Source organism: Nocardia sp. NPDC057440 (assembly GCF_042802915.1).
In the GTDB taxonomy this organism is placed as follows: Bacteria; Actinomycetota; Actinomycetes; order Mycobacteriales; family Mycobacteriaceae; genus Nocardia.
Genome location: NZ_JBHVDF010000005.1, coordinates 1 through 107742, shown reverse-complemented (window position 1 = coordinate 107742; position 107742 = coordinate 1). Strand labels below are relative to the sequence as shown.

The following is a 107742-nucleotide window of genomic DNA, read 5'->3' as shown; positions in this document are numbered from 1 at the left end:
CAACACTAATCGTCCTCGTCGTGCCGGCCCCCGTGGGTGGCGGGCCCCCCACCCAAAACCAGCCCAAAAAACCCCCCCCAAACCCCCCCCCGGCCCCCCACCCATCCGCGGGGCCCCCCCCGCTGCCGTGTTCTCGCAGGTCAGAGCGGCTTGTGGGCCAGAACGGCGAACATGGTCACCGACAGATGGATATCGCCGCTCTCGGCGCCCGCCTCGAGGTCAGCGATCAGCTGATCGCGCTGCGCCTCGGTGATGACGCCACGCGCCACCGCCATCGCCGAGATCCGATTGACCAGCGAACCGGCCCCGACGCTACGATCCTGCACCAGCGCATGGGAGCCGATCTCATCGATGACCAGGCCCGCCTTGGTCAGCAGTCCGGGCAGCAGCCTGCCCGACAGCGGGTTGGTCGTCGCCGAGAACAGTGTGTCGACGACCTCCCTGACCACCTGACGGTTGCCGGGATGCACGATCGCGGTGCCCCAATCGCTGTCCACCACCACGACCCGGCCGCCGGGACGCAGCACCCTCGCGATCTCGTTGGCGGCGCGGATCGGCGCGGTCAGATGTTGGAAGACCCGCTCGCACAGCGCCGCGTCGAAACTGTCGGCGCCGAAGGGCAGGCCGTAGGCATCGCCGGAATGGAATTTGGCGGTCGACCCGGCCTGGGCCGCGCGGCGTTCGGCGGCAGCGAGCAGGTGCGGGTCGGGTTCGACGCCGATGGCGGTTCCGGTCGGTCCGACCACGTCCGCGAAGGCGAGCACCTCCGATCCGGATCCGGATCCGATGTCGACCGCGCGTTCGCCAGGCTGCAGTGCGAGTGCGTCGTGGGCCCAGGTCCGCAGTCGCCGGATGCCGGGCAGTGCCGCCTGTAGATCGCGTACATCGACCAACTGATCTCGACCCGCGCTGTCGAAGCGGTCAGGGCGCAATCCGTGCGAGTCCATGGGCCCGATTCCGTCCCTCGGTTCGGCCGTCGTCTGAGGCATGGCCGAGAGCCTACGCGGGGGCTTACCACAACGCACGGCAGGCATGTGAGGCGCATCACGATCGCGGGTCTCCGCCGATCCGGGTGGCCGAGACCACGCGCGGTCGGTTGATGAGATGATCGAGGACGAGTCGATCGTCCGCCGAAGACCGGGGAAGGAAGTCCGTGACTGTGAAGTTGTGCCTCGCGCAGGACCCGGAGGCGGACGAGCTGTTGTCGGAGAGTCCGTTCGCGCTGCTGGTCGGCATGCTGCTCGACCAGCAGTTTCCGCTCGAGCATGCGTTCCGCGGTCCGAAGAAGGTCGCCGACCGGATGGGCGGGTTCGACATCCATCGGATCGCCGAGGCCGATACCGCCGAGTTCGAGGAACTCTGTGCGACGCCGCCGGCGATTCACCGCTACGGCCGGTCGATGGCACGCCGGACCCAGGAGCTCGCCAAGTATGTGCTGGAGCACTACGACGGCGACGTCGAGGCGATCTGGACCGCGGGCGACCCAGACGGCAAAGAGGTGCGCAAGCGCCTGAACGCATTGCCCGGATACGGCGATCAGAAAGCGCGGATCTTCCTCGCCCTGCTCGGCAAGCAGCTCGGGGTGCGTCCGGAGGGCTGGGAAGCAGCGGCGGGGGCTTACTCGGAGCAGGGTTCGCGCCGGTCCGCCGCCGACATCGTCGATGCCGAGTCGCTAGTGGAAGTGCGGGCGTTCAAGAAGCAGGCCAAGGCTGCGGCGAAGGCGAAGTAGTTTCCATTCTGTTCGCTCCGGGTTTGCTTATTTGGAATCTGTCTGCGTTTTTCCCTCGTCCCCTTGCGATTTCTCGTCGATGCTTTGCCCTCGGAAGCTTTACCTGAGATGAGGGATTTCAGTACATGAGGATGAGGAAGCTCGCCGTTGTCGCGGCGCTGGTGACCATCGCGACCGGAGTTGCTTCGGGCACCTCCGGCGCGGCACCAGCGGCGAACGAACAGACCGGCGACGCAATAAATTTCACCGCCCAGACCACCGATACACAGTCGATCGTGACGATCGATGCCGGCTCGCTCGTCGTCGAGGACGACGCGCTGAAGATCAAGGCCGCCGACGGCACCGTTGTCGCGGGCACGCCGCTGAAGTTCCGCGTCGACGAGTTCGAGTTCCCGATCGCGACCGAAATCTCCGGCCGCACGGCGACTCTCACTCCGCAGATCGATGCGGCGAAGGCGGTCTACAAGCCGGTCGCCCTGCCGTATGAGGACAAGGCGCCGTGGAAGACCGAGTACGACCGTGAGGTGGCCGCCTGGACCCGGCTGACGAGCACCATCGCGATGGGCGCCACCGTCGGCACCCTGGTCGGCGGGCTCAGCGGCGCGGCCATCGGCTGCGTGCTCGGCGGCGTTCTGGGCGGCACGGTCGCCCTCGGCACCATCGTCGGTCTGTTCGGTCCGTTCCTGCCCGCCGCCGCTGTCGGCTGCATCGCGGGCATCGCCCTGGTCGGCGCGGTCGGCACCGTACTCGGTCAGATCTTCATCACCGCCCCGGTGGCGATCGGTGCGGCGATCCAGTACTTCACCACCGTCAACCAGCCGTTCAACGCAGGGGCTGCGCCGGCCGCACCTGCTGCTCCGGCTCCGGCCAAGTAGGTCGCTGCACGCAACCGACATCCGCGGTCGTCACTGCCGCGGAAGCAGGCCCCGCCCGGGTTCTCGACCGGGCGGGGCCTTTCGCTGCGCCGGTCCGACCAGGCGGTTTGTGCGCCTGCATTAGTTGCGTTGACATTTAATGCATGTGCATCTAAATTTACCGGCGTGACTATGACAGCTACCGCCCCAGAGGCACTGAACACCGCATCAACCGATCACCTCCCAGGGCGTTGGGGGCCCAAGCTGTGGGCCGTGCTGTTCGTGGCGGGCCTGGCGATGTTCCTCGACGCACTCGACGTTTCGATGGTCGGCGTCGCACTCCCGTCCATCGGATCGGAACTCGGGCTGAACACCGAGAGCCTGCAGTGGATCGTCAACGGTTACATCCTCGGCTACGGCGGCCTGCTGCTGCTGGGTGGCAGGGCCGCCGATCTGCTCGGTCGCCGCCAGGTCTTCCTGGCCGCGCTGGTGGTCTTCGGTGTCGCCTCGCTGGCAGGCGGACTCGTCGACGACGGCGCGCTGCTCATCGCGAGCCGTATCGTCAAGGGCGTCGCCGCCGCGTTCACCGCACCGGCCGCCCTGTCGATCATCACCACCACCTTCAAAGAAGGCCATGATCGCAACCGTGCGCTGTCGATCTTCACGGTCTTCGGCGCCACCGGATACGCCTCCGGTCTGATCGTTTCGGGTCTGCTCACCGGCATCGACTGGCGGCTGACCTTCTACGTGCCGGTCGTTGTCGTCGCCGCGGTCGTCGTCACCGCCTACATCGTGGTGCCGCGCAACATCGAAAAGGAAAAGGGCCGCATCGACTTCGCGGGCGCCGCACTGCTGACCGGCGGCATGCTCGCCGCGGTCTACACGATCGTCACCGCACCCGAAAAAGGCCTCACCGCGAGCGTGATCGCCACCGCCGTCGTCGCCGTCGCGCTGCTCAGCGCGTTCTTCGTGGTGGAGAACAAGGTCGCCCATCCGCTGGTCCGGCTGAGCATCTTCAAGGTCAAGTCGATCGTGCGGGCCAATCTGGCCGCACTGGCAATCTTCGGTTCCTACATCAGCTTCCAGACGATCGTCTCGCTGTACCTGCAGAACACCCTCGGCTGGGAGCCGCTGAAGATGGCGCTCGCGCTGGCTCCGGCGGGCATCATCGTGGCGATCCTGTCGCCGGTCGCGGGCAAGCTCATCGACCGCTATGGCACGACTCCGATGATCATCGCCTCGATGGCCTCGTTCGTGCTCGGCTACCTCTGGTTCATCGCCTTCGGCGGTAGCGCCGACCCGACCTACGTCGTCGACTACCTGCCCGCGTTCCTGCTGCTCGGCCTCGGCTTCGCGCTCGGCTTCTCCTCGGTCATGGTCCAGGCCACCGAGGGCATCGCCGACCACGAGCAGGGCCTGGCCTCGGGTCTGGTGCAGACCTCCGGTCAGATCGGCGGGGCGGTCGTGCTCGCCGTCGTCACCGGCCTGATCAGCGGCGGCGCCGCAACCAGCATTGCCCAGTACCGGCCCGGCCTGTACCTGGTCACCGTGGTCGCGCTGGTCGGACTCGCCGCCTCGGCCACCGCGCTGCTGGCCCGCCGTCAGGTGATCGCCGAAGCCGCGTAAGGGGAAAGCGAGTCACCCGATGGGGTCGCCGTATCGGCGGCCCCATTCGGCATTTCCGGGCAGATCGTGCGCTGGGCCACAGGGGATCGGAACCCGGTGTGGGGCAAGGATTTCGGGGCGCGCTACGCTATCGGGATCGCCCGAGGCTGTCGAGGGGGCTTGGTGGGCGGCGATTTCGGTGTTAACTTTGATCCCATGTCTACTAGCCGCCCCACCGCGCTGCGGGTCACCTACGTGACCGCCGCACTGGGTCTGCGGCTGCCGCTGACACGGGAACTGTGTCGTTCCTGCCGCTGCAGCTGAGCGATTCTTCGCACTCGCGCGCTGCCTCGTCGCCACACATGTAGGCACGTCCCGTAGTTACGGGACTTCGGCAAGGAATCTTCATATGTCCCTCACCCTCGAGCGACCCCTCTCCCGGGTTGCGAACGGTCGTGTTCGTGTTCAGCGTCCGGTTGTCGCACCGGAACTCCGCATCGCCGACAATCCAGCGGCGGCCGTGCTACGTGCCGCGACGGGTGGCCCGGTTTCCCGCGACAATGCCGCGCGCACAACGGGTTTGAGCATCGCGACGGTCAACCGTCAGGTGTCCGCGCTGCTCACCGCCGGCCTGCTGCGTGAACGCCCCGACCTGACCGCCTCGGGTGCGGTGGGGCGTCCGCGGGTGCCTTTCGAGATCGACCACGAGGCGTACCTGACCCTCGGCATTCACATCGGCGCCGCGGCTACCAAGATCGTCGCGGCCGATCTGCGTGGGCGGATCCTCGGTGGACTGGCCATCGCCACCCCGCAGACCGGTCAAGACTTCGCGACCACGACCGTCGCTCGCAGCGCCAAGGCTTTCCTGCAGCGCTGGCACCGGCGCAAGGCGTTGTGGGCCGGTGTCGCGATCGGCGGCCGGGTCGACCCGCTCACCGGCGTGGTCGACCACCCCAAGCTGGAATGGAAGGGCGCGCAGATAGGCTCGGTGCTCGGCGAGGTGCTCGAGCTGCCGGTTTCGGTCGCGCCGCACGTGGAGGCCATGGCGGCTTCCGAGCTGCTGCTTCCGACTCCCGACCAGCGTGACGCGCGCGGCGCCGGATCCGACCGCGGCAGCAGCCTGTACTTCTACGTTCGCGAAACCGCCGGTGTCGCAGTCACATTGGACGGTCGCGTGCACACGCCGAGCAACGGGCCCGGTTCGATCGCGCACCTGCCGACCGGCTCCGATGTCGTGTGCCCCTGCGGCAGGCGCGGCTGCCTCGAGGTGACGGTCGGCGACCGGTCGCTGCACGCGAGGGCCGTGGGGCGCGGGATCATTCCGGCCTATAACGGCACCGCGGGTTCGACTATCGTCGATCTGTATCGGGCCGCCGAGGCGGGTTCCGAGCCTGCCAAGGAACTGCTCGCGGAGCGGGCGACCACGCTCGGCCAGACCGTGGCGCTGGTCCGGGACATGCTCAATCCGGACCGGGTGATTCTGGGCGGTCAAGCCTTCACCGGCTACCGCCCCGCCGTCACCCATGTGGCGCGCGCCTTCCAGCAGTCCTCGTCCCTGCCGCCCACCGACATCCGAATCAGTGGATTCGGCGGCAAGGTCCAGGAATTCGCGGCCGTGGTCACCTCGCTCAGCGCGCTCTACGCGGACCCGCTGTCCGCGATGCGCCGCGCCGCGACTGTGGACTGATCTTCGCTGACGACTGATCGCTAGGAGCTGACGGCCGGGCAACGAGCCCGGCCGTCAGTGTGCTCGGCCGGGCTCGTCGCCCAGACCTACCTGTTGCCGCCCGATGTGGCGAAGAGTCCTTCGAGGGCGGTGATGAAGTAGGGGAAGTGGCCCGCGAAGCGCTGGAGGTTGTGGTCGCGTTCGAAGCTGCCGAACCAGTAGAGGCCGGGTTGGGAGTCAGCGGCGGGGTTCAAGTCGCGGAAGGCGCGGATCCAGTTGTCGGCGCGGCCGCTGATCACGGTGAAGGGAAGTGCCCTGGAGAACACGAGTTCCTGGTCAGCGGGCGGAATATGTTCGCGCACAGTCGCATCGAGGCCGCGCTGCAGTGCGCGGACCTGCCCGGCGAGCACGCGGCCCGGTGCGGTGCGGGCAGGCAGGTAGCGGGGCAGCAGCAAGGTCGCGATGCCTGCGAGCAGGATGGCGACGCCGACCAGGGCGTGGCCGGAGGTGGCGGCGAGCGCGACGGTCGTCACGATGCCCGCGACGATCAGGCCGCCGCCGAGCCAGGTCGTCAGACCGAGGCCGGACCGTGCGATGAACGCGCCGCGGGCAACCGCGTCGGCGACCAGGGCGGTGCGGACCGGCTCGGCCTGCACGCGGCCGGGCGCGCGAAGTTCGGCCATGGTGACCGAGTCCGTGCCCTCGGGCAGCAGAGTCTGGTAGACCGCCTTCTCGTAGTCGCGCAGTTGGTCGTCGGGAGCGTTGACGCGGTTGATCCGCCAGTCGGAGTCGCTGATCGGAGTTATCCACAGATAGCGTCGCACCGCGAGATCCACCACGGTGGCCGCGATGTCGGCGGGGTCGGCGTGCTCGTCGAGCACCAGGCCCGCTTCGCCGGGCAGGATGCCGTCGGGGGAGGTGAATTGCACCCGGGCGCCCTCGCGCAGCAGCGGATCGATGGTGTTCGATCCGGTTCCGGCAGCGGCGTTTTCGCGCCGCGCCCGCAGCACGAAGGCGGCAAGTCCGGCCAGCGCGAGCAGCAGCACACCGAAGGCGACGAGAACCGGTGTGGTGACGGCGAACGGGCCGGATTCGCCGCCGCCGCGGACGTCGGCGTTGGACGGGACCGTGCCGGGCGGCAGCTGCAATGTCAGGTCGATGGTGTCGCCCTTGTGCAGGTCGGTCTGCTCCCAGAAGAGCACCCCGTCCGCCTCGATGTGCAGGTCGGAGCACTGTCTGAGGTTCCCGGGCGGGCCGAGTTTGCAGTCTACGATGCCCATTTCGTAAGACGGGCTGATCAATGAGGCGCTGATCGAGGCGACATCGGCATTGATCATGCCCAGCCAGCGGAAGACCTGGGTGCCCGGCGCGTCACTGACGGTGTTGTGGATCGCGTAGGTGAAGGTGGACTTGCCTGGTTTCGCGTCGATGATGAACTGGTCGTTCGCGACCGTCGCGGTGCCGGAGCCCGTGGTGTCGACATCGGTGACCTTGAAGACGCGTTCGACGTCCTCGCCGACCTTGAGCCGCAGCGGCAGTGACATCTTGAATTCGCCGTCGGCAGGCACGATCACCGTCTCGACGACCTCGAGCACGCCTTGCGCGCTGAGCTTCAGGTCGGCGGTGATGCGCACGCCGTCGGGCTCGGGCTGAGCGTGGGCGAACGGAGCGGCCGCAATCATTCCCGCGGTTGCGAGAATCAGCGCCGCGGCGCTACCAGCGGCGCCCCCCCGAAAAGTCAGCATGGCTGCCTACTCTAGACAAGTTGCTATTCTGCGTCAGCGGCTGTCGGCGATCATGAGACGAGGGGGTACGGGGGAGTGACACAACCACCGTACGGTTATGGACCGGTTCCGCCTGGTGGGCGTCCGGTTCCGCCGCCTCCCGGCTATGGCCCCCCGCCCGGATACGGCCCCCCGCCCGGCTACCGACCACCTCCGGGATACGGCCCGCCACCCGCATACGGTCCGCCCCCTGGTTATCCGCCGCCCGGATTCCGCCCGCCCATGCCGCCGCCGATGCCCTATGGCCCACCCGGCCGTCCGCCCGGCCCGCCCCGCAAACGCGGCGGTGGTCTGACCGCGCTGCTGCTGGTCATCGTGTTCCTGGTGGCGGGTTCCCTGGTGCGCTACGCGATTTCGACGGGAAAGCAGAGTGCGGGTTCGACGGGACCCGCGCCCAGCTTCACCTTCACCCCGGATCCCAGTGGCGCGGCGGGCCGCGCGGAGACGGGAACCAACCCGTTGCTGACCGATCCGAGCGCGACCCTGGTTCCGGCCCGCTGCAACTACTCGCCGTGGGGCACCCAGGTGGACGCGGCGCGCAAGTTCTTCGAATCGGCCGCGGGCTGTCTGGAGGCGGCGTGGAAACCGGTGCTGGCCAAGTCGAATCTGCCGTTCCAGCCGCCTGCGCTCAATGTCAGCGCGACGACCTCGGGCATCACCACGCCGTGCACCGGAACCACCAGTAATTTCGCGGCCTTCTACTGCCCGGCGAACAAGACCATCTACATGCCGATCAGCCAGCTGCAGACCGAGCTGTTCAAAGACAACTGGGTGGTCTACCTTTCGGTGTTCGCGCACGAGTACGGCCATCACGTCCAGGCCATGTCGGGAATCCTGCGCAAAGCCAATAGCGAGCGGGTCGACGCGGGTGCGCGCAGCGAAAAGGGTTTGGAGCTCTCGCGCCGAGTCGAGTTGCAGGCCAACTGTTTCGACGGCATGTACTTGGCATCCTCGTCCGGCGGCGGCTCGCTGACCGGCAACCAGATCAGCCTCGCCAAGCGGGATGCGCACGGCCGCGGCGATCAACGCGGGGATATGCGCGATCACGGCACCGCGGAGAACGGCGGCGCCTGGTTCGAGATCGGTGTGGATAAAAACCGTGCGGCACAGTGCAATACGTTCACCGCTGCGGTGAGTGCGGTGAGCTGACAACGGCGTACGGGCCCGAACGCGGCACCTGCTGGTCGCCCGTGGACCGGTGTCGTCACACTGGTCCGGTGCGGCAGCCAGGGCCTTCGTTCTCGGCGGTCAGTGATCCCGGGCTTCGGCGCCGCCGTGCGGATGGCCGAAGTGTCCCTCACCGAACCGGCGCGGCGCATGTCCGTGCACGCCTTCGGCATACGCGGTCTCCGCGTGCAGCGCGAAGTCGATGCCCGCGGTCTCGTCTTCCTTGGTCACCCGGAAGCCGATGACACGGTCGATGCCCTTGCCGAGTGCGAAGGTCACACCGAACGCGTACGCCGCGACTACGAGCACACCGACGACCTGCTTGCCGAGCTGGGTCGCGCCGCCGCCGTAGAGCAGGCCCTCGACGCCGCCGGTCATCACCTGGTTTGCGAGCAGGCCGATCAGCAGCGTGCCGACGACGCCGCCGACGAAGTGCACGCCGACCACGTCGAGCGAATCGTCATAGCCCGCCTTGAACTTCCAGCCGACCGCGAACGAACACACCACACCGGCCGTGAGCCCGACGATCAGCGCGCCGAGGGTGTTCACCGAACCACACGACGGGGTGATGGCGACCAAACCCGCCACCACGCCGGAGGCCGCACCGAAGGTGGTCGGCCGCCCGTCCCTGATCTGTTCCACCGCGAGCCAGCCGAGCATGCCGAGGCAGCCCGCGACCAGCGTGTTCAGGAACACCGCTGCCGCGACACCATTGGCCGACAGTGCCGATCCGGCATTGAAGCCGAACCAGCCGAACCACAGCAGACCCGCGCCGAGCAGCACGAAGGGCAGGTTGTGCGGACGCATCTGATCAATCCTGAACCCGATGCGCGGGCCGAGCACGATCGCCAGCGCGAGCGCGGACGCGCCGGAAGCGATCTCCACGACAAGCCCGCCCGCATAGTCGAGCGCGCCGAAGGAGGTCAGCCAGCCGTCCGGACCCCACACCCAGTGCGCGATCGGCACGTACACCGCCAGCGCCCACAGCGGCACGAACGCCATCCAGCCCGCGAACTTCGCGCGATCCGCGATCGCGCCGCTGACCAGTGCCGCGGTCAGGATGGCGAAGGTCAGCTGGAAGGTGGCGAACAGCAGCTCGGGAACCGAACCGCGCACGGTGTTCGGGTCGATGCCCGCCATGCCGAAGTGGCCGAGGTCGCCGATCAGGCCGCCGCCCGCGTCCTCGCCGAATGCCAGGCTGTAGCCGGCGAGCAACCAGACAACGGTGACCAATGGGATGGCGATGAAGTTCATCATCAGCATGTTGAGTACGCCGGTCGAGCGCACCATCCCGCCGTAGAAAATGGCCAGGGCCGGTGTCATCAGCAGCACAAGCGCAGTGCTGATGAGCAGCCAGGCGGTGGCCGCGGGATCGATGGTTGAAGACACGGGTAACTCCTTTCACGCAGGAATGCGTTGCAAGGAAATTACCGAATGGTCACGGCCCGGCCGCGCACCACCAGGTGTTTTAGCCGAGCGCGGCCGGTGGATCAGCGCTTCGGCTTGCGGGCGAGCGCCCGCAGGCCGCGGCGGCCCGGTACCGGGAGATCCTCTTGCACCGCCATCCATTCGGCGGTGGTGAGCCACAGTTGCTGGGCGCGCGCGTCGGCCGTGTCGTGGAAGACCCGGCGGCCGCGATCGTCACGCAGATCGTGGGCGAGTACCGACCAGCGCGGCGGGCGGCCGTGCTCGGTCAGGTGCTCGTCGAGGAAGCCCGCGACCAGGGTGCCGATGGTGTTGACCGGTCGCAGCGACACCCGGTTGCCGTACTTGGCGGAGTGGAAACGTCGTGCGGCGCACAGTGATCCGGGCTCGGCGTTGGAGGCGATCCAGCCGGCGCGCTGGGCGCGCTCGATCAGCCAGAGATGTTTCACCGCGCCGGGTGCGATATCGCCGATTCGTTCCCTGATCAGGGCCATCACCGGCTCGGACTGCAGCACGTCGCGCCGGATGGGGCCGGTGCCGTGCTCGGTCCAGTGGTCATGGGCCAGCTGGGCGAGGACGCGGCCGAAATCGTCGATGCTGCGCTGGGCGCGGCGGCCGAGACGTTCGATGCGCTCGGCTTCGCGTCGCATCTCGTTCTGTGCGGTGAGAGTCCGGATGGCAGCCATGGTCGGCACCTGGCCGCGCTCGAGTAGTTCCAGAATCGCTGCGGCGGTCGCCGGGTCGGCGGCGGCAGCCACCGGCAGCGAGTCGCGCTTGATCGCGAAATCCTGTGGGCTGATCGCCCGGCTCAGCAGGTCGACGGCCGTGTGGTCGTCGGCGAAGTCGGTGCTCGAAAGCCAGGCTGCGGCGATGTCGTCACAAGACGGCACGGGGAAACGGCCCTCCGGTGGAAGCGTCAGTGTTCGGCGAAATGCCAGTCAGATTCCAGGTTGTGCCCCGGTCGGGATGAGGGACCGGCCGGGGCCACCAACCTGATGAAGGTTTGGCTACCGAAGTTGCCGATAACCACGGTAGCCAGCCGATAGCGTCGATGTCACTCGAGTTGATGGTTTCGTTATCTCCAGAAACGGGCGGAGAACCGGGGCGTGAGTTCAACTAATCCTTGCCAAGAGGGGTGGTCAAGCGAAAGGTGGCTGATTCAACCCCCGCTCGGCGGGCGATTGCTCGCCCGTTGCCGCCTTCGTCGCTGATCATCCCGGCGGAAATAATCTTCGTGCATCTTGTGATCTATGTCACGTTTTGGGTCATGGGTCGGCGGCTGCCGCGCCGCGCCGGGTGCGCGCGCCAGCGGGAATGTTCTTTGTCGGTGCGCGCCGGTAACCTCTGGCCGTGGCTCTGTACCGGAAGTACCGACCGGCAACATTCGCTGAGGTGGTGGGCCAGGAGCACGTCACCGACCCACTGAGCACCGCCCTCGACACCGGCCGGATCAGTCATGCCTATCTATTCTCCGGCCCGCGTGGCTGTGGCAAGACCTCGTCGGCCCGCATTCTCGCGCGCTCGCTGAACTGTGTGCAGGGCCCGACCTCGACACCGTGTGGTGTGTGCCCCTCCTGTGTGGCGCTCGGCCCCGGCGGTCCGGGGAATCTCGACGTGATCGAACTCGACGCCGCGAGCCACGGCGGTGTCGACGACACTCGTGAACTGCGTGACCGCGCCTTCTACGCGCCTGCCGAATCCCGGTACCGGGTATTCATCGTCGACGAGGCGCACATGGTCACCACCGCGGGCTTCAACGCGCTGCTGAAGATCGTCGAAGAGCCGCCCGCGCACCTGATCTTCATCTTCGCCACCACCGAGCCGGACAAGGTGCTGCCGACCATCCGCTCCCGGACCCATCACTACCCGTTCCGGCTGCTGCCGCCCGCGACTATGCGTGGACTGCTCGGAAAGATCTGCGAGCAGGAGAACGTCCCGGTGGACGAGGCGGTGTATCCGCTGGTGATCCGCGCGGGCGGCGGCTCGCCGCGTGACAGCCTGAGCGTGCTCGACCAGCTGCTTGCCGGCGCGGGACCCGAGGGCGTCACCTATCCGAGGGCGGTCTCGCTGCTCGGCGTCACCGATGTCGCCCTGATCGATGACGCCATCGATGCCCTGGCCGCCGGTGACGGCGCGGCACTGTTCGGCACCGTCGACCGGGTCATGGAGGCCGGCCACGATCCCCGCCGCTTCGCCGTCGACCTGCTGGAACGCCTGCGCGACCTGATCCTGCTCCGCGCCGTCCCCGACGCCGCCGACCGCGGCCTCGTCTCCGGACCGGGCGATGTGCTCGACCGCATGCGCGAACAGGCCCAGCGTCTGGGCCCTGCCACCCTGGCTCGCCATGCCGAACTGCTGCACGAAGGCCTCGGCGAGATGCGTGGTGCGACCGCGCCCCGGCTGTTGCTCGAAATCGTCTGTGCCCGAATGCTGTTGCCCTCGGTATCGGATGCCGAATCGGCGACCCTGCAGCGCATCGAGCAGCTCGAGCGCGGCATTGCCGGTGGTGCGGCCGCGCGGGCGACAGATGTGAGTGCCGCCTCGCCGAGCCCCGCGCCCGCCGCGGCACCGGCCGCGCCTGCGCATGGCTCGGCCTCCGAGCCGCCGCGCCGACGTGGGGCGGAACTGCTTGCGGCGGCACGGCGGGAGACTCGTGCCGTAAGCGAAGGCTCCGGCGGCGGCGAGTCGAATGCCGTTTCGGGCCGTAGTGCGGCCCCGCACTCGACTGCGGAGGCTCCCGCTGCCGCGCAGTCGGCTCAGCACGCTCCGGTCCCCGGCACGGCTTCTGTCGCTGAACCCGCGTCCGGCGCTGGGCGGACCCCGGGCCCTGGACAAGCGCCGGGCGCTGAGCAGGTCGCGGGCGCTGAGGGCGTCGTGGACGCTGCGTCGGCTCCGATCGCCCAGGCGACCCCTGGTGCCACGCCTGCTCCGGTTGCCGAGCGTGCCCCGGCAGTTGCGCCGCAGCCCGGCGGCCAGACCGCGGTTGCTGGGCAAACCCTCGCGGCCGGGAACGTGTCAGCTGGTGGGCAGGTCGCCGACGCTGGGCACGTCCCGGCCGCTGGAGATGTGCCTGCCGCTGTGCCTGCCTCACCCGCCGGGCAGACCTCGGTCGCCGCCGATGCTCCGGACGCTGGTCCGGTCTCGGCCGCGGCGCCCGCGGAATCCGCAGCAGTGCAACAGGTTTCGCCGCAAGCGGCAGTGGGCCGTGGGGAAGTCGATTCGAAACCTGCTGCGTCAGCGCAGGCTCCGACGGCCGCTCCGGCCGAGCGGGACGCCGATCTGTTGCGCGCGGTGGAGGCGGCCTGGGCGGATATTCGCGCGAAGGTACGGGAGTTCGGGCCCACCGTGCAGGCATTGCTGTCCGGGGCGTCGGTGTCGCGGCTGGAGGGGAACGTGATCGTGTTCGCCCATCAGCATGCGCCGTTGGCCCAGCGCCTGTCGGATCCGCGGAATCTCGAGGCGGTCCGATCTGCGGTGCAGGCCGTACTCGGCCGCGATCTCGAGGTGCGGTGGGAGGCCGGAGCGCCCGCGCCGCGACCGGCGGCCACCGCGGCCGCGGCAGGTCGCGCGCGGGGCGCGAGCGCCCCCGAAACCGGGAATGCGTCGGCACGTGAACCCGGCGCCGCGACGGGCCGCGGTTCGGATGCCGCCGCGCCGCCCCGATTCTCGCGCCCGAGCCAGGCTCGCGGCGCGGCCGCGGATGCCGCGGGTAGCGGGAGCGGGCAGCGGCCGGGCGATGGTCCCGGCGCGCGGTCGCGTGCGGTCGAGGACGACATTCCGCCACCGGACTTCCCCGACCTGCCGGATGACCCGGGGCCGGTGGACTATGCGCCGGTGGATGGGGTGCCGCCACCCGCGACCCCGGAGGAAGAGCGGGAGATGCTGGCCGAGTCGGCGCAGCCGGTGGCCCCCGGCGAGCGGCGCGACCCCGACGAGATCGCTCTCGAATTGCTCAAGAGTGAGCTCGGTGCCACACGGCTGGATGGTTGACAAGCCACGCCTCGACGACGTTAAGTTAACCGGAGTTCGCACACCACGGTAATATGAACGGGTGGCCGTGAGCTCCGGTATGGCGAAGTTCTATGGTATGCCCAGGCGTCTGGGCGACCGGAATGTTCGTCCGCCGCTGCTTGCCGAGTTTTATACAGCGTCAGGACGGTCGGTCGAAGGATCGGTCGGCGAGGTTACCCGCGGCCGCGCCGGATAGGCGGCGCCACCGCAGAGAGCGCTTGGACGGACGGAAGTTCGGCCTTCGCACCCCAAGGAAGGAAACACTCCGATATGACCACAGAGGCCTACATCTACGAGGCCATCCGCACTCCACGTGGCCGCGGCAAGAAGACGGGTTCGCTGCACTCGGTGAAGCCGATCGACCTGACTGTTGGTCTGATTCAGGAGCTGCGTAACCGCTTCCCCAACCTCGAAGAGGACCGGATCTCGGACCTCATCCTCGGTGTCGTCAGCCCGGTCGGCGACCAGGGTATGGACATCGCGCGCACCGCCGTGACCGTGGCGGGCCTGCCCGACACCGTCGGCGGCTTCCAGCTCAACCGTTTCTGCGCCTCCGGCCTCGAGGCCGTGAACCTGGCCGCGCAGAAGGTCCGCTCGGGCTTCGACGACCTGGTCATCGCCGGTGGCGTCGAGTCCATGTCCCGCGTTGCGATGGGCTCCGACGGTGGCGCCTGGGCACTGGACCCGGCCACCAACTACGACACCTACTTCGTCCCGCAGGGTGTTTCCGCCGACCTGATCGCCACCATCGAGGGCTTCAGCCGCGATGATGTCGACGCCTACGCGGTGCGCTCGCAGGAGCTGGCCGCCGCGGCCACCACCGGCGGCTACTTCGCCAAGTCGATCGTCCCGGTCAAGGACCAGAACGGCATCATCGTGCTGGACAAGGACGAGCACATGCGTCCCGGCACCACCGCGCAGGACCTGGCCAAGCTGAACCCGTCCTTCGCCGTCGTCGGCGAGATGGGTGGCTTCGACGCCGTCGCACTGCAGAAGTTCCACTTCGTGGAGAAGATCAACCACGTGCACCACGGCGGCAACAGCTCGGGCATCGTCGACGGCGCCGCGCTGGTGCTGGTCGGCACCGAAGAGGCGGGCAAGGCCTCCGGTCTGACCCCGCGTGCGCGCGTCGTCGCCACCGCCACCAGCGGCGCCGACTCCACCATCATGCTGACCGGTCCGACCCCGGCCGCCAAGAAGGCGCTGGCCAAGGCCGGCCTGACCCTCGACGACATCGACCTGGTCGAGATCAACGAGGCGTTCGCCTCCGTGGTGCTGAAGTTCCAGAAGGACCTGAACATCCCGGACGAGAAGCTGAACGTCAACGGCGGCGCCATCGCGATGGGCCACCCGCTCGGCGCCACCGGCGCGATGATCACCGGCACCATGGTCGACGAGCTCGAGCGCCGCAACGGCCGCTACGCGCTGATCACCCTGTGCATCGGTGGCGGCATGGGCGTCGCCACCATCATCGAGCGCGTCTAAACCCCAACCGAGACTTCAGATTCCACAGCGGCGTTCGCGTCAGGGCCGCGGACGCCGCTAATCCACAAGGAGACACAGAGCTGTGAGCGAGACCAACATGATCGGTTGGGAGCAGGATTCGGACGGCATCGTCGTTTTGACGATGGACGACCCGAACCAGGGCGCCAACACGATGAACGAGCTGTACAAGAACTCGATGACCGCGACCGTCGAGCGCCTCGAAGCCGAGAAGGACACCATCACCGGTGTGGTGCTGACCTCGGCGAAGAAGACCTTCTTCGCGGGCGGCGACCTGAAGAACATGATGAAGGTCGGCCCGGAAGACGGCCAGGCCCTCATGGACGAGCTCGCCAACATCAAGGGCGCGCTGCGTCGCCTGGAGACCCTCGGCAAGCCGGTCGTCTCCGCGATCAACGGCGCCGCGCTCGGCGGCGGCCTGGAGATCACCCTCGCGACCCACTACCGCATCGCGGCCGACGTGCCCGGCGTGCAACTCGGCCTCCCCGAGGTGAGCCTCGGCCTGCTGCCCGCCGGTGGCGGTGTCATCCGTACCGTGCGCATGCTCGGCCTCCAGGGCGCGCTGATGCAGGTGCTGCTGCAGGGCAATAAGTACCGCCCGGCGAAGGCCAAGGAGATCGGCCTGATCAACGAGGTCGTCGGCTCGATCGAGGAGCTGGTGCCCGCCGCGAAGGCGTGGATCAAGGCCAACCCCGAGGGCGGCGTGCAGCCCTGGGACAAGAAGGGCTTCAAGATCCCCGGTGGCACTCCGTCCACCCCGGCGTTCGCGGCGAACCTGCCCGCGTTTCCCGCCAACCTGCGCAAGCAGCTCAAGGGCACCAATATGCCCGCACCGCGGGCGATCCTGTCCGCCGCGGTCGAGGGCGCGCAGGTCGACATCGACAACGCGTCGCTCATCGAGTCGCGCTACTTCGTGCACCTGCTGACCGGCCCGGTCGCGAAGAACATGATTCAGGCGTTCTTCTTCGACCTGCAGTCGATCAACAACGGTGGCTCGCGACCCAAGGATGTCCCGAAGAAGGAGATCCGCAAGGTCGGCGTGCTCGGCGCGGGCATGATGGGCGCGGGCATCGCGTACGTCTCCGCCAAGGCGGGCTACGAGGTCGTGCTGAAGGACGTCACCATCGAGGCGGCCGAGCGCGGCAAGAACTACTCCGAGAAGATCGAGGCCAAGGCCCTCTCGCGTGGCAAGACCACCGAGGAGAAGTCGAAGGCGCTGCTGGACCGGATCAAGCCGTCCGCGGATCCGGCCGACTTCGCCGGTGTCGACTTCGTGATCGAGGCCGTCTTCGAGAACACCGAGCTCAAGCACAAGGTGTTCCAGGAGATCGAGGACATCGTCGACGCGGACGCGCTGCTGGGCTCGAACACCTCCACCCTGCCGATCACCGGTCTCGCGACCGGCGTGAAGCGCCAGGAGGACTTCATCGGCATCCACTTCTTCTCGCCGGTCGACAAGATGCCGCTGGTGGAGATCATCAAGGGTGAGAAGACCTCCGACGAGGCGCTGGCTCGGGTGTTCGACTACACCCTCGCCATCAAGAAGACCCCGATCGTCGTCAACGACAGCCGTGGCTTCTTCACCTCGCGCGTCATCGGCACTTTCGTCAACGAGGCGATCGCCATGCTGACCGAGGGCATCGAGCCCGCGACCATCGAGCAGGCAGGTCTGCAGGCGGGCTACCCGGCCGCGCCGCTGCAGCTGTCGGACGAGCTGAACCTCAAGCTCATGCAGAAGATCGCCAAGGAGACCCTCGAGGCCGCCGCGCAGGGCGACGCCACCCTGGGCAAGAAGCGTCACCCGGCCCAGGACGTCATCGACTACCTGGTCGAGCAGGGTCGTCCGGGCCGCCTGGAGAAGGCCGGCTTCTACGACTACGACGAAGACGGCAAGCGCATCGGCATCTTCCAGGGTCTGCGCGATCACTTCAAGACGACCGCCGATTTCACGGTGCCGCTGCAGGATCTGATCGACCGCATGCTCTTCATCGAGGCGATCGAGACCCAGAAGTGCTTCGACGAGGGTGTGCTGATCACCACCGCCGACGCCAACATCGGCTCGATCTTCGGCATCGGTTTCCCGGCCTGGACCGGTGGCGTGCACCAGTTCATCGTCGGCTACCCGGGCGGCCAGGAAGCCTTCGTGGCCCGCGCCGACTACCTCGCCAAGACCTACGGCGAGCGCTTCGAGGTCCCGGCCTCGCTGCGTAAGTAAGCTGCGGCCGCTGCCTACCGGCTGACAGACGACGAAGCCCGCCACCGCTTTCGCGGTGGCGGGCTTTCGCCGCTCTGGACCGGATTTGCCTACAGTTCCCGAGGACTGTTGTTCAGCTCGGCCAGTAGGAAACGCAGACCGAGTGAACACGTTCGGGGTCGGCACAGGTTGTGATTTCGGGCGCCGTTAACCTGCCCGGCCGATCGCGTCGATACCGTGTCCGTCGTGGTTGGACGTAGACAGACCCTGTTCGTGGCGACCCTCGCGGTCGCGTGTGTCACCGCGCCCGTCGCGAATGCGGCGCCTCCGGTGGGCGCACCCGAGCCGGTTGTGTTGGACGCTGCCGCGTCCGTGCGGCTGCTCGGTGCGCGGGTCGTGCCGCACAACCTGGACTTCGACGGCACCACGGTCGGTGGTCTGTCCGGTATCGACTTCCAGCCTCGGACCGGCGAATACGTCCTGATCAGTGACGATCGTTCGGAGCGGAATCCGGCGCGGTTCTATACCGCGCGTTTCGGTGTGGACGAGAGCGGCGTCGGCCCGGTGACCTTCACCGGGACGCGTCCGCTGCGCGCCCCGGACGGCGCCGTCTACGCGCCGAAGTCGTTGGACCCTGAGGAAATTCGGGTCGACCCGTGGACCGGTGACTACTTCTGGAGCCAGGAGGGTGAGCGGAGCGAGATTGTCCGCGCCGATCCTTCGGTGCAGATCGCGCGCTCCGACGGCAGCTTCGCGGGCCGGCTGCCCATTCCGGACAACGAGCGAATGCAACCCGCGGCGGGCCCCCGCCAGAACCTTGCTCTGGAAGGTGCGACCTTCGCCGCAGGTGGCGCGCTAGTGGTGACGTCGGTGGAAGGGCCGCTGCTGCAGGATGGTCCGGTCGCGTCCACCGTGTCCGGCGCGCTATCGCGGATCACGGTGCAGGCGCGCTTCGGCCCGCTGCTCGCGCAGTACGCGTACCCGCAGGATCCGGTGTTCGCCGAGTCCCGTCCGGACCCCGGTCTCGGCATCAACGGCGTCGCGTCGATACTGGCCGCCGACCCGCTCGATCCGACGAAATTCCTGGTGCTGGAACGGTCTTTCGTGTTGGGCGTCGGCAATAGGATCAGGATCTACGAGGCCGACCTCAGCGCCGCGACCAATATTCTCGATGCGTCACTCGGCCACGCGCGTCCAGTCGCCAAGCGGCTGCTCGTCGACCTCGCCGACGTCGGTCTGCCGGACATCGACAATGTGGAAGGCATGACCTGGGGTCCGCGCCTGCCATCGGGTGAACGGACCCTGGTCCTGGTCAGCGACAACAACTTTGCCGACCAGCAGCTCACCCAGCTCATCGCCTTGGCCGTCCGTTGACCGCTTCCCCGTCGAACGCAGCGCCGCCGCGACAGCGGGCTTTCGTCATGGCGTGCGCAGCTGCTCCGCGGCCTCGCGGTACGCGTCGGCGGCGCGGGTGAAGTAGTCGAACAGCGCTTCGCGCCGTTCGGGTGGATACCCTCCGATGATCTCGCCGATCCAGCGGCGGGCCGAGGCCAGGATCTCGTCGAGATCCGCGGGCTTGTCGGGCAACTATCGCCGGGGGACACCGTGCCTTGTTCGACGGATTCCCGAAAGGTACGAAGCCGGCCGGCTCGATGCTCGGCCTCCGCTTCTTGTGGACCGACACCGCCGTGGTGACCAGTCGCGGCGACACCTACAAGGGCGCCCCGAAAAGCCCCGAAGACTTGTCCAAGACCCAGACGTACAGCACGGTTCGGCAGGATAGTCACTGGCGGATCACCGCTTTTCACAACACTCAGCGTAAGAACGTCATGGAACGCATCTCGTTTCCGTACGACCCGGATACCAGGCCCGCCGCCGAACGCTGAGGCGACCGGTTCAGGCGCGGGCGCGGTCGAAACCACGCTGTTAGGAAAGCCATCCACGTGGTGTCATTCCGCGCTACGTTGGATATGCGCAGACATATCGGACATCGCGAGAACTCTTCGCGGTGTCCGACGTCGGCGCGCAGCATGATCGCCGGTGACGCCGATTCGATGCGAATTCGAGGTGGTCACATGAATCCACAGACGCGTTCGGGCAAGGTCAGCCCCGAATCGACTCCGGCCGAATCGGACACGCAGCGACAGCCGCCCATCGGGATTGCCGACGAGTTGGAGGCAATGGGCCTGTCCGGCGCTGTCGAGATCGGCCGGGGCGGCTTCGGGGTGGTCTACCGATGCATTCAGCAGGCACTCGACCGCGTGGTTGCGGTGAAGGTGCTGTCGTCGGAAATCGACCAGGAGAGCCGCGAACGGTTCCTGCGCGAGGAACAGGCCATGGGCCGGTTGTCCGGCCACCCGAATATTGTCGACATCCTTCAGGTCGACGTCACCCCGACCGGACTGCCGTTCATCGTGATGCCCTATTGCACGCGCGGTTCGCTCGAGCAGCTCATCCGCAATCGTGGGCCGCTCACCTGGGCGGATTCATTGCGCGCCGGGGTGAAGCTGGCCGGCGCGATCGAGAGCGCGCACCGCGCCCACATCCTGCACCGGGACGTGAAGCCGGCGAACGTGCTGCTCAGCGGCTATGGCGAACCTCAGCTGACCGATTTCGGCATCGCCAGGATTCCAGGCGGGTTTCAGACCTCGAGCAGTTTGATCACCGGCTCACCCGCGTTCACCGCCCCGGAGGTGCTGAAGGGTCAGGACCCGACCGTCCGCTCGGACGTGTACGGGCTCGGCGCGACACTGTTCGCCTTGCTCACCGGGCACGCCGCCTATGAAAGGCAGGCGGGGGAGAAGGTCGTCGCGCAGTTCCTGCGGATCACCACCCAGCCGGTGCCCGACCTGCGCGCGCAGGACATTCCCGCCGACGTGGCCGCCGCGATCGAGCAGGCCATGTCCACCGACCCGAACGAGCGGCCGGATACGGCCTACGACCTCGGCGAAATGCTGCGCACCGCGCAACGGAAGCACGATCAGGTGCCCGACGAGATGGCGCTGCTGGATACCTCCGTCGCGCCCGAATCGGCCGACGGCGACGGCGCCGAATCGACGGCCACTCGACCCGCGGTGACCGCGCGTCGGAGCTGGCCGTTGACGCTGCGGCCCGCGGTGTCGCAGTACCCGGCCACGAACGGTCCGAACTCGACCACGTTCCCGCCGACGGCGGCGACCAAGTTTCGCCCGCCGACTCCGGCCAGGGACCCGGTCCCGCGCCTCCGGCTGCTGGACACGCTGCGCGCGGGCGGGCGGCGCAGGCTCGCGGTTATTCACGCACCGGCCGGGTTCGGCAAGAGTACGGTGGCCGCACAGTGGCGAGCCGAGCTGACCGAGGGCGGGGTGGCGGTCGCCTGGATCGGCGTCGATCGTGACGACGACAACGAGATCTGGTTTCTCGCGCACCTCATCGAGGCCATCCGCCGGGTCCGCCCCGATATCGGCGAGGGGCTCGACCAGGTGCTGGAGGAGCGGCCCGCCGACGCCGTCGCGTTCGTCATCGCCACGCTGATCGATGAGATCCACGCGGCGGGCTCCACCATCGTGGTGGTCATCGACGACTGGCATCGGGTCACCGACGCGGGCGCGCATCGGGCGATGGAGGCGTTGCTGGACAACGGATGCCACCACCTGCGCTTCGTGGTGACCAGCCGGGAACAGTCGGGTCTGCCGACAAGCAGACTGCGGGTGCACGACGAGCTGGTCGAAATCGGGTCGTCGGCGTTGCGCCTGACCGCGACGGAGACCAGACAGATTCTGGTGGAGCGCAACGGTTTCACGCTCACCGACACACAGGTGGAAGAGATTCACACAGCCACCGACGGCTGGCCCGCCGCTATTCAACTGGTCAGTCTTTCCTTGCGCGGCAATGCCGATCCGAGCCAATTGATCGCCAATCTTTCCGAGGGAAATCACGGCATCCGTGAATATCTCGCGGAAAATGTGCTGGACACCCTCGAGCCCGAGATGCTCGACTTCTTGATGTCGATCTCGGTGACCGAGCGGGTGTGCGGTTCGCTCGCCGCCGCGCTGTCGGAGGATCCCGAGGCCGAACACCTGCTGGAGCAGGCCGAGCAGCGTGAGCTGTTCCTGCAACGCATCGCGCACGATCCGGAGTGGTTCCGGATGCAGCCGCTGTTCGCCGAGCATCTGCGTGCCCGGCTGGAGCGCGCCAACCCAGGTCGGCTCAAGGCGTTGCACCGCAAGGCATCCCGCTGGTACGCCGAGCATCAGCTGCTGCGCAAGTCGGTCGATCACGCGCTGGCGGCCACCGATCTGAAGATGGCGCTCGACCTGGTCGAGGGCGGCGGCATGGATCTGATCGACGGATCCCGGCTCGCGACCCTGCTCGGCACCGTGGCGAAACTGCCTATGCAGCAGGTTTCTTCGCGATCGAAGTTGCTGATGGCGGTCGCGCGCGCCAATGTCAATCTGCAGCAGTCCAGTGCGGCGCGCACCGCGCTCGGTCGGCTGTCGAATGTGCTGGCCCGCGGATCGTCCACCGACGTCGATGTGATCAGGCAACGGTGCGAGGCCGCGGTGCTCGCCGCCGCGGATTCGATCGCGCGAGACCACACCGAGGGTGTGCTCGACCGGGTGGCCGACTGCCTGCGGCGGCCGGATGAACTGCCCGCGTGGACAGTGTCGACCGCGGCGAATCTGACGTCGTTCGCGCGGTTGTGCGACTTCGATTTCGATGGCGCCCGCGAGATCCAGGAGTGGGCCGCGGAGTATCACGCGCGATCGAAAGACCCGCTCGGCGCGGTCTTCGGACTCTGCGGACAGGGTGCCGCCGCATATGAGCAACTCGATATCGCCACTGCCACAGCATGTTTCCAGCAGGCCTTCGGGACTGCGAGCGTTCGCTCGGGTCCGCGCTCGCACGCGGTGCGGGTTGCCGCCGCGCTGCTCGGGGAATTGAGCTATCGCCGTGGCGATCTGGCTATGGCTGATCGGCTGCTCGACGAAAGTCACCAGCTGGTCGCCCGGGTGGGGCCGGTCGACTTCCTGATCTCGACGTTCGTCATCGGCGCGAGGGTCAAAGCGGTGCTCGGTGATATGCACACCGCCACCGCCCGGCTCGACGAGGGCGATCGGATCGCCGTCGACAACCGGCTGACTCGGCTGGCCGCGCACATTCGTGCCGAGCGGCTGCGGCTGGGACTGCTCACCGATACCGAGGCCAGGCGCGCGATCGATTCGGCGGGCTACGAGTCCGATACCTCCAACGCCATCCACCACGCCCACCGCATGACGGGGGCGGCCGCGCTGGCCGCGGAGGCGGAGGAGATCGCCGCTATCCGGGCGCTGCTCGCCCAACGCCAGCTGCGTTCCGACGACCGCGCGGTGCGCAGAGCGCGCGCGCTGCACGCCAGGATGGTCGAACAGCATCGTCCCCGTGCGGAATTGGACACCGCGCTCTTGCTCGCCGAGTGCCTTGCCGCTTCCGGGTGGGTCGGTGAGGCCACCGGACTGCTGCTGCCCGCGGCCCGCACGTGCGCTGACCTCGGCTGGACTCGGCCGCTGTTGGACGCCGGTCCGGGCGTGGTTGCCATTTTGCGGGTGCTGCGTACCGAAATGCGTTCGGGCTCTGTGCAATCCGGAGACACGACACTGCCCGCTCTGTTCCTGGATGAACTCCTGGACTGAGCGGGCAGTAGCGCGACCAGGGTGCTATCCCCCCCACCAGGGACGCAGCGGCAAGCCGGATTCGCCGTTCGCGCCCAGCTTGACGCCGAGCACCTGATGCAGCTGAACCACGTTGCGCTGGAAGCCGAGTCGGCAGCCTGCCATGTACAGGCCCCACACCTTCGCGGTGCCCTCGCCGACTTCCTCGACGCAGGCATCCCAGTTGGTGACCAGATTCTTACACCATTCGTGCAGGGTGAGGGCGTAGTGCTCGCGTAGGTTCTCCTCGTGCACCACCTCGAGCCCGACGTTCTGGATCTCGGAGATGATGCGACCCGAACCGATCAGCTCACCGTCGGGGAACACGTAGCGGTCGATGAAGTCGCCTGCCTTCGTGCTGCGCAGGTTGTCTGGACGGGTGATGCAGTGGTTCAGGAACAGGCCGCCGTCGCGCAGCTTGCCCTGGATGTACTCGAAGTAGAACGGGTAGTTGTGCACACCGATGTGTTCGGTCAACCCGATCGAGGACACCGCGTCGAAGCCGACCTCGGGAATGTCGCGGTAGTCGGAGTGGCGCACCTCGGCCAGCTCGGACAGCCCCTCCTCGGCGATCTTCTGCTGCGCCCATTCGGCCTGCTCGGCCGAGAGCGTCGCACCGATGACCTTGACGCCGCGCTTGGCCGCGTAGCGGACCATGCCGCCCCAGCCGCAGCCGATGTCGAGCAGCCGGTCGCCTGCCTTCAAGCGCAACTTGTCGAACACCAGGCGGTACTTGTTCTCCTGCGCCTGCTCCAGCGTCCACTGCTCGTCCTCGTAGACCGCGCAGGTGTAGGTCATCGACGGGCCGAGGACGTGCTCGTAGAAGGTGTTGGAGACGTCGTAGTGGTGGTGGATGGCCTCGGCGTCGCGAGTTTTGGAGTGGCGCAGCCCCTCGAGCGCGATCCGGCGCCAGCGCGGCAGGGTCTCCTGCGGCGGCGGCGCGATCGGGCGCAGCCGCTCCCAGCCGAGTGAGCGCGCGATCGTCACCAGGGCCAATGCCGAGGGACGGCGAAACTTCAGCCCGTCCATCGCCCTGAGGATCTCGTAGGGATCGCCGGGGTGCACGCCGGTGGCGGTCATGTCGCCGGAGATGTAGGCGCGGGCCATACCGAGATCGCCCGGAGCGGTCGCCAGGTAATTGATACCGCGCGGGGTCTTCACCTCGAGCGCGAACTCCGAGTCCTCCGGGCCGGTCGCACTGCCGTCGTAGGCGGTGAACCGGATGGGAATTTCGCCATCGAGCAGCGTTTCGAAGACCTCGGCAATGCTGAGTTTGGTTCCCAGATCGGCGAAGACATCGGAACGGTCCTTGAATGTCGTCATTTGCGTTGCACCGCCTTCGAGTACAAGTCCAGCAGCCGCTGGTCCGGGTCGTAGCGCTTCTTCAGTTCGGTGTACGTCGCGCCGCCGTAGAGCGCGGCGAATTCATCCTTGCTGTAGTACGAATCCGAGTACAGGGACTTATGGCCGTCGAACTCGGTGACCGTCTGCTCGATGGCGCGGTTGGCCGCGCCATCGGGCTGACCTGCGATCGTCGGAACAGCCGACCAGAATCCGACGTTCACGTAGGTGCGGTTGGGCTCCAGCGGGTACAGCGGCCACGGCCGTCCGGTCCGCGGCTGCGCGCCGGTGTCGCGCAGCCGCAGCGGGCACAGCCACAGCGGCTCGATCGGGATCTCGCGCAGGAACCACTCGACGAAATCGGCGGTCCGTTCGACCGGGACCTCGATATCCTGCACGACGCGCTCGCGCGGCAGGTTGCCCTGGCGGGCCTCCAGCCGGTCGCCGATGTGGTAGCGATGGTCGAGCGCGATGAGCTTCCAGTAGAAGCTACTGCGCCGGTAGCGTTTCGGCCAGAACCTGCGGTACTTCGGGTTCTGCGCGCCGAACGCCCGCGAGCACCAGAACCAGTCGGTGTCCCAGCGCCACAGGTAGTCGTGGATGGTCAACCGGTCGCGCTTGGGGCGGGCGGAATCGTGCTGAATAGACCGGTAGTAGATGTCCACATCGGTGTAGTCGCTGACCGGGCCCGGCTCGTCGGTCTGCCTGCCGAGGGTCAGGTAGCTCTCCTCGGCGGTGAACACGACACCGTCGAGATAGTCGACGTGTTCGCCGTCGTAGGTCTTCGCGGTGACGATCTCGGCCAGCGTGGCTTCCAGCGCCCGCAGGTCGTGGAAGCGGATGTGCCGCAGCGCCACGTAGGGCTGTACGGTCTCCAGCTCGATCTTCAGCCGGACGGTGTATCCGAGCGTGCCGTAGGAATTCGGGAAGCCGCGGAACAGATCGGCGTTCGCGCCGTTCGGTGTCGCGGTGATGATCTCGCCCGCCCCGGTCAGCACGTCCATCTCCAGCACCGACTCGTGCGGAAGTCCGTTGCGGAAGGAGCTGGACTCGATGCCGAGGCCGGTGACCGCGCCACCGAGGGTGATCGTCTTGAGTTGTGGAACCACCAGCGGCGCCAACCCATAGGGCAGGGTGGCGGCAACCAGATCCTCGTAGGTGGTCATGCCCGCCACATCGGCGGTTTTGGCGGCGGCGTCCACCACAATGACCTTGGCCAGACCGGAGACATCGAGGCCGGGGGCGGGATTCTTGGCCCGGGCCCGGAACAGATTCGATGTCTTCTTCGCCAACCTGACGTTGGCGTCGTCGGGTATCGCGCGGTAACTCGCCAGTAGGCGGTCGACTCCCGCTCGATGCGCGGCGAACCCTGATTCGTGTGCGGCCGGCGCGTATCCGGCCTTCCCCAACAGACTCACTGCCACTCCTCGACGCTAGTACGCACCCCGAAACTCAGCCACCGAGAGATCGCTGGCGAGGGATAAATGTCACGCATCTGTTGCATCGGGAATACCTCCCGGAATGAGCCTGGCGGGAGCCTAACAGCGTGGGCCGCGGCGGCGCAGCCCAACCTGGACGACGGCCCGGCCGCCGGGCAGGGCAGGATGGAGGGCGGTCGTTATACCGCATCCGGACAAGGGAGCTCATTGTGGGACAGGTCAGCGCCAGCAGTTCGATCGCCGTCTCGGCGGATCCGCAGCGCGCGCTCGAGGCCATTGCGGACTACGAGACGGTGCGTCCGCGCATCCTCTCCCCGCACTACAGCGACTACAAGGTTATCGAGGGCGGCAAGGGTGCCGGCACCGTGGCCGAGTGGACGCTGAAGGCCACCGAGAAGCGCACCCGTAACGTGCATGCCGTCGTCACGGTGTCGGATTCGATGGTGACCGAGCGTGATTCGAACTCGACGATGGTGAACACCTGGACGGTGACGCCCGACGGTTCGGGTTCGCAGGTCACGCTGCGCACGTCCTGGAAGGGTGCGGGCGGCGTCGCGGGCATCTTCGAAGGGATCTTCGCACCGCTGGGACTGAAGAAGATTCAGGCCGAGGTGCTCGGTAACCTGCAGCGCGAACTGGACTGACACAACACCCGCCAAGCCCAGGCGAAATGAACTAATCCCCTGGAGTTGGACTGGCCGGGTAGGAGTTCGAGCGGCAAGGGCCTGGGGCCGGTATCGCGCCGGGCTCAGGCCTTTGACCAGAACGTGACGACGACGCCGTGGGGCGAGTTCGGAAAGCCGGGGCTTCGGTGTCGGTGGATCATGCCGCGCCGATATCGAACAGGTTGCCCTCCGGATCCGCCAGCGTCGCCCACTTCGCGCCGAACTCGTCGAAGTCGCCGATGTGCTTGGCGCCGAGGTCGATTGCGCGATCGATCTGCTCGCGCCAGTCGGCGGCGTGCAGGTCGAGATGGATCACATTCTTGCCCGGCGTTTTGTCCGGCACCTGGATGAACATCAGCACCGGCGACAGGCCGGAGCCGCGGCCGACCGTCGCGAACTGCGCGTTCGCCTCCGGATCCACCGGCTTGCCGAGCAATTCGGACCAGAAGGCCGCAAGTGCGGCAGCATCATGACAGTCGAACGTGATATGTCCGAGTGTGAGTGTCATCGAGATTCTCCTCGAGCTAGAGCAGGCCGATGGGCCAGCAGACTTCGGTTCGGTAGGACGTGGGATCGTCGATCTCGCCGGGGCCGAGCACGTACAGCTCACGGACGGGCTCGGCCAGTGCGTTGTCGTGCTCGGCGACATAGCTGCCCAGCGCCCCGTAGGTGCGGTCGAAATCATCGAACGATCCGTTGTGCACGGCGATCGCGAACCGGCGGGCGGGCAGTTCGATGAGTGCGAGCTCCTCGGGCAGCGTCATCCGGGTGCCTGCTGGAACTGGGACGAACGCGACGACCTCGCCCACCTCTTCGGCGAAGAACTCCATCGAGTACGTGGCGCCGGCGACACCGGCGGGCGCCACCTTCGCCGCCTCCAGCGTCTGATGGAGCAGCGGAAAGGCCGATCCGCACCAGGGGCCGACCGCAGGCCTGGTGACCGTGTCGACGAACGCGAGGACCGGCACCGCCGGAATCGAACGGTATTCGACGACCAGCGGCGCGGCGGGTGTCAGCAGCGAACGCAGTGAGGTGACCACGTCCTTGGTGCGCTGCAGTTCGGCCTCCATCCGCGCCAGGTGCGCGCGAAGCGCGGCATTCCTCGTGTCCTCGTCGGAGGCGGCGAGCACGGCCTTGATCTCGGGCAGCGGCATATCCAATTCGCGCAGCCGCCTGATCAAATGAGCCTGCGCGACCTGATCGGTCGAGTACCGCCGGTACCCGGAACCGGGATCGACCGCGACGGGCTCGATCAGCTCGATGTCGTGGTAGTACCTCAGCGTTTTCACGCTGAGGTACGTCAACCGGGCGAACTCCCCGATGGAGACCGTCGCTGTCATGCTTTCAGCGAACACCCTCCAGTGAGGGGAGAGTCAAGCGGCCCGTGTCACCGGACCGGGTCGGGCATCGGCGCGGTGATGGTGGTGATGTATTGGATGGCGGCCAGAATCGCGATCGGCGCGGAGACGAGCAATTGCCCGGCGACCGCGCCGAGCGCGCCGACGGCCAGCACGCCGCCGAGGCACCCGATGGCGGCGGCTGGAAGGAACGCGCCGAACAGCCCGACGATGGTCGCCGCGGCGACGGTGCCGCCCGCGACAGCGCCGAGCACACAGCCGACGGCCGCGCCGCCGATGCTGCCCGCCATGGTGCCGACCATGGTGCCGGTGGCGATCGTGGTGATCATGCGGTTCCAGGCCGCCTGCTCGCGCTGGTAGGGGGTCCGGAAGTCGGCGGTGTCGTCGAATGGCAGTGCGACAGGCGTGTAGACGGCGTGGTCCGGATCGAGGCGCGGGGTGAGGGTGGCGGTGCGGCCCTCGATGCGCGCGTCGATCGGGAAGACGAAATCATCTATACGGAAAGACAATTCGGCACCCGCGAGCAGAGTCTGATCGGGCGCGCGGATGGTGAACAGTCCGTCCTGCGCCGACATCGCGGCTTCGGTTTCCACGATGGCCGCGCCGCCATCGAGGCGTGCGGTGAAACCTGGTGGGCTGCTGGAGATTTGATCGTCGGCTGTAGCTGCTGCCGGACAGCCGAGCAGCAGCGTGACGGCGAGGATGGCATTCGTGAATCGCATGGTCGAGTCCGTTCGGAGGCTGTGGAACTGGGAAGGTCGCTCGACAGCTCAGGTGAGGCCCGCGAGCGCGGCTACGACAGCCGCGGCGACCTGCTGCTGGCCGAGCTCGGTCAGATGGACGCCGTCCTCGAGATGCGTGTCCGGCGTCGGCGTCGTGCAGGAGAGCACATCGATCGTCGGCTCGGGTCGTTCGAAGAGGATCTGTGCGGTGGTCTCGAGATCCTGTGCCGACCAGCTGATCTGCGCTCGTTTGAAGTGGAGAAAATCGGAAACGCGCGCCTCGTCCACCGCCGTCGGGGTGAACCAGATCCATTCGGCGGAAGTCAGCTGCGATCCGCGTTCGTGCAGCCAGCCGAAGTTGCGCTCGGTTTCGGCGATGCTGACCAGTCGCGGTCCTTCGGGACCGCCGATCCGCTGGGCATCGTTGGCGCCGAGCTGGCACAGCACCCAGTCCGGCTCGTGAAATCCCAGTCCCGGTAGCGAACTCAGCGCCTGAGTCGTAGTGGATCCGGACACGGCCAGGTTCGTCAACCTGATCGCGTCGTCGGGCCGCCGGATCGCGAGCAGCTGCCGCAGGATCTCGAACCACGACAGCCGATCCGCAGTGCTGCTTTCGCCGATGGCGACCACGTGCTGACCAGCGGCGAAGGGCAGCTGGTCGACCTCGGTCGCGATCGCGGGGTCTTCGAGCAGCGCCGCAGCGGTTCGGTGGGTGCGTGCGGTGAAATCGGCATAGCGAGCCTGGTATGCGCCGACATCGAGTGCGAACAATCCGGCGATCTGCGCATCGGTGAGGCCGTTCAAATAGGGCAGCGACTTCGCGGGCTGCTGGAAGCGCAGCAGTTTGTCGAGCATGTCGGGGTTCATGGGTGATTCTCCTATCGAATTCAGTTGCTGGACAAAGGGTTCGGGCGACGATCGATCAGGAAGCCGACCGCGATCAGCCAGGCCAGTCCGGTGAAACGAGAGATGGGCAGCAGGAAAGCGGCGACGGGGACGGTCAGCACGAGCGTGCTCAGCAACGAAGCGACCGCGATAGCCAGCCCGATCCGGATCACCCATGACGCGAAAAGCTTCGCGGGCAGGGCTGTTATCGCGATGCCCGCGATGAGCAGGCCGGTCGAAACGACGGTGCCGGGCCCGCCGACCAGGAAGGCGAGGTTGTGCAGCGCACGGACCAATGCGGGTTCCGCGGTGACCCCGCGCACGGTCAGGACCCAGGTGACCAGGCTGGACGATGCGAGGAAGGCCGCCGCGAGCACTCCGCCCGCCAGCGCGATGGTGATGCCGGGGGCTTGCCTGCCCAGCGCGCGCAGCCGGGCCGTCGCGGTCGCGACATAGATCGTCAGCGGAATCGTGCAGGCGAATTGCAATACCGCTCCGGTGCGCACCGCGTCCGGATAGGTGCGGAAGTACGTCAGTGCGTCGTCGGGCGAGCTGAACGGCGACGGGAACGGGGTTCCCGCCGCACGGAACGTGCTGACGAGGAGCCCGGCGATGAACAACCCGGCGGTCACGAAGCCGAGCAGGCCGAGGGGCGGCTCGATCTCCCGCGCTGGTCGCAACGGCGGGTTGGCGGTTTGCGGTGCGGACATCATTATCGCTTCTCCTAAGTGAATCATTCATTCGAGTGAACGATACCGGCATGGGTACGATAGCCCCGTGACCGAAGGTGAGCAAGTGCGGCGAGAGGACGGCGTGCGACGGCCGATGCGTGCGGTGTCGTTCCAGCTCGCTCAGCTCGGAGCGCATGCCGCGCAGCGATTCGCCGAACGGATCGCCGACATCGGGCTCACACCGCCGGACGTCGGACTACTGCGGATGATCGCGAGTCAGCCGGGTCGCAGCCAGCGCTCGCTGGCCGCGGAACTCGGCGTGGTGCCGAGCCGGGTGGTCACGCTGATCGACCAACTGGATGAGAAAGGCCTGGTCGAGCGGCGGCGCAGCGCGAAGGATCGCCGCAACCACGAGCTGTACCTCACCGGGGACGCCGAGCGACTATTCGGCCGCATGGCGCAACTGGCCGTCGCGCACGAGGACGATCTGTGCGGCGTTCTCGACGACGACGAATACGAGCAACTCGCCGCGCTACTCGGGCGCATCGCGGGTCGGCAGGGACTGGCTCCCGGTGTTCATCCCGGTTACAAGACCATGGCGGGCGGCGCATCGGCCGGATGAGCGCCGAGGTGGGCCGCGCCGGATCCGCTCAGGGTGTAGCGAGGGCGAAGGTCAGCAGCAGTGTGGTCTGGAGGGCGCCGCGCCACCAGGAGTAGCCGAACCAGACGCCGGGAGTGACCTCACGGATCTCGTCGTAGACGGGCGGGGTCGGGGACGGGGTGTAGTTCAGCGCCCAGGTCGGCATCCCATCGGCGAGGGCGGGTGCGGTGTACACGTCCGCGCGCCAGCCTTCGATGCCCGCGCCGGTGATCCTGTTCATCAGGTAGCCGCCGTCGGGGCCGGTGTAGAAGGTCTTGCCGATCCAGATTGCCGGCACGATCGACTGTGCGTAGATCGGCTGGAGCACCCAGCCGTTCTTCACACCGAGCGGGGCTTCTCCCGGTGCTGCGTCACGGAAAATAGCGTGCTGCTGGGCGAGCCCGCAGCGCAAGCGCAGCGAATCGATGGTCGCGGCGCGGTTGTCCGGATAGAGGACGCAGCCACCGCCATAGTCTCGCTCCGCCACGACGGTGGAATCGTCGGTGCTGCCGGAGTCGGCCGAGGCAGCGGGGGCGTAGACCCCTGGGAAGAGGCTCGGAAGTCCTAGTGACAGCGTCAGCGCGCTCAACAGAACTCGGATCGTACTCATCGCTATCTCCAGAACTCACCGCATCAGGTCTCCACCCCACGTTCGAGGGTAAGGCGGTGCTGCCTGTCGGTAGCTGGGAACACCTGCGGCAGTGTCCAAGTCGAGATCTGCTCGTCGGTGGCTGTTCACGGAGTCGCGAGAGCGAAGGACAGCATCATCTCCGGCGGTGCGTTATCGCGCCACCAGGAGTAGCCGAACCAGACGCCTGGGGTGATCTCGCGTATTTCGTCGTATATCTGCGGTGTCGGCGACGGGGCGTAGTTCAGCGCCCAGGTCGGCTCGCCGTCCAGAATCGCGGGTGCGGTGTACACATCGGCGCGCCAGCCTTCGATGCCCGCGCTGGTCAGCCTGTTCATCAGGTAGCCGCCGTCGGGGCCGGTGTAGAAGGTCTTACCGATCCAGATGGCGGGCGACCACGACCGCACGCTCGCCGGGCGGATCACCCAGCCGTTCTTCACCCCCATCGGGACCGCGCCGCGTGCCGCGTCGTCGAAGATCGCATCCTGCTGTTCGGCGGAGCAGCGAAATCGCAGCGAATCTATCGTCGCCGTACGGTTTCCCGGATCGAGCAAACACCCGCCGCCATAGTCGGACACACCGTCGGCTCCGGAGTCCGCTGCTGCCGAGGAAACGCCTAACAAGCTGGCAAAACCCAGGGAACACGTGAGAACGCAGAGGATGAGTGCTCGGTTTGTTCCCATGCTATCTCCGGACTTGCGACACCGGCTTCCACCGGTTTCCAGCTCACTTCGATGGTAGGCCGCTGACGATCGCCTCCCGATGGTTGGCAATCAATCCGTTACCAACCTTTGGTCGGCCGAGCCCGGGACGGCCGATCATTCGCCGATGCCGATCGGGGGAATGATCGAATCGGGGCTACGCTGGACGGCGATACTTTCCACAGAGAGGAACAAGCCGTGCAGCCCGGTGGTCAGTTCGACATGCAGCAATTACTCGCCCAGGCGCAGCAGATGCAGCAGGCGGTGATGGAGGCTCAGGCCGAGATCGCTGCGACCGAAGTCGAGGGTCAGGCCGGCGGTGGTTTGGTCAAGGTGACGATCAAGGCAACCGGCGAGGTGCTTTCGCTGACCATCGACCCGAAGGTCGTCGACCCCGACGATGTCGAGGGACTGCAGGACCTGGTGATCGGCGCGGTCAACGACGCGATGTCCAACGCGCAGCAGATGGCGTCGCAGCGTCTCGGGCCGCTGGCGAGTGGCGGATCGCTGCCCGGTCTGCCGGACTTCTGATTCGGGGACGGGGCAGTTGTACGAGGGTCCGGTTCAGGATCTGATCGATGAGCTCGGCAAGCTGCCGGGGATCGGTCCTAAAAGCGCGCAGCGCATAGCTTTTCACTTTCTGCAGGTGGAGCCGCCGGAGATCGACCGGTTGCAGGCCGCCCTGCAGAAGGTGCGCGACGGCGTGCAGTTCTGCGTGGTCTGCGGCACTGTTTCCGACAATGAGATGTGCCGCATCTGCGCCGATCCGCGCCGCGACCGCACCATGATCTGCGTGGTGGAGGAGCCGAAGGACGTGCAGGCCATCGAGCGCACCCGCGAGTTCCGCGGCCGCTATCACGTGCTCGGCGGCGCACTCGATCCGCTCAGCGGCATCGGCCCCGACCAGTTGCGAATTCGGGAACTGTTGGCGCGCATCGGAAATCAGGAGGACGGTATCGATGTCACCGAGGTGATCATCGCGACCGACCCGAACACCGAAGGCGAGGCGACAGCCACCTACCTGGTGCGGATGATGCGCGATTTCCCTGGCCTGAGCGTGACCCGCCTCGCCTCCGGGCTGCCGATGGGCGGCGATCTGGAATTCGCGGACGAGCTGACGCTCGGCCGCGCGCTGTCGGGTCGTCGCGCGCTGTAGCCGACCCGTTCGAGCGGTGGTTTCGGGGGGTTGCGCTGCGCCGGATGCGGGTTACTGTGTCGGGGATGAGCATCGAATTTCTGCTGACCACGCTCGTCATCGTCGCCACCCCCGGCACCGGCGTGCTCTTCACGCTGGCCGCCGGACTATCCCGTGGCGCGCGGGCCAGCGCGATCGCGGCCTTCGGATGCACCCTCGGCATCATCCCGCACATGATCGCCGCGGTCACCGGTCTTGCCGCGCTGCTCAACGCCAGCGCGGTCGCGTTCCAGACATTGAAGTATCTCGGTGTCGCCTACCTGCTGTACATGGCGTGGAACACCTTCCGTGACAAGGGCGCACTCGCCGTGCCGGAGGACGCGCCCGGTGAGCACACCGCGCCGTCGGCACGTCGGGTGATCACCTCGGCCGTATTGCTGAACATCCTCAATCCGAAGCTGACGATCTTCTTCTTCGCCTTTTTGCCCCAGTTCGTGCCGACCGGAGCGCCGAATGCGCTGGTGCGCATGCTCGAACTGAGCGGCATCTTCATGCTCGCCACATTCGTCGTATTCGCCGTGTACGGAGCGTGCGCCGCAGCCGTGCGCAAGCACGTCACCTCCCGTCCGGTCGTGGTCACCTGGATGCGGCGCGTCTTCGGCGCTTCCTTCATCGCTCTCGCGGGCCGGCTTGCCGTCCAAAATCAGTGAACCGCAGGCACGTCGCCGCAGCGTGGGTTCGGATCAGAGGTCGACGCGGGTCCAGGGGAGGGTGTGCAGGCGAGTGCGGTCGTCGGTGGCCCACTCCCAGATCAGGTCGGCGACGGTCGAGGCGTCGGTGAGCGTGGTGCCGAAGTGCTTGTTGGACGCGCCGTCTCGGTACTCGACGGTGAACGTGCCCGATTCGTCGCGATAGGTCTGCATGTAGACCTGGTCGGCGCGTTCCACGATCAGATACGGGTTCGGTGGGGCGAGTTCGGAAACCCACAGCTGCGCGGTTGCTTTCGTGAGATAGGGGAATTCGCCCGCTCCGCCGTGCGTGACGGCGGCGGGAACGCTGCCCGCCGGATCGATCAGCCAGGCGAGCTGCGGGTCGTAGACCGCATAGTTCAGCGGAGTCGCGAGCGCGAACAGCAACTGGCGGACATAGCCGATCGCGTCATAAGGGCATGGCACATGCAGCACCGCACCGGTCGCCGCGCCACCGACCGCGTCCGTGCCGAGGAAGTGGTCGTCCTCGGGTAACTCGGCATTGCGTCTGTTCAGCTCCGCCGCCAGCTGCGTGACCACGTTCGTCTCGGCAAGACCCTGCTGGGTGGACAGGTAGGTGTCCACTTCCGCGAGCGTCGAAGCAGCACCGGACGGCAACAAGACGTGGTCGTAGTTCACCCCGGACAGGGTACGGGGCGGCTATGACGGTCCGACCGGGCGTTCAGGCGGTGCGAGTGCCGGGGGTTGCCGGATCGGTGCATGCGCAACCGCCCGCGATATCGGCGCAGTCGACGACGAAGGCGTGCCGGGCATGGTCGAGATCGATGCAGTCTTCTTCGGTGCATTCGGCGATCCGGCGGACGTGGACGATGAGGGTGCCGTGACAGTGGTCGACGGCGGATTCGCAGGACCGACATGTGGGTGCGCGCATATGACCTCCAGACGAGATCGATTCGTAATTCGGTCATATCACCCGGACGGGCGCGCCGGTGGGAGATCGGCTGTGTGTCGCGCCACGGCATCGAGAATGCGGCTGTCCGGACACTGGCGATCCATGTCCCTCCGCAGGCCCGCCGCGGTGTGGTGAACTTGCTGCATGGGCATCAAGGTGTCACTCGAACACCGGACCACCTACACCTTCGACCGGCTCGTGGAGATCCATCCCCACGTGGTGCGGCTGCGGCCCGCACCGCACTCCAGGACCAGAATCGACGCCTACTCGATGCGGGTGACGCCCGCCGACCACTTCTGCAACTGGCAGCAGGATGCTTTCGGGAACTTCCTTGCCAGGCTGGTTTTCCCGAATCCGGCCTGCGAACTGTCGATCACCGTCGGGCTGATCGCCGATCTCGAGGTGATCAACCCGTTCGATTTCTTCATCGAGGACTACGCCGAGCATTTTCCGTTCGGCTACAGCAGTGAACTCGTCGCGGATCTGGAGCCGTACCTGCGACCGGTGGACGAGGCGGGACCCGGCTCGGGACCCGGCGAGTTGGTCCGCGACTGGGTGCGCGCCCAGGTGCCGAGCGATCAGCCGCGTACCATCGACTTCCTTGTCGCGATCAATCAGGCGCTGCGTCAGGACGTCGGTTACACGATCCGGATGGAACCCGGGGTGCAGTCACCCGACCACACGCTGCGCGCCGCGATCGGCTCGTGCCGCGATTCGGCCTGGTTGCTGGTGGCCATCCTGCGCGAGCTCGGTCTGGCCGCCCGATTCGTCTCCGGATATCTGGTGCAGCTGGCCCAGGATGTCCCCGCACTCGACGGGCCGTCGGGTCCGCCCGCCGATTTCACCGACCTGCACGCGTGGACCGAGGCGTATCTGCCCGGCGCCGGATGGGTCGGGCTCGACCCGACCTCGGGCCTTTTCGCAGGCGAAGGGCACATTCCCTTGGCCGCGACACCGCATCCGACTTCCTCGGCCGCGATCACCGGTGCCACAGGCCGGACCAAGGCGACCATGGATTTCGCCAATATTGTGCGGCGCGTCCACGAGGATCCCCGAGTCACGTTGCCCTACACCGGATCCCAATGGGAGCGCATCACCGCATCCGGCGCCGCGGTCGACGCGCGGATGGCCACCGACAAGGTCGGGTTGACCATCGGCGGCGAGCCGACCTTCGTCTCGATCGATGACCAGACCAGCCCCGAATGGACCACCGACGCCGACGGCGCGCACAAGCGCGAACGCGCGATCGATCTCGCCGATCGGCTGCGCCGGATCTACGCTCCAACCGGTCTCGTCCAGCACCGGCAGGGCAAGTGGTATCCCGGAGAACCGCTGCCCCGCTGGGAGATCGCCGTCGCCTGGCGCACCGACGGCGAGCCGGCGTGGACCCGCCCCGACCTGCTCATCGACCCGTGGTCGCCGCCGCGGGTCCTCGACTGGTCAACCGAAGGCACCGCGTCCAGTGTCGAGCCGATGGCCGAACACACTGCGCTGCAAGACAATGCCATTCAACTGGTCGACACTTCGGCGGTGATCGGTCCCGGGCAGCAGGATCGGTCCGCCGACCGCGCTGCAGTGCGGAGCACGCAGCGGCCCATGCCCGCCACTCGCGATTCGGCGCGCGCGCTGATCGCACATGTCGCCGCGAGTTTCGGGCTGCCGGACACACAGGTCCGGCCTGCTTTCGAGGACCCGCTGGCACGGCTGGCCGGGGTGGTCGGCGCGCCGGTCGGCGATCCGGTGGCGGCGGCCGAGGACATCGAACCGGACGCGGATTCGGCACCGGCGCGACGCGCCCTGCTCGAGAAGCTCGACGCGCCGGTGACCGAACCCGCCGCGTACGTGCTGCCGCTGTATCGGCGCGAGGACGGGTCCGGGTGGGCCAGCGCCGACTGGCGGTTGCGTCGCGGCGCGACGCCGCAGCGCCCCGAGGGCCGAATTGTGTTGACCGATGGCGATTCTCCGGCCGGGCTGCGGCTACCGCTGGATTCCGTCTCCTGGCGCGCGCCACGGACGCCGCCGGACCGCGACCCACTGTTCGCCGGACCGCTGCTCGCCCCGCGAACCGAAGCGCCCGCGGTGGTCGAAGATCCGGACTGGGAGCCGACCACCGCACTGGTCGGCGAGGTGCGCAACGGCAGGCTGCACGTATTCCTGCCGCCGCTGACGGAACTCGACGACTTCCTCGATCTGGTGCGGCGCGTAGAGGCGGCCGCCGCGGCGCTGGGCCCGTCCGGTCAGCCAGTGGTGCTGGAGGGCTACCCACCGCCGGTCGATGCCAGGCTGCGCTCCCTGTCGGTGACTCCCGACCCCGGGGTGATCGAGGTGAACGTGCAGCCGACGGCGTCGTTCGCCGAGCAGTGCGAGCTGTTGTCGACGCTGTACGAGCAGGCGCGGCTGGTGCGGCTGAGCACAGAGTCATTCGATGTCGACGGCAGCCACGGCGGCACCGGCGGCGGCAACCACATCACCCTCGGCGGCGTGACGCCCGCGCGGTCGCCCCTGCTGCGCCGCCCCGACCTGCTGGTTTCCATGCTCACCTACTGGCAGCGGCACCCGGCGTTGTCCTATCTGTTCGCGGGCCGGTTCGTCGGCCCCACCTCGCAAGCTCCGCGGGTGGACGAGGGCCGCGAGGACGCACTGTATGAGCTCGAGATTGCCTTTGCCGAAATAGCCAGGCTGAGTGGGGATTCGGCGCCGAAAGACGCCTCGCCGTGGTATGTCGATCGCGCGCTGCGCCATCTGCTCACCGACCTGACCGGCAACACCCATCGCGCCGAATTCTGCATCGACAAGCTCTACAGTCCTGAAACTGCCAGGGGCAGACTGGGATTGGTTGAGCTGCGCGGCTTCGAGATGCCGCCGCATTTCCAGATGGCGATGGTGCAATCGCTGCTGGTGCGCGGCCTGGTCGCCCGATTCTGGTCGCAGCCTTTGCGGTCGAAGCTGATTCGGCACGGCGCGAATCTGCATGGCCGCTATCTGCTTCCGCATTTCTTGATGGCCGATATCGCCGAGGTCGCCGCTGACCTGCGCGCGCACGGCATCGATTTCGACACCAGCTGGCTGGACCCGTTCACCGAATTCCGTTTCCCGCGCATCGGCACCGTGGTGCTCGGCGATGTCGAGATCGAACTGCGCGGCGCGATCGAACCGTGGAACACTCTCGGCGAGCAGACCGCCGAGACCGGCACCGCCCGCTACGTCGACTCCTCGGTGGAGCGGCTGCAGGTGCGCGTGGTCGGCGCCGATCGCGACCGTTTCGTGCTGACCTGCAACGGCATGCCGGTGCCCTTGCTCGCCACCGACAAGGCCGATGTGCAGGTGGCCGGAGTGCGCTACCGCGCATGGCAGCCGCCGAACTCGCTGCACCCGACGATCACCGTCGACGCGCCACTGGTTTTCGACCTGATCGACGCCGAGACCGGACTTTCGCGCGGCGGCTGCACCTACCACGTGGCACACCCCGGGGGCATGGCCTACGACGACCCTCCGGTGAATGCCGTGGCCGCGCAATCGCGCCGCAATCGGCGCTTCGAGGCGGCCGGGCACACGACCGCTCGGGTCGATCCGGGGCAACTACGTGCGAAGATGACAGCGCAGTCCACCGACATCGGTGCGCCGGGCATTCTCGACCTTCGCCGGGCCAGGACGGTATGGGGACTGGTCAGCGATCGGTAGGTCGACTGCGCGTCCATCCGGCGCGCAACGGCAACCTCTGGCAGCGGAAGTGAGGTCGGCGCGGTGACAATGCGCGACGAAGCGCAGCGTGCGGAGGACCACGGAGGTACCGCTCGACCGGAGCAGCCGCCGCACGATGACAGCGGGCTCGACGTGCGCGAACAGATCGCCGAACAGTTCGCCCGCTATCGCGCCGAGGGTGTGGACAGCGCGGCCTACGACGAATGCGGCCGGCCGATGGACGGATATTACGACGAGTTGGTCGACGGCGACGGCCGGGTGCGGCGCATGTGGTCGGAGCTCTCCGCCGACTTCGTCGAGCTCGGCACCACCGGGCTCGGCAGGCTCGACAGCCGGGTGCGCAGGCTGATCGACGACGACGGCATCTACTACACCGAGGTGATCTCGCCGGAAGATCCGGCGCTCCCGACGCCGTGGCGGCTCGACCCCATTCCACTGCTGGTTTCCGCCGACGACTGGACTCGGCTGGAAGCCGGCCTGGTGCAGCGGTCGCGGGTGCTCGACGAGGTGCTGACCGACATTTACGGCGCGCGTCGCACCATCACTTCGGGCCTATTGCCGCCGGAGGTGGTGTTCGGCAGCAACGGCTACGTCCGGGCCGCGCACGGCATCACGGTGCCCGGGCGGCATCAGCTGTTCCTGCACGCCTGCGATATCAGCAGATGGAGTGATGGACAGTTCCGCGCCATCGCCGACTGGGCGCAGGCCCCGTCCGGCGCGGGCTATGCGCTGGCGGATCGCCGCGTGGTGTCCACGGCGATCCCGGAGGCGTTCGAGCATTCCAATCCGCGGCCGCTCACCCCGTTCGCGCGGGCGATGCGGCTGATGCTGATCGAATCCGCGCCGAACGCCGACGACGATCCCGTCGTGGTGGTGCTGAGTCCCGGCGTGCACTCCGAAACCGCTTTCGATCAGGCCTATCTCGCGTCCACATTGGGCTTTCCGCTGGTCGAGAGCACGGATCTGGTGGTGCGTGACGGTGCGCTGTGGATGCGCTCGCTCGGCACCCTGAAGCGCGTCGATGTGGTGTTGCGCCGCGTGGACGCCGAATTCTCCGATCCGCTCGATCTGCGCCCGGATTCCCGGCTCGGTGTGGTGGGTTTGGTGGAGGTGCTGCGGCGTGGCGCGGTGACCGTGGTGAACACCCTCGGCAGTGGGATGCTGGAGAATCCCGCGCTGCCCGGATTCCTGCCGCAGATCTCGCGAGCACTGCTCGGCGAGGAGTTGGTGCTCGACAGTGCACCCTCGTACTGGGGTGGCGACGCCGCCGAGCGGTCACACTTGATCGCGAATCTCGACCGCCTCATCATTCGGTCGACCGTCGACGGCTCGACGACATTCGGTCCCGAGTTGTCCGCCGAGCAGCGTTCGGAACTCGCGGCGCGGGTCGAGTCTCGTGGCTGGCAATGGGTCGGCCAGGACCCGGCCCAGTTTTCGGTGGCTCCGGCCGTCCAGGGCTACGGGGGTCTCGCCGCGTCGCCGGTCGGGATGCGGTTGTTCTCGCTGGCCCGCCGCGGCGGGTATACGGCGATGGCGGGCGGTCTCGGTCAACTGCGTCAGCGCCTGCAGCCGGAACGGGTGGCCATCAAGGTTGCCGCCAAAGATATTTGGGTGCGCGCCGCGCCCACCGCGGTCGCCGCCATCGCCGAGCCGGTGCACGAGGAACGCGAGCGCCGCGGCCCCGCCCTCGAAGCCGTCAGCTCGCCGCGCGTCCTCAACGACCTGTTCTGGATGGGCCGCTACAGCGAACGAGCCGAATCGGTGGTGCGCCTGCTCATCGCGACCCACGACCAGTACCAGGACTTCCGCTACCGCCCGTGGCTCGAAGGCGCGGACGCGGTCACGGCGCTGATGTCGGCACTGGCACGAACGACCGGAACCCTCGCTCCGGTCGATGACGGCCCAACGGCCGATTCGACCGGTGACCGACAAGATGCGGGCGATGTCGAGGGTGGGTCGAGCGCTGCGGCCAGTAGTTCTGTGCCACAACAGCAGTCGGTGTCTCTGAGCCCACCGGAGCAGTCGGCGAGCGGCGCTCGGCCGCCGGTCGCGGGGGCGTCGCGAGAAGGATACGAATATCTGGTGCGGCTGACCACCGATCGGAGCACGCCGGGTTCGCTGGCCTTCGCGATCGATCGGTACGAGGCGGCGGCGCGCGCGGTGCGTGATCAATTGTCCACTGATACCTGGATGATTCTCGGTGCGGTAGATCGAGCGTTGATCGAGTATCGCGGCACCGAGGGTGACCAAGAGGCCGCGTTGTCGGCCGTGCATTCGCTCTCGCTTGCCGCGCTGCTGTCGCTGTCGGGGATCGGCGCCGAATCGCTGGTGCGCGACACCGGTTGGTACGTCATGGATATCGGTAAGCGCATCGAACGCGGGATCGCGCTGACCGCGCTGTTGTCGGCGGCGCTGACCGAGACCTATCCGGCGGAGGCCGAGCGGGTGGTGACCGAGTCGGTGCTGCGCGCGACCGAGTCCTCGGTGAGTTACCGTCGGCGGCACCGGGATTCGGTGCGGGTCTCGGCGGTCGCCGGCCTGTTGTTGTTCGACGCGGCCAATCCGCGATCGCTCGCCTACCAGCTCGGGCAACTCGAGACGGACTTCCAGGCGCTGCCCGCGGCGTCCGGATCGTCACGGCCACAACGATTGCTGGCCGACGCGCAACGGATGCTGCGCCGCGTCGACCCGGATGACCTGGACGTCATCGACGCCGGCGGCAGGCGTACCGAATTGGCGGAGCTCCTGGAGGGTGTGCACTTGCGGCTGCGGAAAATTTCCGAATCGTTCGAGACCACGAGATTGGCACTGCCAGTGGGTATTCAGCCGCTGTGGGGCAGCACACGGGTTGTCGGATGATCGGCCGCAATGGTTCCGCTCGTCGCTATCGGGTCGCGCATCGAACCACCTACTCGTACTCCGATGCGGTGAGCAGCTCCTACGGGCGCGCCTACCTCACGCCTCGGCAATTCCCAGGGCAGCGGCTGCTCTCACACGCGATCGACATCGATCCGGTGCCGTCGGATCGGTCGATCGGCACCGACGTCTACGGCAACACCACCTCCTACTTCCATGTCACGGCCGAACATCGGAAACTCGTCGTCACCGGCGCATCGGTGGTCGAGGTGGACAGACCGGACCGCACCGACATCGGTCCGGCCGCCGAACCATGGGAGACCGCCCGCCCGACCGCGACCATCGGGCCGCTGGCGGTTGAGTTCACCCTGGATCTGCAACCGCCCGAGATCACTCCCGAGGTCACCGCCTATGCGGCCGAATCCTTGACTCCGCGGCGACCGCTGCTGGAAGCGGTGCGAGAGTTGAACACTCGGATCCACGCCGACTTCACGTACAAGTCGGGCTCCACCACTGTCTCCACCAAGGTCGCCGATGTGTTCGCCGCGCGCGCGGGCGTCTGTCAGGATTTCGCCAGGATCGGTGTCGCCTGCCTGCGCTCACACGGCCTCGCCGCTCGATATGTATCGGGTTATCTCGCCACCGATCCGCCGCCGGGCAAGGAACGGATGGTCGGCGCCGATGCCACCCACGCCTGGTCGGCGGTGTGGCTGCCGGGCGAGGCCGCGCACGACCGGACCGGTCGCTGGATCGCCTTCGATCCCACCAACGACCAGTTGGCCGACGAGCGCTACGTCACCGTGGCGTGGGGCCGTGACTACGCCGACGTGCCACCGTTGCGCGGCATCATCTACACCGACGCCAAGGAGAGCTCGATTACCGTCTCGGTCGATGTCGCACCGGTAGCGGGGTAGCGGCGTGCGCGATTTCACCTGTCCGAATTGCGGCCAGCAGTTGGCCTTCGAGAACTCCGTGTGCCTGTCATGTTCCAGCCCACTGGGTTTCAGCCTCGCCGATCGCGCGTTGCTGGTGATCTCCGATGCCACCGCTGGGGAGCCGAACGGACATCCGGGCGGCGCGGTGGACGGTCGCAGGTTCCGCCTGTGCGACAACTTGCATGTGGCGCAGTGCAATTGGTTGGTACAGGTCTCCGATGGCACGCCGATCTCCGGTGGTCCGGTGCTCTGCGAGTCCTGCCGCCTGACCCGCACCCGCCCGCACGACTACGACGCCGCGGGTCTACAGGCCTTCGCGGAGGCCGAAGCGGCCAAGCGACGGCTGATCATGGAGTTGGCCGAACTCGGACTGCCGATCGTCGGCCGCGACCGGAACCCGGAAACCGGTCTCGCGTTCGACCTGCTCTCCAGTGCGACAGACCGGGTCACCACCGGACATAAGAACGGCGTGATCACGCTGGATCTCGCCGAGGCGCACGACCCGCATCGCGAGCAGCTGCGGATAGAAATGGACGAGCCCTACCGCACCCTGCTCGGCCACTTCCGCCATGAAATCGGGCACTACTACTTCGCCGTGCTCGTCGCCGATGACGAGGCGCTGCAACGTTTCCGGGGTCTATTCGGCGACCCGTTCGCCGACTATCAGGCCGCGCTGGATCGTCACTATTCCGAGGGCGCCCCGTCCGGTTGGGACGGCAGCTACGTCTCCTCCTACGCCGCCATGCACGCCGCCGAGGATTGGGCCGAGACCTTCGCCCACTATCTGCACATCCGCGACACCCTCGACACCGCGGCGGCTTTCGGCTTCGCACCAGCGGGCGCCACCCTCGACCGCCCCCAAGTGGGCCGCGCGGGCTTCGACAAGATCATCGACCTCTGGCTCCCCCTGGCCTGGGCCCTCAACATGGTCAACCGCTCCATGGGCCACCCCGACCTCTACCCCTTCGTCCTGCCCGACCCGGTCCTGGAAAAGATGCGCCTGGTCCACGAATTGTGTGGCGCCGCGGCGGGCTGACCGATCCGGTCCGGACTCGGGGGCCGCGGCCAGTATTTTCTGGCATTCTCGACACAGACTGGACTAACCTCTTGACACGAGATCCCTACTGCCAGAAGTATGAGGCCGCCATTCTCGCGATCTAGCGTCAGGCCCGCAGGCGTTCGCGGCGGAGTTGTTCGACCTCGGGGAGGTCCAGCGGTGCCAGCTCTGCGACGCCGAGGGCACGGGCGAGCAGCAGGTCGGCGAGTTCGGGGTTGCGGGCCAAGGCGGGGCCGTGCATGTAGGTGCCGAGGGTGGAGCCCTGGACGACGCCCTCCAGTCCATCGCCGACTCCGTTGCCGACGCCGCGGGTGACGCGGGCGAGGCCGGACGCGTCGGGCCCGAGTGTGGTTCCGCCGCGGTGGTTTTCGAAACCGGTGAGCGGTGCGGTGAGGCCGGCGAGCATGGGCGTGGTTGTCACCTCGCCGATGGCGCGCTTCTGCTGGGGTGCGGTGGTGACATCGATGAGGCCGACACCGTCGACGCGTTCGCCCGACGAGGTCTCATACCAGTTGCCGAGCACCTGGATGGCGGCGCAGATGGCGAGCACCGGTGCGCCTTTCGCCGCGGCCTGCTGCAGGCCGGGGTAGCGCTGCAGGTGCCGGGTGGCCAGGCGCTGCGCCGAATCCTCTGCGCCGCCGAGGGTGTAGATGTCCAGCGAGTCGGGAACCGGGTCGGCCAGCGTGATTTCGACGATCTCCGCGTCGTAGCCGCGCATCCGCAGCCGCTGTCGCAGCACGAGTGCATTGCCGCCGTCGCCGTAGGTGCCCATGACATCGGGCAGCACGAGCCCGATCCGCACCGTCGAGTCTGTCATGCCGTCCGCCCCTCCAGGTCGCGGTTGAGATCACGGAACGCGGTGTAGTTCGCCAGCACCTCGACCCGCCCCGCAGGACAGGAAGCGATGGCGCGCAATGGATCCGCCATCGTGGTGTGTTCGACTCCGGCGTAGGTGAGGCGCACCGCCAGATCGGTGGCGCGCTCGCCAGCGGCGACCACCTGCACACCCTCGAAGTGTTCGAATCGCACGTCCCACAGCCAGGACAGATCCTCGCCGTCGGGCACCTGTCCGTTCACCGCGATCACCAGTCCGGCCGCGGTCGGCTCGATCATCGACAGCGCCTCTTGCCAGCCGGCCGGATTCTTCGCCAGCAGCAGGCGCGCGGTGTGCTCGCCGACCTGAACGGTCCGGTAGCGGCCCGCGATCTCCTGCACCGTTCCGGTCGCGGTCGCCGCCGCTGCCGGGTCGGCGCCGAGCGCGACCGCGGCGGCCACCGCCTGGGCGGCGTTGCCGCGATTGGCGCGGCCGGGCAGCGCAAGTCGCAGCGGCAGTCGCACACCTTCTGGGCCACAGAGCTTTTCGCCGTCGAGCCACCAATCCGGTTCCGGGCGTTGGAAATCTGTGCCGGTGCTGCGCCAGTGCGTGCCCTCCCAGACGATCGGCTCGCCGCTGCGCGGACAGCTTGTCGCGTCCATCGCCCAGCCGCTGCCCGCAGCCACCCACACCACTTTCGGATGGTCGTAGGCGATGGAGGTCACCAGCACGTCGTCGCAATTGGCGATCACCACGGCGTCGGGGTGCTCGGCCAGCCCGGCCCGCAGTTTGCGCTCGATCATGTTGATCTCGCCGACCCGATCCAACTGGTCGCGGCTGAGGTTCAGCAGCACGACGGCGACCGGATTCAGCGCGTCGGTCACGTGCGGCAGGTGCAGCTCGTCCACCTCGATCGCGGCCAGCGGCGCGCCGAGATGAGTGCTCAGCGCGGCGACGATTCCGGCGTCCATGTTGGCGCCGTCGGCCTGCGTGGCCACCGCACCGAGGCTGCCGAGCGCGGCCGTGGTCATCCGCGTCGTGGTCGACTTGCCGTTGGTGCCGGTCACCAGCACCGTGCGCTTGCCACGGCCGAGCTGCTCCATCACCGTCGGATCGATCTTCAGCGCGATCAATCCGCCGATCATCGAGCCTTTGCCGCGTCCGGCCTTCTGCGAAGCCCAGGACGCCGCGGCCGCCGCTCGCAGCGCAAGCCGCCCACGCACCGAAATATCTGCCACGCCGCGAGTCTATGTGGTGGGTTCGGGACCCGCCGTGGTCAGTCGCGGTAGAGCTTGGCGTTGTAGTTCTCCGGCGCGTAGTAGTGCTCGAGTTCCTCGATCGACTCGGTGACATCGCTGTGGACCTCTTTGACCAGGCAGGCGGGGCTCGGCAGGGTATCGACCGGCCACTGCTGCGGCTCCCACAGGTGACTGCGAATGAAGGCCTTGGCGCAGTGCAGGAAGATCTGCTCGACCTCGACCTCGACCGCGAGGATAGGGCGATGGCCCTTGACCACCATGTCGTCGAAGTAGGGCGCGTCGCGCACCAGGCGGGCGCGACCGTTGATGCGCAGGGTCTCGCGGCGGCCCGGGATCAGGAACAGCAGGCCGATGTGGGGGTTGGCGAGGATATTGAGGTAACCGTCGGCACGGCGGTTGCCGGGACGTTCGGGTACCGCGAGGGTCCGATCGTCGAGCACCCGCACGAAGCCGGCCGGATCGCCCTTGGGGGAGGCGTCGCAATTGCCGTCGGCGTCGCTGGTGCTCATGATCAGGAACGGCGAGTTCGCGATCCACTCGCGGTCCCTCGGGTGCAGCGTGGTGCGTTCCTTGTTCGCGGCGCGCGGCATCACTTCGCCGAGCAGCTGCCTGAGTTCGGTGGGGCCGGTGATCTCGTGGGTGCCGATGCTCTCGCGCATATTTCGATTGAACACCCGGTAGCGACGGCTCCGCGATCGAATTCTGTTCCGGTGCGGCGAGATCGATCACATTCGTGCGCGGCTCAGATCCGGACGTCGAACAGGTTCGGTTGTCCCGCGGCATAGCGATCCGCGTCGATGCGACGCAACGGCTCCAATTCGGCGGCGCGATACAGCGTGTACATCCGGCACCGCTCGGCATTCGACCCTGCCACGTCGAGTAGCGCGTTCACCGCGGCCCGCGCGGATTCGTTGGCACCCTCCATCGTCGCGAGGTCGACGTTGGTGCGCACGTAATCGCCTGCCAGGAACAGGTTTTCCAGCGCACCGTGCGGCTGCGGCCGATACTCCCATGATCCCGCGGTGTTGATGAGCAGCGGATCGGCGTTGGCGTTGCGCTGCTGGTCGGCCTGCCAGGTGATGCCGGGATCGAGGAACCACGAATGCAGATCGGCGTCGCGCAGCACCGCGCCACGGTCGTTGAGGTGCGCGGTCATCTGCGCCCACACCTCGCGCGCGATCTCCTCGCGGGTGCACTCCTTGGCCGTCTTGCCGTACAGCATGCCCGGGGTATTCCAGTCCGAGATGTCGACCGAGAGGCAGTCCCGCACGGTGCCGTCACCGAATTCGGTGAGCTTCCTGGTCCACAGCTGATTCTGGGTGATCGAGGTGAGCGACCACGGCGCATCGATGAAGGCGGTGTGCCCGCGTGAGATATCGGCGGGTGTGCGCAGATAGAACTGGATGCCGTTCATCCAGTCGACGAACAATCCGTCCATCGCGGACAGGTCGGGCCGGACCGCGAGCACCTCCGGCGACCACAGCGCACGGGCCCGCTCGGCGGACAACGCCACCACGAAGTAGTCGGCGTCGACGGTGCGCTGCTCGCCGTTCTCGTCGACGACGCGGGCCCCGGCGATCCGGCGATCGCGCACATCCAGCCCGCGCACCTCGGCGCCGAGCGCGAATCGCACGCCGAGCTCACGCAGTTGCCGCACCCACGGGTCGATCCACGCCGCATTCGTCGGTCCGTTCAGCACGCGGTCCAGCGCGCCGTCGTTGCCGATCTCGAAGGGATTGCCGAGGAACTGCTCGCCCATATTGCCGATGGTGCGGACGCTGGCGATGTCCTCCTTGGCGGCGACCATAATGCTGGTCAGGGTGCGGGAGAGCAGCGCGCGGAACTCGTGGGAGCGCTGATGGCCGCCGACATAGTCACGCCAGGACATGTGCTCCCACTGCCCGAACCGGCGGGCGTCGCAGCTGGAGTTGAAGACGAGCAGGCGATCGGCGAAGTACAGACCTTCGGCCGCAGGCATTTTCAGCGCCGTGCTGAGGGCCGCGCCGACCGTTTCCCGGAACAGCTCCGGGGTGAACGCGGTGCGTGCCCGCGGTCCCAGCGGGAGCCGGAAATCGTCGCCGTCGCGCCGGGCGAACCGCGCCTCCGGCACACCGATCAGGTTGTTCCAGACGCCGTCCGGATTACCGGGGACGGGGATCCGCCGCATGGTGTCCGGAATATGTTGATAGAAGCCGGGAAAGAAGCGGAACCCGTGTTCGCCGGGGAGATCCGGCCGACCCGCCGACCCGGTGCCCGGCACCGGAATACTGCGTGCCTTGCCGCCGAGCGCTCGACGCTCATAGACGGTGACCTGAAAACCACGCTCGGCCAGTTCGTGCGCCGCGGTCAACCCGGCGACCCCGCCACCGAGCACCGCGACCCGGCCGCCGCCCGGACTTCCGGAGGCGGGCGCGGGTCGCAGCCCGCTCGCCGTCAATGCCCCCGCTGTCGCCACTCCCGCCGCGACGGTGCCTCGAAGCATCGCTCGTCGCGACACGGTCCATCGCTGTTCTGCCATGCGCAACTCTGCTGCCCAGCCTTTTCGGGACTACTAACACGCACTGCACACTGTAAAGCGGCCTATCCGGGGTCCAGCTACCCCACCCTGGTTAACCGCCGCCTGATGGTAAACCCCGGGGCTCTCGGCCGGAGGTGAACGAACGAACCGGCAGGGCTCCGTCGACGGACCGTGAGCGCTGATCGCCAGGCCCAGCGGTGCGACCGTGCCTCACGCCTGCGCGAGTCGCGGTCGGCAGGCAGCAGCAGGCGCGGGTGCGTCCTCGGAGGGGTGCGCACCAGCCTCGACCGGCTCCTGTGCCGGGTTGTTCGCACCGATCCGGCTGCCCGCGGTCGTCGCCGCGAAGGCTCCTGTGATCACGATCAGCCCGCCGAGCACCGACAGCACCGAGGGGGTCTCGCCGAGTGCGGCCCAGGCCGCGACGATGCCGACCACCGGGACGAGCAGCGACATGGGCGCGACCGTGCTCGCCGGGTACCGGCTCATCAGGTATGTCCACAGTCCCGAGCCCGCGACTGTCCCGAGCACCACGATGTAGGCGAGACCGAGCAGCGCTGGCCAACCGGTAGGGGAACCGATATCGGTCATGGCATCCAGACCCGTGGTCGGTCCCTCGATGAGTGCGGACAGCGCGAACATCGGGATCGGGGACACCACGGTCATCCACAGCGTGAGATGCAGGGGATTGACCTCGCCGGAGGTCATCGCCAGCCGGGAGCCGATATTGCCGAAGGCCCAGCCGAGCCCGCCCGCCAGCGTGAGCAGCATCGGCAGCAGCGGGGCGTGCTGCGCGCGGTCGAGCCCGATCACCACGATGCCCGCCACCGCGACGCCGATGCCGAGCAGTTGGACCGGCCGCAGCCGCTCCCGCAGCAACAGCGCGCCGAGGACGACCGTGAACGGCGCCGAGGATTGCAGCACCAGTGAGGCAAGCCCCGTCGGCATCCCGGCGCGCATCGCGGTGAACAGAAAGGCGAATTGCAGGATGCCGAACCCGGTGCCGTACAACAGCAACCAGCGCAGCGGCACCTTCGGGCGCGGAATGAAGAACACGACCGGCACCGCGATCACCGCGAAACGCAGCGCGGCGAAGAAGAAGGGCGGGAAGTGGTCGAGCCCGACCCGGATGGCGATGAAGTTCAGCCCCCAGAGCAGGACGACGGCTAGGCCGAGCAGGCGGTCACGGTTGGTCATGCTTTCCATCGTGGATAGCTCAACTCATAAGAACAATCGAATTAATATGCACTATTTATGTAGCATTACTGAATGGTTACTCTGGGCGGCGCATCGGCGGGGCCGCCCATGACCGTCGAACGCCTGCGGGTGTTGCGCGAATTCGCCGACCGCGGCACCATCGCGGCCGTCGCGACGGCGCTGTCGATGACACCGTCCGCGGTGTCGCAGCAGCTGAAGGTGCTGGCCAAGGAGGCGGGTGTCGCACTGCTCGAGCCCGACGGCCGCCGGGTGCGGCTCACCGACGCGGGGCAGGCCCTCGTGCTGCGCGCCGACGAGGTGCTCGCGGCCATGGACCGGGCCGTCGGCGAGATGGCGCACTATCGGGGCTCGCCGCGCGGGCGGGTCCGTGTGGCGCTGTTCCCGTCGGGCGCGGCACTACTGCTGCCGTACGTGCTGCCCGCGATGGCCGACAGCGGCGTCGAGGTCGTGGCCGGTGACGTAGACCTGCCGCCATCCGAGGTGCCGCGCCTGCTCGCGGACTACGACATCGTCCTCACTCATCGTGACGAGCGCGCCTCCTCGATCGCCGGTCCACGGGTCGCCACCAGGGTGCTCATGCGGGAACCCACCGATGTCGTTGTCGCACCGACACATCCGCTCGCCGGCCGCACCGAGGTGACCCCCGCCGAGCTCGCCGACGAGACCTGGCTGAGTGTGCGCGGCGGCTTCCCCGTCGACGACGTGCTCCGCTCGATCGCGACCATGACCGGTGTCCAGCCGCGCATCGCGCAGCGCCTCAACGACTTCCGGGTCATCGAGACGCTCGTCGCCGCGGACTACGCGGTGGCGCTGATGCCCCGCTTCGCGGTAGCCCACCCCGACCTCGCGGTGCTGCGTCTGTCCGGAGTCCGCGCCGCTCGCCTCTACGAACTGGCCACCCGCCCGCACGCCGAGCAGCGTCCCGCCATCGCCGCCGTGCTGGCGGCCTTCGAATCCGCGGCCCGGCGGGTGACTGCCGAATAGTGTCGGGATAAACAGCGCGGCCCGGCGCAAAAGCGCCGGGCCGCTGAGGTTTTCGAACTATTAGTGCCGTGCGGGCGGGCCGCCTCGGTACTGCTGTGCACCGATGTAGCCGAAATCGTCGGCCACCATGGCGGCAAGCTCCAGCAGTGCGCGCCGGGTCGGCTTGCTCACCAATTCCAGGTCGATTTCCGCGCCCTCGGCGAGATGGTCGTCGAAGGGCACCACCTGCACCGCGCGGGTACGGTCGAGGAACAGCTTGCGCAGCTGGTCGAGGTCGACCGTCGAGGCGCCGCGGCGCGACGCGTTCACCACGACGACGGTGCGCTCGACGAGCTTGCTGTACCCGTGGTGGTCCAGCCAGTCCAGCGTGGCCGATGCGCTGCGCGCGCCGTCGATGGCGGGCGAGGTGACAAGCACCAGCGAGCTGGCCATGTCCAGCACGCCTGCCATCGCCGAGTGCATCAGGCCGGTGCCGCAGTCGGTGAGGATGATGTTGTAGAACGACTGCAGAATGCTGATTGCTTGGCGGTAGTCGGCCTCGCTGAAGGCCTCCGAGACCGCCGGGTCCTGTTCGCTGGCAAGCACTTCCAGCCGGCTCGGCGCCTGTGACGTGTGCGCGCGGACATCCGAGTACCTGGTGATGTGCTGGTCTTCGAGCAGGTTGCGCACGGTGGAGCGGGTCTGGCGCGGCACCCGGTGGCCGAGCGTGCCGAGGTCGGGGTTGGCGTCGATCGCGATCACGCGATCACCGCGCAGCGTCGAGAACGTCGATCCGAGCCCGACCGTGGTCGTTGTCTTGCCGACGCCGCCCTTGAGCGAGAGGATCGCGATCCGGTAGTCACCGCGCACCGGCTGGTTCACCCGGTCCACGAGATCGCGATAGACCACGTCGGCCGCGGACTCGCCGGGATTGACCACACCGCCGGTGGCCTTGTGCATGGCCCTGCGCCAGCCGCTGCGCGGCGCCTTACGAGCGCGCTTGAGCAGGTTCAGGTCGTTGACCGAATGCCCGGGCTGTCCCGGCTGCGGCATGTGCTGCGGCTGGAAAGGCTGCTGCGGCTGATGCGGATTGTGTTCACCCTGCCAGCCGGGAGGCGGCACTTGGCCCATCGGGCCGGGCTGACCGAGGGGCGGCTGACCGAGCGGCGGCTGGCCCATGGGCGGCTGACCCATCGGCGGGCCGGGCTGCTGGTACATCTGCTGCTGCGGTGGCGCGGGCGGCTGCATCGGCGGGGGCGGCGGCGCCCAGCTGTAGATCGGCCCGCTGCTCTGATCGGCTTGCGGCTGATCCTGCGGCACCCGCCGGACGAGCCCGTCGGGACCGATCTCCTGCCGATACTCGCTGTAGTTCTGCTGTTCGGGCGCGGGTTGCACCGGATGGCTGCCGCTGTCGGTCGGACCGGCAGGCACACCGGGCTGGTAAGGGCCCGGCTGGTAGGGACCCGGCTGGTACGGACCCGGCTGATACGGCGCGGGCTGGTAGGACTCCGCGGGCGGAACCGGCTGCGGGAACTGGCCAGTGTTGTACGGCGCGAACGGTTCCTGCGCAATGGGCGGCGCGAATCCGTCGGGCGGACCGTAGGACTGCTGCGGCGCGGCCTGCGCGTACGGGGTGGTCTGGTCCATCGGACCCACACCGGGCGGGAAACCAGCGAACTGCGGCTCCGGTTCCTGCGGTGCGGGCGCGTCCGGTAGCTCGGTAGCAGGCGGGTCGGCCGAATCCGTCACGGATTCTTGCGCTTCGGCGTCGCCGGACGGCTCGGGCGCGACCTCGGCGGCCGGCGGTTCGCCCCCCTCGTCAGGTGCTGTGTGGTGCCCGTCGACCTCGGTGGTGACGTCGGCCGTGTCTACCGAATTACTCTGCAGCCAGGGCGGAGAAGTCGGGTTGTGGTCGTTTGTAGTCACAGTTCCCCCATCTGCTCGGGAATTCGAGCAGAGAGCTCGGCGCTTGAGTGCGAACCAACGCTAGCACGGGGTTCGGTGACCCGCCCCGCCGTGCTGACAGCAGACGCGCTATGCAGACACGCCGCTGATTGTGGCCCGATTGTCGGTCTCTGCCAACAGGATCGAGAGACGGACGCCCCGGTCGGCAACTATGTCGCGCACCAGGACGTCCGGCTCCTACCGTACTCGTCGACCGAGATCAGTGGGCCCGGTTCACGGCGGAGACCACGGCGCGCAGCGACGCGGTGGTGATCGACGTGGCGATACCGACGCCCCAGACCACCTTGTCGCCGATCGCGCATTCCACGTAAGCGGCGGCCTGCGCGTCATCGCCCGCGGACATCGCGTGCTCCGAATAATCCAGCACGCGCACGTCGTAACCGATGGTTGCCAGCGCGTCCACGAACGCGGCGAGCGGTCCGTTGCCGTTGCCGGTGATCTCCTGCTCGACGCCGTCGACCTTGACGATCGCGGAAATGGCATCGACGCCGCCATCGGTTTCCGACGCGGTCACCTTCTGCCGCATCCGCTCCAGCGGCAGGATCGGGCTCAGGTACTCCTCGGAGAAGACGTCCCACATCTCCTTCGGGGTGACCTCGCCGCCCTCGCCGTCGGTGATCTTCTGCACCGCCTGGGAGAACTCGATCTGCAGCCGTCGCGGCAGCACCAGGCCGTGATCGGTCTTCATGATGTAGGCGACGCCGCCCTTGCCCGACTGTGAGTTGACCCGGATGACGGCCTCGTAGGTGCGGCCGACGTCCTTCGGGTCGATCGGCAGGTACGGGACCTCCCAGACGATGTCGTCCACGTCGGAGTCGGCCGCGTCGGCCGTGGCCTTCATCGCGTCCAGGCCCTTGTTGATCGCGTCCTGGTGACTGCCGGAGAACGCGGTGTACACCAGGTCGCCGCCGTACGGGTGGCGCTCGTGCACCGGCAGCTGGTTGCAGTACTCGACGGTGCGACGGATCTCGTCGATGTCGGAGAAGTTGATCTGCGGGTCCACGCCGCGGGAGAACAGGTTCATCCCCAAGGTGACCAGGCAGACATTGCCGGTGCGCTCGCCGTTGCCGAACAGGCAGCCTTCGATGCGGTCCGCGCCGGCCTGGTAGCCCAGCTCGGCGGCGGCGACCGCGGTGCCGCGGTCATTGTGCGGGTGCAGCGACAGCACGATCGAGTCGCGGCGGGCCAGGTTGCGGCTCATCCACTCGATCGAGTCGGCGTAGACGTTCGGGGTCGTCATCTCGACGGTCGCGGGCAGGTTGATGATCATCGGCTTGGCCGGGGTCGGTGCGATGATCTCGGTGACCGCGTCGCAGACCTCCTTGGCGTAGGACAGCTCGGTTCCGGTGTAGGACTCGGGGCTGTACTCGTAGCGCCAGTTGGTGTCCGGGTACTGCTGCTCGATCTCCAGGCACAGCTTCGCGGCGTCGGTGGCGATCTTCTTCACCGCGGCCTGGTCCGCACGGAACACCACACGCCGCTGCAGGACCGAGGTCGAGTTGTAGAAGTGCACGATCACGTTCGCCGCGCCCGCGCACGCCTCGAAGGTGCGCTCGATCAGCTCGGCACGGCACTGGGTCAGCACCTGGATGGTGACGTCGTCGGGGATCGCGCCGTCTTCGATGATCTCGCGGACGAAGTCGAAGTCGGTCTGGCTCGCCGAGGGGAAGCCGACCTCGATCTCCTTGTAGCCCATCCGCACCAGCAGGTCGAACATGCGGCGCTTGCGCGCGGGGCTCATCGGGTCGATGAGGGCTTGGTTGCCGTCGCGCAGGTCGACGGCACACCAGCCGGGCGCGCGATCGATGATCTTGTCCGGCCAGGTGCGGTCGGGCACCGAGATCGGCTCGACCTCCTCGGCGAAGGGCCGGTACCGGAAGGCCGGCATCGAGGAGTTCTTCTGGGTGTTCCAGTCAGGCTGGTCGGCCGGGGCAGGCTTCGATGGGGGTGCGATGGTGCGCGTGCCGGATACGAAGACGTCAGCGGGGGACATACGGTTTCTCCGAGTGGGTGTGGTGGATCCCATATACAGGGTCGACCGGCGCGGCAGAACCCCGCGACGGGAGGCCGGTCCGATCAGACCCCGTCGCGGCGGCCGAGAAGAAGTGCCCGCTGCATGATGTCCGGAAGTTTACCGTGTCGCGATGTGGGCCCGAAAGCCCGGTCCTGTCCTCCGGTCATCCGATGTTGCCGATAGCGTTCCGACCGGGCATACACACGCTTGTACGGACTCGGTCCGACGGGACGTCGAAGGAACTGTTCATATGACTTGGCTGGAACAACTGGCCGTTTTCGGCGCGGGCATCGCGGCGGGCGGCATCAACACCATCGTGGGATCGGGCACGCTGATCACCTTCCCGGTGCTGCTGGCATTCGGATTGCCGCCGGTGACGGCAAACGTGTCGAACACGATCGGCCTGGTCCCCGGCGGAATCAGCGGCGCGATCGGGTATCGGCGCGAACTCGAAGGCCAGCGGGCCCGGCTGCTGCGGCTCGGCACTGCGTCGCTGCTGGGCGGCACCACCGGCGCGGTGCTGCTGCTGACGCTCCCCGCGTCGGCCTTCAAGGCGATCGTGCCGGTGCTGATCATCGCCGCGCTGGTGCTCGTCGTGGTGCAGCCGAGGCTGGCGCGCTGGGTGAAGCAGCGCAGGGAGGCCGACACCGGCCCGGAACCCGAACACGGCGGCCTGATCTTGTTCGTCGCCGTTTTCGCCGCGGGCGTTTACGGCGGCTACTTCGGCGCGGCCCAGGGTGTGCTGTTGATCGGGTTGCTCGGAGTGTTCGTGCACGAGGACATCCAGCGCCTCAACGGGGTCAAGAATGTGCTCGGACTACTGGTGAACGCCGTGTCCGCGGTGGTGTTCACGATGGTCGCCGATGTCGATTGGCGAGTGGTCGCGCTCATCGCGGTCGGCTCGATCATCGGCGGCCAGCTCGGTGCCAAGATGGGCAGGCGCTTGCCGCCGAACGTACTGCGTGGAGTGATAGTCGTCGTCGGGATCATCGCGGTCGTCCGGCTGTTGACGGCATAGGTCCGGACATATCGATTTACGGTGGGAAGTGACGACGGAGGTAGCGGCATGGCACTCGAGATGCGCACGGTGTGCGAGCGCTGCGATGTCGGCCTGACCGCAGACGGTCCGGCCCGAATCTGTTCGTACGAGTGCACGTTCTGTGAACCGTGCGGACGGGCCATGGACGGCGGGTGCCCGAACTGCGGCGGCGAGCTGGTGGCCAGGCCGAGGCGAGTGGTAACCGCCTGACCAAACCTCACAAAGGAGGACGACGCGGGCATGGCGTGGACAGAGGATGAGCGCTGTGGGTAAGTCGAGGATCGCCGCATTCTGTGTGCTGATCGCGCTGTTGCCCGCGTTGGGCGGCTGCGGTGCGTCGGCCGAGCGGGAGTCGAAGCAGCAGTCGAGAGCGGCCGAACTGGTCGCCCAAGCCGATGCCGCGCCGACGCCGCGCCTGGACTGGACGCCGTGTGCGCAGCCCGCATCGAGCAGATACCAGTGTGCTGTCGCGGCCGTTCCGCTCGACTACGCGCAACCGCACGGGGCGACCATCCCACTCGCGGTCCTCCGCCAGCCCGCAGGCGACCCGGCCGGTCGCATCGGCACGCTGTTCACCGCGGCCGGTGGACCGGGCGGATCGGGGTTCGACCAGGCAGCCCTAGGTGAACTCTTTCCCGGCGAGGTGAGCCGTCGATTCGACGTGATCATCTTCGATCAGCGTGGGGTCGGACGCAGCTCGCAGGTGCGCTGCTTCCCCGATTCTGAAGCGCAGCAACGGTTCTGGGCCAATTCCCCGCAGCCGCCCGGCAACGCCGAGCAGGAGCGTGCCGCCGAGCGCGGCAGTCGCGAGCTCGCGGCCGGTTGCGCGGCCCACAGCGCCGCGCTGCTGCCGCATCTCACCACCGTCGACGCCGCGCGCGACATCGACCTGTTGCGCCGCGCGGTCGGTGAGGCGAAGCTCACTTATGCGGGCGCCTCCTACGCGAGCTATCTCGGCGAGGTCTACGGCGCGCTGTTCGGGGACCGAGTCCGCGCATTGCAACTCGCCGCGATGATCGATCCGGACGCGTACACGAACAACACGGGCGCCGCGGTCGCCGACACCGCGATCGGCACCGAGGAAGTGTTCGCCGAGTTCGTCCGGTTGTGCACCCAGGCAGGCCAGCCGACGTGCGCGTTCGCCGGCGAGGATGCGCGGGCCCGCGATCGCGCGCTGCTGGACCGGTTGCGGCAGGGCCCGGTCGAGGTCGGGCGCGGCGAGACCGCGGTGCAGGTGCGCTACGACGAGGTCGTCCAGGCCCAGGCGATGTTGCTGTACGACTCGCGGCAGGGCTGGTCCGCGCTTGCCGGGCTGCTTGCCGAATTGGAGCGCGGCGCCGACGGCAACCCCGGCGTCGTGCGGGAAGTGCTTGCCGCGGAGCCCTTCTCGTTGAATTTCCTCGACTCCTTCACCGCGATCACTTGTGCGGACAGCAACTTTCCCGAACGACCGGACCAGTGGCCCGAGCTGGCGCGCGAATTCTCTGGCAACGCACCGACTTACGCCGCGTTCTGGCTGTATCTGCGGCAGCCGTGCGCCTCGTGGTCCGCGCCGCAGGGCGGCTATCGGCAGCGGTACACCGGCCCGTGGACGTTGCGCTCGGAGGTTCCTGCCCTGCTGTTCAACAATCGTTTCGACCCGGTGACTCCGCTGGCGTTCGCGAAGCGCGCCCAACAGGAACTCGGCAATGCGCGCCTGGTCGTCGTCGACGGCTACGGGCACCAGCCGGCCGGTGACTGCACCCGCCGGTTACGGGAGCGCTATCTGATCGACCTGGCACTCCCGGATCCCGCCGCCTCCTGCACGGCCGATCGGGCGCCGTTCGGCGGATGACGCGACGGCCGTCGCGGTGTAATCTGCGCTCGGCCATGCGTGATGAGGGAGGTGGCCTTGGTGCAGAGACGTGCCTTTTTCCGGGCGGCTGGTGCTGCTGCGTTGCTAGGTGCCGCAGGCACGGCGCTGAACACCGGGACCGCAGTGGCGGATCCGGTCTGGCACTCGTTGTTCCGCGCCTGGGTGCCGGAAGTCTTTGCGCCGCTTCCCGATCCGCCCGCGCACTCGCCCGCAATCGTGATCGGCTCCGGTTTCGGGGCTGCGGTCACCGCGTTGCGCCTAGCCGAAGCGGGCATCGCGAACACGGTGCTGGAGCGCGGCTCGCGCTGGCCGAACGATCCGTGGCGGGAGGTCTTCACCAGCGATGACCTGCCCGACGGCCGCGGCTTCTGGCATCGCAACACCTTCACCGGCGTCACCAAGGTGCCGGTGCAGTTCGCCCGATTCGGCGGCGTGCTCGACTGCACCGAGTACCCGGGCATCGATGTGTGGCGCGCGGCGGCCGTCGGCGGCGGTTCGGTGATCTTCACCGGCGCGATGGTCGCACCCGAACGCCGGTTCTTCGACCATGTCTTCGGTGGCACCGTCGACTACGGCGAGATGGACCGCGTCTACTACCCGCGGGTGCGAGAGATGTTGCGGCTCAGCCCGGTTCCCGCGGACCTGTACGGCGCGGCGCCCTTCACCCACTCCCGTTTCTGGGACGCCCAGGTGCGCAGGGCCGGCTACGAGCCGGTGCCCAACGACTCGATTTTCAACTGGGACATCCTGCGCGGCGAACTCGCGGGCGGCACCCGCCCATCGGCGATCGCGGCACGCAGCAACCTCGGCAACTCCAACGGCGCGAAGTTCGACCTCAATCAGAACTACCTGCGGTACGCGCAGGGCACCGGCAAGTCCGCGGTGTTCCCCGGCCACCGTGTCGACGCCATCGCGCAGGAGTCGGGCGGCCGGTATTCGGTCATCGTCGCCAAACTCGCGCCGACCGGCGAAGTGCTCAGCACCCGCACCCTCACCTGTGATCGGCTGTTCCTCGGCGCAGGCTCCATCGGCACCTCGGAACTGCTGGTTCGGGCTCAGGCCACCGGGACACTGCCGAATCTCAACGAACACATCGGCGACGGCTGGGGCAACAACGGCGACGTTGTGCTCGCCCGTGGCGCGAGCGAACTGGCGGGTCTTGGTCAGGCGGTGCCGAGCGTGAGCAGGATCTTCGATGAATCGGCGGTGCCGCTGACCCTCGAAAATTGGTACGTCCCCGGCATTCCGTTCGAGACCGGCGCGCTGGCCTCGCTCGGCATGGTGCTCGATCCGACGCGGGCTCGATTCGGTTACGACCGGGCGAGCAACCGCGTCGGGCTGTCCTGGCCGACTCGGAATCGGGACGAGACGGCGGCCGCTGCCCGCGCGGTCGACCAGCGCATCGCCGAACGATCCAATGCGCTGGTCCAATTCGGCGCCCTCGGGTACGACGCGAACGCGAATTTCACCGCCCACCCGCTGGGCGGCGCGGTGCTCGGCATGGCCACCGACCGCAACGGCAGGGTGCACGGCCACCCTGGCCTGTACGTGATGGACGGCGCCGCCATTCCCGGCAGCACCGGAACGGTCAACCCGTCGCTCACCATCGCCGCGCTGGCCGAGCGCAATATCGAAGCGATCGTGCGCGCCGGGAAATAGCGCTGCCATCGGCGGGTCCGCACCGAGAAGGTGATCAAGCCGTTGCACGTGTGGGAAGTGCGCTCGGCGGATGCCGATTACTCTCGGCCGGGATCGTTCGGCGTCGAAGGGATTCCTCACGTGGCAGCTCCGACCACCGTCTCGAGTATGGACGAAGCGCCGGAGCCGGACGACTTCTTCCGCAAGCCGCCCGCCCTGTGGAGCGACCTGGTGATGCTGGCGCTTGCCATCGTCTCCGTGGTGCTGGTCGCCTGGGTCACCTTTTTCCCGGTCGCGGCGCACACCTACCGGGTGATCGTGGTGATCGACTACTCGGTCTGCGCGATCTTCGCCGCGGAGTTCCTCTGGCGCTGGCGCCGGGCGGGCTGGCCGTGGACCTACCCGTTCATCTATTGGTACGAGGTGCTGGGCATGATCCCGGTGACCAGCCCGTTCTTCCGCGGGTTCCGGTTGCTGCGGATCGTGGTGATCGCGGTCCGCGTCGGTCGCGTGGCGGACCGGGCGCTCGGCGACCGGGTGACCGCGGCGGTGGTGAACCGGTTCGTGAAGACCATCGTCGACGTCATCAAACGGCCGATGACCATCGCGGTCCTCGACGAGGTCGCGCATGTGCTGCGTTCGGGTCACTACACCCGCAATATCGCGGCGGCGTTGGAAGAGAACCGCGTCGAAATGGACGAGATGATCCTCGAGCTCATCAAGAAGGACCCGCAGGCCGGGCGGGTCCGCTACATCCCGTTCCACGACGACATCATCCGGCTGATCGCGGACACCACATTCCGCATTCTGTTCCAGGTGCTGGAGGATCCGCGGACCGACGAGCTGGTCTCGGACATGCTGCGCGAGAACATCGACCAGATCCGCACAGCCGTGCACCACGGTGTGCGCGTCGAGCCGTCCGCCTACGGCCCGTCACACCCCGAGGCGTCGGTGCACCATCACCTCAGTCGTGTACCGCGTGCCTGATCTCGTGGCGCGGCTGTGCGTACCTGGCTGTCTCCCAGAGGATCAGCGCGACGAGCACCGCGCACAGGATCGACAGTGACGCGAGCGCGGGCAATACGGCCGCCAGTGGGATCAGTGCCAGCAGCGCCACCGCGACCACCACACGCACGATCGTGACCTTGCCCGTCGCATAGTGCTTGAACCCGACCAGCGCGAGCAGATACAGCACCACGCCGCCGTACAGGCAGAACAGCGGGACTCCGTACAACGCGTCCTTCAGCGTGTGGTGCGATGCGTCGCCCACGTAGTAGAGGACCTTCTTCAAACCGAGCGACAACGCGATGATTCCCACGATCATCGGGAAATGCCAGAACGTGTAGCAATTCCGGGCGATCTTGATCTGGCGTTCGCCCTCGGCCTCGGCGAGCGCGTGTTCCACCGACAGCGCGGCGACATCGAAATATGCCCACCACAGCAGCCCCGAGATCCCGAGGCCGAGTAGGGCGCCGACCGCGATCGGCCACGAGATGGGCAGCCCGGCCACACCGATACCGATGGAGACGATCGATTCGCCGAGCGCCACGATGATGATCAGCCCGTACCGCTCGGAGAAATGACTGGCCGAATTCACTCGCCAGTCTTCACCTGCCAGGAAGGTCCACAGCATGTCGCCCGCGATCGCGGCGATCCACAGCCCGATCTGCGGTGCTCCCTCGGTCGTCGCGGCGATCACCAACAGGGTGGTGCCGATCGTGATCGAACCAGCCCCCCATTTCATGGCCTGCTTGCGCAATTGCGGATCTTCCGCGCTGGCCAACCAGAACATGGCCAGGTGCACCAGCCGTACGACCAGGTACGCGATCGCGAAAACCAGCGGGCCGTACCAGCCGCCCGACAGATCGCGGAACGCCTCCGGAATGGTGAGCGCCGCCAGGAACACCCCGCCCATGGCGACGAACATCGCCACCCGGGTGATGCCCTCGTCGGCGCGCAAGACGTTGCCGAGCCAGGAGTAGGCGATCCAGACCCACCACATCACCCCGAGTACCAGCATCGCGCGCAGCAGGTTCTTCGCGCTGGTCTCCCCGGCGGCCAGGTCGGTCACCATGGTGAAGGCGAAGACGAGAACGAGGTCGAAGAACAACTCGAGCTGAGTTACCGAATCACCTTCGGAAACCTGGCGCAGCCGAATCCTTTTGGAACCGATCATGATGCACATGTTCGCACCTCTGTGCGACAGGTGCGCGCCGGAACCGCTGCCGCTGGGCTACTCGCTATCCGGCCTCGATCGTTTCGGTCTCCGCAAATCGCTCGGCGAAATCGATGAAGTTCGCCACCACCTCCTCGTTCGAACGCCGCAGCGTTCGACTGACAAGGAGCCCGGGAACCGGGATGGGCAGGTACAGCTCGACGTGATACCAGACGTCGGTGCCGTCCTTGCCGTCGGAGATCTCGAACCAGCCCCCGCCCTTCACACCGCGCGTGCTGTCGGTGACCACCCACTCGGACCGGCTGTCGGTCCAGTCGTATTCCAGGACCTGCAGATCCGAGCCGCCGATCAATTCCGCCTTGACGAACACCCGTCGCGGCCGACCCTCGTCATCCCGGGAAGCGACCCGTGCGTCGAGGAAGGAGTTCGACCATTCGGGGAGCTGTTCGACCGCGGCCAGAGCATCCATCACCTGATCGGGGTCGGCATCGACGACGAATCGGATATCGGTTTTTGTGCGCATCCATACCTCCGCCCCCGCCCATTTACATCGGCGATTGTGCCCAGCGACACATACCGTCGTCAACTGTGTGGTCAGTGGCTAGGACCACCTCGGGCGGCCCGCGGTATCGGGCATCACGCCGATGTCGACCGATTGCGAACGGGGCGAACGGATTCCGAATGTGCAGTGCCGCCGAACGGCGAACTCGCCGGTCCAGCCGACTTGTCATCGGGAGGATCGGTGCGTGGGGTGGCGGGGCATGGCCCGATCGCTATCCGGCCAGGCCGCGGGTCTTCGGGCCTGCTACTTCGACTCGATCACCGCGTCCGGTCCTGGGTAGACGAGCGACTCGTGCCCATCGGTGAAACGCACCAGGTAGGGCGGTCCGCCTTCGGGTCCGCGGACTTCGATGATCTCGCCATGGCGGTCGCCTTGGCCCACAACATGCCCGTGTACCAGTAGTTGATCTCCAACATTCGCCATCATTGCTCCATTATCGAATGCAAGTGATGCGCGTCACAAGCTCCGGGGTCAGTCCCCGCCCCCGATGATCCGTTCGACCGCGGCCTCGATCAGTTCGTGGCTCTGTTCCTCGGTGAAGATGTCGGGCAGCGTGAGCCGGTCCACGATCAGCCAGTTCAGTGCCAGATAGAGCAGCAGCACCGATTTCTCGTCGCCGGGCAACCCGGAGTCGAGGTGGTTGCGCACGTTGAGGTCGATGTCCGCGCGCACCCGCTCGGTGAGCACGGTGCGCAGTTCCGGCCGCCTGGTGGCCTCCAGTCGAAGCTCGAGCAGGGCCAGGTAGCCGGTGCGGAACGCCTCGATGCGGGAAACAACCTCCCGCATCAGTTCGGTGATGTTCGCGCGGGTCTTCGGCCCCTCGGTCAGCTTGGCCATGGTCGCCTCGCTCGGCTGTAGCCGCTCGTAGAACCGGCTGCCGACCTGGGTCAGCAAGTCGTCGCGGTTGGCGAAGTAATTCGATGCCGTCCCGGCGGGGACGCCCGCTTCCTTGTCCACCGCGCGGAAGGTCAGCCCGCGTGCGCCTTCCTTCGCGAGCACCTCGATGGCCGCATCGATCAACGCTTGCCGCCGTTCCGGGTTGGTCCGCACTTGACACCACTCCATCTGTAGTACTACATTCGCAATCTACTTCAGGCAGAGTACAACGGATGAGGCGGTTTGGATATGCGAAAACTGGTCTACTTCGTCGGGATGTCCCTCGACGGCTACATCGCGGGCCCGAATGGTGAGCTCGATCTCTACCCACTGCCGGAAGACATGGTGAGCTGGATTCGCACCGAATATCCCGAGACCCTGCCCACCCATGCGCGCCCGCATCTGGGTTTGGCCGTGGATGAACCCAATCGCACGTTCGACACCCTGGTGATGGGTCGCGGCACCTACGAGCCCGGCCTTGCCATCGGTGTGACCAGCCCGTACGCCCACATGCGGCAGTACGTGGTGTCGAGCACGCTGGGCCGGATCGACGACCCGGCGGTGGAACTGGTCGAGAGCGACCCGATCGGCCTGGTCCGTGCGCTGAAGCAAGAGGACGGCATGGACATCTGGCTCGCGGGCGGCGGGAAATTCGCGGCCGCCGTGCTCGACGAGATCGACGAGCTCGTCATCAAGAGCTATCCGGTGGTGGCGGGTACCGGCACACCCGCCTTCGCGGGTGAGTTCCGTCCGACGCTGTTCACTCCGACGCAGCGTCGCACGGTCAGCACCAATGGGACTCAGGTGACGTGGTTGCGCCGGGCCTGATCGGCCGACGGCGGCGCGATCGGCAGCGGGGGTCGCGAGTTGCGCTCCTGAGCTCAGGCGCTGGTGAGGAAGGACAGGCGCACCTGGCGGTCGGGATTGTCGACATTGAGATCGACGAGGGCGATCGACTGCCAGGTACCCAGCGTCAGCGCGCCGCCGATGACCGGGATGGTGGCGTAGGGCGGGATCAGCGCGGGCATGACATGGGAGCGGCCGTGGCCGCGGGATCCGTGCGCATGCCGCCATCGGTCGTCGGCGGGTAGCAGGTCGCGCAATGCGGCGAGCAGGTCGTCGTCGCTGCCCGCGCCGAGTTCGAGCACCGCGATTCCCGCGGTGGCATGCGGCACGAAAACGTGCAGTAAACCGTCGCCGCCCGCCTCCCGCGCGAACCGCGCGCACTGCGGGGTGATGTCGTGGACGACTTCGCTGTGCCCCGTCGCCACCTCGAACACCGTGCTCTTCATGGTTTCCATCGTGCGCGTAGCCACGGTGTCGCTCAACCGGAGCCCCGGATGTCGGCGGTCGTGCACGGGCAAAGGCGCGGTGGTGAAGGGCCTCGAGCGACGCAATCGCCGCACCACCAAAGTCCAGACGACCGTGCTCATTCGGCGGGACGGCGAGTGGTTGATCGCGGCGTTTCAGAACACGAAGTATCGCTGGTTGCTGGAAACCCTTTCGGCCGAGTTCGATTCGCGAATGGCCCCTTCGATACTGGTGAGCTGAGGAGGTACCGACAAATCCACTGGACCCGAGTCGGTAGTCTTGGTGGCTGTCAGCAGCTGATTGTCGATCTTGGAGGACCCTGTCGTGGCTCTCGTAGTTCAGAAGTACGGAGGATCCTCGGTAGCAACCGCCGAGCGCATCCGGCGCGTCGCTGAACGGATCGTGGAGACGAAGAAGCAGGGCCACGATGTGGTGGTCGTCTGCTCGGCCATGGGTGACACCACCGACGAACTGCTGGACCTGGCGCAGCAGGTGGCGCCGGCGCCGCCTGCCCGCGAAATGGACATGCTGCTCACCTCCGGTGAGCGGATCTCCAACGCGCTCGTCGCCATGGCCATCCATTCACTCGGCGCCGAGGCGCGCTCGTTCACCGGCTCGCAGGCCGGCGTGATCACCACCGGCGCGCACGGCAACGCCAAAATCATCGACGTCACCCCGAGTCGGCTGCGCAGCGCGCTCGACGAAGGACTCGTCGTGCTCGTCGCGGGCTTCCAGGGCGTCAGCCAGGACAGCAAGGACGTCACCACGCTCGGCCGCGGCGGCTCCGACACCACCGCGGTCGCACTCGCCGCGGCGCTGGAGGCCGACGTCTGCGAGATCTACACCGATGTGGACGGCGTTTTCACCGCCGACCCGCGGATCGTGCCGGACGCCCAGCAGCTCGAGCAGGTCTCCTACGAGGAGATGCTGGAGCTCGCGGCCTGCGGCGCCAAAGTGCTGATGCTGCGCTGCGTGGAGTACGCGCGCCGCTACAACGTTCCCGTGCATGTGCGCTCGTCCTACACCGACAAGCCGGGCACCTACGTTTACGGATCGATGGAGGACATCCCCTTGGAGAAAGCAATCCTCACGGGCGTCGCGCACGACCGCAGCGAGGCCAAGGTGACAGTGGTCGGACTGCCGGACGAACCGGGCTACGCGGCCAAGGTCTTCCGCGCCATCGCCGATGCCGAGATCAACATCGACATGGTGCTGCAGAACATTTCCAAGATCGATACGGGCAAGACCGACATCACCTTCACCCTGCCGAAGACCGACGGTGCGCGCGCGGTGGAGATGCTGACCAAGCGTCAGGACGAAATCGGGTTCGCCCAGGTGCTGTACGACGACCACATCGGCAAGGTGTCGCTGGTCGGCGCCGGCATGAAGAGCCACCCCGGCGTGACGGCCACCTTCTGTGAGGCGCTGGCGAACGCGGGCGTGAACATCGACCTGATCTCCACCTCGGAGATCAGGATCTCGGTGCTGGTCAGGGACAGCGAACTGGACGAGGCCGTCAAGGTGCTGCACCGGGCCTTCGATCTCGGCGGCGACGAGGTCGCCGTTGTCCATGCGGGAACGGGGCGATAAGCCATGGGAGTTCGGGTAGGCGTCGTCGGCGCGACCGGTCAGGTCGGCGCTGTCATGCGAAAACTGCTGGAGGAGCGCAACTTCCCGGCCGACGAGATCCGTTTCTTCGCCTCGTCGCGCTCGGCGGGTAAGACGCTGCCGTGGCGTGGCGGCGAGATCGTCGTCGAGGACACCGAGACCGCCGACCCGTCCGGCCTCGATATCGCACTGTTCTCCGCGGGGGCGACCATGTCCCGCGTGCAGGCGCCGCGTTTCGCGGCGGCCGGTGTCACGGTCATCGACAATTCGTCGGCCTGGCGCAAGGATCCCGAGGTCCCGCTGGTCGTCAGCGAGGTGAACCCGGAGCAGACGCGCAATCTGGTCAAGGGCATCATCGCCAACCCGAACTGCACGACCATGGCGGCGATGCCGGTACTCAAGCCGCTGCACGATGTGGCAGGGCTGCAGCGCCTGATTGTCTCCAGCTACCAGGCGGTATCCGGCAGCGGGCTGGCCGGGGTCGAGGAGCTGGCTTCCCAGGTGCGCGCCGTGGTCGGCGACGCCGAAAAGCTGGTGCACGACGGCAGTTCGGTGCAGTTCCCCGCGCCGAACAAGTACGTCGCGCCGATCGCTTTCGACGTGATCCCGCTCGCGGGCGCGCTCGTCGACGACGGCTCCGGGGAGACCGACGAGGACCAGAAGCTGCGCAACGAGAGCCGCAAGATTCTCGGGCTGCCCGAGCTGCTCGTCAGCGGCACCTGTGTGCGCGTCCCGGTCTTCACCGGCCACTCGCTGTCGATCAATGCCGAATTCGCGGAACCGATTTCGGTGGAGCGCGCCAAGGAACTGCTGGCCAAGGCGCCGGGCGTCAAGCTCGTCGAGGTGCCGACCCCGTTGCAGGCCGCCGGCATGGACGAGTCCCTCGTCGGTCGCATCCGCCAGGATCCCGGTGTGCCGGACGGTCGCGGTCTCGCTCTGTTCATCTCGGGCGACAACCTGCGAAAGGGCGCTGCCCTCAACACCATTCAGATCGCCGAGGTCCTGCTCGCCGACCGCTGAGTCCGGCAGGGCGCATCGAATCACCGAACGGCGCGGTGGTCCACGACGGGTGGACCACCGCGCCGTTGGTGCCTCATTCGGCGCGGTTCAGCGCCGCCGCAGGCCGTCGAACACGACCATGAAGCCGCGCTGGCGCTGATCGTCGTTCGCGCCGGTGCTCTGCGCGCGGCGGGCTCGGGTCCGTACCTCCGTCAACGTCGTCCGGGTACGTGACGGAAAGGTGGCGCTGTTCCGCGATTACATGGATACAGCCAGGCTCGCTCGGCCCGCCGAGCGCTGATGGGGCGACGGGCGGGCCGAAAATTGACTCGCCCGAACGCCGTTTCGGTTGTTAGCCTCCGGCAATGGCGAACCCACATGCGCAGGTGTACTTCGGCGACCGGATCGTTGCCGCCGACGCGGCATCGGTGAATGTGGCATCCTCGGCGGTTCTCTATGGCCTGAGTGTCTACACCGTATTCCCGGTGCATGTGGATGGATCGGCGCGCACCGCTTTCCGGTTGGACGATCACTTCCGGCGACTCGAAGAGTCCTGCAAGATCATCGGCATCGATCGTTTCGCCGCCGAGTGGGATTTCGCCAGGTTCCGGACCGCGGTTGTCGAACTGATCGACCGGAACGCGCCCGTCACCGATGTATTCGTGCGGGCGACAGTGCATGTCGTCGAGTCGATCCCCGGCACCAGGGTTCGCGGCTGCGAGATTAAGGTGAGCATGTTCGTCTATGACGCGGTGCCGATCGTCCCGCAGGACGGCATGCGGCTGAAGTCGAGTCCGTGGCGGCGTATTCCGGACAATGCGATTCCTTCGCGCGCGAAAGTCAACGGTGCTTACGTGAATTCGGTGCTCGCCAAGCAGGATGCCATCGACAGCGGCTACGACGACTGCATCTTCCTCGATGGCAACGGTCACGTCTGCGAACTCAGTGCGGCCAATATTTTCCTGGTCCGCAATGGCACCCTCATCACCCCCGACGTGTCCTGCGACATCCTCGACGGCATCAACCGCCGCACCATCCTCACCCTCGCCGCGGAGGACGGTATTCCGTTCGTCGAACGGACGGTGGATCTGACCGAGTTGTATATCGCCGACGAGATTTTCGTCTCCGGCACGTCCGCGGGTGCGGCTCCGGTCACCGAGGTCGACGGCCGACTGATCGCCGATGGCCGCCAAGGCCCGATCTCCCAGGCGTTGCGCAAACGCCACGCGGCCGCACTGCGCACCGACGAACTGCACGGCTGGGTCACGGATCTAGCCGAGTCACCCGCATAGCCGATCACGGTGATGCGGCACTGCGCTATTCCGTCACAGACGTTCCAGCGCAGCGATGGCGCCGAGGACGGGGCCGGCAGTGTCGTGGATCGGCGAAAGGCGCCGGGGAGCACGGGATTGGCGCACGGCGGCGGCGTCGCGGCAGGCGAAATGCCCTTCTTCGGTGTGTGATTCGGTTGTGCGGGAGATTCAGCGAATCCTGGGCGTGCGTGGATCGGGGCCGAGGCACACCAGAATGACGCAGCCGGGCGCGGTATCCGCGAATGGTGGGGCCAGCGGGTAGTTCAGGCAGGCGAAGACATTGCAGCCCGGGTATGCCGACGGCCCGATTCCGAAGACCGCGAGCAGGATGTTGGTATCGACGAACCGGCTCGGATCCAGTCGCACTGGCGGCTCGATGTAGGGACCCGGGTCGGGTACTGGACTTTCGTCGAACGCGGCGAACAGCCTGCGGAAGAACTCGTATGGCAGTTCCATGATGTTCTGCACGATTCCGGACGGGCCCTGGCTGCTGACGTTGCCGTAGACCCCGGTCCAGACCACGGTCACGGCCAGGCTGGGGATGATGAAGACGTTCTGCATGCCGAGCCCGGACATCGAATACACATCGGGGGGCAGGAATGCGGGGGTCTCCGCGCACCCGGGCCCGATCCAGAACAGGTACCCGTAGCACTTGTTCGTCGCCGAGGGCTGCCGCGCCTGCCGCAGGTACTCCTGCGACACGAGTTGTTCTGTGCCCCAGCGCCCATTGTTGCTCACCAGCAGGCCCAGTTTCGCGAAATCGTTCGGCGGGATCATCAGGTGCGCGTACCCGTAGGTGTGTCCGGCGCGATCGCGCGCCCAGTAGTAATCGCCGCGGGCAATGCCGAGGGGATCGAACAGCTCTCGCTGCGCGAACTGTTGCAGTGGTTCGCCGACCGCCAATTCGATGACATACGCGAGCAGGTCGACATTGCGCTGGCTGTAGCTGAACGCCGTGCCGGGCGGGTTGTCCAGCGGCACCCCGAGCGCCTGCACCGCGCTGTTCGGGTCGAGTGGTATCACTCCCGTAATGCCCTCGGTGAGCACGCCGACGCGCATCCCCGAGCTCTCGGTGAGCAGGTTCTTCACCGTGATCGACCGATGCGCTTCGTCACCGAGTCCCGGCGGCAGATATCGATCGATCGCCGCATCGATGTCGAGTTGGCCTCGGTCCCACGCTATTCCTGCGAGCAGCGAGACCACGCTCTTGGTAGAGCTCCAAATATTCCACGCGACGTCTCCGGTTTGATCGTTCGTCGGCCCCTCGCCGATCAAACAGTTGTGCCGGAAGACCTGAACATTCAGCCGATTCCGCGTGCCTGCGAAGGCCAGTGCTTCGGCCAGCCGCTGCGAATTCAGCCCCACCTGCTCCGGCGCCGCCCGCTCTGGTTCCCGCCCGGACGACACCCCGCATTCCACCTGCTCGACCGAGGTCGCCTGCGCACTCCCGGCGAACACACTCCCCGCCACCAGCGATACCGCCGCGATTCCTGCCAGGAATCCGTAGAAACGCCCCATGGCCAAAGGCTATCGCGCCGGCACCCGGCGCACCGGGCAACAGGCTGCGCGTCCGACGGGCAAAATTCGGTGCTACGAGGAGGCGAATTACCGGGTGGCCCGAGGGCGCACGGCAGTTCCTCGACTCCAGCGCTCGGCGCGGCCCGATCTGATCGGGCAGAACCGTTGCCGCCGAATGTGTTACGGCTTCGCCAACGTCGACAACCAGTGCGGTCACCCCCACCGCGACCGTGACTATGTCGTGCGTCGCGAGTGCGGACTTCTGCCTACCGGTGAAATTGATCGTGACAATGACCGCCGCGATCGCGATGTTCGCGGGGCTGCATCCTCGACCACCGCGTCGCGCACCACGAATCGAGCCGAATGGGGGGCATCACCGAATATGCGAAAACGCCGCCAGGTCGTCAGACCTGGCGGCGCTGAGCCGCCGGACGCCACGCCAGCGTCACGACTCGGTGCCGACGTCCCACAAGCGCCTCTCGGCGAGTGGTCGCTCGAAGCGACAAAAAGGGGTGAGGCCCGGGGCTGTCCGGACGCCGACAGAGGTGGTCAACCGTGCCGTGCCGCGATCTATTCCGCACCGCCGACGGTGACTCGCGCAACGCGCGTCGGCGCGCTCTCATCGCACGAGATGCGGTGACCTTAGAGATTCATTTTCTTGACTAATTCCAGAAAAGAAGTAACCATCGTGGGTATGCACACCAACACCGCCGATCCGCGCGAACAGTTGCGCGCGGCAGGCCTGCGGGTTACCGCCCCGCGGGTCGCGGTGCTGGATGCGGTCGCGGCCCGACCGCATTCGGACGCCGATCGGCTGGCCGCCACGGTCCGGGAAGTACTGGGTTCGGTATCCACGCAGGCTGTCTACGACGTGCTCCGGGCCTGCGTGCGGGCCGGAATCCTGCGGCGTATCGAGCCGGCCGGTTCGGCCGCGCGCTACGAGACCCGGACCGGAGACAATCACCATCACCTGGTGTGCCGAAGCTGTGACACGGTCGTGGACGTGGACTGTGTTGTGGGCAGCGCGCCCTGCCTGGAAGCCGTGGGCGACCACGGTTTCACGATCGATGAGGCAGAGGTCGTTTTCTGGGGTCTGTGCCCTACCTGTCGTTCGCAAGAACGGTAGTCACCCCGACAGCCCGGGGCAGCCCATCCCCGGGACGTTGTTCCATCAGCCGAGGAGGCTTCGACATGACCAAGCCGACAACCACCAACACCGGTACCCCGGTGCAGAGCGATAATGAGTCGCTCACCGCGGGCACCCAGGGTCCCATCCTGCTGCACGACCATTACCTCATCGAGAAGCTCGCCCAGTTCAATCGTGAGCGGGTGCCGGAGCGGATCGTGCACGCCAAGGGTGCGGGCGCCTACGGCGAGCTGGTTGTGACCAACGATGTCAGCCGCTACACCAAGGCCACGCTGTTCCAGCCGGGTGCGCGGACCGAGTCGCTGGTGCGTTTCTCCACGGTGGCCGGTGAGCAGGGCAGCCCCGACACCTGGCGCGACCCGCGCGGTTTCGCGGTGAAGTTCTACACCGAAGACGGCAACTACGACCTCGTCGGCAACAACACCCCGGTCTTCTTCATCACCGACCCGATCAAGTTCCCCGACTTCATCCGGTCCCAGAAACGCCTGCCCGGCAACGGACTTCGCGATCACACCATGCAGTGGGACTTCTGGACCCTGCGTCCGGAGACCGCGCATCAGGTGACCTGGCTGATGGGCGACCGTGGCATCCCGAAGACCTATCGCCACATGAACGGCTACGGTTCGCACACCTACCAGTGGATCAATGCCGCGGGCGAGCGCTTCTGGGTGAAGTACCACTTCAAGACCGACCAGGGCATCGACTACCTGACCCAGTCCGACGCCGACCGGATCGCCGGCGAGAACGCCGACTATCACCGCAAGGACCTCTGGGACGCGATCGAGCGCGGCGAGTTCCCGAGTTGGACGGTGCACGTTCAGGTCATGCCGGTCGCCGAGGCCGAGGGCTACCGGTTCAACCCGTTCGACCTGACCAAGGTGTGGTCGCACCGGGACTACCCGCTGATCGAGGTCGGCAAGTGGACCCTGAACCGCAACCCGGGCAACTACTTCGTCGACATCGAGCAGGCCGCCTTCGAGCCGTCGAATATCGTTCCCGGCATTGGTTTCTCGCCGGACAAGATGCTGCTGGGCCGGGTGTTCGCCTATGCGGACGCGCACCGCTACCGGATCGGCGCCAACTACGCGCAGCTGCCGCCCAACCGCGCCAAGGCCGCCGAGGTGAACTCCTACTCCAAGGAGGGCTCCATGCGCTACGAGTACAACGACGCGAGTGTGCCGGTGTACGCGCCGAATTCCTTCGGCGGCCCGCACGCCGACCCGGAGCAGGCGCCTGACGGCGGCATCTGGGATTTCGATCCGACCATCGTGCGCACGGGCTACATCACGCACGCCGAGGATGGCGACTTCACCCAGGCGGGCACCTTGGTGCGCGAGGTGCTCGACGATGACCAGCGAGATCGCTTGGTGAACAACATTGTCGGCCACGTACTCGGTGGTGTGCGGGAGCCGGTGCTCAGCCGGGTCTTCGAGTACTGGAAGAACGTGGACTCCGATCTCGGCAAGCGGGTCGAGGAAGGCGTGCGCGCAGGACTGAACGGCGCATCGGCGTAGCAGCCAAGAACGTCGGCAGGTGCTCACCTCTCTAGGTGTGCACCTGCCATGCGCTGAGCCTGTCCGGGCCGAGGCCGTTTGTCCGGCTACCCGATCGCCTGACACAGTGAGGGCATGTTTCGGCTGACACGTAACTATCGGGTAGTCATCGCCGCCGCGCTCGCGCTTCCGCTGCTCGCCGCCTGCGGCACCGATTCACAAGCGGCGCAAGGGCTTCCGAGCACCGCCGCGCCGGTGCGGGCCGCCGCGCGGATCGCGGACCTGGAGATGCGCTACGAATCCCAAATCGGTCTGTTCGCCGTGGACACCGCCACCGACAAAACAGTGTCGAACAGTGCCAACCAGCGTTTCCCGTTGCTGTCGACGTTCAAGCCGCTTGCCGTGGCGGCCTTGCTGAAGGCGCATCCGCTCGACACCGGATATTTCGACCGCGTCATCCAGTTCACCGAGGCCGACCTTGTCGCGAACTCACCCGTCACCGGCACCAAGGTGGCCACCGGAATGTCGGTGGCCGAGCTGTCCGAAGCGGCGATCACCCACAGCGATAACACCGCCGCCAACCTGCTGCTGCGCGAACTCGGCGGCCCTGCGGAGGTGACGGCGTTCCTGCGCACACTCGGCGACCAGGTGAGCAGGCTGGATCGCTGGGAACCAGAACTCAACTCCGCCGTCCCCGGCGATCCACAGGACACCACCACCCCCGCCGCGCTCGCCGCCGACTATCGCGCCCTGGTCCTCGGCGACGCACTCGGCACCCCCGAGCGCGACCGATTGATCACTTGGTTGAAGGCGAATACCACCGGAAACAAGCGAATTCGCGCCGGTATCCCCGCCAACTGGACAACCGGCGACAAGACCGGCACCGGAGCCTACGGCTGCCTGAACGACGTGGCGATCACCTGGCCCGACGGCGGTCGAGCCCCGATAGTCATCGCGGTACTCACCCGCAAGGGCACCGCGGACGCCACGGGAGACGACGCGGTAGTCGCCGACGCCACCAAGCTCGCGACCGAATCACTGCGCTGATCCTGTACAGAATCACCCTCGACCTCATAACCGAGGGCAAGGTTGCTGTTCGAGTTCGGAACGGTCGACTTCGAGCGAGTCCGGTTACTCGAGCAAACCGTGCGACGTAACTTGACCCAATGGTTGCCGATGACGACACCTCATCGCCGAACGCGCGCCAGGGGCCTGTCGGTCCGCCCGAACCATCGGCTCCGCCGGTGTCGTCGTCGGACCTGGCAGCCCTTCAGCGCGAACTGGAACTAGCGACGCGCCACGGGCGGTACGCGCTGGTCACCGCGGTGATCGCGGCGGTGATCTCGGCCAGCGCGTCGGCGTGGTCATCCATCCATGTGAGCAGCACGGAAATGGACCGGCAGCAGCGCTTCGCGGCAGCGCAGGCCGTCCGGACGAATCGCGAATCCGTCTATGTGGATTTCGTTGCCGCGTACGGTGACCTCGCAAGCCGGTTGGGTCGGCTGCGCGCCGCCTTGCAGCTTCATCCACCGGATTCCGGGTTTCTGACATCGGAACTCGACAAGCTCTTCGAACCGATGCAAACCCTGACACGTGCCGAAACCGCAGTCCGCATCGTGGGCAGCGAGATGGGCCAAGCCCTCGCCCGCTGGGATAGGACACTGCGCGCACTCACCATGGGCCCCGAGTCCTTGGAAGTCGTCAAAGACCATCTCGATCAACACCAGGGCGGGTTTCCGGACGACGACCAATGGCGTCGAATTTCGACGGTGGGAATATCGGCGATCGAGAGATTCTCGACGGACACCGCGGTGGATGAGATCGCCGAGCGCGCCCGCGAAGACCTGGGCTCCGGATGATTCCCATCGGCGAAACCGGTCGCGGAAGGTCGGGCTGCCTGCACTGGTGGTGACCGCCGCCGAGTTCGGGGTGCTGGCGACTCTCGAGGTCGGCACCGGCTTCTGGTTGCCGAGCTGGCCTTGGCACTGCGATGTCCACCACGTTCGTCGCCGCGGCCTGCGCGGTCCTCATGGCCGCCGCGCTGGCGCTGATGCGTGAACACAAGTCCGATGCTGCCGATCTCGACGGCACCGAGGCGGAGCTCGCCACCTACATCGACTGACAGCCGCACCGAAAACCGCTCCGCCCCTGACCGGACCGGTCAGGGGCGGAACGGATTTCGCTTGCTTGTCACAGGCTGCGGCTACACCGCACTACAGCAGGCCCCACCAATACAGCAGGGTAGCCAGTATCCACACGACCACGGTTTCCATCGCCGCTCCAATCTTCTTGGCGCCCTCATTCCATCATCCGCCGTTTCGGGCTCATGTGGTGGCAACTCGGCTGGTTCTCGCTGAAATCGGCGGTTCTACCTGTGGTCTTGTGCCTACAAGATCTTCTTAAGGGCGCGCCAAGCCCCGGGCTGCATTGTTTGTGTCAACACCGGAACACACCGGAAATCGAACACCCGGACCCGACAAGGACAGACGATGATCGGCAAGCTGACCACCGCCCTCGCTTTCACGACCACTGCAGGCGCCTTGGTGTTCGGCGCGGGCGCCGCGGTCGCGGACACCACCGGCCACCCCGGCGCCGCGCTCACCGGCCAGGCCACGTGCACCCACAAGAGCGATCGCATCGAGATCGAGATCGCCGCCCCCATCGTTTATGCGCAGGCAGGCTACCGGCCCGGCGAACATCAGTTGGTCCGCTACCGCACCGTCGTCTACGACGCGGCCAAGGGCGCCCTGGCTGTCGCGAGCGAGTGGGAGAAGGGCAAAGCCACCGACACCAAGGCCGCCGACATGGACGGCGCGGAGCTGAAGGTGCTGCGCAACGACCCGAACGCGTACAAGGTCATCCAGCAGGTCGAGTGGCTGGCGCCGGACGGGGAGAACCCGGTCGCCAGCACAGATCTCTACGCCACCGGCTACCAGATCAAGGACGGCCGCACCGTCCTTGGCACCTTCGAGTACTGCCAGTAGGCGGTGCCAGGGGAATCAAGCCACCACCGGGGGGTGGGAACCGGGCACGACCTGTCTTCGAGGGGTTGACAGGTCGCGTCCAGGGAAAAGGCCAGCCGGACCGGTCCACGAGGGGTGACCGGTCCGGCCGGCTTCGTTAGAGCGCAGACACTTTCGGATGGCTCTTCCAGGAGCTGACCGGCAACCGCCACTGCCGAAGGTAACCATTCGGTGCACGCCGACGATCCCACCCACGTATGGGTCGGGCCGGTTCACGAGGGGTGACCGGCCCGGCCGCCTTTCCATCGGACGGTCCGTGTCACCGGCTGTTCGTTTGCCGGACCTGATCAGCGGCTGCTCGTGCGTTGCGGCCCTACTCGCGGCTGATCGGCAGGCGGACACGGAATTACTTGCCCCGGTGTCCGGTTCAGCACCTGATCGCGCGCGCATTGCTGATCCGGCGACAGCAGACGCGTTCGTCGAGCTGGCGCGGCGGCTCCTCGGCGATGGGATATGGGAATCGTTCTGACGCGGAGCACCAGGTTCGAGACTTCCGGGACACTGTAGACAAAATATTGAATCTGTCTTACCGTCGCTACATGTTGCTCCAAGAGTATCGTGATGCTCCGAAGTTTGAACTGCGGTCGGGTGCGACGTGGACGTCGCCGTGGGGGATGTATGCCGCGCTGCGTGAGCATGATCCGGTGCATCATGTGGTGCCGCAGGCGCGGCCCGAGCACGACTACTGGGTGCTCACTCGGCACGCGGATGTGTATGCGGCAGTGCGGGATACGGAGACGTTCTCCTCCAGTGACGGGCTGACGGTGGAGTACGGGGAGCTCGAGCAGATCGGGCTGACCGACAATCCGCCGCTGGTGATGCAGGATCCGCCGGTGCACACCGAATTCCGGCGGCTGGTCGCGCGCGGGTTCACGCCGCGGCAGGTCGTCGACGTCGAGCCGGTGGTGCGCCGTTTCGTCAGGCAACGCCTCGATCGGCTGGCCGAGCAGGGCGGGGGCGACATCGTCGAGCAACTGTTCAAGCCGCTGCCGAGCATGGTCGTCGCGCACTATCTCGGGGTGCCGCCGGAGGATCGCGGGCGCTTCGACGGGTGGACCGATGCGGTGGTCGCGGGGAGTATCGACGCGCACAACACCCAGGCGCAGCAGGCTTCGATGGAGATGCTCGGCTACTTCGCCGAACTGGTCAAACGGCGTCGCACCGACCCGGGCGACGACACCGTGTCGCTGCTGGTGCAGGCGGGCATGGCCGCGGACGACGACGATGTGCGCGGCCTCGTCCAGATCCTCGCCTACACCTGGACGATGGTCGCGGGCGGCAATGACACGACAACCGGATTGCTCGGTGGCGCCGTGCAATTGCTGCAGCAGCATCCGGAGCAGCGCGCGGCGCTCGTGGCCGACAAGGACCGTATCGAGATCGCGATCGAGGAATTCGCCCGGCTGACCTCGCCCGTGCAGGGACTGGCCCGGACGACGACCCGAGAGGTGGAATTGCACGGCACGGCGGTGCCGGCGGGACGCAAGGTGCTCCTGGTCTACGGCGCGGCCAACCGCGACGATCGAGCCTACGGCGCCGACGCCGAGGAATTGGACGTCGACCGGAATCCGCAGCGGATCCTGACCTTCGGCCACGGCCCGCATCACTGTCTCGGCGCGGCGGCGGCGCGGATGCAGGCCCGAGTCGCCTTGGCGGAGTTGCTGGATCGCTTTCCCGACTACGTCGTCGACATCGATGCGGTCCAGTACGCGCCGGGCCCGTACGTGCGCAGGCCGACCACGGTCCCGTTCCGGTGCACGGCATGAACGGTGACTGGCTGGCCGACGGCCGGGCGGAACTGGCGTCCGAACGCATCCTCGACGCGGTGCGCACACTGTTCTCGGAAAAGGGTGTCAGCGGGGTCGGTATGGCCGAAGTCGCCGACGCCGCAGGGTGTTCCAGGGCGACGCTCTACCGCTACTTCGACAATCGCCAGGCGCTGTATGTGGCCTTCGCGGGTCGCGAGGCGCGGCAATTGGTCGAGCGGGTGTGGCGTGATCGGCCCGACGATGCGAGCGCCGACCGTGTCGAGCAGCTGCTCGACGGTGTCGCCGCGGTGCTCGCCGAGGTGCGCAAGACGCCGCACCTCGCGGTGTGGTTCGAGCCTGCCAACTCCGGAATCGTTGCCCAGCTGTCGAATTCGTCCCACGTGATCGATGCGATCGGCACCGGCTTCGTCGCGGGCTATCGTCCGCGATTGTCCGGAGCCGCGGCGCGGATGCTCGGGCAGTGGGTGGTGCGGGTGGTCGTTTCTTTGCTGACGTTGCCCGGCGCGGGGGAGGACGAGGAGCGGGCGATGCTGCGAAACTTCCTGCTGCCGTTCCTGCTCGACGAGCGGACCGTCATCGAATGACCATGACCGGCGCCGTGGTGGACGGCGCCGGTCATGGTCGGTTCCTACGGCGGGCGGTTACCCGACGGTCTGCGCCGAGTAGTCGGGCAGGTCGTAAGCGTCTGTCCCGCTGAGCATCTTCATCATCAGCGGCTTCATGATCTTGGCGGTCATCAGCTTGCTGACCAGGTGGCCCGCGCGAATCCCGAAGCGGGTCTTCGGGGTCATCGCCTTCAGTCCGCCCGGCGGCAGCTCCTGCGCCTTGGCGACGAACGGCCGCAGCACCTCTTCGTAGCGGGCGAGCGCCTGCTGCGGATCACCGGCGTGCGCGATGATTTCGCCGGCCAGTACGTACGCGCCGACCAGGGCCATCGCGGTGCCCTGACCGGTGAGCGGCGAGCCGCAGTAAGCCGCGTCGCCGAGCAGTACGACGCGGCCCTTGGAGTAGGCCGGCATGTCGATGCGCGCCAGCTCGTCGAAGTAGAAGTCGCCCGCCTCGGCCATGGCGTCGCTCACCGTGTTCGCGATGGTGCCGCCGCCCGCCAGCCGCTCGCGGATCAGTTGCTGCTGTGCGGGGATATCGCGGCGCAGTGCCGGATCGGCGTCGGTGCGGATGGTGATGATCGCCTTGCAGGTGGTCGGGTCGTAATCGGGACGGAGACCGACGTTGGTCGCGCCGACCAGCGAGTTCATCGTGAACCAATTGTCTTCGGTACCCGCGGGGGTCGGCAGCGTGAAGAAGGACATGTACCCGCCGAGGTAGGTCGCGAACTCCTCTTCCTGGCCGAACACCAGCCGCCGGGTGGCGGAGTGCAGTCCGTCCGCGCCGATCACGATGTCGAAGCGTTCGGTGCTGCCGGAGGCGAAGGTGACATCGACGCCGGTGTCGTCCTGGCTGATGTCGGTGATCCATGCGCCGTAGCGGTAGTCGACGCCGCCCGCTTCGGCGAGCGCGTCGAGCAGTACTTGATTGAGATCGCCGCGGGTGAGCTCGATTTCGGCTACGGCGCCCTTGCCGTCGAACATCTCGGCGGGCATCCGCAGCAGCTCCTTGCCTTCGCTGTCCACCATGACGATGCCGCGCTCGTCGAGCTGGACTTTCCGGATGCCGGGCATCAGGCCCATCCGCTCCGCGACCTCGTTGCTCGGCCCGCGCAGGTCGACGGCCTGACCGCCGGGGCGGGGCGCGTCGGCGCGCTCGACCACGGTGGCCCGGATGCCGGCCCGGAGCAGCTGCAGCGCAACGGCATTGCCGCCGATACCGCCGCCGGAAACGAGGACGCGAGGCTGGTCGGTGGGGGTGGCGGAGTTGGCGTTCATGTTCTGGCCCCTTGCTCTGACTCGAATGTCTTAGACATATGTTTAACAGAGTCTTGCACGCTTGTCTAGTGCAAATGTGTAAGACGTACGTACAGTGAAGGCATGGGAAACAGAGAAGACCTGCTCACAGCGGCGCGCACCTGCATCTACCAGCGCGGATTCGCGGCGACCACGGCTCGCGACATCGCGGATTCCGCCGGGGTGAGCCTGGCGGCGATCGGGTACCACTTCGGATCGAAGGACCAATTGATCAGTGAGGCGATCACCGAAGCGATCGGCGACGGCATCGAGGAGGAACTGGAAATCCTGATCCGGACCGCGGCCGCGGGACGTTCACTCACCGAGTCGTTCGCCGCGACATGGGCAGGCGTCGGCGCGATCTTCCTTCGCAACAGGGAAGGCATTGTCGCGTCTGCAGAGAACATCATCCGGGTCCATCGATCGTCGGATGGGCAACGGTACATGGAAAAGGCCGGTGCGCAAGCCGTCAGTGAAATCGCGGCAACCCTGGGCGCGGTGTGCCCGGAGCTGACACCGGCGCAGGCCGAAGCGGTCGGCCGGTTGTATTACACACTGCTGAACGGTCTTTCGATCCAGTGGCTCGGCAATCCGAACGGTGCGTTGCCGACCGGTGACGACTTCGCTCTCGCCCTTGCCGCACTGGTCCCGCAACCGGCAGCGCCCGCGGGTGTGTCGGGCGCTGCCGGTGTGGATCCGGTCTAGTTCTGGTGCTGGAGATAGGCCTTCCAGCCGCCGAACGACGTGATATCCGTCGCCGCCTCGGCGGCGTCGTAGGTGCAGGCGAAACCGATAACCGAACGCCCATCGGACAATTCGATGCTGGTCAGCGCCATCGGCGCGGGCAGCGCGGCCAGGAAGCGACCGAGGCCTGCCGCCGAGACCCGGAACAGCTCCCCGAGGATCGGTGCACCGAGACCGTCGCCGTGCCGGACGAGTCCGGGCTTCGGCGGCGTGGTGTCCAGCGCGGTGAGCCGGTAGGCGGCGGTCGTCGTGATCTCGCCCGCGAACCTGGCCCCGATCTCCTCCAACTGCCAATGCAGCGGCTGACCGCGCAGGTGCGCACCGAACACCGCGAGTTCAGTGCCGTCATCGACCAGCGCGGGGGGCGGGTCGGCGCCGACGATCCGAGCGGCGATATCGATCGCGACCTGATCGGCGAAGGCGGGGACGACCACCATCACCCCGAATGGCAAACCCGCCGCGGTGGGCAGCCCGGGGACCGCCACCGCCGCCATGTCCAGCAGGTTGCAGAAGTTGGTGTAGGTGCCCAACCGCCGATTGATGACCAACGGGTCCGCCTGCACCGCGGCGATACTCGGGTGCTCGGTGGTCGTCGGCAGCAGCAGTCCGTGGAAGCCTGCGAGCAGCGCGGTGGTCGCGGCTCGCACTCTGGCGAGGGTGTCGAGATCGTCCGCGAATCCGGGACCGGTCGTCGCGCGTGCGGCATCGATGATGGCCGTCACCGTCGGATCCGCGCCCGCGGGCGCGGTGTCGAGGAACTCGCCGACCGCCGCATAGCGTTCGGCGACGATCGCGCCGTCGTAGAGCAGCCGGGCCGCGTCGAGCAGCGCCGAGATATCGACCTCGTGCGTGGCGACTCCGGAATCGGTGACAGCGACGACGGTTCGGGCGAAGGCATCGCGGTAGGGCTCGCTCAGGGCCGCGAGATCCTCGGCGCGCGGAACGGCAAGGCGCAGTTGCTGTGGCGCGGCGAGGTGGACGTCCGCGGGCCAGCTCCGGCTGCGCGGGTCACGGACCTCCGGCCCGGCCATCACGGCCGCGGCGACGACGGCCTGATCGAGGTCGGTGGCGAAGACCGTGACGGCGTCGTAGTCGGCGCACGCCGGAATGACGCCGTGGGCCGGGATGACGCCGAGCGTCGCCTTGATGCCGACAATGCCGTGCAGTGCCGCGGGCACCCGGCCGGACCCCGCGGTGTCGGTGCCGATGCCGATATCCGCGATTCCCAGCGCGACCGCGACCGCCGACCCCGAACTCGAACCGCCGGAGATCAGCTCCGGATAGTGCGCATTGCGCACCGCGCCGTACGGGCTGCGGGTGCCGACGAGGCCGGTGGCGAACTGGTCCAGGTTGGTCTTGCCGAGCACGATCGCGCCCGCCGCGACCAACCGCTGCACGGCGGCCGCGGTAACCGTGGCGGGGTAGGCGAATTCGGGGCAGGCCGCGGTGGTCGGCAGCCCGGCCACATCGATGTTGTCCTTGACCGCCACCAGGATTCCGGCCAGCGGCAGCGCCGCACCCTCGGCGAGCCGCTGTTCGACGGCGGCCGCGTCGGCGGCGACGTCGCCTTCCTCGCGCAGCGTGATCCATACCTCTTGTCGATCCACCTCGGCGATCCGCCGATAGGCGGCGGCGACCCGCTCGGTGGGCGAACGCTGCGGCTGCGCTGCGATGTTGCCTAGGACGCCTGCGGTCATTCAGTCGACTCCGATCACGGCTAGGGGGGTGCCCGGTTCCACTTTGGCGCCGGGGGACGCCAGTACCTTCAGCACCGTGCCCGGGCCCGGGCTGTGCACCGGCAGTTCCAGTTTCATGGCTTCGAGGATCGCGACCGGCGCACCCGCGGCCAGCCGCTGACCGACCTCGATCTCGACACGCCAGACATTGCCGATCATCGGCGCGGTCACCACCGTCGCGTTCGGCGGCAGTCCGGCCAGCGGGTCGGCAGCGGGTTCGATCGGGGTTTCGACCGTCGAGCCGCGTTCGAACTCGCCTGCGGCCCGCCAGGCATTCTTCTCCGCTTCGAAGGCGACGGCCTGCCTGGTCTCGAACTCGGCGATGGAGTCGGCATTGTCGGCGAGCATGCGCAGATGATCGGTGAGGGCGAAGGTGCCCTCGCTCACCTCGGCGTCGAATCGTCCCGCCCGCGCGGCGGCGCGATATTCGAGCAGCTGTTCCGGGCTCACCTGCTCCCACACGATGCGGTCGAAGAACCGGAACAACCAGGGCGTGCCCGCTTCGAATGGCGCGGACTGCCGGTAGCTCGACCAGATCGGCACGGTCCGGCCGATCAACTGGTAGCCACCCGGGGAGGCCATGCCGTACACGCACAGGTACTTGCCGCCGATGCCGACCGCGTCCGAGGGGGTCCAGGTGCGCGCCGGATTGTATTTGGTGGTGACGAGGCGGTGCCGCGGGTCGAGCGGAACGGCAAGTGGCGCACCGAGATACACATCACCGAGGCCGAGCACGAGATATTCCGCGTCGAAGACCGCCGAGCGGACATCCTCGACACTGCCGAGTCCGTTGATACGGCGGATGAATTCGGTGTTCGAGGGCAGCCAGGGCGCGGTGTCGCGAACACCGCTGCGGTAGCGGTCGATCGCCTCGGCGATGGACGGATCGTCGAACGACAGCGGGAGCCGGATCGTACGGCTCGGCACGACGAGTTCGTGGGTGGCGGGCAGTGCGCGTTCGAGGTCGATCAGCGTGCCGAGCAGCCGATGCTGCGGCAGCGCATCGGGATCGAAGTGGATGTGCAGCGAACGGACGCCCGGCGTGACATCGATGATGCCGGGTAGCCCGGAGCCCGCCAGCGCCTCGGCGAGGGCGTGCACCCGCATGCGCAGACCGAGATCAAGGACCATGTCGCCGTATTCGACCAGGATGTTGTCATCGCCGCCGCGGAGATAGGCGACTCGCGGTCGATCAACGTCCGCATCGAGCGCACCGAGTATCCCGCGATCATCCAGTCCGGCGAGAGGATTCGCGATGGCGTCGCGCGAGCGTGCGATATTCGAGCCGGATTCCGACGGCCGAAGCGCGGCGGCCGCCGCGTCGCCGACCGGCACGAATCGGATGGTGTCGCCCGGGCGCAACTGGCCCAGCTTCCAGCGATGCGCGGAGACCACCGTCAGCGGGCAGGCGAATCCACCGAGGCTCGGGCCGTCCGGGCCGAGCAGGATCGGAGTATCGCCCGAGACATTCAGTGTGCCGACGCTGTAGGGGTTGTCGTGCAGATTGGACGGATGCAGTCCGGCGTCGCCGCCGTCGGTGCGCGACCAGGCCGGCTTGGGTCCTTCGAGCCGGATGCCCGTGCGATTCGCGTGGCTGCCGACCTGCCACGGATGCGAGTAGAACTGGGCCATGTCCGCGTCGGTGAAATAGGCGGGGGAGGTCTGCGGGCCCTCGCCGACAGCCAGGTGCCAGACGTGGGTGAACTCCGGTCGTTCCGCGATCGGGACCTCGCGCGGTTCGGCGAGATCGGTCCGCGGCGGCAGCACACCGAGCACATCGCCTGCGGCAATGGCTTTCCCGGTGACGCCGCCGAAGCCGCCGAGCGTGAAGGTGGCCGCACTGCCGTGGTAGAGCGGCGCATCGATGCCGCCGCGCACCGCGAGGTAGCTGCGCAGTCCGGTATCGGTCGGTGCGCCGATATCCAGAATCGAGCCCGCCGCAACAGAGATCGGCCGCCACATGTCCGCAGGCCGCCCGTCGACGGTGATCTCGACCTGTGCGCCGGTGACACACACGACGCTGGGTTCGCCGAACCGCAGTCGCGGTCCCTGCAGGGTGCATTCCAGCGCGGGCGCGCCCACCGGGTTCCCGACTGCCGCGTTGGCCTGGGTGAACGACAGGTCGTCCATCGGTCCGGAGGGTGGAATTCCCACCTGCCACAGGCCGATTCGGCCCGGGTAGTCCTGGATGGTCGTCATGGTCCCGGCGCGCAGGACATCGATACGACGGCCATGCGGGCGGATGTCGGCCAGCGTCGTCGTGACGTGCTCCGCGCTCAGCACCCGGGTATCGGCGCCGGCCGCGCGCAGCTGCGGAAGATTGGTCTGCACCCCGTAGACGCGGGTCGCGGCCAGCGCGTCGGCCAATTCCGCGAAAGCCGCCGCACGGGTGGGCCCGGCCGCGATCACCTTGGCCAGCAGCGGGTCGTAATAAGGGCTGACCTCGGTTCCGGTATCGATCCACGTGTCGATCCGGGTGCTGGTGCCCGGTTCGCGTAGTGATCGGGTGGCTTCATCGATGGCCGTCGATGTCGGATCGCTGTGCGCGCCGCCTACCCAGGTCTGCGCCGGGAAGGTGGCGGCGGTGATGAGCCCGGCGCTCGGCCGGTAATCGTGCCCGGGATCCTCGGCGTAGACCCGTGCTTCCACGGCCCAGCCCTTGATGGCGGGGCCGGTCTCTGGCAGCTCGTCCACCATCGAGCTGTCACCACCGGCCAAGCGCAGCATCCACTCCACCAGGTCGATGCCGGTGACCGCCTCGGTGACCGGATGCTCCACCTGCAGACGGGTATTCATCTCCAGGAACGACGCCGCGTCACGGTCGGTGTCGTAGACGAACTCGACGGTGCCCGCCGAGCGATACCCGACCGACCGCGCCAGCTCACGCGAGGCCGCGAGTAATTGCTCCGACAGGTCCGAACCGAGGCCGGGAGCAGGAGCTTCCTCGATCACCTTCTGATTGCGCCGCTGCAGCGAGCAGTCGCGGGTGCCGAGGCTGACGACCCGGCCGTTTCCATCACCGAACAACTGCACCTCGACATGCCTGGCCCGCGTGACGAAGCGTTCCAGGAAAACGCCGGTCGAGGAGAAGTTCGTCGCGGCAAGTCGCTGCACCCGCTGAAACGCCGCGCGCACCTCGTCGGCGGTGCCGCAGGCCTGCATGCCGATGCCGCCGCCGCCACCGACCGCCTTGAGCATGACCGGGTAGCCGATCCGCTCGGCCTCGGCAATGGCGTGATCGGCCGAATCGAGCAGGCCGCTGCCCGGGATGAGCGGCACTCCCACCGACCTGGCGGCCTCGCGTGCGGTGTGCTTGTCACCGAAGACGCGCAGTTGCTCGGGCGTCGGACCGACGAAGGCAATGCCCGCGGCTGCTACGTCTGCGGCGAAATCGGCATTCTCCGAAAGGAATCCGTAGCCCGGGTGCACAGCGCCCGCGCCCGCCGACAGGGCGGCCTCGATCACCCGGTCGGCGCGCAGATACGAGTCGGCGGCGGCGCTGGGCCCCAGATGTATTGCCATGTCAGCGATTTCGACATGGGATGCGCCCACGTCGGCATCTGAGTAGACCGCGACCGTCTTGAGCCCGAGCGCCCGCGCCGTCCGCATCACCCGGCACGCGATCTCGCCGCGATTGGCGACGAGCACCGTATCGAAATCCAGCGTCACCGTTACTCCCTAGTCAGTTGCGAGGGACATCGCGGCGATGGCCCGCGTCACCCGATCGAGGACCACATCCAGCGAGCCGCCGATGTGGGTGTGCAGCAGGCGATATGCCAGCGAAAGATCTTCTGCCAGAACGGCATCCAAGATGCCGAGATGCTCGGATATGGTGGTCTCGATCCGGTTGTTGACCATGAAGTCGTACATCCGCACATGCCGGATTCGGGAATTCACCGCCTTCAACGACCGGACCAGCTCGGCGTTGCCCGCCGCGGTCAGCAAGGTGACATGGAATTCCTCGTCGCGGACCACGAAACCCGGCTCCTGTTCCGGCGGGTCGGCGCGCAATTCCAGCCAGCCGGCGCGCTCGGCCTCCAGTAACACGTGGTCATGGCGGATCGCGGGATTATCGATCGCTCGCTGAATTCCGCCCAGCTCCAATGTGAGTCGTAACTCGTACAGGTCACGAATCAGCGGAATGCTCGGCCGGACCGGCGTGAAACCGTACTCTTCCCGCTGCAGCAACCCATCCGAGCACAGCACCGTCAGCGCCTCGCGGATCGGCGTCCGCGAAATACCGAACCGCGCCGCGAGCTTGGGCTCGGTCAGCCGCTCGCCGAACCTGATGTCGCCGTTCATCAACTCGCCGCGCAGTGCCGTATAGACCACGTCCCGTAACGGCCGCCCGGCCGCATCGGCCAGTGTGGCCACCCTTGTCGACATGCGTGTATACGCTATGGACCTCGCGTTTCACCGAGATGTCCGCAAGTTAGCAAGGTGTAAGGGTCTGCTCACCGCCGTGTTTCGCCTGCGGAGCCGGGTGGTGGGAGTATTCCGCGCCGGAACATCGCACGTCCTGAGACCGAGCTCGGGGCGGATCGCACGACGCATGCGATCCGCCCCGAGTTACACCGGCTCGGGTTCGCCGTTCGTCGATCAGTCGATACCGAATGGTGCGGCGTAGCGGACGGTCCCGCGTGGCAGCGGCCGCCTCTCATCGAGCGTCAGCGCCATCAACGCCTCATCGGGCACGTCGATGCTCAGCCCGATCCCGTGCTCGCGGGCCCGGGTGAAGCCGAATCGCGGATAGTACGTCGGATGCCCGAGGACGATCACGAAGGCCTCGCCGAGCTGTCGGGCCGCGTCGAGTGCGGCGCGGATTGCGGCGGATCCCGCGCCGGTCCGCTGGTATTCGGGCAGCGTGGCGCACGGTGCCAGGCACAACGCCGGGGTGGCGTCGACGTGGCAACGGGTCAGCAGCGCGTACCCGGCGAGCGGGCCGCCCGGTGGCCCGGAGACGAGGGAAAGGCCATTGATCCACGACGGGTCATGGCGCAACGCGTCGACGAGGTCGGCTTCCTCCGCGGTCTCGAAAGCGGCGAGGTTGATGTCGCGGATCGCGGGGATATCGGCGTCGGCCTCGACGCGGGTGATCCAATCGGAACGAATGTGCATGGCGGATTCTCCGTATTCGTGAGGAGGTTCGGGCCCCGGTCGAAGCGGGCACCGCCGTCACGCGAGCCGGATGGCGCGCGGCACGAACACCGGACGAAGAGTCGGTCAGACCGGGACCTGGGAGAGGGAGGTCAGGGCGTCGTGCGAGACGGCGGTCTTCGGCACGGTCATCTGCTCACCTCCTGCACCAGATCGAATACGAGCAAGCGACGCTAACACGGCGTGCGAGCGGCCTGCCATCGGATTTTCGAGCGAACGCCGGGTGGACACATGTTCACAGCGGCGACCGTGTGACCGGGAGGACAAGGCAACACCTGGCAACACCAATGCGCTAGCGCAGGACACATTGGCGCAGAAGGCTAGGGGATAGCCCCGGCGCCGGGTCGACGCCGCACCCTCAGCGGCACACCGACCGACTCCAGCCGCCGGCCGGTGGCAACAGCCCCCGGCGCCGGGCGCCACGAAAAGAAGCCTCGTGGAGGTAATGGTGGACGGGTTCGTGCTCTTCGGACTGTTGGCTCTGGTGTCCGGGCTGCTGGCGGTCATCGCCGCGGCGGTGTGGTGGCCTGCGGCCCCCTCCGGAGACCGCCTCGGTGTCCGCGATGGACACCGGCGGATCGAACGCGAGCGGCTGATCGGGGAGGTCTGGTCTGCCGGTTGGCTGCACGAAGCGCCGGAAATGCCGTTCACCGTCATCGAAGCGGGCCGGGCACTCCAGCGCCATCGCCAATGCCATATCGACCGGTGCGCCAGAAAGTCTGCGGCATTCCGGATTCTGCTTGCCGCCGGACTGCTCGAGGCCGATGCGTTCCGCAGGCTTTGAGTGCCTCACACGGCGCGCCGGGCAGCACGCGACACCTCCCGCGGCGGTCAGACGCGCTTCGGCTCCAGGTGCAATGCGGTGATCCCGCACTCGAAGGCAGTGGCGGCGACCATGCCGAACTGCTGGTTGGCGCCCGGGTTACCGAAAACCGGCAGGCCCGCGCCGATCGCGGTCGGGTTGACGAACAGGTGCAGCTCGTCGATCAGGCTCGCGGCGATCAGGTTCGAGACGAGAGTGCCGCCACCGTAGACGATGATGTCGCCACCCGGCTGTGACTTCAGCTTGTTGATGATCTCGGCGAGGTCACCGCCCGCGACGACGGTGTTATCCCAGGGTGACTCGGCGAGGCTGTTGGAGATCACGACCTTGGGCGTGTTGTTCATCTGATCGATGGCCACCTGGGGCTCGCTCTCGGGGTTGGAGGCCCAGTGCGGGATGAACCCTTCGGCGAGCTTGCGGCCGAGCACGATGGTGTCGACCTGCGCGGTGAGCGCGCCGATGTAGGCGCCGATGTCGTCGGTCCATGGGAACGTCATCCAGTCCATCTCGCCGTTCGGGCCGGACATGTAGCCGTCGACGGTCATCTGGACCTGGAGCTTGAGCTTGCGCATGAGGTGCTTCCCTTCGGTTGAGCGGGTCCGGCCGGCCCGCTGTTCTTCTGTGCCTTCAGCTTGGATGAACCGGTTTACGGATTGTTTACGGTTTTCCGCCGTCGGCACTGCGCCACAGAAGCGGGGCACCCGCATACGAGTAAGGCCCCCGACCGCCGAAGCGGTCAGGGGCCTGACTGTCGTCTCAACCAACGAGTCGGGGTGACAGGATTTGAACCTGCGACCTCTTCGTCCCGAACGAAGCGCGCTACCAAGCTGCGCCACACCCCGTTGTTGAACCTGAGGTAGCTTACAACAGCGAGGGTCTAGACGTTAAACCGGCAGGTCAATCAGCCTTCGTGCGCGCGGACGCTGGAGAAGATCTGCTGGGCTGTCGCGACGTCGACGGCCTTGGGCACGCCGGTGTCGGCGGCGATCACCATGACGAAGCTACCGTTCTCGGTGGGCGTCGCGAAGGTGTAGACCGAGTATTCGGTGGCGCAGCCCGGTTTGGCCTGGGGAATGGTGCCCTTTGTCTCGACGAACATGCCGTTCTGGCTGCCGTCGAGCGAGCTGAGCGGTTGGCCGGCGCTCGGCGTCGCCGGTGCGTCGTGGTAGGCCAGGCTCGCTGTCTTGGCGCCGACTTCCGTTGCGGCGCTTGCTGAATCGGAATCCTTGGAGCCGGTCAGGAACGAGACGGTCCGGGTGGATCCTGGGCAGTAGCTCTTGCCTTCGCTGGCGTACCCCTTGCCGACGATGGCGTTCGGCGGTTCGCCGAAACCGCCGATGGTGCCCTCGGAGGCGACGGTCCAGTCGGCGGGCACGTCATAGGCCGCGCCGCGGTCAGGGGCGACGACCACCTGATAGCCGGGTACGACCGGAGGTTCGTTGCGAGTGCCGGTCTCGGTCGGGGCAGGCTTGGCGCCGGTCGGCTTGGCCGCCGACGGCTGGGCCCCCGCGGTGGGCGTCAGCGCACTCACCATCGATGGTGACGTCTCCTGCGCGCGAGTGTCGTCCGACCCGCGATCGGCGACCACCACCGCGGCGACCGCACCACCCGCGACCACGATCGCCGCCATCGCGGCGGCGAGCCACGCCTTGCCGTGACCGCTGCTCGACCGGCCGTGCGGACCGTAGCTGGGCGGAAAGTGCTGGACAGGCGCACCGTAGGTCGGCGGCGCAGCGCCGTACTGGTTCGCGGGGAACTGCTCGATCAGGGGAACCTCGCCGTACTGGGCGGGTTGCGCCGGTGCGGCGGGCTGCCATTGCAGAGTGGGCTCCGGCTGCGCTTGCGCTCCGGAGCTCGGTTGCCATTGCGGCGTGGGGTCGGGTTGCTGCGGCGCTGCGGGCTGCCATTGCAGAGTGGGTTCGGGTTGGGCCGATCCGGTCGCGCTCGGGGCCCATTGCCCGCTCTGCGGCGTCTGTTCGCCCACGCCGGATCCCCACTGCGGGTTCTGTGCGCCGGGTGCGGGCTGCCACGGATAGGTCGGTTCAGGTTGGGTCGACCCGCTCGGCGTGGGAGTCCATTGCTGGTGCTGTGGTGTCTGTTCGCCCGCGCCGGGACCGAACTGCTGGCTCTGTGGTGTTTGTGCACCGGGCGCGGGCTGTCGTAGCAGGGTGGGTTCGAAGTGCGCCGACCCGCCGGGAGCCCAGTGGGTCTGTGGCGCCGGCCCATCCGGGACCGGTTGCCACTGCCGGTCCGGCGGTTGGTCGCCGCCGGATCCCCACTGCTGATTCAGCGGCGGCTGTCCGCCGGGCTGCCATTGCAGCGTGGGGTCGGGTTGCGGTGCCGCGGGCTGCCATTGGAGTGTCGGCTCCGGGTGCGCCGCGCTGGGCGGGGGAGCCGAATGCTGGTTCGGTGGCGTCTGCCCACCGTCGTCCCCTTCGGGGCCGAATTGTCCTGGCCCATACGGCTGTTGCTGATGCGCCGCACCGGGCTGTCCCAGAACCGTCGGGTCATTGCGCCGGTCGTCGTATCCATTCACCGCTGTCCCCTGCCTGACATCCACGTCTAGGCAAGCGACCCTAGCGGGCGATCGCCTCCGAGGCCGAAACGCCCTGCCCGCTATCGGTAAGTGGCCGCTTCGGTGGTGCGGCGACCAGTGTCACCAGGGTCGCCTCCGGTCGGCAGCAGAAGCGGTACGGAGCCCACGGCGAGGTGCCGAGTCCGGCGGAGACGTACAGCTGGGTGTGGTCGCCCCACTTCGACGCGCCCTTCACCCGGGAGCGATCGATGCCGCAATTGGTCACCAGCGCACCGTATCCGGGCAGGCATAGCTGACCACCGTGCGTGTGCCCGGCCATCACCAGGTCGTAGCCGTCCTCGGCGAAACGATCCAGCACCCGCGGCTCGGGTGAGTGGGTCAGGCCGATGCTCAGCTGGGCCAGTGGATTGGGGGTGCCCGCGACAGTGTCGTAGCGGTCGCGCTGCAGGTGCGGATCGTCGACACCCGCGGTGGCGATGCGGATGCCCGCCACCTCGACATCGCGGCGCACGTGGGTCAGATCGAGCCAGCCACGTTCGGTGAACGCCGCGCGCAGGTCCTTCCACGGCAGCGGCGCGCCGTACACGCGGCGGTGGTCCTTCTTGAAGTACTTCATCGGGTTCTTGGCCACCGGCGCGAAGTAGTCATTGCTGCCGAAAACGAAAAGGCCAGGGCGGGAAAGCAATCCGCCGAGGGCCTGGACCACCGCGGGCACCGACTTCTGGTGCGACAGGTTGTCGCCGGTATTGACGACCAGGTCCGGCTCCAGCCGATCGAGCTCACGCAGCCACTGCTGCTTGAGCTTCTGACCGGGCATCATGTGCAGATCGCTGATGTGCAGCACCCGTAGGGATGCCGACCCCGGCTGCAGCACCGGCATGGTCGCCTCGCGCAGCACGAAGGCGTTGCGTTCGATCAACGAGGCGTAGCCGACACCGGCCACCGCGGCCCCGGCGGCTCCCAACGCGGTTCGTCGGATGGCGGAGGTCGAGATTACGGGCATTTGCCCAGCATAGGTGACCCCGCTGAGGATCGCTGAGTGTGTTTACGCACAAGCGTCCGGATGCGGGGCCCGAAACCGGACCGCACGGCAAATGTAGTGGGCCGGACCCGAGCGAGCGGCTACCGTGTGGCACATGTCGGAACTCAAATCGCAGCTGCGTGCGGACATGACCGCCGCGATGAAAGCAAAGGACAAGCTGCGCCTCGCCACCTTGCGGATGCTGCTGGCTGCCATTCAGAACGCCGAGGTCGCGGGCTCGGAGGCGCGCGAGCTGTCCGATGCCGAGGTCATTGCCGTGCTGGCGAAAGAGGCGAAGAAGCGCAGCGAGTCGGCCGAGGTCTACACCCAGGCGGGTCGCGGCGAGCTGGCCGCCAACGAACACGCCGAGGCGCGGATCATCGACGAGTACCTGCCGACCCAACTGTCCGACGCGGAGGTCGCGGATGTCGCCGACACCGCGATCGCGCAGGTTGCCGAGCAGCTGGGGGAGCGGCCTGGCATGCGTCAGATGGGCCAGGTGATGAAGGCCGCGACCGCGATCGCCAAGGGCAAGGCCGACGGTTCGCGGCTCTCCGCCGCCGTCAAAGCACGCCTGTAGCCTCAACCCTCCGAAAACACCGCCGACCCGGCGCAATTGCGTCCGGGTCGGCGGTGTTCTTTTATCTCGGGAAGCCGGGGATCGGGATCGGAATCGGGATCGGTGGCAACCGCGGTGGCGGCGGCAGGCCGGGGCCGCCCGGCGGCGGACCCGGTGGCGGTGGTGCGGCGCGCTCGGTGCCGTCACTGATGTAGATGGTGATCACCGAGCCGGGAATCGCCGAACCGTTCGGCGCGGTCCCCATCACGGTGCCCTTGGGCTGCGATCCGACACCGTTCACCGGTGAAACCTGGAATCCCGCCCGCACCAGTGCCGAGGTCGCCTCGCCCTGTGACATGTTTGCGACATCCGGGACCTGCGCGCCGTTCGACCCGCGCACGTACTTGTCGTCCAGTGGCGGCAGCGTCGGCGGCGGGAAGTTCCCCACCACCGGCTTGATCGCGTTGAACCAGGTGCGTGCCGGTTCGTTACCACCGAACAGGTTGCCGTCGCCGCAGCCGTGCAACGGGAACGAGCAGATCTCGCCGGGTGTCGGGCTGTCGCCGTAGACGTAGGCCGCCGCGGCGAGGGAGTTGGTGAAGCCGACGAAGGCCGAGGACCGATGGCTTTCGGTGGTTCCCGTCTTGGCGGACAGCGGGAGCTTCCACCCGGTCGACTGGGCCGCGGCCGCCGCGGTGCCGCTGGTGTCGTCCTTGCTCATGGCGTTGGCGAGGGTGTTGGCCAGGCCGGGCTCGACGACCTGCTCGCAGGCCTGCTGGGTCAGCGGCACCACCTTGCCCGAGCGGTCGATCACTTCCTTGATCGGTGAGGCGGGGCACCACCGGCCGCCGGAGCCGAGCGTCGCGGCGACGTTCGACAGTTCCAGCGGGTTGATCGCGACCGGACCGAGGGTGAAGGAGCCGAGATTCTGGTCCTTGATCATGTCCGCGAGGCTCTGGTTGCCGTGCCCGGAGCTGCCCGGTTCGGTGTAGGAGCGCATGCCGAGCCGCACTGCCATGTCGACGGTCGGGGTGACGCCGACGGCCTGGATCAGCTTGACGAACGCGGTGTTCGGCGAGGTGGCCAGCGCCTCGGTCACCGACATCGGCGACTTGTACCGGCCCGCGTTCTCGACGCAGTAGGTGGCGGCCGGGCAGCCGCGGGCGCCGCCGTTGCCCATGCCTCGTGCCTCGAACCGGCCCGGCACGTCGAGCTGGGCGTCGATGCCGAGGCCCTTCTCCATGGCCGCCGCGGTGGTGAAGAGCTTGAAAATCGAGCCCGCGCCGTCACCGACCATCGAATACGGCTGCGGCTGCACGGTTTCGTTGGCGTCCCGGTTCAGGCCGTAGGTGCGACTGCTCGCCATCGCCAGCAGCGGATGTGAATCCTGGCCGGGCCCGACCACCGACATGACCTGGGCGATGTCGTCGAGGTTCGGGTTGGCGGCCTCGGACACCGAACGCTTCACCGAGTCCTGCAATGCGGGATCGAGGGTGGTTCTGATCAGGTAACCGCCCTTGTCGATCTGCTCGCGGCTGATGCCCGCGTTGGCCAGGTATTGCAGTGCGTAGTCGCAGAAGAAGCCGCGATCGTTGGCGGCGATGCAGCCGCGCGGCAGGCCCATGGGCTCCGGCTGCACGCCGAGAGGTTCTTCTTTGGCCTTGCGGAATTCGTCGGCGCGACTGGGGATGTTCTGGATCATCGTGTCCAGCACGGTGTTGCGCCGAGCGGTCACGCCGTCGGGATTGGTGTAGGGGTTCAGCTTCGAGCTGCTCTGCACCATGCCTGCGAGCATCGCCGACTGCGGCACGTTCAGGTCGGCGGCGTCGATGCCGAAATAGGTATGCGCCGCGTCCTGGATGCCGTAGGAGGCGTTGCCGAACGGCACCAGGTTCAGATACCTGGTGAGGATCTCGTCCTTGGTCAGCTCCGAGTCCAGGGTGAGCGCCATCCGGATCTCGCGAATCTTGCGCGCGGGAGAGGTCTCGATGGCGGCGCGGCGCTCGGCGTCGGTCTTGGCGACGACGAGCAGCTGGAAGTTCTTCACATACTGCTGGTCGAGCGTGGACGCGCCCTGCTGGACCTCGCCGCTGGTGGTGTTGGTGAGGAAGGCGCGCATCGTGCCCTGCCAGTCCACCCCCGCATGCTCGGCGAAGCGCCGGTCCTCGATGGAGACGATCGCCAATTTCATGTTGTTGGAGATCTTGTCGCTGGGAACCTCGAAGCGGCGCTGCTCGTAGAGCCAGGCGATCGGTGTTCCGTTCGCGTCGACCATGGTGGAGACAGCGGGGACGGTGCCCTCGACTAACTCCGCTGACACGTTGTCGACTGCGTCGGCGGCGCGGTTGGACACGAACCCGAAGCCGCCTGCGAGGGGGAACAGCATCCCCGCGATGAGCACCGCGGCCAGCGCGCAGCTGCCGGCCAGCCTCGCGAGCGTTTGTGTGATCGGCACGACCCCACCCTACGGGGTGGCGTTCTGACCGGATCTCGCGGTTCGCGAGGCCGTACGGGCGTGTCGTCAGACAGGTTTCGGCGTGTCGCAAGAGGGCCAACTGCGTGTCGAGTCGACCGCCCGGTTCTCTATCACGTTTGGAGGGACGGACGTACCAAAAAGTCTCGGAACGGTCTTGCGCTCGGGGCATACCTTTACCTAGATTGAGAACCCAGTGTGATAGAGCTAACACTCAAATGTGGAATGTGGTGCAGTTCGCAGCGGGGATTGGGTTGCTGCGAGGCTGACACGCGATTCTGGAGCGCCGTTTACCGGTGTTCGGACTGCAAAGGGGCACACCAAATGCACATGACAACCCCCATCGCTCGATTGGACGTAGAGCAGGCCGAAGCAAGGATCGCCTGGGTAGCCCAGGCGCGATGCAAGGAAGTAGATCCCGATCAACTGTTCGTCCGTGGCGCTGCCCAGCGCAAAGCTGCGACTATCTGCAGGCACTGCCCGGTGCTGATGCAGTGTGGGGCCGACGCACTCGACAATCGTGTCGAGTTCGGTGTGTGGGGAGGAATGACCGAGCGGCAGCGGCGTGCGCTGCTCAAGCAGCACCCTGAGGTGACTTCCTGGTCCGACTTCTTCCAGGCGCAGCGTCAGCATCAGGTAGCGATCTAGTCCCTAGCCGAAACACCACCGAGCCCGTGAAAACGGGCTCGGTCGGCGTTGAGCGGCATATATCAATCGGATATCACGACCGGCTCGGGAGCGGGGGCCCCGGTGAGCTGATCTCCGACCGCTTGCAGCGCTTCCAGGTCGGAAACTTCGAACGGCAGCGCGGTCACCGAGACGATCGGAACCCGTGGATGCGCGCCCGTGAAACGGTGCAGCAGATGCTGTTCGCGCTTCGCGGTGGCAACCCGCTGAGCATGGATGCGCAGCACCGACGAGGTGATCGGATCGGTCTCGGCCAATTGGTCGGCGGCGGTCAGCGCGTGATCGGCCGACAGCGTGCTCAGCACCGGATGCGTCCGGTTCAGCACCAGCCCGGCCAACGGCATGCGTTCGGTCGAGAGCCGGTCGACGAAGAACGAAGCCTCGCGCAGCGCATCGGGTTCGGCGGCCGCGACCACCAGGAAGTGTGTGCCCGGGTTGGACAGCATCGCGTAGGTCCGGTCGGCGCGATCCTGGAATCCGCCGAACAGCGATTCCAGTGACTGCAGGAAATTCGACGCGTCCTTGAGCATCTGGCCGCCGACGATGGTGGACACACCGCGCACCGCCAGGCTCATCGCGCCGGTCACCAGTCGGGTGACGCCGCGGCCGGGGGCCATGATGACCCGGATCATCCTGCCGTTGAGGAAGTTCCCGAGCCGCTTGGGCGCGTCGAGGAAGTCGAGGGCGTTGCGTGACGGTGGCGTGTCGACCACGATCAGGTCCCACTCCTTGCGCCCCGCCAGCTGCCCGAGCTTCTCCATCGCCATGTACTCCTGCGTTCCGCCGAAGGAGGAGGCGACCGTTTGGTAGAAGGGGTTGGCGAAAATCTGCTCGGCCTTGTCCGGGCTGGTGTGCTCGAGCACCATGTCGTCGAAGGTGCGGCGCATATTGAGCATCATCGCGTGCAGTTCGCCCTTGGCGTCGGGGCCGAGTGGCACCCGCTGCGGGGCGTTGTCCAGATCGGCGACGCCGAGTGACTGGGCCAGTCGGCGGGCCGGGTCGATGGTCAACACCACAACCTTGCGGCCCAGCTCGGCCGCGCGCAGCCCGATCGCCGCCGCGGTGGTGGTCTTGCCGACGCCTCCGGAGCCGCAGCACACGATAACCCGAGCGGTCCGGTCTGCAATGATCTTCGAAATATCCAGTGGCACAGCCACATTCGAGCTCGGCGTGCTCATCGGACTCCCTGCGCGCTCAGATGTTCAGCCAATTCGTACAGGCCGCCGAGGTCGATGCCGTCCGCGAGGGCCGGCAGATACAGGCGCGACACGTCGACCTTGGCGAGCTCGGCAGCACTGTCGTCCTGCGCCTGCAGGGTGGCCGAATGCTCGACGGTTTCGGTGATCAGACCCTGGAAGTCCTGGTCGGACAACGAGATTCCGGCCTTGGTGAGCGCGGCCCCGATGGCGTCGCCGTCGATATCGCCCTGTGCGGCCTTGCCGCGCACCTCGGCGGGCAGTAGACCTTTGCTCGCCCGGTTCACGATCACCGCGCCGATCCGCAGATCTGCGGCGGTGAGCTCGGCGATCGCGTCGGCGGTCTCCTGCACCGGCAGCGCTTCGAGCAGGGTGACCAGGTGAATCATTGTCTGATCGGAGTGCAGCAGCTTCGAAACACCCTCGGATTGTGAGGCGATCGGCCCGCCCTTGGCCACCTCGGCCATGGCCTGGGTGACATCGAGGAAGCTGGCTATCCGGCCGGTCGGCGGCGCGTCCACCACGATTTCGTCGTAGGCGAGCCGGCCCGCCTTGTCCTTGCGGACCACGCACTCCTTGATCTTGCCGGTCAGGATGACGTCGCGCAGGCCGGGTGCGATCGTGGTGACGAACTCGATGGCGCCCATGCGGCGCATCGCCCGTCCGGCGAAGCCGAGGTTGTAGAACATATCCAGGTATTCGAGGAAGGCATGCTCGATATCGAGTGCGAGCGCGACCACCTCGCCGCCGCCGTCAGCGGTGGCGATCCTGGTTTCGGTCGGCGGTAGCGGTGGCAGATCGAACAGCTGGGCAATGGACTGCCTGCTCTCCACCTCGACAAGCAGTACCCGCCGCCCACCCGCGGCGAGGGCGAGCGCGAGTGCCGCGGCGACCGTGGACTTCCCGGTTCCCCCTTTTCCCGACACGTAGTGCAAGCGGGCTTTTTCCGCGCGCGGCGGCCAACCCGTTTCTAGCCCCGGCTCCGCCGAAATGGGCACTGCTGTTGGTACTCCCACGATCGCGAGCCTATAACCCGTTCTGAGATCGCGCCCGAGGGATAGGGCTACTGGTCGGTTTACCGCCCCTTCTGTACCAGACAGTGGGACGGCGCGGTGCGTGAGGCTGGTGCAGACACCGTGCCGCGGGCGCGGCGAATCCCGCACATCTATACGCTCACCGCTATGAGTGATGTGACCGTGTGGGAGTACGCGACCGTTCCGCTTTTGACGCACGCGACCAAGCAGATCCTGGACCAGTGGGGTTCCGACGGCTGGGAGCTCGTCGCCGTGCTGCCTGGCCCGACCGGCGAGCAGCACGTCGCCTACCTCAAGCGCCCGAAGTCGAAGTAGAGAAGGGACGAGACCAGTGACCCAGTGGGAGAAGAACCTCGCCCGACTCGGACTGACCCTGCCCCCGGTGGCGGCGCCGGTCGCGGCCTATATCCCGGCGGTCCGCACCGGTTCGCTCGTCTACACCTCCGGTCAGCTGCCGTTCGTCGACGGGAAACTGTCGATAGCCGGCAAGGTCGGCGCTGAGGTTTCGGTCGAGGATGCCAAGGCCGCTGCGCAGCAGTGTGCGCTGAACGCACTCGCGGCGGTGCACGACCTGGTCGGTTTGGACGCGGTAGTGCGGGTTGTGAAGGTAGTCGGGTTCGTGGCCTCCGCGCCCGGATTCGGGGGCCAGCCCGCGGTGATCAACGGCGCCTCGGAGCTTTTCGGCGAGGTATTCGGTGACGCGGGTGTGCACGCACGTTCTGCGGTCGGCGTCTCCGAGCTGCCCATGGACACCCCGGTCGAGGTCGAGATAATCGTCGAGGTGCGTTAAACAGGTTCTCGGAACACCAATTTCGATCGACTGGGGTAATCCGATGACGACGCTGACTCATCCCGCGTACGGACAGCTGCGGCAGGTCACGCCGACCGCGGCGGTCCTGCTCGCGGACAATCCTGGGCAGATGACCCTGGACGGCACCAACACCTGGATTCTGCGCGCACCGGGTGGGTCGGGCTATGTGGTGGTCGACCCGGGGCCGAAGGACAAAGCGCACAGCGAGGCCATCGCCCGGGTCACCGAGGGCAATATCGTCCTCACGCTGATCACCCATCGCCATCACGATCACACCGGTGGCATCGACCGTCTCGTCGAGCTCACCGGTACTCCGGTGCGGGCAAAGACGGCCGAGTTCCTGCATGACTCCGAGGCGACGCTGGTCGACGGCGAGGTGATCGAGGCGGCCGGACTGCGCATCACCGTCCTCGACACCCCGGGACACACTCTCGATTCGGTGAGTTTCGTCCTCGACGATGCGGTGCTGACGGGTGACACCATTCTCGGCAGCGGCACCACGGTGCTCGATTCCAGCGACGGCACCCTGGCCGACTATCTGAACTCGCTGGATCGGCTGGTAGAGATGGGCGCGGGGCGCGCACTGCTGCCCGCGCACGGACCGGATCATCCGGATCTGGAGCCGGTCGTCAGGTACTACATCGCGCATCGGCACGAACGCCTCGAGCAGGTGCGCGAAGCACTGCGGGTGCTCGGACCGGACGCGGGCGCGATGGCGGTGGTGCGGAAGGTCTACGCCGACGTCGACAAGCGACTGTGGCTGGCCGCCCGCAGCTCGGTGCAGGCGCAGCTGGAGTATTTGCGCAGTCAGCACGCCTGAGGGCGGAACGTCACCCGGGCGAACGCCAGGATCCAGTCGCAACAGCAGAGCATTGGTTACGACTCGATCCCGGCGTTCGCCCAGGTGACGTATCGAGCTGCCCGAGGGGAAGGCTCAGCGCGCGCGCCGGGCCAGCCGCTCGGAGTCGGAGATGAGCACGCTCTTGCCCTCCAGCCGCAGCCAACCACGGTGCGCGAAGTCGGCCAGCGCCTTGTTCACGGTTTCGCGGGAAGCGCCGACCAGCTGGGCGATCTCCTCCTGGGTGAGGTCATGGGTGACCCGCAGCGCGCCCGCCTCCTGGGTGCCGAAGCGCTGAGCCAGCTGCAGCAGCGCCTTGGCGACCCGGCCGGGAACATCGGTGAAGATGAGGTCGGCGAGGTTGTTGTTGGTGCGACGCAGCCGCCGAGCGAGAACCCGAAGCAGCTGCTCGGCGATCTCCGGCCGCTGGTCGATCCAGGACTTGAGTGCGTCACGGTCCATGGTGACCGCGCGGACTTCGGTCACGGTCGTTGCGGTCGAGGTGCGCGGGCCGGGGTCGAAGATCGACAGCTCACCGAACATATCGGACGGACCCATGATGGTCAGCAGGTTTTCCCTGCCGTCCGGGGAACGTCGTCCGATCTTCACTTTGCCGGACGTGATGATGTACAACCGGTCGCCGGGTTCGCCCTCGTTGAAAATGACATGGCCGCGCGGAAAATCCACGGGCTGCAGTTGTTTGGCGAGAGCCGCTACCGCGGTGGGCTCTACGCCTTGGAAGATGCCTGCTCTGGCGAGGGCCTCGTCCACGAATGTGCTCCTTATGGGAAATGGCTCTGTCCTGGACCGAAGCGATTCGGCCAACAGCGCAGTCTACGCGGCATCGGGGCAGCGCAGTGACAGACACCACGTAACGAGTGGATTGCGCGGCGCGCCGGTAGGGGGTTGGGTCCCTTGCTCAGCTAGCGCGAGCGACGTCCAGTTCTTCTTCACGGGACCGGCGCTTGCGCATCCGTGCCACCGCAGTCGGCAGTCCGAGCTTCGTCAGCTCCTTCACCTCGGGGTTGCTGGCCTTATCCAGGTACTGCTGAACCTCTTCGTCGGGTTCGAGAAGTTTTCGGAGCCGATTCTCGACCCGCTCCATGCCCAGTGCGAACAGCATCAACAGCACTGGGAAGAGCACCACAGCGAGTCCTTGCATATCGAGCAGTAAACACGGCTCAGGTCTCAGATGGAACACGGCAGCTGATCTGATCGGGCACCGTTGTGGGGTGGTTCCGTATGGTGGACGGGTGCGTGTCTCCCCCTCCACCGCTGCCATGAGCGGGCCTTCGCCTGCCGCCGCGGCAACCGATGCGCCGCCGGTGACGGTCGCGGTTCCGAAACGGAAAAACCGGGCCCGACAAGCGGAAACTCAGCTCGGTCTTGTTCGAAGGGCCCGTCGGATGTACCGCACTCTCACGGTCGCATTTCCTGATGCGCATTGTGAGCTGGACTTCACAACACCGCTCGAATTGGCCGTCGCGACAATACTTTCCGCGCAGTGCACCGATGAGCGCGTGAACCTGACCACACCCGCGCTGTTCGCGAAGTACCGGGACGCGCGCGCATATGCCGAGGCAAACCGCGCCGAGCTGGAGGAATACATCCGCCCGACCGGTTTCTTCCGTAACAAGACGAGCTCGCTGATCGGCCTCGGGCAGGCGCTCGTCGAACGGTACGACGGTGAATTGCCTCACACTCTCGACGAACTTGTGAAGTTGCCGGGCATCGGCCGCAAGACAGCGAACGTCATTCTGGGCAATGCTTTCGACGTGCCGGGAATCACGGTCGACACCCATTTCGGCCGTCTGGTGCGGCGCTGGGGTTGGACCGCCGAGGAAGATCCGGTGAAGGTCGAGCACATCGTCGCAGCGCTGATCGAGCGCAAGGATTGGACGATGCTGTCGCACCGGGTGATCTTCCACGGACGCCGGGTGTGCCATGCCCGCAAGCCGGCCTGCGGTGTGTGCGTGCTGGCGAAGGATTGCCCCGCGTTCGGGGCCGGGCCGACCGACCCGGAGGCCGCGGCGAAGCTCGTGAAGGGTCCGGAGGCGGAGCACTTGCTCGAGCTGGTGGGCCGGTGAGGCAGGTGCCTGTCGCGGCACGCTTGGCATTGGCCGGATTGATCACCGCGGTGGCACTCGCCGTCGCGCTGTGGCCGCGCGGCGGCGAGGACACTTCGGTCGACGGCGCGCAGGTCCCTCCGAGCGCACCCGTTCCCGAGCAGTTGCGGGCCGCCGCCGGACTGGCATCGTGCCCACACCCCGCGGCGGACGCGGTCGGGCACGGCCCGCTCGCCGGAATTACGCTGAGCTGTCTCGCCGACGGCAAACCCATCGACGTGGCCGCCGCACTGGCGGGCAAGCCCGCACTGTTGAATCTGTGGGCGTATTGGTGTGGGCCGTGCGCCGAAGAGTTGCCGTATCTGCAGGAGTACGCCCAACGAGCGGGGAACGCGATTACCGTGCTGACCGTGCACAGCGATCCGGATGAGGCGAGGGGGCTCGCACTGCTGGCCGACCTGAAGGTGACTCTGCCTGGAGTGCTCGACGCGGGTACCAGGGTGCGTAACGCCGTCGGAGTGCCCGCGGTGTTGCCGGTGTCGGTGCTGCTACGCGCCGACGGTTCGGTCGCGAAGGCGATCGTGCGCCCGTTCGATGACGTCGAGGACATCGCCGACACCGTCGCGAACGAACTGGGAGTCGCGGCGTGACGACTCCCACACCGGAAAACATTCCGGCCTGGCTGCGTAAGGCGACCGAGCCGACCACCGATGCCACCGACACCCTGTCGTTGGCGCGTGCGATGCGGCGGGCCATGACGATCACCAGCGCGCCGCGTCAGGCGGCGGTGCTCGTGTTGTTCAGCGGCTCACTGGAACCGGATCCCACCGCACCGGGCGGGTTGCCCGCCGACGCGGACGTGCTGCTCACCCAGCGCGCGTCCACCATGCGCCAGCATCGCGGCCAGGTCGCCTTCCCCGGCGGCGAGGTCGAGGCGGCTGACGCCGGACCGATCGACACTGCCCTGCGCGAGGCGTGTGAAGAGACCGGGCTGGAGCGCGAAGGTGTGGAACCCCTCGCGGTGCTACCGAAGTTGTTCGTGCCGCCGTCCCGATTCGACGTGACCCCGGTGGTCGCCTACTGGCGCACGCCGCGTGCGGTCGGTGTGGTGAACGAGACCGAGACCGAACGGGTGGTTCGGGTGCCGCTCGCCGAGCTGCTCGATCCGGCGAACCGCTTTCTGGTGCGCGGCAGTCTCGGCTACCAGAGCCCCGCGTTCCAGGTGGACGGGATGCTGGTGTGGGGACTGACCGGCGGTATTCTCGCCGGCCTGTTCAAAGCCGCGGGCTGGGAACGGGATTGGGATCGAAACGACGTGCGTGACCTCGAAACTTCGCTGGCTGCAGTGGGGATGACCTTATGAGTTCCTCGGCCTGGCTCGACATCGCCGTCGTGCTGCTCGCACTGTTGTGCGCATCGTCGGGCTGGCGATCGGGGGCGGTCGCTTCCGCGCTCGCTTTCCTCGGCGTCGTGCTCGGCGCGGTCGCGGGCATTCTGATCGCGCCCCACATCCTGATCCACGTCGACGAGGGCCGCGCCAGAGTGCTCACCGGCGTGCTGCTGATCGTGGTGCTGGTGATCGTCGGCGAGGTCGCGGGCATGGTGCTCGGCAGGGCCGCGCGCGGCGGCATGCGGCATTCGCTGACCCGCAGCGTCGACAGCGCGGTAGGTGCGGTGCTGCAGGCCGTGGCCGTGCTCGTCACGGCATGGCTGCTCGCGCTGCCGCTGGCCTCCTCCTCGCAGCCGGCAATCGCCACCGCGATCAATGGATCCCGGGTGCTCGCCGACGTCAACGAGGTCGCCCCCAACTGGCTGCGCAGGCTGCCGAACGAATTCTCCAAGCTGCTCAATACTTCCGGGCTGCCGGACGTCATCGGGCCGTTCGGGCGCGCACCGATCGCGGCGGTCGAACCGCCCGACCCGAGTGTGCTCACCAGCCCGGTCGCGGCCTCGTTGCAGCAGAGCGTGCTGCGCATCCGCGGTGTCGCGCCGAGCTGCCAACGGGCGCTCGAGGGCTCCGGCTTCGTCATCGCGCCGGAGCGGGTCATGACCAACGCGCACGTGGTCGCGGGAACGACCAGCATTCAGGTGGACGCCATAAGCGGCCCACTTGACGCCACTGTGGTGCTGTTCGACCCCGCGACAGATGTCGCGGTGCTCGCAGTGCCGGGGCTTACCGCGCCGGTGGTCTCGCAAGCGCCTGCGCCTGCGCGTTCGGGGGCGAGCGCGATTGTGCTCGGTTATCCCGGCGGTGGTCGATACACCGCCAGCGCGGCACGAGTTCGGGAGACCCTTGATCTGACAGGGCCGAACATCTACCGCGACGGTACCGTCGAGCGGGAGGTTTACACCGTCCGCGGACTCGTCCGGGCCGGTAACTCCGGGGGGCCGCTGGTAGACGCGGATGGTGAGGTGCTCGGCATCGTCTTCGGCGCTGCCGTGACCGACGACGACACCGGCTACGTCCTTACCCTCGCCGAGGTTCGCGCCCAAGTCGATGCCGCGCCGGGATTGTCCGGTCCGGTCCACACCGGAGCCTGCGTGCTGAGTTGAGCGGTAGTGCTTGCCGCATGTGGATTGCTCGAGTGGAAGCCGTTCGGGCGCATGGGCTCTGGGTGTTGAGCCCCAGCGCCCCGAAGATCCCGAGCTCGACAAACCATCCTGTGTGGTGAGCCATCAGCGGTGTGCGTCAACCAAGCAACTTGGCCAATTCCGCGGTGACCGCTTCGGGACCTTCCTGGTGCGCGAAGTGTCCGGCCGCGGGGATGGTGACCAGGCGTCGTTGTGGTGACCATCGCTGACCGTGCTGGACGGTGCTGTTCAGTAGGTAGTTGTCCAGTTCGCCGTGCATGGCCACCACCGGGATGTCGATGGGCACGCGCATGGTCGCCATGAAGCGCCTGCCGTCGGGACGCCACTGGCTGCGGAAGGCCCAGCGCTGGTATTCCAGCGCACAGTGCGCGGCACCCGGGATCTGGATGGCCGAGCGCATCCGACGTGCGGTGTCGACGAATTCGGCCGTGCTCGACCATGATCCGCTGACGCGCTGACGCAACAGCCGCTCGACCTCGAAGCCGTCCCGAGCGGTCAATAGGCCCTCGGGATATCTGGGCAGCTGATAGCGCAGGAAGTTCGGCAGCCAGGCTCTGCGCTGGCGGCCGTCCCGCAGTACCGCGCTCTTGAGCGCCGCCGGATGCGGCGAGCTCACCAGTGCGATCGAACGCACCAGTCGCGGGTGCAGCACCGCGGTCGTCCAGCACACCAGCCCGCCCTCGGCATGGCCGACGAGGGTGGCCTCGGTGTAGCCGAGTGCCCGGATGAGCCCGGCGACATCACCCGCGAGCGTCCAGCCGTCATAGCCGCGCGGTGGTTTATCGCTGTCGCCGTAGCCGCGCAGGTCCACCGCCACCGCCCGGTAGCCGAGTGTGGTGAGCCCGGTCAGCTGGTGCCGCCAGGACCACCAGAAGTCCGCGAAGCCGTGCAGCAGCACGACCAACGGCGCATCCGCACGGTCAGGAGTGGCCTCCACGACATGGAATCGAATGCCGTTGGCATGAACGTCCCGATGCGTCCACGGTCCGTCGAAACGGACGCTGGACGGATCCGGAAATGAGTTCGACGACACGCCGATCGAGCCTAGTGGTCGGCGTGCGGTACCGCCTAGTCGGCGCGGCCGGTCGGCGTCCGCCGACCGGCCTGTACCGGCCGAGGCGCCGCTTGATCGGCGGCCCCGGCGGTCGCCTCAGCCGCGAGGCTTGTCGAGGGAGAGCTGTTCCTCGTGCGCGCTGGAGCCGAAGCCGCTCGGCAACACCGTGCGGGCCTGCTTCAGCGAATCGATCGTCTTTTCCGGCGCGCGCAGCTTCTTCACTCGCAGATAGCCGAGTCCGGCCAGCGCCGCAGTCGCGACGACCATCAGCAGGAAGACGATCAGGAACGCTGCCCACCGCGCCAGCCAGACATCGAGCAGCTCGCCGAGGAAGAAGAAAAAGAAGAACGTGCTGAACAGCAGCACGGTGAGCGCGAGGATGAAGTAGACGCTGCCCTGCAGCCCCTTCTTGATCTCGCCGGTGACCTCGGCCTTTGCCAGTTCTACCTCGGCGCGCACCAGTGTCGACATTTGTTCGGTCGCGTCCCGGACCAGGCTGCCGAAGGTGGCCGACCCGTTTGGGTTGGCGTCGGTGAGCGGAATCGAGGTGACCGTGCGGTCGCGCCTTGCGCCGTTTCCGTTACCGCCGTCTGTGAAACTCACTTGGTCGACCCTTCTCCCTGTCCCGACACTGCCTCGGCCTCACTCTTCTGGTTGTAGCGCACGTGCGTCACGACGCGCTTGGTGGACACGCCCACGCCGCAACAGTAGCGCCGAACCGGCGAGCGACGCCGCCATTGATGTCACCAACACCGCTGCCTTCGCCAATTCGACCGCGGAGCCGTCTCCGACGTCGGCCAGCGCGAGTTCTGCCACAAGAAGGCTAACGGTGAAGCCGATCGCGCCGAGCACCGACAGTGCGAACATGTCGCGGTAGCCGAGATCGGCCGGGCGTTCGGCGACGCCGAACCGGATTGCCAGGCAGCTGATCCCGAAGATGCCGATGGTCTTGCCGAGCAGTAGCCCGAGAATGATGGCAAGAGACAGTCTGTCGGTGAACAACTGCCCGAAGACCTTGCCGTCCAGCGGAACTCCGGAGGCGAACAGCGCGAACAGCGGCACGCACAGCCCGGCCGAGATCGGCTGGATCAGGTGCTCGAGCCGGGTGGCGGGCGCTTCGTGCTCGCCCTCGTCGAGCCGGACGCGGGTCAGCAGGCCGAGCCCGACGCCGGCCAGGGTCGGATGGATGCCCGCCTCGTGCAGGGCGTACCAGGCGATCAGGGCCAGCGGCAGATAGACGAGCGGCGAACCGATCCGCCGGTGCTGGGCCAGTGCCCAGCCGCCGAAGCAGGCCGCGGCCGCCAGGAGCCACAGCACCGCGACCGAGCTGGTGAACAGCACCGCGATCAGCAGGATGGCGAGCAGGTCGTCGACCACCGCGAGGCTGAGCAGGAACACCCGGGCGCTGGCCGGAATGCGAGAACCGGTCATGGCGAGCACGGCCAGCGCGAAGGCGATATCAGTGGCCACCGGAATGGCCCAGCCGCGATCCATCCCCTCGGCGCCGAAGCCGACCAGGAACGCGATCAGCGCGGGGGTGACGACACCGCCGACCGCCGCGATGATCGGCAGCGCGGCCCGTCTGGGATCGGCGAGCTCACCGACGACGAGTTCGCGTTTGAGCTCCAGTCCCGCGACGAAGAAGAACACGGTGAGCAGACCGTCCTTGGTCCAGTCGGCCAGCGTCAGATCCAGGTGCAGCGGGGGAATGGGCAGCGCCGTCTCGGTCATCGCCACATAGCCCGCGCCCCATGGCGAGTTCACCCACAGCAATGCGGTTGCGGCCGCGATGAGAAGTATTGCGCCGCCGACGGTTTCGGTGCGCAGGTACCGCGTCAATTCCGAGCGCACCTGGGTGATCACGGGAAACCTTCCGGCAGGGTGGTCAAGGCTGCGGGCGCACAATCCCACCGAATCGGCGTTCGAGTGCACGACCGCATGCCGACCAGACTTCCCGGCACACCTTACGCAATTCTAACGGATAGGGCCGGTGACGAATATCGTCACCGGCCCTATCATGTGCTGTTTGCCCGAAACGGATCAGGCGCGACTGGACCGGATCGCCTCGAAAACATTCGGATCGACCAGGGTCGAGGTGTCGCCGAGTTCGCGGCCCTCCGCGACGTCGCGCAACAGTCTGCGCATGATCTTGCCGCTGCGCGTCTTGGGCAACTCGGGCACGACGTGGATCTCCCGCGGCCGCGCGATCGGGCTGATCTCGCGCGACACCTCCGCCTTGAGCTCGTCGACCAGCGCGGCGCCGGTGTCCTCGGCCTCGGCGGTCAGGATGACGAACGCGACGATGCCCTGACCGGTGGTGTCGTCGCTGGCGCCGACGACGGCGGCCTCGGCGACACCCGAGTGCCCGACCAACGCGGACTCCACCTCGGCGGTGGAGATGCGGTGGCCGGAGATGTTCATGACGTCGTCGACCCGGCCGAGCACCCACAGGTCGCCGTCGGCGTCGAGCTTGGCTCCGTCACCGGCGAAATACCAACCCTGCTCGGCGTAGCGCTCCCAGTAGGTGGCCCGGTACCGGTCCATGTCGCCCCAGATGCCGCGCAGCATCGACGGCCACGGCTGGTCGAGCACCAGGTAGCCGTTGGCCTCGGTCTCCCCGAGTTGCACCGGCTTACCTTCTTCGTCGACGACGGCCGCCGAAATACCGGGCAGCGGTGTCATGGCCGCGCCCGGTTTGGCGGCGGTGACGCCGGGCAGCGGGGAGATCATGATGGCGCCGGTCTCGGTTTGCCACCAGGTGTCCACGATGGGGGCCGAGCCCGCGCCGATCACGTCGCGATACCAGCGCCATGCCTCCGGGTTGATCGGCTCACCCACCGAACCGAGCAGCCGGATGCTCGACAGATCGTGCGCGGCCGGGATCTCTTTACCCCATTTCATGAAGGTCCGGACCAGGGTGGGAGCGGTGTAATAGATGGTGACACCGTACTTTTCGACGATCTGCCAGTGCCGGTGCTCGTCCGGGAAGTTGGGGGTGCCCTCGTAGACGACCTGGGTGGTGCGGTTGGCGAGGGGGCCGTAGACGATGTAGCTGTGTCCGGTGACCCAGCCGATGTCGGCGGTGCACCAGTAGACGTCGTGTCCGGCTTTGTGGTCGAAGACGTTGTGGTGGGTGTAGGCCGCTTGGGTCAGGTAGCCGCCGGAGGTGTGCAGGATGCCTTTGGGTTTTCCGGTGGTGCCGGAGGTGTAGAGGATGAACAGCGGGTGCTCGGCGTCGAAGGCCTGTGCTTGGTGTTCGGGTGAGGCCTGCGCGACTGTGTCGTGCCACCACAGGTCACGGCCCTCGGTCCATGGCACCTCGATGTTGGTGCGGCGCACCACGAGTACGTGCTCGACGCTGTGGGGTACGTCGCCGTTGGCGTAGAGCGCTTCGTCGACGGCTTCTTTGAGCGGGGCGGGCTTGCCGCGCCGCCA

At 67.2% G+C, this 107742-nt stretch carries 96 protein-coding genes and 1 tRNA gene; 50 read left to right on the top strand and 47 right to left on the bottom strand.

Annotated elements, in window-relative coordinates:
• Positions 1–140 precede the first annotated feature (140 nt).
• Positions 141–989: a methyltransferase domain-containing protein gene (locus tag ACFU4Z_RS11995; protein ID WP_379061869.1), complete on the bottom strand. Its 849-nt coding sequence runs from the start codon at positions 987–989 to the stop codon at positions 141–143.
• A 164-nt stretch (positions 990–1153) separates the two neighbouring features.
• On the opposite strand from ACFU4Z_RS11995, the gene ACFU4Z_RS11990 reads away from it, so the two are divergent.
• The 4 genes from ACFU4Z_RS11990 (at position 1154) to ACFU4Z_RS11975 (ending at position 5875) form a co-directional block, all read left to right on the top strand.
• The gene (locus ACFU4Z_RS11990; protein WP_379061867.1) at positions 1154–1729 is read left to right on the top strand and encodes an HhH-GPD-type base excision DNA repair protein; all 576 of its coding nucleotides are present in this window, start codon (positions 1154–1156) and stop codon (positions 1727–1729) included.
• A gap of 125 nt (positions 1730–1854) precedes the next feature.
• Entirely contained in the window at positions 1855–2604 is a 750-nt protein-coding gene (locus tag ACFU4Z_RS11985) for a hypothetical protein (protein WP_379061864.1), read from the top strand.
• A 171-nt stretch (positions 2605–2775) separates the two neighbouring features.
• A complete protein-coding gene (locus ACFU4Z_RS11980) occupies positions 2776–4209 on the top strand; it encodes an MFS transporter (protein ID WP_379062527.1) in 1434 nt (477 codons plus the stop codon).
• A gap of 388 nt (positions 4210–4597) precedes the next feature.
• The gene (locus tag ACFU4Z_RS11975) at positions 4598–5875 is read left to right on the top strand and encodes an ROK family protein (RefSeq protein WP_379061862.1); all 1278 of its coding nucleotides are present in this window, start codon (positions 4598–4600) and stop codon (positions 5873–5875) included.
• 86 nt (positions 5876–5961) lie between these two features.
• Here the strand turns inward: ACFU4Z_RS11975 and ACFU4Z_RS11970 are convergent, their stop codons facing one another.
• Entirely contained in the window at positions 5962–7599 is a 1638-nt protein-coding gene (locus tag ACFU4Z_RS11970) for a DUF2207 family protein (RefSeq protein ID WP_379061859.1), read from the bottom strand.
• A gap of 273 nt (positions 7600–7872) precedes the next feature.
• On the opposite strand from ACFU4Z_RS11970, the gene ACFU4Z_RS11965 reads away from it, so the two are divergent.
• Positions 7873–8787: a neutral zinc metallopeptidase gene (locus ACFU4Z_RS11965; RefSeq protein WP_379061857.1), complete on the top strand. Its 915-nt coding sequence runs from the start codon at positions 7873–7875 to the stop codon at positions 8785–8787.
• A gap of 99 nt (positions 8788–8886) precedes the next feature.
• Here ACFU4Z_RS11965 and ACFU4Z_RS11960 read toward each other — a convergent pair whose 3' ends face one another.
• Complete coding sequence (locus ACFU4Z_RS11960) at positions 8887–10194, bottom strand: ammonium transporter (protein WP_379061855.1); 1308 nt, start codon at positions 10192–10194, stop codon at positions 8887–8889.
• A gap of 101 nt (positions 10195–10295) precedes the next feature.
• Positions 10296–11120, bottom strand: a complete 825-nt coding sequence (locus tag ACFU4Z_RS11955; RefSeq protein ID WP_379061853.1) for a hypothetical protein — start codon at positions 11118–11120, stop codon at positions 10296–10298.
• Between the two features lie 460 nt (positions 11121–11580).
• Here ACFU4Z_RS11955 and ACFU4Z_RS11950 point away from each other — a divergent pair, with 460 nt between their 5' ends.
• The 4 genes from ACFU4Z_RS11950 (at position 11581) to ACFU4Z_RS11935 (ending at position 19312) form a co-directional block, all read left to right on the top strand.
• Complete coding sequence (locus tag ACFU4Z_RS11950) at positions 11581–14220, top strand: DNA polymerase III subunit gamma and tau (RefSeq protein WP_379061851.1); 2640 nt, start codon at positions 11581–11583, stop codon at positions 14218–14220.
• Positions 14221–14511: 291 nt separating this feature from the next.
• The gene (locus tag ACFU4Z_RS11945; protein ID WP_379061849.1) at positions 14512–15726 is read left to right on the top strand and encodes an acetyl-CoA C-acetyltransferase; all 1215 of its coding nucleotides are present in this window, start codon (positions 14512–14514) and stop codon (positions 15724–15726) included.
• 82 nt (positions 15727–15808) lie between these two features.
• Positions 15809–17959 (top strand): 3-hydroxyacyl-CoA dehydrogenase NAD-binding domain-containing protein, encoded by a 2151-nt coding sequence (locus tag ACFU4Z_RS11940; RefSeq protein WP_379061846.1) that lies wholly within the window; start codon positions 15809–15811, stop codon positions 17957–17959.
• 225 nt (positions 17960–18184) lie between these two features.
• On the top strand, positions 18185–19312 hold the full coding sequence (locus ACFU4Z_RS11935) for an esterase-like activity of phytase family protein (RefSeq protein WP_379061844.1): 1128 nt from the start codon (positions 18185–18187) through the stop codon (positions 19310–19312).
• A gap of 45 nt (positions 19313–19357) precedes the next feature.
• Here the strand turns inward: ACFU4Z_RS11935 and ACFU4Z_RS11930 are convergent, their stop codons facing one another.
• Positions 19358–19525 carry a hypothetical protein gene (locus tag ACFU4Z_RS11930; RefSeq protein ID WP_379061842.1) on the bottom strand — a complete coding sequence of 56 codons (168 nt, stop codon included), beginning with the start codon at positions 19523–19525 and terminating at the stop codon, positions 19358–19360.
• A gap of 23 nt (positions 19526–19548) precedes the next feature.
• Between ACFU4Z_RS11930 and ACFU4Z_RS11925 the strand changes: the two genes are divergently transcribed.
• Together ACFU4Z_RS11925 and ACFU4Z_RS11920 are read left to right on the top strand one after the other, a co-directional pair.
• Positions 19549–19824: a hypothetical protein gene (locus ACFU4Z_RS11925; protein WP_379061840.1), complete on the top strand. Its 276-nt coding sequence runs from the start codon at positions 19549–19551 to the stop codon at positions 19822–19824.
• A gap of 189 nt (positions 19825–20013) precedes the next feature.
• Positions 20014–23589 carry a protein kinase gene (locus ACFU4Z_RS11920; RefSeq protein ID WP_379061838.1) on the top strand — a complete coding sequence of 1192 codons (3576 nt, stop codon included), beginning with the start codon at positions 20014–20016 and terminating at the stop codon, positions 23587–23589.
• A 24-nt stretch (positions 23590–23613) separates the two neighbouring features.
• Here the strand turns inward: ACFU4Z_RS11920 and ACFU4Z_RS11915 are convergent, their stop codons facing one another.
• Positions 23614–24930, bottom strand: coding sequence for a class I SAM-dependent methyltransferase (locus ACFU4Z_RS11915; RefSeq protein WP_379061835.1), 1317 nt, complete (start codon positions 24928–24930; stop codon positions 23614–23616).
• Entirely contained in the window at positions 24927–26366 is a 1440-nt protein-coding gene (locus ACFU4Z_RS11910; RefSeq protein ID WP_379061833.1) for an FAD-binding oxidoreductase, read from the bottom strand. The genes ACFU4Z_RS11915 and ACFU4Z_RS11910 overlap by 4 nt, the downstream gene beginning before the upstream one ends.
• A gap of 230 nt (positions 26367–26596) precedes the next feature.
• On the opposite strand from ACFU4Z_RS11910, the gene ACFU4Z_RS11905 reads away from it, so the two are divergent.
• Positions 26597–27031: an SRPBCC family protein gene (locus ACFU4Z_RS11905; RefSeq protein ID WP_379061831.1), complete on the top strand. Its 435-nt coding sequence runs from the start codon at positions 26597–26599 to the stop codon at positions 27029–27031.
• Positions 27032–27209: 178 nt separating this feature from the next.
• Here the strand turns inward: ACFU4Z_RS11905 and ACFU4Z_RS11900 are convergent, their stop codons facing one another.
• Genes ACFU4Z_RS11900 through ACFU4Z_RS11880 form a run of 5 tightly spaced genes read right to left on the bottom strand, consistent with a single transcriptional unit; the run spans position 27210 to position 30730 of the window.
• Positions 27210–27560 carry a VOC family protein gene (locus ACFU4Z_RS11900; protein ID WP_379061829.1) on the bottom strand — a complete coding sequence of 117 codons (351 nt, stop codon included), beginning with the start codon at positions 27558–27560 and terminating at the stop codon, positions 27210–27212.
• Between the two features lie 16 nt (positions 27561–27576).
• Positions 27577–28392, bottom strand: a complete 816-nt coding sequence (locus ACFU4Z_RS11895) for a MerR family transcriptional regulator (RefSeq protein ID WP_379061827.1) — start codon at positions 28390–28392, stop codon at positions 27577–27579.
• Positions 28393–28439: 47 nt separating this feature from the next.
• Complete coding sequence (locus ACFU4Z_RS11890; protein ID WP_379061825.1) at positions 28440–29132, bottom strand: hypothetical protein; 693 nt, start codon at positions 29130–29132, stop codon at positions 28440–28442.
• 48 nt (positions 29133–29180) lie between these two features.
• Positions 29181–29999 (bottom strand): SGNH/GDSL hydrolase family protein, encoded by an 819-nt coding sequence (locus ACFU4Z_RS11885; RefSeq protein WP_379061823.1) that lies wholly within the window; start codon positions 29997–29999, stop codon positions 29181–29183.
• A gap of 20 nt (positions 30000–30019) precedes the next feature.
• Positions 30020–30730: a hypothetical protein gene (locus ACFU4Z_RS11880; RefSeq protein WP_379061821.1), complete on the bottom strand. Its 711-nt coding sequence runs from the start codon at positions 30728–30730 to the stop codon at positions 30020–30022.
• Between the two features lie 64 nt (positions 30731–30794).
• On the opposite strand from ACFU4Z_RS11880, the gene ACFU4Z_RS11875 reads away from it, so the two are divergent.
• Positions 30795–31310: a MarR family winged helix-turn-helix transcriptional regulator gene (locus ACFU4Z_RS11875; RefSeq protein WP_379061819.1), complete on the top strand. Its 516-nt coding sequence runs from the start codon at positions 30795–30797 to the stop codon at positions 31308–31310.
• Positions 31311–31338: 28 nt separating this feature from the next.
• Here the strand turns inward: ACFU4Z_RS11875 and ACFU4Z_RS11870 are convergent, their stop codons facing one another.
• Entirely contained in the window at positions 31339–31938 is a 600-nt protein-coding gene (locus tag ACFU4Z_RS11870) for a hypothetical protein (protein WP_379061817.1), read from the bottom strand.
• Between the two features lie 125 nt (positions 31939–32063).
• Entirely contained in the window at positions 32064–32534 is a 471-nt protein-coding gene (locus ACFU4Z_RS11865) for a hypothetical protein (RefSeq protein ID WP_379061815.1), read from the bottom strand.
• A 321-nt stretch (positions 32535–32855) separates the two neighbouring features.
• Here ACFU4Z_RS11865 and ACFU4Z_RS11860 point away from each other — a divergent pair, with 321 nt between their 5' ends.
• From ACFU4Z_RS11860 to ACFU4Z_RS11850, 3 genes are all read left to right on the top strand, one after another.
• Positions 32856–33188 carry a YbaB/EbfC family nucleoid-associated protein gene (locus ACFU4Z_RS11860; RefSeq protein ID WP_328408272.1) on the top strand — a complete coding sequence of 111 codons (333 nt, stop codon included), beginning with the start codon at positions 32856–32858 and terminating at the stop codon, positions 33186–33188.
• A 16-nt stretch (positions 33189–33204) separates the two neighbouring features.
• Complete coding sequence (gene recR / locus ACFU4Z_RS11855; protein ID WP_379061812.1) at positions 33205–33813, top strand: recombination mediator RecR; 609 nt, start codon at positions 33205–33207, stop codon at positions 33811–33813.
• Positions 33814–33878: 65 nt separating this feature from the next.
• Positions 33879–34502: a LysE family translocator gene (locus ACFU4Z_RS11850; protein WP_379061810.1), complete on the top strand. Its 624-nt coding sequence runs from the start codon at positions 33879–33881 to the stop codon at positions 34500–34502.
• A gap of 33 nt (positions 34503–34535) precedes the next feature.
• On the opposite strand, the gene ACFU4Z_RS11845 is transcribed toward ACFU4Z_RS11850, so the two are convergent.
• On the bottom strand, positions 34536–35180 hold the full coding sequence (locus ACFU4Z_RS11845; protein WP_379061808.1) for a hypothetical protein: 645 nt from the start codon (positions 35178–35180) through the stop codon (positions 34536–34538).
• 43 nt (positions 35181–35223) lie between these two features.
• Positions 35224–35433: a hypothetical protein gene (locus ACFU4Z_RS11840; RefSeq protein ID WP_379061806.1), complete on the bottom strand. Its 210-nt coding sequence runs from the start codon at positions 35431–35433 to the stop codon at positions 35224–35226.
• A 165-nt stretch (positions 35434–35598) separates the two neighbouring features.
• On the opposite strand from ACFU4Z_RS11840, the gene ACFU4Z_RS11835 reads away from it, so the two are divergent.
• The 4 genes from ACFU4Z_RS11835 to ACFU4Z_RS11820 all read left to right on the top strand — a co-directional run bounded on the left by ACFU4Z_RS11835 (position 35599) and on the right by ACFU4Z_RS11820 (position 43983).
• Positions 35599–39135, top strand: coding sequence for a DUF2126 domain-containing protein (locus ACFU4Z_RS11835; protein WP_379061804.1), 3537 nt, complete (start codon positions 35599–35601; stop codon positions 39133–39135).
• Between the two features lie 69 nt (positions 39136–39204).
• Positions 39205–42015: a circularly permuted type 2 ATP-grasp protein gene (locus ACFU4Z_RS11830; RefSeq protein ID WP_379062525.1), complete on the top strand. Its 2811-nt coding sequence runs from the start codon at positions 39205–39207 to the stop codon at positions 42013–42015.
• On the top strand, positions 42012–42926 hold the full coding sequence (locus ACFU4Z_RS11825; RefSeq protein WP_379061802.1) for a transglutaminase N-terminal domain-containing protein: 915 nt from the start codon (positions 42012–42014) through the stop codon (positions 42924–42926). Before ACFU4Z_RS11830 ends, ACFU4Z_RS11825 begins: the two co-directional genes overlap by 4 nt.
• A gap of 4 nt (positions 42927–42930) precedes the next feature.
• Positions 42931–43983 (top strand): putative zinc-binding metallopeptidase, encoded by a 1053-nt coding sequence (locus tag ACFU4Z_RS11820; RefSeq protein ID WP_379061800.1) that lies wholly within the window; start codon positions 42931–42933, stop codon positions 43981–43983.
• A gap of 127 nt (positions 43984–44110) precedes the next feature.
• On the opposite strand, the gene ACFU4Z_RS11815 is transcribed toward ACFU4Z_RS11820, so the two are convergent.
• The 5 genes from ACFU4Z_RS11815 to ACFU4Z_RS11795 form a co-directional block, all read right to left on the bottom strand.
• Entirely contained in the window at positions 44111–44821 is a 711-nt protein-coding gene (locus tag ACFU4Z_RS11815) for a type 1 glutamine amidotransferase (RefSeq protein ID WP_379061798.1), read from the bottom strand.
• A complete protein-coding gene (locus ACFU4Z_RS11810) occupies positions 44818–46056 on the bottom strand; it encodes a MurT ligase domain-containing protein (RefSeq protein ID WP_379061796.1) in 1239 nt (412 codons plus the stop codon). The genes ACFU4Z_RS11815 and ACFU4Z_RS11810 overlap by 4 nt, the downstream gene beginning before the upstream one ends.
• A gap of 38 nt (positions 46057–46094) precedes the next feature.
• The gene (locus tag ACFU4Z_RS11805; RefSeq protein ID WP_379061794.1) at positions 46095–46736 is read right to left on the bottom strand and encodes a pyridoxamine 5'-phosphate oxidase family protein; all 642 of its coding nucleotides are present in this window, start codon (positions 46734–46736) and stop codon (positions 46095–46097) included.
• 83 nt (positions 46737–46819) lie between these two features.
• The gene (locus ACFU4Z_RS11800; protein WP_379061792.1) at positions 46820–48595 is read right to left on the bottom strand and encodes an FAD-dependent oxidoreductase; all 1776 of its coding nucleotides are present in this window, start codon (positions 48593–48595) and stop codon (positions 46820–46822) included.
• Between the two features lie 210 nt (positions 48596–48805).
• The gene (locus ACFU4Z_RS11795; RefSeq protein WP_379061790.1) at positions 48806–49789 is read right to left on the bottom strand and encodes an EamA family transporter; all 984 of its coding nucleotides are present in this window, start codon (positions 49787–49789) and stop codon (positions 48806–48808) included.
• Positions 49790–49897: 108 nt separating this feature from the next.
• On the opposite strand from ACFU4Z_RS11795, the gene ACFU4Z_RS11790 reads away from it, so the two are divergent.
• Positions 49898–50794 carry a LysR family transcriptional regulator gene (locus ACFU4Z_RS11790; protein ID WP_379062523.1) on the top strand — a complete coding sequence of 299 codons (897 nt, stop codon included), beginning with the start codon at positions 49898–49900 and terminating at the stop codon, positions 50792–50794.
• Between the two features lie 60 nt (positions 50795–50854).
• Here the strand turns inward: ACFU4Z_RS11790 and ACFU4Z_RS11785 are convergent, their stop codons facing one another.
• Positions 50855–52420: an AAA family ATPase gene (locus tag ACFU4Z_RS11785; protein ID WP_379062521.1), complete on the bottom strand. Its 1566-nt coding sequence runs from the start codon at positions 52418–52420 to the stop codon at positions 50855–50857.
• A gap of 517 nt (positions 52421–52937) precedes the next feature.
• Entirely contained in the window at positions 52938–54731 is a 1794-nt protein-coding gene (gene leuA, locus ACFU4Z_RS11780) for a 2-isopropylmalate synthase (protein WP_379061788.1), read from the bottom strand.
• A 271-nt stretch (positions 54732–55002) separates the two neighbouring features.
• On the opposite strand from leuA, the gene ACFU4Z_RS11775 reads away from it, so the two are divergent.
• From ACFU4Z_RS11775 to ACFU4Z_RS11755, 5 genes are all read left to right on the top strand, one after another.
• Positions 55003–55770 (top strand): sulfite exporter TauE/SafE family protein, encoded by a 768-nt coding sequence (locus ACFU4Z_RS11775; protein ID WP_379061785.1) that lies wholly within the window; start codon positions 55003–55005, stop codon positions 55768–55770.
• 48 nt (positions 55771–55818) lie between these two features.
• Complete coding sequence (locus tag ACFU4Z_RS11770; protein WP_379061783.1) at positions 55819–56001, top strand: DUF1272 domain-containing protein; 183 nt, start codon at positions 55819–55821, stop codon at positions 55999–56001.
• A gap of 46 nt (positions 56002–56047) precedes the next feature.
• Positions 56048–57625, top strand: coding sequence for an alpha/beta hydrolase (locus tag ACFU4Z_RS11765; RefSeq protein ID WP_379061781.1), 1578 nt, complete (start codon positions 56048–56050; stop codon positions 57623–57625).
• A gap of 60 nt (positions 57626–57685) precedes the next feature.
• On the top strand, positions 57686–59305 hold the full coding sequence (locus ACFU4Z_RS11760) for a GMC oxidoreductase (protein WP_379062518.1): 1620 nt from the start codon (positions 57686–57688) through the stop codon (positions 59303–59305).
• Positions 59306–59425: 120 nt separating this feature from the next.
• Positions 59426–60271 (top strand): ion transporter, encoded by an 846-nt coding sequence (locus ACFU4Z_RS11755; protein ID WP_379061779.1) that lies wholly within the window; start codon positions 59426–59428, stop codon positions 60269–60271.
• On the opposite strand, the gene ACFU4Z_RS11750 is transcribed toward ACFU4Z_RS11755, so the two are convergent.
• The 4 genes from ACFU4Z_RS11750 to ACFU4Z_RS11735 all read right to left on the bottom strand — a co-directional run bounded on the left by ACFU4Z_RS11750 (position 60249) and on the right by ACFU4Z_RS11735 (position 63087).
• On the bottom strand, positions 60249–61460 hold the full coding sequence (locus ACFU4Z_RS11750; RefSeq protein WP_379061777.1) for a low temperature requirement protein A: 1212 nt from the start codon (positions 61458–61460) through the stop codon (positions 60249–60251). The two genes, ACFU4Z_RS11755 and ACFU4Z_RS11750, sit on opposite strands and share 23 nt — an antisense overlap.
• A gap of 64 nt (positions 61461–61524) precedes the next feature.
• Positions 61525–61983, bottom strand: a complete 459-nt coding sequence (locus ACFU4Z_RS11745; protein WP_379061775.1) for an SRPBCC family protein — start codon at positions 61981–61983, stop codon at positions 61525–61527.
• A gap of 282 nt (positions 61984–62265) precedes the next feature.
• Positions 62266–62448, bottom strand: a complete 183-nt coding sequence (locus tag ACFU4Z_RS11740; protein ID WP_366528760.1) for a DUF1918 domain-containing protein — start codon at positions 62446–62448, stop codon at positions 62266–62268.
• A gap of 45 nt (positions 62449–62493) precedes the next feature.
• Positions 62494–63087 (bottom strand): TetR/AcrR family transcriptional regulator, encoded by a 594-nt coding sequence (locus tag ACFU4Z_RS11735; RefSeq protein WP_379061773.1) that lies wholly within the window; start codon positions 63085–63087, stop codon positions 62494–62496.
• A gap of 60 nt (positions 63088–63147) precedes the next feature.
• On the opposite strand from ACFU4Z_RS11735, the gene ACFU4Z_RS11730 reads away from it, so the two are divergent.
• Positions 63148–63726, top strand: coding sequence for a dihydrofolate reductase family protein (locus ACFU4Z_RS11730; protein WP_379061771.1), 579 nt, complete (start codon positions 63148–63150; stop codon positions 63724–63726).
• Between the two features lie 53 nt (positions 63727–63779).
• On the opposite strand, the gene ACFU4Z_RS11725 is transcribed toward ACFU4Z_RS11730, so the two are convergent.
• The gene (locus tag ACFU4Z_RS11725; RefSeq protein ID WP_379061769.1) at positions 63780–64190 is read right to left on the bottom strand and encodes a YjbQ family protein; all 411 of its coding nucleotides are present in this window, start codon (positions 64188–64190) and stop codon (positions 63780–63782) included.
• Here ACFU4Z_RS11725 and ACFU4Z_RS11720 point away from each other — a divergent pair.
• The 4 genes from ACFU4Z_RS11720 to ACFU4Z_RS11705 all read left to right on the top strand — a co-directional run bounded on the left by ACFU4Z_RS11720 (position 64189) and on the right by ACFU4Z_RS11705 (position 68108).
• Positions 64189–64449, top strand: a complete 261-nt coding sequence (locus tag ACFU4Z_RS11720; RefSeq protein WP_379061767.1) for a hypothetical protein — start codon at positions 64189–64191, stop codon at positions 64447–64449. The genes ACFU4Z_RS11725 and ACFU4Z_RS11720 overlap by 2 nt on opposite strands.
• An 84-nt stretch (positions 64450–64533) precedes the next feature.
• Positions 64534–65799, top strand: a complete 1266-nt coding sequence (locus tag ACFU4Z_RS11715; protein WP_379061765.1) for an aspartate kinase — start codon at positions 64534–64536, stop codon at positions 65797–65799.
• A 3-nt stretch (positions 65800–65802) separates the two neighbouring features.
• On the top strand, positions 65803–66837 hold the full coding sequence (locus ACFU4Z_RS11710; protein WP_379061763.1) for an aspartate-semialdehyde dehydrogenase: 1035 nt from the start codon (positions 65803–65805) through the stop codon (positions 66835–66837).
• Between the two features lie 344 nt (positions 66838–67181).
• Entirely contained in the window at positions 67182–68108 is a 927-nt protein-coding gene (locus ACFU4Z_RS11705; RefSeq protein ID WP_379061761.1) for an aminotransferase class IV, read from the top strand.
• Between the two features lie 189 nt (positions 68109–68297).
• Here the strand turns inward: ACFU4Z_RS11705 and ACFU4Z_RS11700 are convergent, their stop codons facing one another.
• Positions 68298–69647, bottom strand: coding sequence for a serine hydrolase domain-containing protein (locus tag ACFU4Z_RS11700; RefSeq protein ID WP_379061758.1), 1350 nt, complete (start codon positions 69645–69647; stop codon positions 68298–68300).
• A 694-nt stretch (positions 69648–70341) separates the two neighbouring features.
• On the opposite strand from ACFU4Z_RS11700, the gene ACFU4Z_RS11695 reads away from it, so the two are divergent.
• The 8 genes from ACFU4Z_RS11695 to ACFU4Z_RS11660 all read left to right on the top strand — a co-directional run bounded on the left by ACFU4Z_RS11695 (position 70342) and on the right by ACFU4Z_RS11660 (position 77663).
• Positions 70342–70773, top strand: coding sequence for a Fur family transcriptional regulator (locus ACFU4Z_RS11695; protein ID WP_379061756.1), 432 nt, complete (start codon positions 70342–70344; stop codon positions 70771–70773).
• A gap of 65 nt (positions 70774–70838) precedes the next feature.
• Positions 70839–72308, top strand: a complete 1470-nt coding sequence (locus ACFU4Z_RS11690) for a catalase (RefSeq protein ID WP_379061754.1) — start codon at positions 70839–70841, stop codon at positions 72306–72308.
• 114 nt (positions 72309–72422) lie between these two features.
• Complete coding sequence (gene bla, locus ACFU4Z_RS11685) at positions 72423–73334, top strand: class A beta-lactamase (protein WP_379061752.1); 912 nt, start codon at positions 72423–72425, stop codon at positions 73332–73334.
• A gap of 119 nt (positions 73335–73453) precedes the next feature.
• Complete coding sequence (locus ACFU4Z_RS11680; protein WP_379061750.1) at positions 73454–74146, top strand: hypothetical protein; 693 nt, start codon at positions 73454–73456, stop codon at positions 74144–74146.
• A gap of 131 nt (positions 74147–74277) precedes the next feature.
• Positions 74278–74409 (top strand): hypothetical protein, encoded by a 132-nt coding sequence (locus tag ACFU4Z_RS11675; RefSeq protein WP_379061748.1) that lies wholly within the window; start codon positions 74278–74280, stop codon positions 74407–74409.
• A gap of 367 nt (positions 74410–74776) precedes the next feature.
• A complete protein-coding gene (locus ACFU4Z_RS11670) occupies positions 74777–75271 on the top strand; it encodes a hypothetical protein (RefSeq protein WP_379061746.1) in 495 nt (164 codons plus the stop codon).
• 578 nt (positions 75272–75849) lie between these two features.
• Complete coding sequence (locus tag ACFU4Z_RS11665; protein WP_379061744.1) at positions 75850–77076, top strand: cytochrome P450; 1227 nt, start codon at positions 75850–75852, stop codon at positions 77074–77076.
• Positions 77073–77663 carry a TetR/AcrR family transcriptional regulator gene (locus tag ACFU4Z_RS11660; protein WP_379061742.1) on the top strand — a complete coding sequence of 197 codons (591 nt, stop codon included), beginning with the start codon at positions 77073–77075 and terminating at the stop codon, positions 77661–77663. Before ACFU4Z_RS11665 ends, ACFU4Z_RS11660 begins: the two co-directional genes overlap by 4 nt.
• 57 nt (positions 77664–77720) lie before the next feature.
• Here ACFU4Z_RS11660 and ACFU4Z_RS11655 read toward each other — a convergent pair whose 3' ends face one another.
• Positions 77721–78962, bottom strand: coding sequence for an FAD-dependent monooxygenase (locus ACFU4Z_RS11655; protein WP_379061740.1), 1242 nt, complete (start codon positions 78960–78962; stop codon positions 77721–77723).
• A gap of 102 nt (positions 78963–79064) precedes the next feature.
• On the opposite strand from ACFU4Z_RS11655, the gene ACFU4Z_RS11650 reads away from it, so the two are divergent.
• Complete coding sequence (locus tag ACFU4Z_RS11650) at positions 79065–79685, top strand: TetR/AcrR family transcriptional regulator (protein ID WP_379061738.1); 621 nt, start codon at positions 79065–79067, stop codon at positions 79683–79685.
• Here the strand turns inward: ACFU4Z_RS11650 and atzF are convergent.
• The 4 genes from atzF to ACFU4Z_RS11630 all read right to left on the bottom strand — a co-directional run bounded on the left by atzF (position 79682) and on the right by ACFU4Z_RS11630 (position 86578).
• Positions 79682–81421 carry an allophanate hydrolase gene (gene atzF / locus ACFU4Z_RS11645; protein WP_379061736.1) on the bottom strand — a complete coding sequence of 580 codons (1740 nt, stop codon included), beginning with the start codon at positions 81419–81421 and terminating at the stop codon, positions 79682–79684. The two genes, ACFU4Z_RS11650 and atzF, sit on opposite strands and share 4 nt — an antisense overlap.
• The gene (uca, locus tag ACFU4Z_RS11640) at positions 81422–85129 is read right to left on the bottom strand and encodes an urea carboxylase (protein WP_379061734.1); all 3708 of its coding nucleotides are present in this window, start codon (positions 85127–85129) and stop codon (positions 81422–81424) included.
• A 9-nt stretch (positions 85130–85138) separates the two neighbouring features.
• On the bottom strand, positions 85139–85846 hold the full coding sequence (locus tag ACFU4Z_RS11635; RefSeq protein ID WP_379061732.1) for a GntR family transcriptional regulator: 708 nt from the start codon (positions 85844–85846) through the stop codon (positions 85139–85141).
• 213 nt (positions 85847–86059) lie between these two features.
• Positions 86060–86578 carry a GNAT family N-acetyltransferase gene (locus ACFU4Z_RS11630; RefSeq protein WP_379061730.1) on the bottom strand — a complete coding sequence of 173 codons (519 nt, stop codon included), beginning with the start codon at positions 86576–86578 and terminating at the stop codon, positions 86060–86062.
• 475 nt (positions 86579–87053) lie between these two features.
• Between ACFU4Z_RS11630 and ACFU4Z_RS11625 the strand changes: the two genes are divergently transcribed.
• Positions 87054–87401 carry a hypothetical protein gene (locus tag ACFU4Z_RS11625; RefSeq protein WP_379061728.1) on the top strand — a complete coding sequence of 116 codons (348 nt, stop codon included), beginning with the start codon at positions 87054–87056 and terminating at the stop codon, positions 87399–87401.
• A 47-nt stretch (positions 87402–87448) separates the two neighbouring features.
• Here the strand turns inward: ACFU4Z_RS11625 and ACFU4Z_RS11620 are convergent, their stop codons facing one another.
• The 4 genes from ACFU4Z_RS11620 to ACFU4Z_RS11605 all read right to left on the bottom strand — a co-directional run bounded on the left by ACFU4Z_RS11620 (position 87449) and on the right by ACFU4Z_RS11605 (position 90979).
• Complete coding sequence (locus tag ACFU4Z_RS11620; RefSeq protein WP_379061725.1) at positions 87449–88012, bottom strand: dihydrofolate reductase family protein; 564 nt, start codon at positions 88010–88012, stop codon at positions 87449–87451.
• Positions 88013–88208: 196 nt separating this feature from the next.
• Positions 88209–88282, bottom strand: a tRNA-Pro gene (locus ACFU4Z_RS11615).
• 59 nt (positions 88283–88341) lie between these two features.
• Positions 88342–89976, bottom strand: coding sequence for a hypothetical protein (locus ACFU4Z_RS11610; RefSeq protein ID WP_379061723.1), 1635 nt, complete (start codon positions 89974–89976; stop codon positions 88342–88344).
• A 40-nt stretch (positions 89977–90016) separates the two neighbouring features.
• Positions 90017–90979 carry a metallophosphoesterase gene (locus tag ACFU4Z_RS11605; RefSeq protein ID WP_379061721.1) on the bottom strand — a complete coding sequence of 321 codons (963 nt, stop codon included), beginning with the start codon at positions 90977–90979 and terminating at the stop codon, positions 90017–90019.
• A 133-nt stretch (positions 90980–91112) separates the two neighbouring features.
• On the opposite strand from ACFU4Z_RS11605, the gene ACFU4Z_RS11600 reads away from it, so the two are divergent.
• Positions 91113–91577 carry a GatB/YqeY domain-containing protein gene (locus ACFU4Z_RS11600; protein ID WP_379061718.1) on the top strand — a complete coding sequence of 155 codons (465 nt, stop codon included), beginning with the start codon at positions 91113–91115 and terminating at the stop codon, positions 91575–91577.
• Between the two features lie 61 nt (positions 91578–91638).
• Here the strand turns inward: ACFU4Z_RS11600 and ACFU4Z_RS11595 are convergent, their stop codons facing one another.
• Complete coding sequence (locus ACFU4Z_RS11595; protein ID WP_379062516.1) at positions 91639–93942, bottom strand: penicillin-binding protein; 2304 nt, start codon at positions 93940–93942, stop codon at positions 91639–91641.
• A 411-nt stretch (positions 93943–94353) separates the two neighbouring features.
• Between ACFU4Z_RS11595 and ACFU4Z_RS11590 the strand changes: the two genes are divergently transcribed.
• On the top strand, positions 94354–94677 hold the full coding sequence (locus ACFU4Z_RS11590; protein WP_305082794.1) for a WhiB family transcriptional regulator: 324 nt from the start codon (positions 94354–94356) through the stop codon (positions 94675–94677).
• A 62-nt stretch (positions 94678–94739) separates the two neighbouring features.
• On the opposite strand, the gene ACFU4Z_RS11585 is transcribed toward ACFU4Z_RS11590, so the two are convergent.
• Both ACFU4Z_RS11585 and ACFU4Z_RS11580 read right to left on the bottom strand, forming a co-directional pair.
• Entirely contained in the window at positions 94740–95894 is a 1155-nt protein-coding gene (locus ACFU4Z_RS11585) for an ArsA family ATPase (protein WP_379061716.1), read from the bottom strand.
• Complete coding sequence (locus ACFU4Z_RS11580; protein ID WP_379062514.1) at positions 95891–96910, bottom strand: ArsA-related P-loop ATPase; 1020 nt, start codon at positions 96908–96910, stop codon at positions 95891–95893. The genes ACFU4Z_RS11585 and ACFU4Z_RS11580 overlap by 4 nt, the downstream gene beginning before the upstream one ends.
• Before the next feature lie 183 nt (positions 96911–97093).
• On the opposite strand from ACFU4Z_RS11580, the gene ACFU4Z_RS11575 reads away from it, so the two are divergent.
• From ACFU4Z_RS11575 to ACFU4Z_RS11565, 3 genes are read left to right on the top strand one after another with little or no spacing between them, the layout of a single operon-like run.
• Positions 97094–97261: a hypothetical protein gene (locus ACFU4Z_RS11575; protein ID WP_379061714.1), complete on the top strand. Its 168-nt coding sequence runs from the start codon at positions 97094–97096 to the stop codon at positions 97259–97261.
• A gap of 16 nt (positions 97262–97277) precedes the next feature.
• The gene (locus ACFU4Z_RS11570) at positions 97278–97736 is read left to right on the top strand and encodes a RidA family protein (protein WP_379061712.1); all 459 of its coding nucleotides are present in this window, start codon (positions 97278–97280) and stop codon (positions 97734–97736) included.
• Positions 97737–97779: 43 nt separating this feature from the next.
• Positions 97780–98577, top strand: a complete 798-nt coding sequence (locus tag ACFU4Z_RS11565; protein ID WP_379061710.1) for an MBL fold metallo-hydrolase — start codon at positions 97780–97782, stop codon at positions 98575–98577.
• A 114-nt stretch (positions 98578–98691) separates the two neighbouring features.
• Here ACFU4Z_RS11565 and ACFU4Z_RS11560 read toward each other — a convergent pair whose 3' ends face one another.
• Together ACFU4Z_RS11560 and ACFU4Z_RS11555 are read right to left on the bottom strand one after the other, a co-directional pair.
• Complete coding sequence (locus ACFU4Z_RS11560) at positions 98692–99366, bottom strand: Crp/Fnr family transcriptional regulator (protein WP_011206875.1); 675 nt, start codon at positions 99364–99366, stop codon at positions 98692–98694.
• A 148-nt stretch (positions 99367–99514) separates the two neighbouring features.
• Complete coding sequence (locus tag ACFU4Z_RS11555; RefSeq protein ID WP_379061708.1) at positions 99515–99757, bottom strand: hypothetical protein; 243 nt, start codon at positions 99755–99757, stop codon at positions 99515–99517.
• A 118-nt stretch (positions 99758–99875) separates the two neighbouring features.
• Here ACFU4Z_RS11555 and nth point away from each other — a divergent pair, with 118 nt between their 5' ends.
• The 4 genes from nth (at position 99876) to ACFU4Z_RS11535 (ending at position 103214) form a co-directional block, all read left to right on the top strand.
• Positions 99876–100682, top strand: a complete 807-nt coding sequence (gene nth, locus ACFU4Z_RS11550) for an endonuclease III (protein WP_379062512.1) — start codon at positions 99876–99878, stop codon at positions 100680–100682.
• 5 nt (positions 100683–100687) lie between these two features.
• The gene (locus ACFU4Z_RS11545) at positions 100688–101311 is read left to right on the top strand and encodes a TlpA family protein disulfide reductase (protein WP_379062510.1); all 624 of its coding nucleotides are present in this window, start codon (positions 100688–100690) and stop codon (positions 101309–101311) included.
• 74 nt (positions 101312–101385) lie between these two features.
• A complete protein-coding gene (locus ACFU4Z_RS11540) occupies positions 101386–102024 on the top strand; it encodes an NUDIX hydrolase (RefSeq protein WP_379062508.1) in 639 nt (212 codons plus the stop codon).
• Positions 102021–103214 carry a MarP family serine protease gene (locus ACFU4Z_RS11535; protein WP_379061706.1) on the top strand — a complete coding sequence of 398 codons (1194 nt, stop codon included), beginning with the start codon at positions 102021–102023 and terminating at the stop codon, positions 103212–103214. Before ACFU4Z_RS11540 ends, ACFU4Z_RS11535 begins: the two co-directional genes overlap by 4 nt.
• A gap of 136 nt (positions 103215–103350) precedes the next feature.
• Here the strand turns inward: ACFU4Z_RS11535 and ACFU4Z_RS11530 are convergent, their stop codons facing one another.
• The 4 genes from ACFU4Z_RS11530 to ACFU4Z_RS11515 form a co-directional block, all read right to left on the bottom strand.
• Complete coding sequence (locus ACFU4Z_RS11530; protein WP_379061704.1) at positions 103351–104286, bottom strand: alpha/beta fold hydrolase; 936 nt, start codon at positions 104284–104286, stop codon at positions 103351–103353.
• A 117-nt stretch (positions 104287–104403) separates the two neighbouring features.
• On the bottom strand, positions 104404–104910 hold the full coding sequence (locus ACFU4Z_RS11525; RefSeq protein ID WP_379061702.1) for a phage holin family protein: 507 nt from the start codon (positions 104908–104910) through the stop codon (positions 104404–104406).
• Between the two features lie 39 nt (positions 104911–104949).
• Positions 104950–106167, bottom strand: coding sequence for a Na+/H+ antiporter NhaA (nhaA, locus tag ACFU4Z_RS11520; RefSeq protein WP_379062506.1), 1218 nt, complete (start codon positions 106165–106167; stop codon positions 104950–104952).
• A 180-nt stretch (positions 106168–106347) separates the two neighbouring features.
• The coding region (locus ACFU4Z_RS11515) for an acetate--CoA ligase (protein ID WP_379061700.1) at positions 106348–107742 on the bottom strand (1395 nt) is incomplete at its 5' end.

What these genes read in the sequence shown, in the direction of transcription:
- ACFU4Z_RS11995 (WP_379061869.1), bottom strand. Translation starts at nt 989, where the DNA reads ATGCCTCAGACGACGGCCGAACCGAGGGACGGAATCGGGCCCATGGAC.
- ACFU4Z_RS11985 (WP_379061864.1), top strand. Translation starts at nt 1,855, where the DNA reads ATGAGGATGAGGAAGCTCGCCGTTGTCGCGGCGCTGGTGACCATCGCG.
- ACFU4Z_RS11980 (WP_379062527.1), top strand. Translation starts at nt 2,776, where the DNA reads ATGACAGCTACCGCCCCAGAGGCACTGAACACCGCATCAACCGATCAC.
- ACFU4Z_RS11975 (WP_379061862.1), top strand. Translation starts at nt 4,598, where the DNA reads ATGTCCCTCACCCTCGAGCGACCCCTCTCCCGGGTTGCGAACGGTCGT.
- ACFU4Z_RS11970 (WP_379061859.1), bottom strand. Translation starts at nt 7,599, where the DNA reads ATGCTGACTTTTCGGGGGGGCGCCGCTGGTAGCGCCGCGGCGCTGATT.
- ACFU4Z_RS11965 (WP_379061857.1), top strand. Translation starts at nt 7,873, where the DNA reads ATGCCCTATGGCCCACCCGGCCGTCCGCCCGGCCCGCCCCGCAAACGC.
- ACFU4Z_RS11945 (WP_379061849.1), top strand. Translation starts at nt 14,512, where the DNA reads ATGACCACAGAGGCCTACATCTACGAGGCCATCCGCACTCCACGTGGC.
- ACFU4Z_RS11920 (WP_379061838.1), top strand. Translation starts at nt 20,014, where the DNA reads ATGAATCCACAGACGCGTTCGGGCAAGGTCAGCCCCGAATCGACTCCG.
- ACFU4Z_RS11915 (WP_379061835.1), bottom strand. Translation starts at nt 24,930, where the DNA reads ATGACGACATTCAAGGACCGTTCCGATGTCTTCGCCGATCTGGGAACC.
- ACFU4Z_RS11900 (WP_379061829.1), bottom strand. Translation starts at nt 27,560, where the DNA reads ATGACACTCACACTCGGACATATCACGTTCGACTGTCATGATGCTGCC.
- ACFU4Z_RS11895 (WP_379061827.1), bottom strand. Translation starts at nt 28,392, where the DNA reads ATGACAGCGACGGTCTCCATCGGGGAGTTCGCCCGGTTGACGTACCTC.
- ACFU4Z_RS11890 (WP_379061825.1), bottom strand. Translation starts at nt 29,132, where the DNA reads ATGCGATTCACGAATGCCATCCTCGCCGTCACGCTGCTGCTCGGCTGT.
- ACFU4Z_RS11885 (WP_379061823.1), bottom strand. Translation starts at nt 29,999, where the DNA reads ATGAACCCCGACATGCTCGACAAACTGCTGCGCTTCCAGCAGCCCGCG.
- ACFU4Z_RS11880 (WP_379061821.1), bottom strand. Translation starts at nt 30,730, where the DNA reads ATGATGTCCGCACCGCAAACCGCCAACCCGCCGTTGCGACCAGCGCGG.
- ACFU4Z_RS11870 (WP_379061817.1), bottom strand. Translation starts at nt 31,938, where the DNA reads ATGAGTACGATCCGAGTTCTGTTGAGCGCGCTGACGCTGTCACTAGGA.
- ACFU4Z_RS11850 (WP_379061810.1), top strand. Translation starts at nt 33,879, where the DNA reads ATGAGCATCGAATTTCTGCTGACCACGCTCGTCATCGTCGCCACCCCC.
- ACFU4Z_RS11840 (WP_379061806.1), bottom strand. Translation starts at nt 35,433, where the DNA reads ATGCGCGCACCCACATGTCGGTCCTGCGAATCCGCCGTCGACCACTGT.
- ACFU4Z_RS11835 (WP_379061804.1), top strand. Translation starts at nt 35,599, where the DNA reads ATGGGCATCAAGGTGTCACTCGAACACCGGACCACCTACACCTTCGAC.
- ACFU4Z_RS11830 (WP_379062525.1), top strand. Translation starts at nt 39,205, where the DNA reads ATGCGCGACGAAGCGCAGCGTGCGGAGGACCACGGAGGTACCGCTCGA.
- ACFU4Z_RS11825 (WP_379061802.1), top strand. Translation starts at nt 42,012, where the DNA reads ATGATCGGCCGCAATGGTTCCGCTCGTCGCTATCGGGTCGCGCATCGA.
- ACFU4Z_RS11815 (WP_379061798.1), bottom strand. Translation starts at nt 44,821, where the DNA reads ATGACAGACTCGACGGTGCGGATCGGGCTCGTGCTGCCCGATGTCATG.
- ACFU4Z_RS11805 (WP_379061794.1), bottom strand. Translation starts at nt 46,736, where the DNA reads ATGCGCGAGAGCATCGGCACCCACGAGATCACCGGCCCCACCGAACTC.
- ACFU4Z_RS11800 (WP_379061792.1), bottom strand. Translation starts at nt 48,595, where the DNA reads ATGGCAGAACAGCGATGGACCGTGTCGCGACGAGCGATGCTTCGAGGC.
- ACFU4Z_RS11795 (WP_379061790.1), bottom strand. Translation starts at nt 49,789, where the DNA reads ATGACCAACCGTGACCGCCTGCTCGGCCTAGCCGTCGTCCTGCTCTGG.
- ACFU4Z_RS11790 (WP_379062523.1), top strand. Translation starts at nt 49,898, where the DNA reads ATGACCGTCGAACGCCTGCGGGTGTTGCGCGAATTCGCCGACCGCGGC.
- ACFU4Z_RS11785 (WP_379062521.1), bottom strand. Translation starts at nt 52,420, where the DNA reads ATGGACCAGACCACCCCGTACGCGCAGGCCGCGCCGCAGCAGTCCTAC.
- leuA (WP_379061788.1), bottom strand. Translation starts at nt 54,731, where the DNA reads ATGTCCCCCGCTGACGTCTTCGTATCCGGCACGCGCACCATCGCACCC.
- ACFU4Z_RS11775 (WP_379061785.1), top strand. Translation starts at nt 55,003, where the DNA reads ATGACTTGGCTGGAACAACTGGCCGTTTTCGGCGCGGGCATCGCGGCG.
- ACFU4Z_RS11770 (WP_379061783.1), top strand. Translation starts at nt 55,819, where the DNA reads ATGGCACTCGAGATGCGCACGGTGTGCGAGCGCTGCGATGTCGGCCTG.
- ACFU4Z_RS11765 (WP_379061781.1), top strand. Translation starts at nt 56,048, where the DNA reads ATGAGCGCTGTGGGTAAGTCGAGGATCGCCGCATTCTGTGTGCTGATC.
- ACFU4Z_RS11750 (WP_379061777.1), bottom strand. Translation starts at nt 61,460, where the DNA reads ATGATCGGTTCCAAAAGGATTCGGCTGCGCCAGGTTTCCGAAGGTGAT.
- ACFU4Z_RS11745 (WP_379061775.1), bottom strand. Translation starts at nt 61,983, where the DNA reads ATGCGCACAAAAACCGATATCCGATTCGTCGTCGATGCCGACCCCGAT.
- ACFU4Z_RS11740 (WP_366528760.1), bottom strand. Translation starts at nt 62,448, where the DNA reads ATGATGGCGAATGTTGGAGATCAACTACTGGTACACGGGCATGTTGTG.
- ACFU4Z_RS11735 (WP_379061773.1), bottom strand. Translation starts at nt 63,087, where the DNA reads ATGGAGTGGTGTCAAGTGCGGACCAACCCGGAACGGCGGCAAGCGTTG.
- ACFU4Z_RS11730 (WP_379061771.1), top strand. Translation starts at nt 63,148, where the DNA reads ATGCGAAAACTGGTCTACTTCGTCGGGATGTCCCTCGACGGCTACATC.
- ACFU4Z_RS11720 (WP_379061767.1), top strand. Translation starts at nt 64,189, where the DNA reads ATGGTTTCCATCGTGCGCGTAGCCACGGTGTCGCTCAACCGGAGCCCC.
- ACFU4Z_RS11725 (WP_379061769.1), bottom strand. Translation starts at nt 64,190, where the DNA reads ATGAAGAGCACGGTGTTCGAGGTGGCGACGGGGCACAGCGAAGTCGTC.
- ACFU4Z_RS11710 (WP_379061763.1), top strand. Translation starts at nt 65,803, where the DNA reads ATGGGAGTTCGGGTAGGCGTCGTCGGCGCGACCGGTCAGGTCGGCGCT.
- ACFU4Z_RS11705 (WP_379061761.1), top strand. Translation starts at nt 67,182, where the DNA reads ATGGCGAACCCACATGCGCAGGTGTACTTCGGCGACCGGATCGTTGCC.
- ACFU4Z_RS11700 (WP_379061758.1), bottom strand. Translation starts at nt 69,647, where the DNA reads ATGGGGCGTTTCTACGGATTCCTGGCAGGAATCGCGGCGGTATCGCTG.
- ACFU4Z_RS11695 (WP_379061756.1), top strand. Translation starts at nt 70,342, where the DNA reads ATGCACACCAACACCGCCGATCCGCGCGAACAGTTGCGCGCGGCAGGC.
- ACFU4Z_RS11690 (WP_379061754.1), top strand. Translation starts at nt 70,839, where the DNA reads ATGACCAAGCCGACAACCACCAACACCGGTACCCCGGTGCAGAGCGAT.
- bla (WP_379061752.1), top strand. Translation starts at nt 72,423, where the DNA reads ATGTTTCGGCTGACACGTAACTATCGGGTAGTCATCGCCGCCGCGCTC.
- ACFU4Z_RS11680 (WP_379061750.1), top strand. Translation starts at nt 73,454, where the DNA reads ATGGTTGCCGATGACGACACCTCATCGCCGAACGCGCGCCAGGGGCCT.
- ACFU4Z_RS11675 (WP_379061748.1), top strand. Translation starts at nt 74,278, where the DNA reads ATGTCCACCACGTTCGTCGCCGCGGCCTGCGCGGTCCTCATGGCCGCC.
- ACFU4Z_RS11670 (WP_379061746.1), top strand. Translation starts at nt 74,777, where the DNA reads ATGATCGGCAAGCTGACCACCGCCCTCGCTTTCACGACCACTGCAGGC.
- ACFU4Z_RS11665 (WP_379061744.1), top strand. Translation starts at nt 75,850, where the DNA reads ATGTTGCTCCAAGAGTATCGTGATGCTCCGAAGTTTGAACTGCGGTCG.
- ACFU4Z_RS11660 (WP_379061742.1), top strand. Translation starts at nt 77,073, where the DNA reads ATGAACGGTGACTGGCTGGCCGACGGCCGGGCGGAACTGGCGTCCGAA.
- ACFU4Z_RS11655 (WP_379061740.1), bottom strand. Translation starts at nt 78,962, where the DNA reads ATGAACGCCAACTCCGCCACCCCCACCGACCAGCCTCGCGTCCTCGTT.
- ACFU4Z_RS11650 (WP_379061738.1), top strand. Translation starts at nt 79,065, where the DNA reads ATGGGAAACAGAGAAGACCTGCTCACAGCGGCGCGCACCTGCATCTAC.
- atzF (WP_379061736.1), bottom strand. Translation starts at nt 81,421, where the DNA reads ATGACCGCAGGCGTCCTAGGCAACATCGCAGCGCAGCCGCAGCGTTCG.
- ACFU4Z_RS11635 (WP_379061732.1), bottom strand. Translation starts at nt 85,846, where the DNA reads ATGTCGACAAGGGTGGCCACACTGGCCGATGCGGCCGGGCGGCCGTTA.
- ACFU4Z_RS11630 (WP_379061730.1), bottom strand. Translation starts at nt 86,578, where the DNA reads ATGCACATTCGTTCCGATTGGATCACCCGCGTCGAGGCCGACGCCGAT.
- ACFU4Z_RS11620 (WP_379061725.1), bottom strand. Translation starts at nt 88,012, where the DNA reads ATGCGCAAGCTCAAGCTCCAGGTCCAGATGACCGTCGACGGCTACATG.
- ACFU4Z_RS11605 (WP_379061721.1), bottom strand. Translation starts at nt 90,979, where the DNA reads ATGCCCGTAATCTCGACCTCCGCCATCCGACGAACCGCGTTGGGAGCC.
- ACFU4Z_RS11600 (WP_379061718.1), top strand. Translation starts at nt 91,113, where the DNA reads ATGTCGGAACTCAAATCGCAGCTGCGTGCGGACATGACCGCCGCGATG.
- ACFU4Z_RS11595 (WP_379062516.1), bottom strand. Translation starts at nt 93,942, where the DNA reads ATGCTGTTCCCCCTCGCAGGCGGCTTCGGGTTCGTGTCCAACCGCGCC.
- ACFU4Z_RS11590 (WP_305082794.1), top strand. Translation starts at nt 94,354, where the DNA reads ATGCACATGACAACCCCCATCGCTCGATTGGACGTAGAGCAGGCCGAA.
- ACFU4Z_RS11585 (WP_379061716.1), bottom strand. Translation starts at nt 95,894, where the DNA reads ATGAGCACGCCGAGCTCGAATGTGGCTGTGCCACTGGATATTTCGAAG.
- ACFU4Z_RS11575 (WP_379061714.1), top strand. Translation starts at nt 97,094, where the DNA reads ATGAGTGATGTGACCGTGTGGGAGTACGCGACCGTTCCGCTTTTGACG.
- ACFU4Z_RS11565 (WP_379061710.1), top strand. Translation starts at nt 97,780, where the DNA reads ATGACGACGCTGACTCATCCCGCGTACGGACAGCTGCGGCAGGTCACG.
- ACFU4Z_RS11555 (WP_379061708.1), bottom strand. Translation starts at nt 99,757, where the DNA reads ATGCAAGGACTCGCTGTGGTGCTCTTCCCAGTGCTGTTGATGCTGTTC.
- nth (WP_379062512.1), top strand. Translation starts at nt 99,876, where the DNA reads ATGAGCGGGCCTTCGCCTGCCGCCGCGGCAACCGATGCGCCGCCGGTG.
- ACFU4Z_RS11535 (WP_379061706.1), top strand. Translation starts at nt 102,021, where the DNA reads ATGAGTTCCTCGGCCTGGCTCGACATCGCCGTCGTGCTGCTCGCACTG.